At 72.9% G+C, this 114,372-nt stretch carries 107 protein-coding genes, 4 tRNA genes and 1 pseudogene (1 of these 112 only partly in view); 65 read left to right on the forward strand and 47 right to left on the reverse strand.

Annotated features, from left to right (window positions below):
- From dnaA to ACRAKJ_RS00055, 11 genes and pseudogenes are all read left to right on the forward strand, one after another.
- Positions 1-1,605, forward strand: a complete 1,605-nt coding sequence (dnaA, locus tag ACRAKJ_RS00005; RefSeq protein WP_438921078.1) for a chromosomal replication initiator protein DnaA — start codon at positions 1-3, stop codon at positions 1,603-1,605.
- A gap of 1,068 nt (positions 1,606-2,673) precedes the next feature.
- Positions 2,674-3,810 carry a DNA polymerase III subunit beta gene (gene dnaN / locus ACRAKJ_RS00010; protein WP_438921077.1) on the forward strand — a complete coding sequence of 379 codons (1,137 nt, stop codon included), beginning with the start codon at positions 2,674-2,676 and terminating at the stop codon, positions 3,808-3,810.
- Between the two features lie 41 nt (positions 3,811-3,851).
- Entirely contained in the window at positions 3,852-4,766 is a 915-nt protein-coding gene (gene gnd / locus ACRAKJ_RS00015; protein ID WP_438921076.1) for a phosphogluconate dehydrogenase (NAD(+)-dependent, decarboxylating), read from the forward strand.
- Between the two features lie 4 nt (positions 4,767-4,770).
- On the forward strand, positions 4,771-5,889 hold the full coding sequence (recF, locus tag ACRAKJ_RS00020) for a DNA replication/repair protein RecF (RefSeq protein WP_438921075.1): 1,119 nt from the start codon (positions 4,771-4,773) through the stop codon (positions 5,887-5,889).
- 82 nt (positions 5,890-5,971) lie between these two features.
- Positions 5,972-6,511 (forward strand): DUF721 domain-containing protein, encoded by a 540-nt coding sequence (locus tag ACRAKJ_RS00025; protein ID WP_438921074.1) that lies wholly within the window; start codon positions 5,972-5,974, stop codon positions 6,509-6,511.
- 235 nt (positions 6,512-6,746) lie between these two features.
- The gene (gyrB, locus tag ACRAKJ_RS00030; protein WP_438921073.1) at positions 6,747-8,714 is read left to right on the forward strand and encodes a DNA topoisomerase (ATP-hydrolyzing) subunit B; all 1,968 of its coding nucleotides are present in this window, start codon (positions 6,747-6,749) and stop codon (positions 8,712-8,714) included.
- A gap of 46 nt (positions 8,715-8,760) precedes the next feature.
- Positions 8,761-11,397: a DNA gyrase subunit A gene (gyrA, locus tag ACRAKJ_RS00035; protein WP_438921072.1), complete on the forward strand. Its 2,637-nt coding sequence runs from the start codon at positions 8,761-8,763 to the stop codon at positions 11,395-11,397.
- 28 nt (positions 11,398-11,425) lie between these two features.
- A complete protein-coding gene (locus tag ACRAKJ_RS00040; RefSeq protein WP_438921071.1) occupies positions 11,426-12,301 on the forward strand; it encodes a DUF3566 domain-containing protein in 876 nt (291 codons plus the stop codon).
- A 53-nt stretch (positions 12,302-12,354) separates the two neighbouring features.
- A tRNA-Ile gene (locus tag ACRAKJ_RS00045) sits at positions 12,355-12,428 on the forward strand.
- Between the two features lie 35 nt (positions 12,429-12,463).
- Positions 12,464-12,577 (forward strand): annotated as a pseudogene (locus ACRAKJ_RS00050) (DLW-39 family protein); the annotation flags it as partial.
- A gap of 44 nt (positions 12,578-12,621) precedes the next feature.
- Positions 12,622-12,694, forward strand: a tRNA-Ala gene (locus ACRAKJ_RS00055).
- Between the two features lie 166 nt (positions 12,695-12,860).
- Here the strand turns inward: ACRAKJ_RS00055 and ACRAKJ_RS00060 are convergent.
- The gene (locus tag ACRAKJ_RS00060; protein WP_438921070.1) at positions 12,861-13,280 is read right to left on the reverse strand and encodes a DoxX family membrane protein; all 420 of its coding nucleotides are present in this window, start codon (positions 13,278-13,280) and stop codon (positions 12,861-12,863) included.
- A gap of 126 nt (positions 13,281-13,406) precedes the next feature.
- Between ACRAKJ_RS00060 and ACRAKJ_RS00065 the strand changes: the two genes are divergently transcribed.
- On the forward strand, positions 13,407-13,961 hold the full coding sequence (locus tag ACRAKJ_RS00065; protein ID WP_438921069.1) for a DUF2020 domain-containing protein: 555 nt from the start codon (positions 13,407-13,409) through the stop codon (positions 13,959-13,961).
- A gap of 75 nt (positions 13,962-14,036) precedes the next feature.
- Here the strand turns inward: ACRAKJ_RS00065 and ACRAKJ_RS00070 are convergent, their stop codons facing one another.
- On the reverse strand, positions 14,037-14,735 hold the full coding sequence (locus ACRAKJ_RS00070) for a hypothetical protein (protein ID WP_447008842.1): 699 nt from the start codon (positions 14,733-14,735) through the stop codon (positions 14,037-14,039).
- 95 nt (positions 14,736-14,830) lie between these two features.
- On the opposite strand from ACRAKJ_RS00070, the gene ACRAKJ_RS00075 reads away from it, so the two are divergent.
- Together ACRAKJ_RS00075 and ACRAKJ_RS00080 are read left to right on the forward strand one after the other, a co-directional pair.
- Positions 14,831-15,379: a peptidylprolyl isomerase gene (locus ACRAKJ_RS00075; protein ID WP_447008843.1), complete on the forward strand. Its 549-nt coding sequence runs from the start codon at positions 14,831-14,833 to the stop codon at positions 15,377-15,379.
- Complete coding sequence (locus ACRAKJ_RS00080) at positions 15,380-16,270, forward strand: rhomboid family intramembrane serine protease (protein WP_447008844.1); 891 nt, start codon at positions 15,380-15,382, stop codon at positions 16,268-16,270. It abuts the gene before it with no gap.
- A gap of 73 nt (positions 16,271-16,343) precedes the next feature.
- On the opposite strand, the gene ACRAKJ_RS00085 is transcribed toward ACRAKJ_RS00080, so the two are convergent.
- Together ACRAKJ_RS00085 and crgA are read right to left on the reverse strand one after the other, a co-directional pair.
- Positions 16,344-16,757 (reverse strand): PH domain-containing protein, encoded by a 414-nt coding sequence (locus tag ACRAKJ_RS00085; protein WP_447008845.1) that lies wholly within the window; start codon positions 16,755-16,757, stop codon positions 16,344-16,346.
- A gap of 215 nt (positions 16,758-16,972) precedes the next feature.
- Positions 16,973-17,239 carry a cell division protein CrgA gene (gene crgA, locus ACRAKJ_RS00090; RefSeq protein ID WP_306744149.1) on the reverse strand — a complete coding sequence of 89 codons (267 nt, stop codon included), beginning with the start codon at positions 17,237-17,239 and terminating at the stop codon, positions 16,973-16,975.
- Between the two features lie 578 nt (positions 17,240-17,817).
- On the opposite strand from crgA, the gene ACRAKJ_RS00095 reads away from it, so the two are divergent.
- Both ACRAKJ_RS00095 and ACRAKJ_RS00100 read left to right on the forward strand, forming a co-directional pair.
- Positions 17,818-19,164, forward strand: coding sequence for a class E sortase (locus ACRAKJ_RS00095; RefSeq protein WP_438919654.1), 1,347 nt, complete (start codon positions 17,818-17,820; stop codon positions 19,162-19,164).
- Positions 19,164-19,322: a hypothetical protein gene (locus tag ACRAKJ_RS00100; RefSeq protein ID WP_170185175.1), complete on the forward strand. Its 159-nt coding sequence runs from the start codon at positions 19,164-19,166 to the stop codon at positions 19,320-19,322. Before ACRAKJ_RS00095 ends, ACRAKJ_RS00100 begins: the two co-directional genes overlap by 1 nt.
- A 3-nt stretch (positions 19,323-19,325) precedes the next feature.
- On the opposite strand, the gene ACRAKJ_RS00105 is transcribed toward ACRAKJ_RS00100, so the two are convergent.
- Positions 19,326-20,672 carry an FAD-dependent oxidoreductase gene (locus ACRAKJ_RS00105; protein ID WP_438919653.1) on the reverse strand — a complete coding sequence of 449 codons (1,347 nt, stop codon included), beginning with the start codon at positions 20,670-20,672 and terminating at the stop codon, positions 19,326-19,328.
- Between the two features lie 66 nt (positions 20,673-20,738).
- On the opposite strand from ACRAKJ_RS00105, the gene ACRAKJ_RS00110 reads away from it, so the two are divergent.
- The gene (locus tag ACRAKJ_RS00110; RefSeq protein WP_438919652.1) at positions 20,739-21,383 is read left to right on the forward strand and encodes an aminodeoxychorismate/anthranilate synthase component II; all 645 of its coding nucleotides are present in this window, start codon (positions 20,739-20,741) and stop codon (positions 21,381-21,383) included.
- A gap of 113 nt (positions 21,384-21,496) precedes the next feature.
- Here the strand turns inward: ACRAKJ_RS00110 and pknB are convergent, their stop codons facing one another.
- From pknB to ACRAKJ_RS00145, 7 genes are all read right to left on the reverse strand, one after another.
- Positions 21,497-23,518: a Stk1 family PASTA domain-containing Ser/Thr kinase gene (pknB, locus tag ACRAKJ_RS00115; protein WP_438919651.1), complete on the reverse strand. Its 2,022-nt coding sequence runs from the start codon at positions 23,516-23,518 to the stop codon at positions 21,497-21,499.
- Between the two features lie 91 nt (positions 23,519-23,609).
- Positions 23,610-25,157: a protein kinase domain-containing protein gene (locus tag ACRAKJ_RS00120; protein ID WP_438919650.1), complete on the reverse strand. Its 1,548-nt coding sequence runs from the start codon at positions 25,155-25,157 to the stop codon at positions 23,610-23,612.
- Positions 25,157-26,626, reverse strand: coding sequence for a penicillin-binding transpeptidase domain-containing protein (locus ACRAKJ_RS00125; protein WP_438919649.1), 1,470 nt, complete (start codon positions 26,624-26,626; stop codon positions 25,157-25,159). The genes ACRAKJ_RS00120 and ACRAKJ_RS00125 overlap by 1 nt, the downstream gene beginning before the upstream one ends.
- Positions 26,623-28,086: an FtsW/RodA/SpoVE family cell cycle protein gene (locus ACRAKJ_RS00130; protein ID WP_438919648.1), complete on the reverse strand. Its 1,464-nt coding sequence runs from the start codon at positions 28,084-28,086 to the stop codon at positions 26,623-26,625. Before ACRAKJ_RS00130 ends, ACRAKJ_RS00125 begins: the two co-directional genes overlap by 4 nt.
- Before the next feature lie 4 nt (positions 28,087-28,090).
- Positions 28,091-29,521 (reverse strand): protein phosphatase 2C domain-containing protein, encoded by a 1,431-nt coding sequence (locus ACRAKJ_RS00135; RefSeq protein WP_438919647.1) that lies wholly within the window; start codon positions 29,519-29,521, stop codon positions 28,091-28,093.
- A complete protein-coding gene (locus ACRAKJ_RS00140; protein ID WP_438919646.1) occupies positions 29,518-29,982 on the reverse strand; it encodes an FHA domain-containing protein FhaB/FipA in 465 nt (154 codons plus the stop codon). Before ACRAKJ_RS00140 ends, ACRAKJ_RS00135 begins: the two co-directional genes overlap by 4 nt.
- Before the next feature lie 71 nt (positions 29,983-30,053).
- Entirely contained in the window at positions 30,054-31,238 is a 1,185-nt protein-coding gene (locus tag ACRAKJ_RS00145; RefSeq protein ID WP_438919645.1) for an FhaA domain-containing protein, read from the reverse strand.
- 116 nt (positions 31,239-31,354) lie between these two features.
- Here ACRAKJ_RS00145 and ACRAKJ_RS00150 point away from each other — a divergent pair.
- From ACRAKJ_RS00150 to ACRAKJ_RS00160, 3 genes are all read left to right on the forward strand, one after another.
- Positions 31,355-31,440: transfer RNA gene (locus ACRAKJ_RS00150), tRNA-Leu, on the forward strand.
- Between the two features lie 457 nt (positions 31,441-31,897).
- Positions 31,898-32,515 (forward strand): hypothetical protein, encoded by a 618-nt coding sequence (locus ACRAKJ_RS00155; RefSeq protein WP_438919644.1) that lies wholly within the window; start codon positions 31,898-31,900, stop codon positions 32,513-32,515.
- 14 nt (positions 32,516-32,529) lie between these two features.
- Positions 32,530-33,168, forward strand: a complete 639-nt coding sequence (locus ACRAKJ_RS00160) for an NAD(P)H-binding protein (protein ID WP_438919643.1) — start codon at positions 32,530-32,532, stop codon at positions 33,166-33,168.
- On the opposite strand, the gene ACRAKJ_RS00165 is transcribed toward ACRAKJ_RS00160, so the two are convergent.
- Positions 33,123-34,472, reverse strand: coding sequence for a D-arabinono-1,4-lactone oxidase (locus ACRAKJ_RS00165; protein WP_438919658.1), 1,350 nt, complete (start codon positions 34,470-34,472; stop codon positions 33,123-33,125). The genes ACRAKJ_RS00160 and ACRAKJ_RS00165 overlap by 46 nt on opposite strands.
- Positions 34,473-34,544: 72 nt before the next feature.
- Here ACRAKJ_RS00165 and ACRAKJ_RS00170 point away from each other — a divergent pair, with 72 nt between their 5' ends.
- Entirely contained in the window at positions 34,545-35,732 is a 1,188-nt protein-coding gene (locus ACRAKJ_RS00170; protein ID WP_438919642.1) for an amino acid deaminase/aldolase, read from the forward strand.
- Between the two features lie 6 nt (positions 35,733-35,738).
- Here ACRAKJ_RS00170 and ACRAKJ_RS00175 read toward each other — a convergent pair whose 3' ends face one another.
- Positions 35,739-36,353 (reverse strand): TetR family transcriptional regulator, encoded by a 615-nt coding sequence (locus ACRAKJ_RS00175; RefSeq protein WP_438919641.1) that lies wholly within the window; start codon positions 36,351-36,353, stop codon positions 35,739-35,741.
- 102 nt (positions 36,354-36,455) lie between these two features.
- Between ACRAKJ_RS00175 and ACRAKJ_RS00180 the strand changes: the two genes are divergently transcribed.
- The 3 genes from ACRAKJ_RS00180 to ACRAKJ_RS00190 are packed head-to-tail and all read left to right on the forward strand — an operon-like array spanning position 36,456 to position 39,755.
- Positions 36,456-37,715, forward strand: coding sequence for a family 1 glycosylhydrolase (locus tag ACRAKJ_RS00180; RefSeq protein WP_438919640.1), 1,260 nt, complete (start codon positions 36,456-36,458; stop codon positions 37,713-37,715).
- Positions 37,712-38,944 carry an MFS transporter gene (locus tag ACRAKJ_RS00185; RefSeq protein WP_438919639.1) on the forward strand — a complete coding sequence of 411 codons (1,233 nt, stop codon included), beginning with the start codon at positions 37,712-37,714 and terminating at the stop codon, positions 38,942-38,944. Before ACRAKJ_RS00180 ends, ACRAKJ_RS00185 begins: the two co-directional genes overlap by 4 nt.
- Before the next feature lie 19 nt (positions 38,945-38,963).
- On the forward strand, positions 38,964-39,755 hold the full coding sequence (locus tag ACRAKJ_RS00190) for an SDR family NAD(P)-dependent oxidoreductase (protein WP_438919638.1): 792 nt from the start codon (positions 38,964-38,966) through the stop codon (positions 39,753-39,755).
- A gap of 543 nt (positions 39,756-40,298) precedes the next feature.
- On the opposite strand, the gene ACRAKJ_RS00195 is transcribed toward ACRAKJ_RS00190, so the two are convergent.
- Positions 40,299-40,661, reverse strand: coding sequence for a hypothetical protein (locus ACRAKJ_RS00195; RefSeq protein WP_310310641.1), 363 nt, complete (start codon positions 40,659-40,661; stop codon positions 40,299-40,301).
- Between the two features lie 13 nt (positions 40,662-40,674).
- A complete protein-coding gene (locus ACRAKJ_RS00200; protein ID WP_438919637.1) occupies positions 40,675-40,992 on the reverse strand; it encodes a hypothetical protein in 318 nt (105 codons plus the stop codon).
- A gap of 275 nt (positions 40,993-41,267) precedes the next feature.
- Here ACRAKJ_RS00200 and ACRAKJ_RS00205 point away from each other — a divergent pair, with 275 nt between their 5' ends.
- From ACRAKJ_RS00205 to ACRAKJ_RS00215, 3 genes are all read left to right on the forward strand, one after another.
- A complete protein-coding gene (locus ACRAKJ_RS00205) occupies positions 41,268-42,590 on the forward strand; it encodes a helix-turn-helix domain-containing protein (protein WP_438919636.1) in 1,323 nt (440 codons plus the stop codon).
- Between the two features lie 14 nt (positions 42,591-42,604).
- Complete coding sequence (locus ACRAKJ_RS00210) at positions 42,605-43,495, forward strand: phosphotransferase (protein WP_438919657.1); 891 nt, start codon at positions 42,605-42,607, stop codon at positions 43,493-43,495.
- Positions 43,496-43,593: 98 nt separating this feature from the next.
- Positions 43,594-43,887, forward strand: a complete 294-nt coding sequence (locus ACRAKJ_RS00215) for a hypothetical protein (RefSeq protein WP_438919635.1) — start codon at positions 43,594-43,596, stop codon at positions 43,885-43,887.
- 6 nt (positions 43,888-43,893) lie between these two features.
- Here ACRAKJ_RS00215 and ACRAKJ_RS00220 read toward each other — a convergent pair whose 3' ends face one another.
- The 6 genes from ACRAKJ_RS00220 to ACRAKJ_RS00245 all read right to left on the reverse strand — a co-directional run bounded on the left by ACRAKJ_RS00220 (position 43,894) and on the right by ACRAKJ_RS00245 (position 48,176).
- A complete protein-coding gene (locus ACRAKJ_RS00220) occupies positions 43,894-44,694 on the reverse strand; it encodes an NAD(P)H-binding protein (RefSeq protein WP_438919634.1) in 801 nt (266 codons plus the stop codon).
- A 74-nt stretch (positions 44,695-44,768) separates the two neighbouring features.
- Complete coding sequence (locus ACRAKJ_RS00225; RefSeq protein ID WP_438919633.1) at positions 44,769-45,791, reverse strand: copper resistance D family protein; 1,023 nt, start codon at positions 45,789-45,791, stop codon at positions 44,769-44,771.
- Entirely contained in the window at positions 45,788-46,345 is a 558-nt protein-coding gene (locus tag ACRAKJ_RS00230) for a copper resistance protein CopC (protein WP_438919632.1), read from the reverse strand. The genes ACRAKJ_RS00225 and ACRAKJ_RS00230 overlap by 4 nt, the downstream gene beginning before the upstream one ends.
- Entirely contained in the window at positions 46,342-47,094 is a 753-nt protein-coding gene (locus ACRAKJ_RS00235; protein WP_438919631.1) for a DUF1775 domain-containing protein, read from the reverse strand. The genes ACRAKJ_RS00230 and ACRAKJ_RS00235 overlap by 4 nt, the downstream gene beginning before the upstream one ends.
- A gap of 30 nt (positions 47,095-47,124) precedes the next feature.
- Positions 47,125-47,667, reverse strand: coding sequence for a hypothetical protein (locus ACRAKJ_RS00240; RefSeq protein ID WP_438919630.1), 543 nt, complete (start codon positions 47,665-47,667; stop codon positions 47,125-47,127).
- 68 nt (positions 47,668-47,735) lie between these two features.
- On the reverse strand, positions 47,736-48,176 hold the full coding sequence (locus ACRAKJ_RS00245; RefSeq protein WP_438919629.1) for a DUF6474 family protein: 441 nt from the start codon (positions 48,174-48,176) through the stop codon (positions 47,736-47,738).
- Between the two features lie 159 nt (positions 48,177-48,335).
- Between ACRAKJ_RS00245 and ACRAKJ_RS00250 the strand changes: the two genes are divergently transcribed.
- Positions 48,336-49,970: a TM0106 family RecB-like putative nuclease gene (locus ACRAKJ_RS00250; protein WP_438919628.1), complete on the forward strand. Its 1,635-nt coding sequence runs from the start codon at positions 48,336-48,338 to the stop codon at positions 49,968-49,970.
- A gap of 194 nt (positions 49,971-50,164) precedes the next feature.
- Here ACRAKJ_RS00250 and ACRAKJ_RS00255 read toward each other — a convergent pair whose 3' ends face one another.
- Positions 50,165-50,917, reverse strand: a complete 753-nt coding sequence (locus tag ACRAKJ_RS00255) for an SDR family NAD(P)-dependent oxidoreductase (protein WP_438919627.1) — start codon at positions 50,915-50,917, stop codon at positions 50,165-50,167.
- A 283-nt stretch (positions 50,918-51,200) separates the two neighbouring features.
- On the opposite strand from ACRAKJ_RS00255, the gene ACRAKJ_RS00260 reads away from it, so the two are divergent.
- The 6 genes from ACRAKJ_RS00260 to ACRAKJ_RS00285 all read left to right on the forward strand — a co-directional run bounded on the left by ACRAKJ_RS00260 (position 51,201) and on the right by ACRAKJ_RS00285 (position 57,250).
- A complete protein-coding gene (locus ACRAKJ_RS00260; RefSeq protein ID WP_438919626.1) occupies positions 51,201-52,508 on the forward strand; it encodes a nucleotide sugar dehydrogenase in 1,308 nt (435 codons plus the stop codon).
- A gap of 66 nt (positions 52,509-52,574) precedes the next feature.
- Positions 52,575-54,365, forward strand: coding sequence for a gamma-glutamyltransferase (locus ACRAKJ_RS00265; RefSeq protein WP_438919625.1), 1,791 nt, complete (start codon positions 52,575-52,577; stop codon positions 54,363-54,365).
- Between the two features lie 357 nt (positions 54,366-54,722).
- The gene (locus ACRAKJ_RS00270) at positions 54,723-55,541 is read left to right on the forward strand and encodes a Scr1 family TA system antitoxin-like transcriptional regulator (RefSeq protein WP_438919624.1); all 819 of its coding nucleotides are present in this window, start codon (positions 54,723-54,725) and stop codon (positions 55,539-55,541) included.
- Positions 55,542-55,557: 16 nt separating this feature from the next.
- Positions 55,558-55,734: a DUF397 domain-containing protein gene (locus ACRAKJ_RS00275; protein WP_438919623.1), complete on the forward strand. Its 177-nt coding sequence runs from the start codon at positions 55,558-55,560 to the stop codon at positions 55,732-55,734.
- A gap of 63 nt (positions 55,735-55,797) precedes the next feature.
- Positions 55,798-56,694, forward strand: coding sequence for a histidine kinase (locus tag ACRAKJ_RS00280; protein WP_438919622.1), 897 nt, complete (start codon positions 55,798-55,800; stop codon positions 56,692-56,694).
- Positions 56,591-57,250: a response regulator gene (locus ACRAKJ_RS00285; RefSeq protein ID WP_438919621.1), complete on the forward strand. Its 660-nt coding sequence runs from the start codon at positions 56,591-56,593 to the stop codon at positions 57,248-57,250. Before ACRAKJ_RS00280 ends, ACRAKJ_RS00285 begins: the two co-directional genes overlap by 104 nt.
- Positions 57,251-57,380: 130 nt before the next feature.
- Here the strand turns inward: ACRAKJ_RS00285 and ACRAKJ_RS00290 are convergent, their stop codons facing one another.
- Entirely contained in the window at positions 57,381-57,755 is a 375-nt protein-coding gene (locus ACRAKJ_RS00290; RefSeq protein WP_438919620.1) for a hypothetical protein, read from the reverse strand.
- A 367-nt stretch (positions 57,756-58,122) separates the two neighbouring features.
- Between ACRAKJ_RS00290 and ACRAKJ_RS00295 the strand changes: the two genes are divergently transcribed.
- A complete protein-coding gene (locus tag ACRAKJ_RS00295; protein ID WP_438919619.1) occupies positions 58,123-59,433 on the forward strand; it encodes an alginate O-acetyltransferase AlgX-related protein in 1,311 nt (436 codons plus the stop codon).
- Here ACRAKJ_RS00295 and ACRAKJ_RS00300 read toward each other — a convergent pair whose 3' ends face one another.
- The 6 genes from ACRAKJ_RS00300 to ACRAKJ_RS00325 form a co-directional block, all read right to left on the reverse strand.
- Positions 59,434-61,029: an acyltransferase family protein gene (locus tag ACRAKJ_RS00300; protein WP_438919618.1), complete on the reverse strand. Its 1,596-nt coding sequence runs from the start codon at positions 61,027-61,029 to the stop codon at positions 59,434-59,436. It abuts the gene before it with no gap.
- A gap of 135 nt (positions 61,030-61,164) precedes the next feature.
- Positions 61,165-62,268, reverse strand: a complete 1,104-nt coding sequence (locus tag ACRAKJ_RS00305; RefSeq protein WP_438919617.1) for an acyltransferase family protein — start codon at positions 62,266-62,268, stop codon at positions 61,165-61,167.
- Positions 62,265-63,224 carry a hypothetical protein gene (locus ACRAKJ_RS00310; protein ID WP_438919616.1) on the reverse strand — a complete coding sequence of 320 codons (960 nt, stop codon included), beginning with the start codon at positions 63,222-63,224 and terminating at the stop codon, positions 62,265-62,267. The genes ACRAKJ_RS00305 and ACRAKJ_RS00310 overlap by 4 nt, the downstream gene beginning before the upstream one ends.
- Complete coding sequence (locus tag ACRAKJ_RS00315) at positions 63,217-63,855, reverse strand: hypothetical protein (RefSeq protein WP_438919615.1); 639 nt, start codon at positions 63,853-63,855, stop codon at positions 63,217-63,219. Before ACRAKJ_RS00315 ends, ACRAKJ_RS00310 begins: the two co-directional genes overlap by 8 nt.
- 96 nt (positions 63,856-63,951) lie before the next feature.
- Positions 63,952-67,770 carry an FkbM family methyltransferase gene (locus ACRAKJ_RS00320; protein WP_438919614.1) on the reverse strand — a complete coding sequence of 1,273 codons (3,819 nt, stop codon included), beginning with the start codon at positions 67,768-67,770 and terminating at the stop codon, positions 63,952-63,954.
- Complete coding sequence (locus tag ACRAKJ_RS00325; RefSeq protein ID WP_438919613.1) at positions 67,763-68,896, reverse strand: hypothetical protein; 1,134 nt, start codon at positions 68,894-68,896, stop codon at positions 67,763-67,765. Before ACRAKJ_RS00325 ends, ACRAKJ_RS00320 begins: the two co-directional genes overlap by 8 nt.
- Before the next feature lie 282 nt (positions 68,897-69,178).
- Between ACRAKJ_RS00325 and ACRAKJ_RS00330 the strand changes: the two genes are divergently transcribed.
- From ACRAKJ_RS00330 to ACRAKJ_RS00345, 4 genes are all read left to right on the forward strand, one after another.
- Complete coding sequence (locus ACRAKJ_RS00330) at positions 69,179-70,201, forward strand: hypothetical protein (protein ID WP_438919612.1); 1,023 nt, start codon at positions 69,179-69,181, stop codon at positions 70,199-70,201.
- A gap of 95 nt (positions 70,202-70,296) precedes the next feature.
- Positions 70,297-73,269 carry an NACHT N-terminal helical domain 7-containing protein gene (locus ACRAKJ_RS00335; RefSeq protein ID WP_438919611.1) on the forward strand — a complete coding sequence of 991 codons (2,973 nt, stop codon included), beginning with the start codon at positions 70,297-70,299 and terminating at the stop codon, positions 73,267-73,269.
- 27 nt (positions 73,270-73,296) lie between these two features.
- On the forward strand, positions 73,297-74,241 hold the full coding sequence (locus tag ACRAKJ_RS00340) for a glycoside hydrolase family 6 protein (RefSeq protein ID WP_438919610.1): 945 nt from the start codon (positions 73,297-73,299) through the stop codon (positions 74,239-74,241).
- A gap of 150 nt (positions 74,242-74,391) precedes the next feature.
- Complete coding sequence (locus ACRAKJ_RS00345; protein ID WP_438919609.1) at positions 74,392-76,143, forward strand: ATP-binding cassette domain-containing protein; 1,752 nt, start codon at positions 74,392-74,394, stop codon at positions 76,141-76,143.
- 3 nt (positions 76,144-76,146) lie between these two features.
- Here ACRAKJ_RS00345 and ACRAKJ_RS00350 read toward each other — a convergent pair whose 3' ends face one another.
- The 5 genes from ACRAKJ_RS00350 to ACRAKJ_RS00370 all read right to left on the reverse strand — a co-directional run bounded on the left by ACRAKJ_RS00350 (position 76,147) and on the right by ACRAKJ_RS00370 (position 78,766).
- Positions 76,147-77,127, reverse strand: coding sequence for a pentapeptide repeat-containing protein (locus ACRAKJ_RS00350; RefSeq protein ID WP_438919608.1), 981 nt, complete (start codon positions 77,125-77,127; stop codon positions 76,147-76,149).
- Positions 77,128-77,187: 60 nt separating this feature from the next.
- On the reverse strand, positions 77,188-77,610 hold the full coding sequence (locus ACRAKJ_RS00355) for a hypothetical protein (protein ID WP_438919607.1): 423 nt from the start codon (positions 77,608-77,610) through the stop codon (positions 77,188-77,190).
- Between the two features lie 102 nt (positions 77,611-77,712).
- A complete protein-coding gene (locus ACRAKJ_RS00360; RefSeq protein ID WP_438919606.1) occupies positions 77,713-78,138 on the reverse strand; it encodes an OsmC family peroxiredoxin in 426 nt (141 codons plus the stop codon).
- 129 nt (positions 78,139-78,267) lie between these two features.
- A tRNA-Gly gene (locus ACRAKJ_RS00365) sits at positions 78,268-78,340 on the reverse strand.
- A gap of 27 nt (positions 78,341-78,367) precedes the next feature.
- Complete coding sequence (locus ACRAKJ_RS00370) at positions 78,368-78,766, reverse strand: DUF7674 family protein (RefSeq protein WP_438919605.1); 399 nt, start codon at positions 78,764-78,766, stop codon at positions 78,368-78,370.
- Positions 78,767-79,005: 239 nt separating this feature from the next.
- Here ACRAKJ_RS00370 and ACRAKJ_RS00375 point away from each other — a divergent pair, with 239 nt between their 5' ends.
- The 5 genes from ACRAKJ_RS00375 to ACRAKJ_RS00395 all read left to right on the forward strand — a co-directional run bounded on the left by ACRAKJ_RS00375 (position 79,006) and on the right by ACRAKJ_RS00395 (position 83,808).
- Positions 79,006-80,580, forward strand: coding sequence for a sigma-70 family RNA polymerase sigma factor (locus ACRAKJ_RS00375; RefSeq protein ID WP_438919604.1), 1,575 nt, complete (start codon positions 79,006-79,008; stop codon positions 80,578-80,580).
- 85 nt (positions 80,581-80,665) lie between these two features.
- Positions 80,666-81,100 (forward strand): DUF983 domain-containing protein, encoded by a 435-nt coding sequence (locus ACRAKJ_RS00380; protein ID WP_438919603.1) that lies wholly within the window; start codon positions 80,666-80,668, stop codon positions 81,098-81,100.
- A gap of 67 nt (positions 81,101-81,167) precedes the next feature.
- Positions 81,168-82,031 carry a DNA-formamidopyrimidine glycosylase family protein gene (locus ACRAKJ_RS00385; RefSeq protein ID WP_438919602.1) on the forward strand — a complete coding sequence of 288 codons (864 nt, stop codon included), beginning with the start codon at positions 81,168-81,170 and terminating at the stop codon, positions 82,029-82,031.
- A gap of 83 nt (positions 82,032-82,114) precedes the next feature.
- Complete coding sequence (locus tag ACRAKJ_RS00390) at positions 82,115-82,381, forward strand: hypothetical protein (protein ID WP_438919601.1); 267 nt, start codon at positions 82,115-82,117, stop codon at positions 82,379-82,381.
- Positions 82,382-82,548: 167 nt separating this feature from the next.
- A complete protein-coding gene (locus ACRAKJ_RS00395; RefSeq protein ID WP_438919600.1) occupies positions 82,549-83,808 on the forward strand; it encodes a histidine kinase in 1,260 nt (419 codons plus the stop codon).
- Positions 83,809-83,844: 36 nt separating this feature from the next.
- Here ACRAKJ_RS00395 and ACRAKJ_RS00400 read toward each other — a convergent pair whose 3' ends face one another.
- The gene (locus ACRAKJ_RS00400; protein WP_438919599.1) at positions 83,845-84,012 is read right to left on the reverse strand and encodes a hypothetical protein; all 168 of its coding nucleotides are present in this window, start codon (positions 84,010-84,012) and stop codon (positions 83,845-83,847) included.
- Between the two features lie 54 nt (positions 84,013-84,066).
- Between ACRAKJ_RS00400 and ACRAKJ_RS00405 the strand changes: the two genes are divergently transcribed.
- The 8 genes from ACRAKJ_RS00405 (at position 84,067) to ACRAKJ_RS00440 (ending at position 91,945) form a co-directional block, all read left to right on the forward strand.
- On the forward strand, positions 84,067-84,930 hold the full coding sequence (locus ACRAKJ_RS00405) for a S49 family peptidase (RefSeq protein WP_438919598.1): 864 nt from the start codon (positions 84,067-84,069) through the stop codon (positions 84,928-84,930).
- 61 nt (positions 84,931-84,991) lie between these two features.
- Positions 84,992-85,867 (forward strand): LytTR family transcriptional regulator DNA-binding domain-containing protein, encoded by an 876-nt coding sequence (locus tag ACRAKJ_RS00410; RefSeq protein ID WP_438919597.1) that lies wholly within the window; start codon positions 84,992-84,994, stop codon positions 85,865-85,867.
- Positions 85,868-86,163: 296 nt separating this feature from the next.
- Positions 86,164-86,469 carry a hypothetical protein gene (locus ACRAKJ_RS00415; protein ID WP_438919596.1) on the forward strand — a complete coding sequence of 102 codons (306 nt, stop codon included), beginning with the start codon at positions 86,164-86,166 and terminating at the stop codon, positions 86,467-86,469.
- Entirely contained in the window at positions 86,466-88,256 is a 1,791-nt protein-coding gene (locus ACRAKJ_RS00420) for a sodium:solute symporter family transporter (RefSeq protein ID WP_438919595.1), read from the forward strand. Before ACRAKJ_RS00415 ends, ACRAKJ_RS00420 begins: the two co-directional genes overlap by 4 nt.
- A 376-nt stretch (positions 88,257-88,632) precedes the next feature.
- Positions 88,633-88,980 (forward strand): DUF485 domain-containing protein, encoded by a 348-nt coding sequence (locus ACRAKJ_RS00425; RefSeq protein ID WP_438919594.1) that lies wholly within the window; start codon positions 88,633-88,635, stop codon positions 88,978-88,980.
- Positions 88,977-90,584 (forward strand): sodium:solute symporter family transporter, encoded by a 1,608-nt coding sequence (locus ACRAKJ_RS00430; RefSeq protein WP_438919593.1) that lies wholly within the window; start codon positions 88,977-88,979, stop codon positions 90,582-90,584. The genes ACRAKJ_RS00425 and ACRAKJ_RS00430 overlap by 4 nt, the downstream gene beginning before the upstream one ends.
- A 106-nt stretch (positions 90,585-90,690) precedes the next feature.
- Positions 90,691-91,038, forward strand: a complete 348-nt coding sequence (locus ACRAKJ_RS00435; RefSeq protein WP_438919592.1) for a rhodanese-like domain-containing protein — start codon at positions 90,691-90,693, stop codon at positions 91,036-91,038.
- A gap of 1 nt (position 91,039) precedes the next feature.
- Positions 91,040-91,945, forward strand: a complete 906-nt coding sequence (locus ACRAKJ_RS00440) for a DUF4328 domain-containing protein (protein WP_438919591.1) — start codon at positions 91,040-91,042, stop codon at positions 91,943-91,945.
- Positions 91,946-92,095: 150 nt separating this feature from the next.
- Here the strand turns inward: ACRAKJ_RS00440 and ACRAKJ_RS00445 are convergent, their stop codons facing one another.
- Together ACRAKJ_RS00445 and ACRAKJ_RS00450 are read right to left on the reverse strand one after the other, a co-directional pair.
- Positions 92,096-94,552, reverse strand: coding sequence for an RCC1 domain-containing protein (locus ACRAKJ_RS00445; protein WP_438919590.1), 2,457 nt, complete (start codon positions 94,550-94,552; stop codon positions 92,096-92,098).
- A 76-nt stretch (positions 94,553-94,628) separates the two neighbouring features.
- A complete protein-coding gene (locus tag ACRAKJ_RS00450) occupies positions 94,629-94,883 on the reverse strand; it encodes a hypothetical protein (RefSeq protein ID WP_438919589.1) in 255 nt (84 codons plus the stop codon).
- 90 nt (positions 94,884-94,973) lie between these two features.
- Between ACRAKJ_RS00450 and ACRAKJ_RS00455 the strand changes: the two genes are divergently transcribed.
- From ACRAKJ_RS00455 to ACRAKJ_RS00465, 3 genes are read left to right on the forward strand one after another with little or no spacing between them, the layout of a single operon-like run.
- Entirely contained in the window at positions 94,974-95,801 is an 828-nt protein-coding gene (locus ACRAKJ_RS00455; protein WP_438919588.1) for a Scr1 family TA system antitoxin-like transcriptional regulator, read from the forward strand.
- 14 nt (positions 95,802-95,815) lie between these two features.
- Positions 95,816-96,010: a DUF397 domain-containing protein gene (locus ACRAKJ_RS00460; protein ID WP_438919587.1), complete on the forward strand. Its 195-nt coding sequence runs from the start codon at positions 95,816-95,818 to the stop codon at positions 96,008-96,010.
- Between the two features lie 24 nt (positions 96,011-96,034).
- A complete protein-coding gene (locus ACRAKJ_RS00465; RefSeq protein ID WP_438919586.1) occupies positions 96,035-97,060 on the forward strand; it encodes a glycerophosphodiester phosphodiesterase in 1,026 nt (341 codons plus the stop codon).
- Here ACRAKJ_RS00465 and ACRAKJ_RS00470 read toward each other — a convergent pair.
- The 3 genes from ACRAKJ_RS00470 to ACRAKJ_RS00480 all read right to left on the reverse strand — a co-directional run bounded on the left by ACRAKJ_RS00470 (position 97,057) and on the right by ACRAKJ_RS00480 (position 99,618).
- Positions 97,057-97,587 (reverse strand): DUF6879 family protein, encoded by a 531-nt coding sequence (locus tag ACRAKJ_RS00470; RefSeq protein ID WP_438919585.1) that lies wholly within the window; start codon positions 97,585-97,587, stop codon positions 97,057-97,059. The genes ACRAKJ_RS00465 and ACRAKJ_RS00470 overlap by 4 nt on opposite strands.
- Before the next feature lie 66 nt (positions 97,588-97,653).
- Positions 97,654-98,358: a hypothetical protein gene (locus tag ACRAKJ_RS00475; protein ID WP_438919584.1), complete on the reverse strand. Its 705-nt coding sequence runs from the start codon at positions 98,356-98,358 to the stop codon at positions 97,654-97,656.
- Positions 98,359-98,388: 30 nt separating this feature from the next.
- Positions 98,389-99,618 (reverse strand): cytochrome P450, encoded by a 1,230-nt coding sequence (locus tag ACRAKJ_RS00480; protein WP_438919656.1) that lies wholly within the window; start codon positions 99,616-99,618, stop codon positions 98,389-98,391.
- Between the two features lie 91 nt (positions 99,619-99,709).
- On the opposite strand from ACRAKJ_RS00480, the gene ACRAKJ_RS00485 reads away from it, so the two are divergent.
- The 6 genes from ACRAKJ_RS00485 (at position 99,710) to ACRAKJ_RS00510 (ending at position 103,544) form a co-directional block, all read left to right on the forward strand.
- A complete protein-coding gene (locus ACRAKJ_RS00485) occupies positions 99,710-100,417 on the forward strand; it encodes a glycerophosphodiester phosphodiesterase family protein (protein WP_438919583.1) in 708 nt (235 codons plus the stop codon).
- A gap of 17 nt (positions 100,418-100,434) precedes the next feature.
- Positions 100,435-101,394 carry a DUF5926 family protein gene (locus ACRAKJ_RS00490; protein ID WP_438919582.1) on the forward strand — a complete coding sequence of 320 codons (960 nt, stop codon included), beginning with the start codon at positions 100,435-100,437 and terminating at the stop codon, positions 101,392-101,394.
- 70 nt (positions 101,395-101,464) lie between these two features.
- Positions 101,465-101,791, forward strand: a complete 327-nt coding sequence (locus ACRAKJ_RS00495) for a DUF952 domain-containing protein (protein WP_438919581.1) — start codon at positions 101,465-101,467, stop codon at positions 101,789-101,791.
- Between the two features lie 81 nt (positions 101,792-101,872).
- Positions 101,873-102,382: a SigE family RNA polymerase sigma factor gene (locus ACRAKJ_RS00500; RefSeq protein ID WP_438919580.1), complete on the forward strand. Its 510-nt coding sequence runs from the start codon at positions 101,873-101,875 to the stop codon at positions 102,380-102,382.
- On the forward strand, positions 102,379-103,071 hold the full coding sequence (locus ACRAKJ_RS00505) for a hypothetical protein (protein WP_438919579.1): 693 nt from the start codon (positions 102,379-102,381) through the stop codon (positions 103,069-103,071). The genes ACRAKJ_RS00500 and ACRAKJ_RS00505 overlap by 4 nt, the downstream gene beginning before the upstream one ends.
- A gap of 5 nt (positions 103,072-103,076) precedes the next feature.
- Positions 103,077-103,544 (forward strand): hypothetical protein, encoded by a 468-nt coding sequence (locus ACRAKJ_RS00510; protein WP_438919578.1) that lies wholly within the window; start codon positions 103,077-103,079, stop codon positions 103,542-103,544.
- 129 nt (positions 103,545-103,673) lie between these two features.
- On the opposite strand, the gene ACRAKJ_RS00515 is transcribed toward ACRAKJ_RS00510, so the two are convergent.
- Together ACRAKJ_RS00515 and ACRAKJ_RS00520 are read right to left on the reverse strand one after the other, a co-directional pair.
- Positions 103,674-104,237 carry a ferritin-like domain-containing protein gene (locus ACRAKJ_RS00515; RefSeq protein ID WP_438919577.1) on the reverse strand — a complete coding sequence of 188 codons (564 nt, stop codon included), beginning with the start codon at positions 104,235-104,237 and terminating at the stop codon, positions 103,674-103,676.
- 116 nt (positions 104,238-104,353) lie between these two features.
- Entirely contained in the window at positions 104,354-105,601 is a 1,248-nt protein-coding gene (locus ACRAKJ_RS00520) for an arginine deiminase (protein WP_438919576.1), read from the reverse strand.
- A 202-nt stretch (positions 105,602-105,803) separates the two neighbouring features.
- Between ACRAKJ_RS00520 and ACRAKJ_RS00525 the strand changes: the two genes are divergently transcribed.
- Positions 105,804-106,220, forward strand: a complete 417-nt coding sequence (locus tag ACRAKJ_RS00525) for a hypothetical protein (RefSeq protein ID WP_438919575.1) — start codon at positions 105,804-105,806, stop codon at positions 106,218-106,220.
- A 1-nt stretch (position 106,221) separates the two neighbouring features.
- Positions 106,222-108,261: a caspase, EACC1-associated type gene (locus ACRAKJ_RS00530; protein WP_438919574.1), complete on the forward strand. Its 2,040-nt coding sequence runs from the start codon at positions 106,222-106,224 to the stop codon at positions 108,259-108,261.
- Positions 108,262-108,472: 211 nt separating this feature from the next.
- Here ACRAKJ_RS00530 and ACRAKJ_RS00535 read toward each other — a convergent pair whose 3' ends face one another.
- Positions 108,473-109,237: a CPBP family glutamic-type intramembrane protease gene (locus ACRAKJ_RS00535; protein ID WP_438919573.1), complete on the reverse strand. Its 765-nt coding sequence runs from the start codon at positions 109,235-109,237 to the stop codon at positions 108,473-108,475.
- A 10-nt stretch (positions 109,238-109,247) separates the two neighbouring features.
- Entirely contained in the window at positions 109,248-110,006 is a 759-nt protein-coding gene (locus ACRAKJ_RS00540) for a DUF2470 domain-containing protein (protein ID WP_438919572.1), read from the reverse strand.
- Positions 110,007-110,185: 179 nt separating this feature from the next.
- Here ACRAKJ_RS00540 and ACRAKJ_RS00545 point away from each other — a divergent pair, with 179 nt between their 5' ends.
- Complete coding sequence (locus tag ACRAKJ_RS00545) at positions 110,186-110,659, forward strand: hypothetical protein (protein WP_438919571.1); 474 nt, start codon at positions 110,186-110,188, stop codon at positions 110,657-110,659.
- 62 nt (positions 110,660-110,721) lie between these two features.
- Positions 110,722-111,186 (forward strand): hypothetical protein, encoded by a 465-nt coding sequence (locus tag ACRAKJ_RS00550; protein ID WP_438919570.1) that lies wholly within the window; start codon positions 110,722-110,724, stop codon positions 111,184-111,186.
- A 109-nt stretch (positions 111,187-111,295) separates the two neighbouring features.
- Here ACRAKJ_RS00550 and ACRAKJ_RS00555 read toward each other — a convergent pair whose 3' ends face one another.
- Positions 111,296-112,477, reverse strand: coding sequence for a VWA domain-containing protein (locus ACRAKJ_RS00555; RefSeq protein WP_438919569.1), 1,182 nt, complete (start codon positions 112,475-112,477; stop codon positions 111,296-111,298).
- A 126-nt stretch (positions 112,478-112,603) separates the two neighbouring features.
- Positions 112,604-114,372, reverse strand: partial view of a DUF5682 family protein gene (locus tag ACRAKJ_RS00560; protein WP_438919568.1) — the 3' portion only. It continues 532 nt past the right edge of the window; 1,769 of the gene's 2,301 nt are visible here — the last part of the coding sequence; its start codon lies beyond the right edge, outside the window — the gene reads right to left on this strand; the stop codon is at positions 112,604-112,606.

Consider the following 114,372-nt stretch of genomic DNA (forward strand, 5'->3'; position numbering starts at 1 on the left):
GTGTCCGACCACCAGACCGATCTGGGTCGAGTGTGGGAGCAGGTGGTGCAGGAGTTGGCCGCCAGCACCCTGTCACCCCAGCAACGGGCGTGGATGCGGGTGACGCGTCCCATCGGTCTGCTCGACGGAACCGCGCTGCTGGCCGCGCCGAGCGACTTCGCCAAGGAAGCGATCGAGCGCGCGCTGCGCGAGCCCATCACCGCCGCGCTGTCCCGCCGCCTCGGCCGCGCCGTCTCGCTGGCCGTCAAGGTTGATTCACCCGATCCAGTGACAGCGCCGATCCCGGTGCCGACCGCCGTGCCCGGCCTGGGCCACGTGCCGATCCCCGGTGCGCCGATGGTCCCGCTCAACGGGGGACCCGCGGCGCTCGCGCCGCTCACCACCGGCCTGCCCGGTGCGCCCGGCTCCGAGTCGGAGACCGACGGCGACGGCGAGGACGAGGTCGACGAGCAGGCCGAGGCGCTCGCCACCGTCAACGAGATCTGGCCGACGTTCGGCGGCGGGCAGCACGCGCCGGCGCCGACCGGGGTGCCGTACACGCGGCCCGCGAACCCGGCGTCCTCGCAGACCCGGCTGAACGAGAAGTACAACTTCGACACCTTCGTCATCGGCGCGTCCAACCGCTTCGCCCACGCCGCGGCCGTCGCGGTGGCCGAGGCGCCCGCCCGCGCGTACAACCCCCTGTTCATCTGGGGCGAGTCCGGTCTGGGCAAGACGCACCTGCTGCACGCCGTCGGGCACTACGCCCAGCGCCTGTTCCCCGGGATGCGCGTGCGGTACGTGTCGACGGAGGAGTTCACCAACGACTTCATCAACTCCCTGCGCGACGACCGCAAGGTCGCCTTCCAGCGCCGCTACCGGGACATCGACGTGCTCCTCGTCGACGACATCCAGTTCCTGGAGGGCAAGGAAGGCACGCAGGAGGAGTTCTTCCACACGTTCAACACGCTGCACAACTCGAACAAGCAGATCGTCGTGTCCTCCGACCGGCCGCCCAAGCGGCTGGAGACCCTGGAGGACCGCCTGCGCACCCGGTTCGAGTGGGGCCTGATCACGGACATCCAGCCGCCCGAGCTGGAGACGCGCATCGCGATCCTCCGCAAGAAGGCGGCCCAGGACCGGTTGGCGGCGCCCGCCGAGGTGCTGGAGTTCATCGCGGCCCGGATCGAGCGGAACATCCGCGAGCTGGAGGGCGCGCTCATCCGCGTCACCGCGTTCGCCTCGCTCAACCGGCAGCCGGTCGACGTGCAGCTGGCCGAGATAGTGCTGCGCGACCTGATCCCGGACTCGCACGCCCCGGAGATCACCGCGCCCACGATCATGGCGGTCACCGCGGAGTTCTTCTCCGTGTCCATAGACGACCTGTGCGGGCCGGGCAAGACCAAGGTCCTGGCCCAGGCGCGGCAGATCTCCATGTACCTGTGCCGCGAGCTGACGGACCTGTCGCTGCCGAAGATCGGCCAGACGTTCGGCGGCCGGGACCACACCACGGTCATGCACGCGGACAAGAAGATCCGCAAGGAGATGGCCGAGCGCCGCCGCGTCTACGAGCAGGTGCAGGAGCTGACGTCGCGCATCAAGCAGCGCGCCCGCCGCACCCCGTAGCCCCGCAAACGCTTGCCCCACCCGAACCCCCGTCGCACGCCCCACCGCGACGGGGGTTTCCTCATCTCCCGCGAGTCATGCACCCGCACCCCCCGAGTCATGCGCTCACGCCCCCCGAGCCATGCGCTCACGCCCCCGCCCCCCGAGAGTCCAACCTCCAGGCCCCGAGAGTCCAACCTCCAGGCCCCGAGAGTCCAACGCCCGGGACCCGAGAGTCGAACGCCCGGGACCCCTGAGTTGGCCACTCGGGCCCCGGGCGGGCGCGGGGGTCCGCCCTCCCCGCCGCCCCGCGCGCACCCGGGTGCCGCCGCCGCACCCGGGGAGCGACCGACCCGCACCCGGGGGCGGCCGGGTCCGGGCGGCGGGGCGCCGGCGGCACCCGGGTGCGACGCCCGCCGAACGCCCGCGGACGCCCCGCACCCGGGGCGCGGACCCCTGCGGAACCGGTTCCGCGGCACATCACCCCATCAGGGGCGCGGAATACCCCCTGTCCAGGCCCTCAAGGCGATCCGCCCAGGTCGCCCGACCGGCCCGCCGGGCCCGCACCCGGGTGCACCTGCGGCGACGAGTTGTCCACAGCCCTGCGAAAACGCCCCGTGGGGGGAGATCCGCACCACGATCACCCTGTGCAGCACCCGGGTACAACTCGACCCACACCCGGGGATTAACCCGGGGACAACTCGGCCTTCCTGTGGACCGAACGGAGCACCGCCGGAGTTCTCCCCGGGTGCGCCGAGTTGTCCCCGGGTGCCACCCCGTCTCCGTCCACACCCCCACGCAGGCGGCGAGCTGCTGAAACAGGTGTTGTCCACACAATCCACAGCCCTTACTGCTGTTGCTGTTGTCTTCCCTTGAAGAGAAGAACAAAGAAAAAACAGGCGGGGGTCGAGCCCGGGGACGGAGGCTCCGCCCCGGGGGCGGACCCGAGATGACGAAGGACGCCCCGACGCTCTACGGTGGGGAACCTCCGCGCCGAGGGTCGGACCGATCCGGCGAGGGACGCGGCCCCCCAACCCCCACCGCAACACGTGCTGTTGCCGGTCATGCCGACTTGAGGAAGGACGCCTCATGAAGATCCGCGTCGAGCGCGACGGCCTGGCCGACGCCGTCGCCTGGGTCGCCCGCAGCCTGCCGTCCAGGCCGCCCGTCCCGGTGCTCGGCGGCGTCCTGCTGGACGCGGGTGCGGAGGACGGCTCGGGCGAGGCGCTCACCGTCTCCGGCTTCGACTACGAGGTGTCCGCCCAGTGCGGCGTCCCGGCCACGATCGCGGACGGCGGCAAGGCGCTGGTCTCCGGCCGGCTGCTGGCCGACATCACCAAGGCGCTGCCGAACCACCCCGTCGAGATCGCGGTCGACGGTTCGCGCATGACCATCTCCTGCGGCAGCGCCCGGTTCTCCCTGCCGACCATGCCGGTCGAGGACTACCCGCAGCTGCCGTCCATGCCGCAGCTCGCCGGCGAGCTGCCGGGCGACGTCTTCGGCGAGGCCGTCGCCCAGGTCGCGGTCGCGGCGGGCAAGGACGACACGCTCCCGATGCTGACCGGCGTGCGGTTGGAGATCGGGGAGGGCAAGCTGACCCTCGTGGCCACCGACCGCTTCCGCCTCGCGATGCGCGAGTTCGCGTGGGAGCCGAACGACGGGCTCGGCGAGGTCGCCGTCCTGGTGCCCGCCAAGACCCTGAACGACTCGGCGAAGACGCTCGGCGCGTCCGGCGCGAGGATCGAGCTGTCGCTGGCCGCCAACGACGGGCTGCTCGGCCTGTCCGGCACGGGCCGCCGCACGACCACCCGCCTGCTCGACGCCGACTTCCCGAAGTACCGCCAGCTGCTGCCCACCGAGCACTCGGCCGCCGCGGTCATCGAGGTCGACGCGCTGGTGCAGGCGATCAAGCGCGTGTCCCTGGTCGCCGAGCGGGGCACCCAGGTCAGGCTGGAGTTCGTGGAGTCGGGCCTGCGCCTGTCGGCGGGCGGTGACGACGAGGGCAGCGCCGAGGAGGAGCTGCCGGTCGACTACACCGGCGACGAGGTCACCATCGCGTTCAACCCGACCTACCTGCTGGAGGGCCTCCAGGCGGTGCGCACGCCGCGCGCCCACTTGTCCTTCACCACACCCAGTCGGCCCGCGCTCCTGAAGCCGGTGAACGAGGATGGGGACGTGGCGCCGGGCTACCTGTACCTGCTGATGCCCGTGCGCCTGCCCGGCTGATCCACAACGCCATCCACAGACGCTAGGGAAGAGGAACGACCGTGCAGCTCGGACTCGTCGGCCTCGGCAAGATGGGCTTCAACATGCGCGAGCGCATCCGCCGCGCGGGGCACGAGGTGGTCGGCTACGACCGCAACCCGGAGGTGACCGACGCCGAGTCGCTCGCCGACATGGTGGGCAGGCTCGACGCACCCCGCGTGGTGTGGGTGATGGTGCCCGCCGGTGAGATCACCCGGCAGACGATCGCCGAGCTCGGCGACCTGCTCGAACCGGGTGACCTGGTGATCGACGGCGGCAACTCGCGCTTCACCGACGACTCGGAGAACGCCGAGGCGCTGGCCGCCAAGGGCATCGCGTACGTCGACGCCGGCGTGTCCGGCGGCGTGTGGGGCCTGGAGGTCGGCTACGGCCTGATGGTCGGCGGCGAGCCCGAGCACGTCGAGCGCGCCATGCCGATCTTCGACGCGCTGCGCCCGGAGGGGCCGCGCGAGGAGGGCTTCGCGCACGCGGGCCCGGTCGGCGCCGGCCACTTCGCGAAGATGGTGCACAACGGCATCGAGTACGGCCTGATGCAGGCGTACGCGGAGGGCTTCGAGCTGCTGGAGGCGTCCGAGCTGGTGCAGGACGTGCCGGCCACGATCAAGGCGTGGCAGCGCGGCACGGTCGTCCGCTCGTGGCTGCTCGACCTGCTGGTCCGGGCGCTGGAGTCGGACCCGGAGCTGGACGACCTGCGCGGTCACGTCGAGGACTCCGGCGAGGGCCGGTGGACGGTGGAGGAGGCGATCAAGCACGCGGTGCCCGCGCCGGTGATCTCCGCCGCCCTGTTCGCCCGGTTCGCGTCGCGCCAGGACGACTCGCCCGCCATGCGCGCGGTCGCGGCCCTGCGCAACCAGTTCGGCGGCCACGCCGTGGTGACCGCGGGTCCCTCGTCCGGTGCCGGCTCCACGCAGAGCTGACGCGTTGTACGTCCGGCACCTCCAGGTCACCGACTTCAGGTCGTGGGAGCACGCCGACCTGGCGTTCGAGCCGGGCGTGAGCGTGCTGGTCGGGCGCAACGGCCAGGGCAAGACGAACCTGGTCGAGGCGTTGGGCTACGTGGCCACCCTGGGTTCCCACCGGGTGGCCACGGACGCGCCGCTGGTCCGGCACGGCGCGTCCCGCGCCGTGGTCCGGACGGCGGTGGTCAACGAGGGGCGCGAGCTGCTGGTCGAGCTGGAGGTCACGCCGGGGAAGGCGAACCGGGCGCGGGTCAACCGCGGCCCGGTGCCGCGCCCGCGCGACGTGCTGGGCATCCTCCGGACGGTGCTGTTCGCGCCGGAGGACCTGGCGCTCGTGCGCGGCGACCCCGGTGAGCGGCGGCGGTTCCTCGACGAGCTGCTCACCACCCGCGCGCCCCGGTACGCGGGGGTGCGCGCCGACTACGACCGCGTGCTCAGGCAGCGGGGCGCGCTGCTGAAGACGGTGCGGGCGAGCCGCAACGCCGACCTCGGCACGCTCGACGTGTGGGACGGGCACCTGGCCCGGCACGGCGCGGAGCTGCTGGCCGCCCGGCTGGACCTGGTCGCGGACATCGCGCCGCACGTGGCCGCCGCGTACGCGGAGGTCGCGCCGGAGTCCCGGCCGGCGCGGGTGGTGTACCGCTCGAGCCTGGGGGAGGCGTTCCCCGGCGTGCACGACCGCGAGGTGCTGGAGGACGCGCTGCTCGCCGAGCTGAACCGGGTCCGGCCGCAGGAGGTCGACCGGGGCGTGTGCCTGGTCGGCCCGCACCGCGACGACCTGGAGCTGTTCCTCGGCGAGCTGCCGGCGAAGGGCTACGCGAGCCACGGCGAGTCGTGGTCGTTCGCGCTGGCGCTGCGGCTCGGCGGGTACGAGCTGCTGCGCGCGGAGGGCGCCGAGCCGGTGCTGGTGCTCGACGACGTGTTCGCCGAGCTGGACCGGGGCCGCCGCCGGCAGCTGGCGAAGGTGGCGGCGGCGGCCGAGCAGGTGGTGATCACCGCGGCGGTCGCGGAGGACGTGCCCGAGGAGCTGGAGGGCGCGCGGTTCGAGGTCGGCCACGGGGAGGTGAGCCGTGTCCGGTGAACTGGACCGATCGGGTGTGACGCGCTCCACATCTGGGGACAACCCTGTGGATGGTGTGGATAACTCGGCCACGAAACCGGACATGTCCACAGCTGAAGTCGCTCAAGGGGGTGGACTTCGGGGGTCGGACCTCGCGCGGGCCGCCCTGGAGGCCGCCCGCGCGTCGGCCAAGGAGCGCGGTGTGCGCGGCGTCCGCAAGGGCACCGGCACGGGCGCCGCCGCGGGCCGCCGGCGCCGGCGCCGCTGGTCGGGGCCGGGCCCGGACGACCGCGACCCGCAGCCCCTCGGCAGGCTGGCCGCGCGGATCGCCGCCGACCGGGGCTGGGTGGAGCGGCTGGCGGGCGGGCAGGTGTTCGCGCGCTGGCCGAAGCTGGTGGGGGAGGACGTCGCCGAGCACGCGCGGCCGGTTTCGTTCGAGAACGGCGAGCTGACCGTGCAGGCCGACTCGACGGCGTGGGCGACGCAGCTGCGGCTGCTCCAGCGCGAGCTCATCAAGCGCATCGCGGCGGGCGTGGGCAACGGCGTGGTGACGAGCCTGAGGGTGCAGGGCCCGGCGGCGCCGAACTGGCGCTTCGGCCCCAGGCACGTCCCAGGCCGCGGGCCGCGTGACACCTACGGGTGATGCCGCCAGGGCCGCAGCGGCGATCCTGTGGGGCGGTGAGCGCTCACCAGCCGATTTTCAGCCCGGCAACCGCCGTCCGTACCCATCCACCTTCACTTCGGGCCGCCTGTGAGGAAACCAGGGGTGTCCTAAGTGGGTTTCTGTCGGTCCTCGCCGGTAGAATCGAGGGGTAGCGCAACCCAGCGTCGCCCGGCGACGGTCCCAGTCGCGTGAAGTCCGAGGAGACACCAGGCCCGTGGCAGCCAAGAATGAGTACAGCGCGTCCTCGATCACCGTCCTGGAAGGTCTGGAGGCGGTTCGCAAGCGGCCCGGCATGTACATCGGGTCGACCGGCGAGCGCGGTCTCCACCACCTGATCCAGGAGGTCGTGGACAACTCCGTCGACGAGGCCATGGCCGGGTACGCGACCGTGGTCGACGTGACCCTGCTGGCCAACGGCGGCGTCCGGGTCATCGACGACGGCCGCGGCATCCCGGTCGACATGCACCCGGTGGAGAAGAAGCCGACGCTGGAGGTCGTCCTCACCAAGCTGCACGCGGGCGGCAAGTTCGACAGCGACTCCTACGCGGTGTCCGGCGGCCTGCACGGCGTCGGCATCTCGGTGGTGAACGCGCTGTCCACCGCCGTCGACGTCGAGGTCAAGCGCCAGGGTTTCACGTGGAACCAGCGCTACGAGAACACCAAGCCGGCCCACGAGCTGCGCAAGGGTGAGCCGACCGACGACACCGGCACCACGATCACGTTCTGGGCGGACCCGGAGATCTTCGAGACCACCGAGTACAACATCGAGACGATCTCGCGCCGCCTCCAGGAGATGGCCTTCCTGAACAAGGGCCTCACGATCATCCTGCGCGACGAGCGCGTGCAGGACGCCGACGCCGAGGCCGACGCCGAGGGCCACGTGGCCGCGGTGAAGGAGCGCGTCTTCCACTACCCGGGTGGTCTGGAGGACTTCGTCCGCCACATCAACCACACGCGCGAGGCCGTGCACCAGAAGGTCGTCTCGTTCGAGGCGAAGGGCGAGGACCTCGAGGTCGAGGTCGCGATGCAGTGGAACACCGGCTACACGCCGTCGGTCTACACCTTCGCGAACACGATCAACACGCACGAGGGCGGCACGCACGAGGAGGGCTTCCGCGCCGCGCTGACCCGCGTGGTCAACGAGTACGCGCGCGACAAGAAGCTGCTCAAGGAGAAGGACTCGAACCTCACCGGCGACGACATCCGCGAGGGCCTGGCCGCGATCATCTCGGTCAAGCTCAAGGAGCCGCAGTTCGAGGGCCAGACGAAGACCAAGCTGGGCAACAGCGAGGCCAAGTCGTTCGTGCAGAAGTCGACGAACGAGCACCTGGCCGACTGGTTCGAGCGCCACCCGAACGAGGCGCGGACGATCGTCACCAAGTCGGTCTCGTCGGCGCAGGCCCGCATCGCCGCCCGCAAGGCCCGCGAGCTGGTGCGCCGCAAGGGCGCGCTGGACATCGGCGGCCTGCCCGGCAAGCTCAAGGACTGCCGCTCCACCAACCCGGAGGAGTGCGAGATCTACGTCGTGGAGGGCGACTCCGCGGGCGGCTCGGCCAAGGAGGGCCGCGACTCCATGTTCCAGGCGATCCTGCCGATCCGCGGCAAGATCATCAACGTGGAGAAGGCGCGCATCGACCGCGTGCTGAAGAACAACGAGGTCCAGTCGCTGATCACCGCGTTCGGCACCGGCATCCACGAGGACTTCGACCTCTCCAAGCTGCGGTACCACAAGATCGTGCTGATGGCCGACGCCGACGTCGACGGCCAGCACATCCGCACCCTGCTGCTGACCCTGCTGTTCCGGTTCATGCGCCCGCTGATCGAGCACGGCCACGTGTACCTCGCGCAGCCGCCGCTCTACAAGATCAAGTGGCAGCGCGCGGAGCCGGAGTACGCCTACTCCGACCGCGAGCGCGACGGCCTGGTCCAGGCCGGCCTCGCCGCGGGCAGGAAGATCGGCAAGGACGACAACATCCAGCGCTACAAGGGGCTCGGCGAGATGAACGCCTCCGAGCTGTGGGAGACGACGATGGACCCGGCCAACCGGGTGCTGCTCCAGGTGACCATGGACGACGCCGCGACCGCCGACGAGCTGTTCAGCGTGCTGATGGGCGAGGACGTGGAAGCCCGCCGCTCGTTCATCACCCGCAACGCCAAGGGTGTGCGGTTCCTCGACGTCTGACCGTCCCCGCCCCGACCCGCTGGCTTGCCCTTAAGGAAGAAGAACTGTGAGCGAGACGACGCTGCCCCCGGCGACCGGGGGGGACCGCACGGAGCTGCGCGACATCCAGCAGGAGATGCAGAACTCGTACATCGACTACGCGATGAGCGTGATCGTGGGACGAGCGCTGCCCGACGTGCGCGACGGCCTCAAGCCCGTGCACGTGCGCGTCCTGTACTCGATGTTCGACTCCGGCTTCCGCCCGGACCGCAGCTACAACAAGTGCGCCCGCGTCGTGGGCGACGTGATGGGCAACTACCACCCGCACGGCGACTCGGCGATCTACGACGCGCTGGTCCGCCTCGCCCAGCCGTGGGCCCTGCGGTACCCGCTGATCGACGGCCAGGGCAACTTCGGCTCCCAGGGCAACGACCCGGCCGCCGCCATGCGCTACACCGAGTGCCGGCTCACCCCGTTGGCCATGCAGATGCTGGCCGACATCGAGGAAGACACCGTCGACTTCCGCGACAACTACGACGGTCGCATCCAGGAGCCGACGGTCCTCCCGTCGCGCGTGCCCAACCTGCTGATCAACGGCAGCGCCGGCATCGCGGTCGGCATGGCCACCAACATCCCGCCGCACAACCTCCGCGAGGTCGCGGACGGCGTGGTGTGGGCGCTGGACAACCCCGACGCCTCCGACGAGGAGACGTTGGAGGCGATGATCGAGCGGATCAAGGGGCCGGACTTCCCGACCCACGGCCTGATCCTCGGCAACTCCGGCATCCAGGACGCCTACCGCACCGGCCGCGGCTCGGTGAAGATGCGCGCGGTCGTCGAGATCGACGAGGACGCCAAGGGCCGCACGATCCTGGTCGTCACCGAGCTGCCGTACCAGGTCAACCCGGACAACCTGGTGGAGAACATCGCCACCCTGGTCCGCGACCAGAAGCTCACCGGCATCGCGAACATCGCCGACGAGTCGAACCGCCGCATCGGCATGCGCATCGTGATCACGCTCAAGCGCGACGCGGTGGCCAAGGTCGTGCTGAACAACCTCTACAAGCACACCCAGCTCCAGTACTCCTTCGGCGTGAACATGCTGTCGCTGGTCGACGGCATCCCGCGCACGCTGCGCCTGGACCAGATGATCCGGCACTACGTGAAGCACCAGGTCGAGGTCATCGTCCGGCGCACGCGGTTCCGGCTGCGCAAGGCCGAGGAGCGGGCCCACCTGCTGCGCGGCCTGGTCAAGGCGCTCGACCAGCTCGACGCGGTGATCGCCCTGATCCGGCGGTCGCAGACGCCCGACCTGGCGCGCACCGGCCTGATGGAGCTGCTCGACGTCGACGAGCTCCAGGCCAACGCGATCCTGGAGATGCAGCTCCGCCGCCTGGCGGCCCTGGAGCGGCAGAAGATCATCGACCAGCTGGCCGAGATCGAGGTGGAGATCGCCGACCTCCAGGACATCCTGGCGACCCCGCAGCGGCAGCGCGCGATCGTGCGCGAGGAGCTGCTGGCGATCGTCGAGAAGCACGGCGACGACCGGCGCACCAAGATCGTGCCGTTCGACGGCGACGTGTCGATGGAAGACCTCATCGCGGTCGAGGACGTCGTCGTCACGATCACCCGCACGGGTTACGCGAAGCGCACGAAGACCGACCTGTACCGCTCGCAGAAGCGCGGCGGCAAGGGCGTCCAGGGCGCCCAGCTCAAGCAGGACGACATCGTGCAGCACTTCTTCGTGTGCTCCACGCATGACTGGATCCTGTTCTTCACCAACAAGGGCCGCGTGTACCGGGCCAAGGCGTACGAGCTGCCCGAGGCGAACCGCAACGCCCGCGGCCAGCACGTGGCCAACCTCCTGGCGTTCCAGCCGGAGGAGGAGATCGCCCAGGTCATCCAGATCAAGAACTACGAGGTCGCGCCGTACCTGGTGCTCGCGACCAAGAAGGGCCTGGTCAAGAAGTCGAAGCTGTCCGACTTCGACTCCAACCGCTCCGGCGGCCTGATCGGCATCAACCTGCGCGACGACGACGAGCTGGTCGGCGCGGTGCTGTGCTCGGCGGAGGACGACCTCCAGCTGATCTCGGCCGACGGCCAGTCCATCCGGTTCCACGCCAGCGACGAGGCGCTGCGCCCGATGGGCCGCGCCACCTCGGGCGTGCTGGGGATGCGCTTCAACACCGGTGACGAGCTGCTCTCGGTGGGTGTCGTCCAAGAGGGTCTGTTTGTTTTGGTGGCCACCGACGGCGGGTACGCCAAGCGCACTCCGATCGAGGACTACCCGGTGCAGGGGCGAGGGGGCAAGGGTGTGTTGACGATCCAGCACGACCGCAGGCGTGGGAGGCTTGTCGGCGCGCTCATCGTCGACGTCGACGACGAGCTCTACGCGATCACCTCCTCGGGCGGCGTCATCAGGACCAGCGCCAAGGAGGTGCGCAAGGCGGGACGGCAGACGAAGGGCGTTCGGCTGATGAACCTCGGCGAGGGGACAACCCTGATCGCGGTGGCGCGCAACGCCGACGAGCCCGTGGACGTCACCACTGGTGACGGGGTTCCCGTCGCCGACCCCGTGCCGACCGCCGCTTCCGACGGTCGCCCGATCGTCGACGGCGGTTCGATCGTCGACCCGGTCGACGGCGGTTCGGCCGACGACCCCGGTGCCGGGGTCGAGGACGACCAGGCCGGGCCGGCCAACTAGCGCGCGAACGAGAGGTTGAGGACTGCTCGTGACTCCACCCGAGAAGCCAGAGGACAAGACCGCGGTGATCACCCGGCCCGGCGCGGAGCCGAAACCGGCGGAGGACGCCGGGAAGCCGGTGGTCGCCCCCTCGGAGGTGTCCGAGAAGTCCGAGACCCCCGCCGTGCCGGCGGCGGACGGCGCGGGCGGGCCGGAGAGGACCGGGTCCGACAAGGCCGGCGCCGACACGTCGGGGTCGGACAAGGTCGGGGACGACCACCACGCCGCCGCGCCCCCGCCGTGGGCGCGGGGGGCGAGCGACCAGCAGTACGGCGAGGCGCAGCAGGTCGGCCCGGCCGACCTGATCGCCCCGCCCGAGCAGACCACCCAGATGGCGCAGCCCGCGTACCCGGCGAACGACCCGGACACGGTCGCGGTGGCCCGGCCGGTGGTGCCCGGCTCGGCCGCGTCCGGCTCGGCGCGCACGCAGGTGAACCTCGGCGCGCAGAACGGCAGGCCGGCGGCCAGCGGGGCGTCCTCGTCGTCGCGCCGCCCGGGGCGCGGCCCGCGGCGGGCGAGCCTCCAGGTCAAGCGGGTCGACCCGTGGTCGGTGCTGAAGCTCGCCCTGGTGCTCAGCGTGGCGCTGTTCTTCGTGTGGCTGGTGGCGGTCGGCGTGCTCTACGGCGTGCTGAACGGCATGGGCGTGTGGGACAAGATCAACAACACCGCCAACGACCTGCTCCAGGGCAACGAGCCGAGCGGTGACCCGCTGATCAGCGCCGGTCGCGTGTTCGGCGTGGCGGCGATCGTGGGCGCGGTGAACATCGTCCTGTTCACCGCCCTCGCCACCGTCGGTTCGTTCGTCTACAACGTGTCGGCCGACCTCGCGGGTGGTCTGGAAGTGACCCTCTCCGAGAGGGAGTGACCCGATTTGGGGCCGCGGCGGGACGTGTTGTAAGGTTCTCGTCGTTGCCCCAAGGGCCTATAGCTCAGACGGTTAGAGCGCTTCGCTGATAACGAAGAGGTCGGAGGTTCGAGTCCTCCTAGGCCCACCGGAAGTTCAACGGCATCGCAGAGGGGAATCGCCGTGAAGAAGATCATCGCACTCGTTGCAGTCGCCGGTGCGGTCCTGTTCTTCGTCAAGCGCAACCGCTCGGCGAAGGCCGACGCGGACCTGTGGCGCGAGGCCACCGCTCCCACCGCCTGACACCGCGAGGGCGGTCCCCGTCTGCCGCCCCTCGCGAGGGGGACGTAGCTCAATTGGCAGAGCACCGCCTTTGCAAGGCGGGGGTTAGGGGTTCGATTCCCCTCGTCTCCACGCTCCACCGGCTCGTACTCCTGTCACCACGAGTGCGAGCCGTTTGCGTTTCACGGTTCCGCGCACGACGTTTCACGGTTCCGCGCACGACACCGACAGGTGGAAGGCCCGCACCCATTGCCGCTGGGTGCGGGCCTTCGTGCTGCCTCTGCTAGTGCGTGCGCGACTACGCGTTCACCAGCTGGTGCTCCTGCTTGCGACGTGAGGCGATCACCTTGTCCAAGGCCCACGAGCCGGGACCGGTGAACGCCAGCAGCAGGAACACCCACGCGTACACCGCGGCGAGCTCACCCTTGTTCTGGATGGGCAGGAGCCCGGCGGGCTGGTGCACCACGAAGTACGCGTAGGCCATCGCTCCGGAGGAGATCAGCGCGGCGACGCGGGTGCCGAGGCCGATGACGATCAGCGCGCCACCGACGAACTCGATCAGCCCGGCGGGCCCGGAGGGCCAATCGGTGATCGACACAGCACCCTTGGACCCCAGCACGCCGAACAACTTCTGCGCGCCGTGGCACATGAACAACACGCCGACGACGATCCGGAACACGGCGATTGCGTGGTCGCGACCGCGGTCAAGAACGTTCATGCGAACTCAGTCCTTCACAGCAGGGGCGGCCGGCAGGGTAAGGACAACCTAACGGGGATGACCGTACGTGCCTAGGTGGTCACCCTGTCGAAACAATGTCGAAGGTTCTGGTTGACTGGCGGCCCTATGAACCGAGTGCTGCTCACCGCCCTGCCCTCCCTGCTGGTCCTCGGCCTGCTCACCGCGTGCGGCGACCGGGAACCGACCGCGGCCACCACGCCCGCGGCGCCGCCGTCCAGCGCGGCGGCGGCCACGACGACCGGACCCGCGGGCCCTCCGCCCGTGCCGCAGCCCGCCGTCGACGGCGAGTGCCCCTACCTGGCGTCCGCCGTCGTCCAGGAGTCCAACGGCCAGCTCGTGCGCAAGGTCAGGCTCTCCGCCGACCGGCCCGACCCGGCGTGCTTCTTCTACGCGAACGCCACCGAGGTCCAGCTGTCGGTGTGGGTGTTCCACGGCGACCCGGCGACGGCGGAGGCCGTGGTCGACCGGGCGGCGCCGGTGGCCGACTCCAACCCCGCCGCCGAGCCCGCCGGCTGGGAGGGCGGCTCGCTGTCCACCGACACCGGCGCGGTGTACGCCGTGTCGAAGGGCGGGGACGCGGTCGTCGTGACCAGCAACCAGAAGCAGACGATCAAGGCGCGCGAGATCGTCAAGGCCGTCGTGGCCGACCTCGGCCTCTGACCGGCCCGACCCACCCCGGACACGGCTCCGCGCCCGATCCCGGTTCACGGGATCGGGCGCGGACGTCGTCGTCGGTCAGCTCCGGCTGTGGTCCGAGATCTGGCCGTTGCGGGCCGCGTGCTCGCGCACGGGCCCGGTGGTCGTCGTCCCGGCGGTCGCGGTCCCGGTGGTCCCGGTCTCGGTGCTCCCGGTCCCAGTCCCGGTGCCCGCGGTGCTGGTGCCCGCGGTGCTGGTGCCCGTGGTCTCGGTCGTGGGCTCCACGACCTCCTCCAGGTGCACCTCCTGCGGCCGCTTCGTGAGGGCCAGGTAGCCCGCCACCGCGGCGGCGGCGAACACGCCCAGCACCCACGGCCACCGGCGGCTCTTCGGGGCCTTGGCCGCCGCCAGCTCCTTGCGCGCCTGCTCGGCGGCCTTGCGCACGTCCTTGGCGCGCACCTTGGCCTCCTTGCGGGCCCGCTCGGTGGCCTTCACCACGTCCTTGCGGACGCCCTTGGCCCTCTTGGCGAGCTGCTTGCGGCTCCGACGGGTCGACTTCTCGACCTCCTCGGCCTTCTCGACCAGCACGCCCGCCTTGTCGGCGATGACACCGCGGACGTAGTCCCGGGTCACACCGCGCTCGGCGAGCTTGCCCTCGGCGCGCTCCGCGAGCTGCGCGGCGACGTCAGCGCTGGCGTGACCAGCACGAACGGCACCGAGACGAGCGGCGCGCACTGCCTTGCCGACCGACTCCCCGGCACGCTCACCGACCCGGGCCATGGTGTCCACCTCGTTCATGTCGCGCTCCAGAAGCCGTCGGTCAGTCACGCCCCAGGCAATACCCATCCTGCCCCTTCCCCAACCACCGCGCCCGGTGATGGCACGATGGGGTAGTGGCAGACAGCAACGAATCGTTCGTCGGGACCAAGGTGACGGCGACCCTGCACACCTCGCAGGGCGACATCCGCATCAACCTCTTCCCCGACCACGCCCCCAAGACGGTGGCGAACTTCGTCGGCCTGGCCGAGGGCACGAAGTCCTACTCCGAGGCCAACGCCAAGGGCGACAAGTCCGGCCCCTTCTACGACGGTGCGATCTTCCACCGGGTGATCGCGGGCTTCATGCTCCAGGGCGGTGACCCCACGGGCACCGGCCGCGGCGGCCCCGGCTACAAGTTCGCCGACGAGTTCCACCCGGAGCTCCAGTTCAACAAGCCCTACCTGCTGGCCATGGCGAACGCCGGCCCCAACAGCAACGGCTCCCAGTTCTTCATCACGGTCGCGCCCACCACGTGGCTGAACTTCAAGCACACGATCTTCGGCGAGGTCGCGGACCAGGACTCCCGCAACGTCGTCGACGCGATCGGCAAGCTCCCGACCGGCGCCGGTGACCGCCCGGTCACCGACGTGGTCATCGAGAAGGTCTCGGTGGAGCGGGCCTGAGTGGCCGATTCGCCGATCACCCCGCCGCCCGGTGACCCGGTCGGGGCGCGACCAGACCCCGCGGTCTGCCCGCGCCACCCCGACCGGGCCACCGGCCTGCGGTGCACCCGCTGCGAGCGGCCGGCGTGCCCCGAGTGCCTGCGCGAGGCGTCCGTCGGCTACCAGTGCGTCGACTGCGTGAACGAGGGCAGGCGCACCACGCGCACCGCCCGCACGTTCGTCGGCGCGGAGTTCACCGGCCCGAAGACGCTGGTCACACCGGTGCTGATCGCGCTCAACGTGCTGATGTTCGCGATCACCGCCGTCCAGTCCGGCAGCCTGGTCGACAACGCCCGCGCCTCGTCGCTGTTCCAGGCGCTGGTGATGTGGACGCCCGTCGTCGCGCTGGAGGACGAGTGGTGGCGGCTCGTCACGTCCGGGTTCCTGCACTACGGGCCCGCGCACCTGGCGCTCAACATGATCGCCCTGTACGTGCTGGGCCGTGACCTGGAACCGGTGTTCGGCCGGCTCCGGTTCACCGTCGTGTACTTCGTCTCGCTGCTCGGCGGCGGGGTCGCGGTGTACCTGTTCGGCTCGCTCTCCTCGGTCGTCGCGGGCGCCTCGGGCGCGGTGTACGGCCTGATGGGCGCGATGCTGGTGGCCGTGCTGCGGCTCAAGCTCAGCCCCGGGCCCGCGCTCGGCGTGATCGGCCTGAACGTGGTGCTCAGCTTCACGCTGCCGGGCATCTCGCTGCTCGGCCACCTCGGTGGCCTGGTGGTCGGCGCGGCGCTCACCGCCGGGCTGGTCTACGCGCCGGCGGCGAAGCGGGACACCTACCAGGCGGTCGTGGTCGCCGGTGCCGTCGTGCTGCTGGTCGTGCTGGCGGTCGTGCGGACCGGGCAGCTCGTCTGAGGCGCCCCACCGCCCCGGGCGGGGTCGGCCGCGCGCCGACCCCGCCCGGGGCGGTGGGGCCACCCGGCGGGGGTCACGGGCGCAGGGCGTGCAGGACGTCGGCGACGTCGCGCGGGTCCGTGCCGAGGTCCACGGTGGTGAACACGAACAGCTGCTCGTCCTCGCCGCGCTGCCAGTCCAGCTCCAGCGACGGGGTCTCGCGGCCGAGGCGGCGGGTGTGCACCAGGCGCACCTTCACCTCGTGCCACGGAAGGGTGTGGGCGCCGGTGAGGGTGCGGACGGTCAGGCCGTCGTCGTCCACCGTGAGCCGGGGCCGGACGTACGTGCCGTAACCGGCGACCGCCAGCAGCAGGAGCGTGGCCAGGCCGAGGAAGAGGCGGCTCGTCGCGGCCGAGCTGAGGACCGTGACCAGCAGCAACACGGCGGCCAGGCCCCAGGCGAGGCCGACCATGCCCGGCTGCGGGGACCAGGAACGGGGTGGGTTCACGCTTCCGAGTCTTCCGTAGTTGTGGACAACTGGAGCCCCGGACCGGCGCTTGTGCAATCAGGCGCAAAGTTGTCCACAGGAGTTGTCCCCATTGGGGATGACTTACAGCCGTGTTCTTCGGTGACCGATGGGTGAACGCGGTGAACGACAGGTGGACGCGGAACGGCCCGGACGTGGTGCACGTCCGGGCCGTCGGCCACGTGGCGTAGCGCTGGTCAGCGCCACTTCATGGTCATCAGCAGACCGACGATCATCAGCGCGAACCCGATGCCGAAGTTCCAGGACCCGAGGTCCATCATCACCGGCACCTTGTCGCCCGCGATGTAGTTGACCACCAGCCACGCCAGCCCCAGCAGCATGAAGCCGAGCATCACGGCGATGTAGACGGGGTGGGACGGCCCCGCTGCCTTGACCTTCACCGGGGTGCGGCGATCGGCAGGCGCCGTGTAGACGGCCTTCTTGCGGACCTTGGACTTGGGCATGCTGTCCTCGCCTGACGGGTGGATAGGTCTCCAGTGGCGCGGGTTCACGTCCACTGCTGGATGAACACGTTAACGTAACCAAGCAGGTCGCTAAAGCGGCGTGTAGTTCTGGAACGTTCGGCACGGGAGGTCTTCCGGTGAGCTACGACCCGCCTCCGCCGCAAGGCGGCCCGTCGGGCCGGTCGCCACGACCCACGCCCCGCCCGGACCAACCGCCCCGCGAGCCCTTCCCGCCGGGCGCTCCGCACGACCGCCCACCCACGCCACCAGGCGGTTTCGACCGCCCGCCCACGCCCGCGGCCGGTGTCGCGAGGCCCGGCACCCCACCCGCCGGCTTCCCCCACCCGGGCCGCCCCGGAGCCTTCGACCGCCCCCAGACCCCGCCCGCGGGCTTCGACCGACCGGCCCCGCAGGCCCAGGAGCGACCCCGAACCCCGCCGGGAGGATTCACTCGTCCGGGCCAATCGGATCGCCCTGCGGCCCCCCTGGCCCCGCCGGCCCCCGGCTTCGACCGGCCCGGGGGAGCGGGTGCGCCGGGCCGCCGGGCCCTGCCCGACGACGGTGTTCCCGGTGGGCCGGTGCCTGCTGGGCCGGTGCCCGGTCGTCGGGCGCTGCGCGAGGAGGGTGCCTCCGGTGACCTGAGCGCCCGGCTCGGTGTCCCGCCGCCGCCCGGTGCCCCGCCGCCGCCCGGTGCCCTGCCGCCGCCCGGTGCCCTGCCGCCGCCCGGCGCGGTGCCGAGCCCTGGCCCGCGCAGGCCCCGACCCGGCCCTGGGCAGCCCGGCCCTGGTCAGCCCGGGTTCGCGCAGCCCGGGTTCGCGCAGCCCGATCCGGCGCGCCAGGGCCCGGCGCAGCCCGGTCCGGTGCACGACGCCGACGCCACCCAGTACACGAACGCGTTCTCCGGCAGCCTGCCCCCCGCGCCCGCGCCTGGTCCCGTGCCTGGCCCCGGGCCCGCCCCCGGCGCACGCCGCCCCCCGCCGCGCCCCCGGCCGGTGGACCCGCCGACCGAGGTCATCGCGGCCGTCGAGGACGAGTACGACGACGACTACGACGACGAGTACTACGAGGACGACGACCACTACGACGGCTACGACGACGAGGACGCCGAGGCCGCCGACGACCGGCCGGCCCCGCCCCCCGAGAGCGCGGCCCGCAAGTCCGTCCGCGCGGTCGGCGAGCTGCTGATCACGGCGGGCCTGGTGATCCTGCTGTTCGTCGTCTACGAGGTCTACGTCACCGACCTCATCTCGGCCGGCAAGCAGGACGACGCCACCGTCGCGCTCGACGAGCAGTGGGGCGCCGACACGGTCGAGGCCGACCCGCAGCGGGAGGTCAAGTACGAGCTGCTGGACGGCCAGGCGTTCGCGAAGATGTACATCCCGGTCTTCGGCCCCGACTACAAGTTCTCGATCGTCGAGGGCACCACGGACAAGGACCTGGAGATCGGCCCCGGCCACTACAAGGGCACGGCGCTGCCCGGCGACCCCGGCAACTTCTCCGTCGCGGGCCACCGGGTCGGCAAGGGGGCCCCGTTCAACGACCTCGACCTGCTCGGCTCGTGCGACGCGATCGTGGTCGAGACGCAGGCGCAGTGGTTCGTCTACCGGGTGCTGCCGAAGGCCGACGAGGTGGCGGGCTGGGCCGAGCGCCAGTCGATCCCGAGGTGCGAGAAGGTCTCGCCGCTGGGCGCGCCGTACGACAAGACGGTCGGCCAGGAGATCGTGCTGCCCTCGCAGGGCGAGGTGATCAGCCCGGTGCCGTACTTCGCGGGCGAGGTCCCGGTCGCGCAGCAGGCGGCGCTGATGACCCTGACGACGTGCCACCCGCGGTTCTCGGACAAGCAGCGGCTGATCGTGCACGCGGTGCTGGCGATGAGCTACCCGAAGGCGCCCGGGTTCGTACCGGAAGAGATGAAGGAGAGCTGATGTACGGGTGGATCTGGCGGCACCTGCCGGGACCGCTGCCCGTGCGCGTCCTCGAAGCCCTGGTGCTGGTCGCGGGGGTGGTGGCGTTGCTGATGTTCGTGGTGTTCCCGTGGGCGGAGCCGAAGCTCCCGTTCAACAACGTCACCACCCCGCAGTAGGGCTCAGCCCCGGCTGACGGCCGTCATCTCGCCGCGGTCGACGACCTTGACCCGCTCGCGGCCGCGGGAGGTGCCGAGGGCGCGCTCGTGCGCGTCGAGCCTCAGCCAGCCCTCGTTGGTGGTGAACGGCACGCCGCGCTCCTCCAGGAACCGCACCACGGCCTCCGGGGACGGGGTGGGCGCGCCGGGCAGGGTGGGCGCGTCGGCGAGCAGGCTGGTCACGGTCTCCAGCGAGCAGCCCTTGGTGTGGCCGATGAGGCCGACGGGGCCGCGCTTGACCCAGCCGGTGACGTAGACGCCGGGCATCGCCTGCTCGTCCAGGTCGAGCACGCGGCCCGCCTGGTGCGGCACGGTGCCGGACGCGTGGTCGAACGGCAGGTCGGCCAGGTGCGTGGACAGGTAGCCGACGGCCCGGTACACGGCCTGCACGTCCCAGTCGGTGTGCTCGCCGGTGCCGCGCACGCCGCCGTCGCCGTCCAGCTCCATCCGCTCGGTGCGCAGGCCGACGACCGAGCCGTCCTCGCCGAGCACCTCCACCGGGGCCTGGAGGAAGTGCAGGTGCAGCCGCCGGGGGCGGGAGCCGGCGTCGCGGATCGCCCACTCCTGGAGGGTCTTCACGACCATCTCGACCTGCTTGTTGGACCGGATCGCGGCCATCGAGGCGGCGTCGAAGTCGATGCCCTCGGGGTGCACGACGACCTCGACGTTCGGCGAGTGGTCCAGCTCGCGCAGCTCCAGCGGGGTGAACTTGGCCTGCGCGGGACCGCGGCGGCCGAACACGTGGACGTCGGTGACGGGGTTCGCGGCGAGGCCCGCGTGGACGTTGTCGGGGATCTCGGTGGTGAGCAGCTCGTCGGCGGTCTTGGCGAGCACGCGGGCCACGTCGAGCGCGACGTTGCCGACGCCGAGGACGGCGACCTGCCGGGCGCGCAGCGGCCAGGTGCGCGGCACGTCGGGGTGCCCGTCGTACCAGGACACGAAGTCGGCGGCGCCGTACGAGCCGTCCAGGTCGATGCCCGGGATGTCGAGGGGGCGGTCCTTCTCGGCGCCGGTGGAGAAGACCACCGCGTCGTAGAACTGCCTCAGCTCGTCGAGCTTCACGTCGACGCCGTACTCGACGTTGCCGAAGAACCGCACCTCCGGCCGGTCCAGGATGCGCTGGAGGGCGTTGACGATGCCCTTGATGCGGGGGTGGTCCGGCGCGACGCCGTACCGGATCAGCCCGTACGGGGCGGGCACCTTGTCGAAGATGTCGATCTCGACGTCCGCGTCCGACTTGACCAGGCTGTCCGCCGCGTAGAGGCCGGCGGGACCGGCGCCGACCACGGCGACGCGCAGGGAACGGTTCATACCTCAAGATTAGGTGAGCCTAAGCTCACTTCTGGCGAGAGGTGCGTCACGGCTACGCTGGCGGGCATGCGCGTGCTCGTGGTCGACAACTACGACAGCTTCGTCTACAACCTCGTCCAGTACCTCGCCCAGCTCGGGGTCGAGTGCGTGGTCCGCCGCAATGACGAGGTGGACCCGGAGGAGGTCGGCGGGTTCGGCGGCGTCCTCGTCAGCCCCGGGCCCAGCACGCCGGACCGGGCGGGCCGGAGCATGGACGTGATCCGCCGCTGCGCGGACACCGGCGTGCCGGTCCTCGGCGTGTGCCTCGGCCACCAGGCCATCGGCGCGGTCTGGGGCGGCACGGTCGACCTCGCGCCGGAGCTGCTGCACGGCAAGACGAGCGTCGTGCACCACGACGGCGTCGGCGTGCTGGCCGGCGTGCCGAACCCCTTCACCGCCACCCGCTACCACTCGCTGACCGTGCTGCCGGACACGATCCCGGCCGGGTTCGAGGTCACCGCCCGCACGGAGACGGGCGTGGTCATGGCGATGCGGCACCGCGAGCTGCCGGTCGAGGGCGTCCAGTTCCACCCCGAGTCCGTGCTGACCGAGGGCGGCCACCGGATGCTCGCGAACTGGCTGCGCACCTGCGGCTTCGAGGTGCCCGAGGCGACCGTGGCGCGGTTGGAGAACGGGATGCGCCAACTCGCCGCCGCGGCCCACCAGGGCTGAGCCCACCGGCCCGCCACCCCCCGAGCACGCGGAACCCCTGAGCACGCGGAACCCCCTGAGCACGCGGAAGGCCCCCTGCCCCGGACCGGGGAGGGGGCCTTCCGCGCGTCCGCCTACCTCGACGTGGTCGTCGGTCCGCCGCCCACGCCCAGCTCGGCCAGGATCACGTTGATCCGCGCGGTCTTCGCCGCCGGCGTGTTCGGCTTGATCTCCTGGTCCACGATCTTGTCCCGCTGGCTGATGTCGGTGGTCGGCTCGCGGTCGCTGACCACGAGGTCGTTGCCCGTCCACCCGGCCTGGTTGAGCTTCGTCCGCGCCTGGTTCTCGGTCATCCCGCGCAGGTCGGGCATGATGAACTGGTTCTCCTTCGACACGCTCAGCGTGACGAGGATGCCCTTCTCCACGCGTCCCGGCGCCGGGTCCTGGGCGACGACCTCACCCTGGTTCTCGGCGCTGTCGACCTCCTTGACCTGCACCTTGAAGCCGTTGCCCTCCAGGGTGCGGCGCGCGTTCTCCGCGGTCTGCCCGGTCACGTCCGGCAGCTGCGCGGTGTCCGGCGCCTTGCCCAGGACCACGGTGATGGTGCTGCCCTTCGGCGCCCTCGTGCCGGGGGCGGGGGTCTGCTCCACGACCCTGCCGACCTGGCTCGCGTCGGCGACCTCGACGGTCTCGGTGCTCTGCTGGAAGCCCCACTGCTCGGCCTCCAGCTTCTTCTGCGCCTCCGTCGGGCTCAGGCCCGCGACGCTCGGCACCTCGACCTGGTCGGGGTTCGTGCCGACGAGCAGCTTCACCGGGCTCCGCTTGTCGACCTCGCGGTTGGCGGGCGGGTCGGTCTCCACGACCTTGCCGATCTGCTCGGCGGTGCACGCGACCGGGGCGCCCGGCTGGCACGGCACCACCTCGACCTGCGCGGTCAGGCCCACGTCCTGGAGCGCGGCGGTCGCGGCGGCCTGCGTCATGTCCACCACCGAGGGGACCTTGACCTTGTCGCTCGCCCCGGGCGTCTCCTCGCCCTCGCCGCCGCCGACCAGCGTGGCGGTGATCCAGGCGGCGAGCGCGATCACCGCGACGCACAGCGCGGCGACCACCGCGATCATGATCGTCTTCTTGCGCCGGGCGCGCCGCTCCGCCTCCTCCTCGGACAGCGGGTCGTACTCGTCCGGGTCGTCGCGCTGCCCCTGCGGCCGGTGCCGGCCACCGCCCCCGCCGCCGACCACCTCGGTGCGCGACGACGACGACTGGTTCAGCATCGCGGTGCGTTCCTCGGCCGTCATCACGGCGGGCGCCGACGGCCGCTGCCCGGACAGCACGCGCACCAGGTCGGCGCGCATCTCGGCGGCCGACTGGTAGCGGTTCGCGGGGCCCTTGGACATCGCCTTGAGCACGATCGCGTCCAGCGCGGGCGTCACCTTCGGGTTCAGCGACGACGGCGACTTGGGCTCCTCCCGCACGTGCTGGTAGGCCACCGCCACGGGCGAGTCGCCGGTGAACGGCGGCTCGCCGGTCAGCAGCTCGAACAGCACGCAGCCCGACGCGTACACGTCGGAGCGGCCGTCCACGGCCTCGCCGCGCGCCTGCTCCGGCGACAGGTACTGGGCGGTGCCGATGACCGCCGCGGTCTGGGTGACGGCCGCCTGCCCGTCGTGCACGGCGCGGGCGATGCCGAAGTCCATCACCTTCACCGCGCCGGACTTCGTGATCATCACGTTGGCGGGCTTCACGTCCCGGTGCACGATGCCGTGCCGGTGGCTGAAGTCCAGTGCCGCCGACACGTCCGCCATGACCTCCATGGCGCGCTTGCCGGACAGCGGGCCCTGCGTCTTGACGATGTCGCGCAGCGTGCGGCCGTCGACGAACTCCATGACGATGTAGGGCAGCGGGCCGTACTCGGTCTGCGTCTCGCCGGTGTCGTAGACCGCGACGATCGCGGGGTGGTTCAACGCCGCGGAGTTCTGCGCCTCCCGGCGGAACCGCTCCTGGAACTGGGCGTCCCGGGCGAGGTCAGCGCGCAGCACCTTGATGGCGACGTCGCGGCCGAGCCGGACGTCCCGGCCCTTGTGCACCTCCGACATACCGCCGTAGCCGAGCGTCTCACCCAGTTCGTAGCGGTTGGAGAGCAGTCGCGGAGTGCTCATCAGTGCTTCGTCCCGCTCCTCGTCAACGGTCTCACCCTCAAGCCTTGCCTTCGCGTGCCTGCCGCTCCGGTGCGTCCGTACCGTCTCGGCCTCAGGTCGGTACACAGGTCACCGTGACCCGCGAACCGATCGCGACCTCACCGGTCGGCGCCAGGTCCGACACCAGGCACCTCGCCTCGTCACCCGGCGCGCCCCCGTCCACGGAGTGCACCTCGGGCTCCAAGCCGTACCCGGACAGCCTCTTCGCCGCCTCGTCCACCGGCAGGTCGACGTAGTCCGACTTCGTGATCGTCACCTTCGGTTTTCCGGGGAGCCGATCGGTGGAGTCGTCCAGTGGTCGGGCGCTCGTCGTGCTCTGCCCGCTCGCGCCGCCGGGCACCTCGTCGTCGTCACCCAGGGCGCGCAGGGCGACCACGCCGAGCACCAGTAGGACGGCCACCAGCACAGCGACCATAACCCACAGGAGGGCGCGGTTGCGCCCCGGTGGGCCCGGGGCGGGCGGCAACGGACGGAAAGCGCCCGTGTGCGGAGTGTTCATCCCAGGTGGGACCGGTTGCATCCCCGGGCGGGAGCCCGGGTGGCTCACCGGCACCCCCGGGTGGGTGTGCTGCGGCGGGGCCATCTGCGGCGGCGTCATCGGCTGCCCGGCCAGGGGCTGCCCGGTCATCGGCTGCTGCGGCGGCGTCATCGGCTGCCCCAACTGCTGGCCCAGCTGCTGCTGCTGGCCGGTCGGCGACTGGCCCGCCTGCTGCCCCAGCTGCTGGGCGCCGACCACCATCGCGAACCCGGACGGCGCGGGCAGCGGCTGGCCCGCCCGCACCGCGCCCACCGCCAGCGCGAACTCGCCGCCGTTGCGGTACCGCTGCCGCGGGTCCTTCACCAGCGTCGCCTCGATCAGCGCGCGCGGACCCGGCGGCACGTCCGGCGGCAGCGGCGGCGCGATGTCGCGGATGTGCATCATCGCGACCGTCACCGCGTTCTCCGACAGGAACGGCCGGTGCCCGGTCAGGCACTCGTACCCGCACACGGCCAGCGCGTACACGTCCGACGCCGGTTCCGCCGCGTGCCCCAGGGCCTGCTCGGGCGCGATGTAGTGGGCGGTGCCCATCACCATGCCGCTGTGCGTCACCGGTGCCGCGTCAGCCGCCTTCGCGATGCCGAAGTCGGTGATCTTCACCTTGCCCGCGGGCGTCACCAGGATGTTGCCCGGCTTCACGTCCCGGTGCACGAGGCCCCGCTCGTGCGCGGCCTGGAGCGCGTTGCCCGCCTGCTCCAGCACGTCGAGCGTGCGGTCCGCGTTGAGCCTGCCGCGGGCGATGATCGCCGCCAGCGGCTCGCCCTCGACCAGCTCCATCACCAGGTACGCGGTGTCCTCCGGCCCGTCCGGCACCGACGCGGTCTCGCCGTAGTCGTGCACCGCGGCGATGCCCGGGTGGTTCAGCGACGCCGTGGTGCGCGCCTCGATGCGGAACCGGTTGAGGAACTCGGCGTCCCCCGACAGCTCCGCCTTGAGCACCTTCACCGCGACCCGGCGGTCCAGCCGGGTGTCGTCGGCCTCCCAGACCTCGCCCATGCCGCCGACGGCGATCCGCTTGCCCAGGCGGTACCGCTCGGCGAGCAACTGGCCGGAGGTCAGCATCAGCGTCCCCCGAGGTAGGCGCCGATGACCGCGCGCCCGATCGGCGCGGCCACCCGCCCGCCGGTGGCCGCCAGGCCCTGCTGGCCGCCGTTCTCCACGATGACCGCGATCGCGATCTCCGGGTTCTCGGCGGGCGCGAACCCGACGTACCAGGCGTGGGGCTTGGTGGCCCGCACGTTCTCGCCGTGCTCGGCGGTGCCGGTCTTGGACGCGATCTGCACGCCGGACAGCTTGCCGCCGCCCGACGTGTTGTTCTCCGAGGCGACCATCATGTCGCGCAGCGCGGCGGCCTGCTCCGGCTCCATCGCCTCGTCGACCTCGTCCGGGCCGGTCTCGCTGATCGCCTCGAAGTCGGCGGCCAGGACCTTCTGCACGAGGTGCGGCTGCATCCGCGTGCCGCCGTTGGCGATGGTCGCCGCCATCACGGCGTTGGCCAGCGGCGTGACCCGGACGTCCTTCTGGCCGATGCCCGTCTGGTAGACCGACGGCTTGTCCGACATCTCGCCCAGGCCGGACGGCTCCACCGGCAGCGGGATCTCCAGGTCCTGCTCGCCGATGCCGAACTTCGCCGCCTGCGCGCGCAGCTTGTCCGGGCCCAGCTCGTTGGCCAGCACCGCGAACGCCGTGTTGCACGACTTCGCCAGCGCCTCCTGCAACGTGGCCGTGACGCCGTTGCCGCAGATCGTGTCGTTGAAGTTCGGCAGCGGCGTGTTCGTGCCGGGCAGCGTGATCGACGGGCGGCCGTCGACCTCGCTCTCCTTCGTCCTGCCCTCGGCGAGCGCCGCCGCCGCCACGACCAGCTTGAACGTCGAGCCGGGCGGGTAGATCTGGCGCACCGCGCGGTTGAGCATCGGCTCGGACTCGTCGCCGTTGAGCCGCAGCCACGCCTCTTCCTGCACGTCCCCGTCGTGACTGGCCAGCTCGTTCGGGTCGTACGACGGGGTGCTGGCCATCGCCAGGATCTCGCCCGTCTGCGGCTTGATCGCCACCACCGTGCCGGTCAGGCCCTGGCTGGAGAGCTGGTCGAACGCCGCCTGCTGGAGCTTCGCGTCGATGGTCAGCTGGATGTTGCCGCCCTTGGGGTCGCGGCCCGTGATCAGGTCCGACAGGCGGCGCGCGAACAGCCGGTCATCCGACCCGTTGAGCAGGTCGTCCTCGGCGCGCTCCAGGCCGCCGGTGCCGTAGATCAGCGAGAAGTAGCCGGTGACCGGCGCGTACACCGGCCCGTTGGCGTACGTCCGCAGGTACTCCAGGCGGTCGTCGGTCCGCTGCACGGCGGCCAGCGGCGTGCCGTCCGAGGCGATGATCTGACCGCGTTCCCGGGAGTACTGGTCCAGGATCACCCGCGAGTTCAACGGGTTCTTGCGGTAGTCGTCGGCCTTGATGACCTGCACGTACGTGGCGTTGCCCAGCAGCAGGAGGAACATCGCCATCATGGCGAGGCCGACCCGGCGGAGCGGTGTGTTCATTTGGGACGCTCCACCATGACAGTGAACTGGTCGGCGATGGCCGGCTGCTGCGGCCTCGGCTTCGGCGTGGTCTTCGGCGCGCGCGCGGCGTCCGAGATGCGCAGCAGCAGCGCCACCAGGATGTAGTTCGCCAGCAGCGACGAGCCGCCCTTGGACAGGAACGGCGCCGTGATGCCGGTCATCGGGATCAGCTTCGTCACGCCGCCGACGATGATGAAGATCTGGAACGCCACGGCGAACGCGAGGCCGCCGCCGAGCAGCTTGCCGAACGTGTCCCGCACGGACAGCGCTGTCCGCAGGCCGCGCAGCGCCAGCACGGTGTAGATCAGCAGCACCGCGGACAGGCCGACGAAGCCCAGCTCCTCGCCGATCACGGCGGTGATGAAGTCGGTGTTCGCCTCCGGGATCTCGTCCGGCCGCCCGCCGCCCAGGCCAGCGCCGAACAGGCCGCCGGTGCCCAGGCCGAACAGGGACTGGAGGATCTGGTGGCCCTTGCCGTACGGGTCGGCGAACGGGTCCAGCCAGTTGTCCACGCGGACCTGCACGTGGCCGAACAGCTTCCACGCCACGAACGCGCCCACGCAGAACATGACCACGCCCAGCACGACCCACGCGGCGCGCTCGGTCGCCACGTACAGCAGCACCAGCACGATGCCGAAGAACAGCAGCGACGAGCCCAGGTCCTTCTGGAGCACCATGATGCTCACGCCGACCATCCAGGCGGCGATCAGCGGACCCAGGTCGCGCGCCCGCGGCAGGTCCAGGCCCAGCACCCGGCGGCCCGCGATCGTGAACAGGTCCCGCTTCGACACCAGGAACGCGGCGAAGAAGACCATCAGCAGGATCTTCGCGAACTCACCCGGCTGGATGGAGAACGCGCCGAAGCTCAGCCAGATCTTCGCGCCGTTGATCTCGGGCGCGATGGCGCTCGGCAGCACACCGGGCAGCACCAGGGCCACCAGGCCGAGGAAGCCGAACGTGTACCCGTAGCGGGCCAGCGTGCGGTGGTCGGACAGCACCTTGAGCGCGGCGCAGAACAGCACGACCGCGATGGCCGTCCACAGCACCTGCTTGCCCGCCGCCGGGTCCCACAGGTCGCCGTTCGGCATCTTGACGTCCGCCATGGCCAGGTCGATCCGGTGGATCATGACCAGGCCGAGGCCGTTGAGCAGCGCGACGCAGGGCAGGATCACCGGGTCCGCGTACGGCGCCCACCGGCGCACCGCGAGGTGCGCGGCGGTCAGCAGGCCCAGGTAGGCGAGGCCGAGCCACACGATGCGCATGGTCAGCTCCTTCTCCTGGTTCGCTTCGACCAGGATCAGGGCGCCGGTGACGAGCACGGTGGCGAACCCGAGCATGAAGAGTTCGGTGCCCCGTCTCGTGGGCGGCTTCAGACCAGGCGACGTGCTGCTCGCCGCCGCGAGCGGTGTGCCCTCCGCGCCGGGGACGGGCGAACCCATGCGACTACTGACCCCTTCGGCAGTCCGTGCCCGGCTTCTGCACGGGCGTGGTGAGGGGAGTCCCCTCCGGAGTGGTGGACGTGGTGGTCTCGGTCGTGGTCGCCCCCGCCGGGGGCACCTCGGCCGTCGTGGTGGCGCCCGTGCCCGTGGTGGTGGGCGGCGCGGCGGTGGTCGACGTCGTCGTGCCGGTCTGGCCCGACGAGCAGAACGGCAGCGTCTGCTCGGTGCGCAGCCGGCGGATCGCCTCGCGCGCGCCCTCGATGCCGTCCACGTCGGTGATGCCGTTGCGCACCACGTCCCGGGTGGCGACCTTCAGGTCGTCCACGCGGATCGGCTCGCACGCCTGCGCGCCGGGCGGGCACGAGCCCTCGACCCGGGAGTGCAGGGCGAAGCCGAACACGCTGCCCGTGACGCCGCGGAACACCGACACCTCGCCGGTGTCGCCCACGCCCACGTAGTACTGGCGCAGCACGTACCAGCGCGTGCCGAGACCCGCCGCGGCCAGCAGCAGGAACACGAACAGGACCAGCGCGAACGCCTTGATCCGGTTACCGCGCCGCCGCCGGGGGTCCGGCGGCGGTTGCACGGGGTCGACCCGCGGGGGAGCGGGCCTCGGCCCGGTCATCGAGCTCGCCCGGGAGGCGGGCGAGTCGGGTGGCGGCGGGTCCTCGCTGCCGTCGCCGGCCGCGCCGCCCACTATCGGGGCGTCGTCGCCGAAGTCGACGTCGACCACGTCCGCGACGACCACCGTGACGTTGTCCGGGCCACCGCCCTTGAGGGCCAGCTCGATCATCCGGTCCGCGCACGCCTGCGGGTCCGGGATGCGGATGGCCTCCTCCAGCGTCTCCATGGTGACGACGCCGGACAGGCCGTCCGAGCACAGCAGGTAGCGGTCGCCCGGCCGGGCCTCCCGCACCATCAGCCTCGGCTCCACCTCGTGGCCGGTCAGCGCGCGCAGCAGCAGCGAGCGCTGCGGGTGCGTGGCCGCCTCCTCCTCGGTGATCCGGCCCTCGTCGATCAACGACTGCACGAACGTGTCGTCGTGCGTGATCTGCGTGAAGGTGCCGTTGCGCATCATGTAGGCGCGCGAGTCGCCGATGTGCACCATGCCCAGCCGGTTGCCCGCGAACAGCACGGCGGTGAGCGTGGTGCCCATGCCGTCCAGGTCGGGGTCGCTCTGCACGAGCTCGGAGATCGCGCCGTTGCCGGCGATCACCGCGTCGCGGAGCTGGCCGAGCAGGTCGTCGCCGGGCTCGTCGTCGTCGAGCGGGGCCAGGGCGGCGATGACCACCTTGCTGGCGACCTCGCCCGCGGCGTGGCCGCCCATGCCGTCGGCGAGCGCGAGCAGGCGGGGGCCCGCGTACACGGAGTCCTGGTTGTTGGAGCGCACCAGGCCGCGGTCGCTGCGGGCCGCGTATCGAAGGACGAGGGTCATGAGCGCAGCTCGATCACCGTTTTGCCGATTCGGATCGGGGAGCCGAGCGGGACCCGGAGTGGGGCCGTGACCTTCGCCCGGTCGAGGTATGTGCCGTTCGTGGAGCCCAGGTCCTCCACGTACCAGTCGGTGCCGCGCATCGACAGGCGCGCGTGCCGGGTCGACGCGAAGTCGTCGTCCAGCACGAGCGTGGAGTCGTCGGCGCGGCCGATCAGGATCGGCCGCCCGTCCAGGGAGATGCGGGTGCCCGCCAGCGCGCCGTGGGTGACGACGAGCTGCCGGGCAGCCTTGTTGCCGCGGACGTCTTTCTTGACGGCGCTCCTGCCGAACTTCGGCGTCGGGACGCGCAGCCCCGACGCCGCGTACAGGTCGGAGCGGACCACACGAAGGGCAGCCAACACGAACAACCAGAGCAGGATGAGGAAACCCGCTCTGGTCAGCTGCATCACCAGCTCTGGCACCGGTTGTAACCGCTCCTGACTTGAGTGCCGTCACGCCACGCCGACTCGACCACCCACAACACCGACCCGGGTCAGCCCGCGGTGCGGAAGACCAGCGACGAGTGCCCGATGCGGACGACGTCGCCTTCCGCGAGCTGCCAAGTCTGCACTGGTGTGCCGTTCACCGTGGTGCCGTTTGTCGAACCGAGATCAGCGAGCATCGCACTGTGCCCGTCCCAGGTGATCTCCAGGTGCCTCCTGGAGACGCCGGTGTCCGGGAGCCGGAAGTCGGCCTCCTGGCCGCGGCCGACCACGTTGCCGCCCTGCTTGAGGTTGTAGGTGCGGTTGGAGCCGTCGTCCAGGTGCAGGGTGGCGGTCAGCTGGCGCGGGCCCGACTGGACCGCCGGCGGGGCGTAGCCCTGCGACGGGTCGGCGTAGCCGGGCTGCTGGCCGTAGCCCTGGTCGTAGCCCTGCTGGCCGTAGCCGGGCTGCTGGGCGTAGCCCTGGTCGTAGCCCTGCTGCTGCTGGCCGTAACCCTGGTCGTAGCCCTGCTGGCCGTAGCCCTGGTCGTACCCGGGCTGCTGCTGCCCGTAGCCCTGGTCGTACCCGGGCTGCTGGCCGTAGCCCGGGTCGTAGCCGGGCTGGCCGTAGCCGGGCTGCTGCTGGCCGTAACCCTGGTCGTAGCCGGGTTGCTGCCCGTAGCCCTGCTGCTGCTGGTCGTAGCCGGGCTGCTGCTGGGCGTAACCCTGGTCGTAGCCCTGCTGCTGGCCGTAGCCGCCCTGGGCGTAGGGGTCGTAGCCGGGCTGGCCCTGTCCTTGTCCGTAGCCGGGAGGCTGGCTCATGGAAGCGTCTCCAGAAGTGCGAGGTGGTGCTGACCGTCGGCTGGCAACTTTCACGTCGGGGTCGACGGACGAGCTGGTTCGGAACTGTCCCGTGTGCAGCGCGTCGGAGCGCTCCAGGGAGACTACGACGTCACCATAGGTGTCCCATCCGCTCTCCTCGAGGTGCTCCCGGACGGAGTCCCCCAGGAGTTGCGTGATGCGTAGTTCATCCTGGCCGTCCCCGGCAAGCCGATCGTGGTCCTGCGGGCCCAGCAGGACCTTGAAGTGGTTCGGGGCGAGCAACCGGCCACCCGCCAACTCGCGGATGTTGCCCTCCGCCTCCCGCTGGAGCGCCTGCGCGACCTCCTGCGGGACGACGTTGCCGCCGAACACCCTGGCGAAGGTGTTGCCGACGATGCCTTCGAGACGGCGCTCGAAGCGCTGTACGAGGCCCACGGCAACCCTCCGACTCGGTCGACTTCTGCTACCGATCGTATCCGGGGCGACGTGCCGGTACACGGGCCAATTGGTAACCCGGCCGGGGGCCGTGCTAGTGTTCTCCACGTCGCTCCGGGCGAGTGGCGGAATGGCAGACGCGCACGGTTCAGGTCCGTGTGTCCGAAAGGACGTGGGGGTTCAACTCCCCCCTCGCCCACCATACGGGGAAGTCCCACCCACTGCATGTGGGTGGGACTTCCCCGTTTTTTCGCGCGCACCTTCCGGTGATCTTTTCTGCCCACCGTGATCACGTGATCTCAGTCACCCGACCGGGTGCCGCCGTTCGTGGCGGCACCGCGGACGGTCGGTCGTTCTGGTGCGGCGAGCGGTCGCCGATGCGGTCTCCGGTCCGGGTCCGGGGCCCTCCCGGCGGGGTATTCCAGGCGGGGCGGGCACACCCTGAGCACGACTTCGGGGCCACCCCGACGACCGGGGTCACCCAGACGGCAGCACCGCCGGACCGAAGTCGTCCGCCGGGCGTTCGACCGGTTACCGACCGCTCGACGCCGTCGATCGCAGGAGCGGCTCCGAGGCGGTTGGCACCTGGTACGCCTTATCCAGAGCACGAGTCGAAACGCGGCGGACGCACCGCCGTGGTTTGCCGAGGAGGCCCTGGCGTGAGCAGCACACCAGCACGGATCGCGGACACCGACGACACCAGGGCGCTGTCGGCGACCGCGATCCCCGTTCCCGAACTGCCCGGTTCCGCGGAGGAACTGGCCGCCGCGGCGGCGGTCCGCCTCGGCTGGCACGGCGTGGTGCTGCCCGAGATGGTGCTGATGGGCCGGCGGGTGGTCGTGGTCGCGGAGCTCCTGGCCGACGCGCACGCCGAGCGGCTGTGCCTGGGCGCGGCCCCCGAGCCGGACCGCACGACGGTGTCCACGTGGGTGTGGCCGGAGATGGACGGCCGGGTGCCGCCCACCGCGGTGCGGATCGTCGGCGTGCTGGCCGTCGCCCGCCACTGGCGGACCGCGCTGGCCTCCGCGGTGCCGTTCGCCCGCTTCGGCAACGCCGCCGCCGTGCTGCCGTCCTCGGTGGCGTTCACGCACGACTACCTGGCCAACTGCCTGCCCCGGGTCCGCCGCTACGGCGTCTCGGTGCTGCTGGCCGACGACGAGCTGAACCTGACCACGGACGTGGCCGGCCGCAACGAGACCGTGCCGGTCGAGGACACCGCCACCACCCGTTGGGTGAATGAACTGGTCTACGAGCGGGTGCTGGCCACCGCGTCCTGATCTACCGTCGCGGTATGCGTCTGGTGATCGCGGGTGGGCACGGCAAGATCGCGTTGCTGGTGGAGCGGCTGGTGGCCGCGCGGGGCGACGGCGCCACGGCGCTGGTGCGCAACCCGGACCACTTCGCGGACGTCGAGGACGCGGGCGCGGTGCCCGTGCACTGCGACCTGGAGGCGGCGGACGCCGCTTCGGTCGCGGAGCACCTTGCCGGCGCGGACGCGGCGCTGTTCGCCGCGGGAGCCGGCGCGGGCAGCGGGACGGCGCGCAAGGACACCGTCGACCGGGGTGCGTCGGCCCTGTTCGCGCAGGCCGCGCAGCTGGCCGGGGTGCGGCGGTTCGTGCAGGTCAGCAGCACCGGCATCGGCCGGACCACGGGTGACGAGGCGTTCGACGCCTACCTGCGCGCCAAGGGCGCGGCGGAGGAGGACCTGCGCGAGCGGGACCTGGACTGGACGATCCTGCGGCCGGGCCGGCTGACCGACGACGAGCCGACCGGCCTCGTGGAGGTCGTGGAGGCCCCCGCGACGGTGCGGGGTTCCGTACCGCGCGGCGACGTGGCGGCGGTCGTGCTGGCCCTGCTGGACCGGCCGGGCACGGTCCGCCGGACCTACGAGCTGATCTCCGGTGACACCCCGGTCGCCGAGGCGTTCTGAGCCGGTCCCGGCTCGCCCCAGCCGGCTTTCCCGAGCACGCGGTCGAGGTGGTCGTTGGCGAACTTGCCGGCCGGGTCGACCTCGTCGCGGACCCGGAGGAAGTCGTCGAAGCGCGGGTAGCGGTCGCGCAGGTCGGTCGCGGTGAGGCTGTGCAGCTTGCCCCAGTGCGGCCGACCGCCGACCGCGCCCGCGATCCGCTCGAACGCGTCGAAGTACCGCCTGTGCGGCATCCCGAGGTACTGGTGCACGGCGACGTAGGCGGTGTCGCGGCCGTGGGCGGTGGACAGCCAGATGTCGTCGCCCCGCGCGACCCGCACCTCCACGGGCACGATCACGCCGTGGTCGAGCCGGTCGACCGCGGTCCGCAGCTCGCGCAGCACGTCGTGCAGCGCGGCCCGGGGCACGGCGTACTCGGTCTCCACGAACCTGACCCGGCGGGGCGTGGTGAACACGCGGTGGGACGCGTCGCGGTAGACGCGTTCGGAGACCAGCGACCCGCACACCCGGTTGAGCGCCCTGGTGGTGCCCGGCACGGCCCTGGCCAGCCGGCAGACCAGGCCGAACGCGCCGTTCTCCATCACCTCGTACTCGTAGAACCGGCGCGCCGCGGACAGCGGAGCGGCCGGTTCGTCGACCCGGTTGTTGCGCTTGAGGATCACCCGGTCGGAGTGCGGGAACCAGTGGAACTCCACGTGGTCCTCGACGGCGGTGAGGTGGTCGAACTCCTCCAGCACGGCGTCGAGCCGGCCGGGCGCCTCGCGGGCGTGCAGCACGAACGCGGGCACGCACCGCAGGGTGACGGTGCTGATCACGCCGAGCGCGCCGAGGCCGATCCGGGCCGCCTGGAACAGGTCGGGCCGCTCCTCCGCCGAGCAGCGGACGACCGAGCCGTCGGCGAGCACCAGCTCCAGCGCCTCGACCTGGGTGGCCAGGCCGCCCAGCCGCGCGCCGGTGCCGTGGGTGCCGGTGGAGACGGCGCCGGCGACGGTCTGCGCGTCGATGTCGCCGAGGTTGGCCAGGGCCAGGCCGAGCACGTCGAGCAGGGCGTTGAGCTGGCGCAGCGTCGTGCCGGAGCGGACCGTGACGAGGGTGTCGTCGACGTCGACGACACCGGTCCAGGCGTCGAGGTCGATCGCGGTGCCGGGGGCGACGGCGATGGGCGTGAACGAGTGCCCGCTGCCGCGCGGGCGCACGGCGGAGGAGCCGACGACGGCCGCAACCAGCTCGTCGACGCTCGCCGGGTGCTCCACCCGGTGCGGGTTCGCGGACGCGGTGCGCGCCCAGTTCGTCCACGAGGACCCCATGCCCACCTCCGGTGTGACGCGTTCCACGCACCGTAGGTGAAAGGAATTCACCTTTCAAGTACGGTGAGGACCATGCAGCCCCGCACGCGCCTCGACGCCGCGACGAAGGAGTTCGACCCTCCGTTCGCGATCGTCGACCTGGACGCCTTCGACGGCAACGCGGACGACCTCGTCCGCCGCGCCGGGGGGCGCCCGATCCGGGTGGCCAGCAAGTCCGTGCGGGTCCGCGCGCTGCTGGAGCGCGTCCTCGCCCGGCCCGGGTACGCCGGGGTCATGTGCTACTCGCTGGCCGAGGCGCTGTGGCTGTCCTCCGTCGACCTGTCCGAGGACCTGCTGGTCGCGTACCCGACCGTCGACCACGGCGCGCTGCGGGCGCTGGCCGCCGACGAGGTCGCGCGCCGCCGCGTCACGATCGTGGTCGACTCGACCGACCACCTCGACCTGGTGCGCGCGGCGCTGGGGGAGGACCACCCCGAGATCCGGGTGTGCCTGGAGCTGGACGTGTCGTGGCGACCGCTGCCCGGCCTGCACGTCGGGCCGCGCCGCTCCCCGGTGCACACCCCGCGCCAGGCCCGCGCCCTCGCCGAGGCGATCGTCCGCCGGCCGGGGTTCCGGCTGGTCGGCGTGATGGCGTACGAGGGGCAGATCGCGGGCCTGGGCGACCAGCCGCCCGGCAGGCCGCTGCGCGGCGCGGTGCTGCGCTGGATGCAGAAGCGCTCGGCCGCCGAGCTGGTCGAACGCCGCTCCGCCGCCGTGCACGCCGTGCGGCGGGTCGCCGAGCTGGAGTTCGTCAACGGCGGCGGCACCGGCAGCCTGGAGGTCACCGGCGCCGACCCGTCCGTCACCGAGCTGGCCGCGGGGTCCGGCCTCGTCGGGCCCACCCTGTTCGACGGCTACCGCGGCTTCCGGCCCCGGCCCGCCGTGCTGTTCGCGCTGCCCGTCGTGCGCCGGCCCGCGCGCGACGTGGCCACGCTGTTCGCCGGCGGCTACATCGCCTCCGGCACCGCGACCCCCGACCGCCGGCCCTCGCCGTACCTGCCCGCGGGCCTGGAGCTGCTGCCGCTGGAGGGCGCGGGCGAGGTGCAGACGCCCGTCGCCGGGCGGGCCGCCGACTCGTTGCGCCTGGGCGACCGGGTGTGGCTGCGGCACGCCAAGGCCGGGGAGCTCGCCGAGCGGTTCACGCACTACCACGTGGTGCGCGGCGACGTCGTGGAGCGGACCGTGCCGACGTACCGCGGCGAGGGCCGGTCGTTCGGTTAGGGCGGGTCAGTCGGGCAGCCGGGTGGACAGGTAGCCCCGGACCATCGCCTTGGCCTCGTCCAGGATCTTCTGGTCGCCCGCGGCGTCGCGGCGGAACGCGAGGTTGAGCACGCCGTCGGCCGCCTCCACCGCGATGGATATCGGCAGCTGGATGTCGTCGAGCGGGATGTCGAACTTCTCCGCGATCATCTCCGAGATCCGGTCGGAGATGACCGTGTTGTTGTCGCGCCGGTCGTCGAGTAGGCGCAGGTCGACGACGTCGCCGAAGTGCAGCTTCGAGAACGCGGGCACCTCGCGGTGCATCGAGACGTAGACGTCGAAGATCGTGTCGACCGCGTCCCACCAGTGCTCCAGCGCCGTGGACGTGAAGCGGCCGTCCACGGTCTGGATGAACTTCTCCAGGTTGCGCAGGGTCAGCGCCTGCACCACGGCCCGCTTGTCCGGGAAGAACTGGTAGAGCGACCCGACCGCCACGCCCGCCCGTTCGGCGATGAGCGTGGTGGTGACCCCGTCGTAGCCGACCTCCTCGATGAGCTGGGCGCAGGCTTCGAGCATCCGCTCGACGCGCTTGGCGCTGCGCTGCTGCACCGGCTGCCGGCGCAGTGGGGTCGTACTGGTCACGGTGACTCCTGCGGCGATGGACTGCGGGATTCCATAGTGCCCGGTCGCGGCCGTCCCCACTTCACTTCACCGCGCAACACGCCTACGATCCGAATCACTTTCATGTTCTGGGAGGCGCCCGTGACCCTGCCCGACCACTTCCTCTGGGGCGTCTCCACCTCGGCCTTCCAGATCGAGGGCGCCTTCACGGCGGCCGGCCGGCAGCCCTCCTCGTGGGACGACTTTCCCGCGTTCGGGGGACACGACGCCTCCGTCGCCTGCGACCACTACCACCGCTACCGCGAGGACGTCGCCCTCGTGCGGGACCTCGGCGTCGGCGCCTACCGGTTCTCCGTCTCGTGGCCGCGCGTGCTCGCCGGCGACCTCGCGTTCTACGACCGGCTCGTCGACGAGCTGCTCGACGCCGGCATCGCGCCCGTCGCGACGCTGTACCACTGGGACACCCCGCGCGCGGTCGAGGACGCCGGCGGCTGGCTGGAGCGCGACACCGCCCACCGCTTCGCCGACCACGCCGCGCGGGTCGCCGACCACCTCGCCGACCGCGTCGCGCTGTGGGTGCCGGTCAACGAACCCGCCATGGTCACCCTCCTGGGCTACGCCACCGGGCAGCACGCGCCCGGCAAGGCGCTGCTGTTCGACGCCCTGCCCACCGCCCACCACCTCAACCTCGGCCACGGCCTCGCCGTCCAGGCGCTCCGCGCGGCCGGCGCCCGCGCCGTCGGCACCGCCAACAACCACACCCCCGCGCAGCCGGCGTCCCCGGCGGACGCCGACGCCGACGCCGCCTCCGCGTACTCCGACCTGCACAACTGGCTCTACGCCGACCCCGTGCTGGCCGGCCGCTACCCCGACTCCCTGGCCGACCGGCTGCCCGTGCGCGACGGCGACCTGGACGTCATCTCCGCCCCGCTCGACTTCTACGGCGTCAACTACTACAACCCGACCCGGCTGCGCGCCCCGTCCGGGGAGAACCCGCTGCCCTTCGAGCTGGTCGACATCGACGAGCACCCCAGGACCGGGTTCGGCTGGCCCGTCGTCCCCTCGGGGCTGACCGGGATGATCTCCCAGCTGAGGGACCGCTTCGTCGACCTGCCGCCCGTCTACGTGACGGAGAACGGGTGCAGCTACCCCCACGCCACCGAGGACACCGACCGCATCGCCTACCTCGACGCGCACGTCGACGCCGCCCTCGCCGCCGGCGTCCGCGGCTACTTCGTGTGGTCGCTGCTCGACAACTTCGAGTGGGACTCGGGCTACTCGCAGCGCTTCGGCCTCGTCCACGTCGACTACGGGACCCAGCGGCGCACGCCCCGCGCGTCCTACCGCTGGTACCGCGACCGGATCGCCCGGACCACCTCGTGAAGCCCGTCCCCGTCGACGCCCTCGCCGAACCCGTCGTCCCCGTCCGCCGGTCGTGGACCGCGCTGCTGTTCCTGGCCAACCTCGGCCTGTGGCTCGCGATCTACGCGCCCGTCCAGGTGCTGCTGCCCCGCCAGGCCGAACTGCTCGACGCCACCGCCAAGGAAGCCGTGTTCGGCCTGGTCATGGGCGTCGGGGCGCTCGCGGCGCTGATCGCCAACCCGCTCATCGGGCTGGCGTCGGACCGCACCACGTCCCGCTTCGGCAGGCGCCACCCGTGGACCCTCGCGGGCGCGCTCCTCGGCGCGGCCGGCCTCGTCGTCCTCGCGACGGCCGGTTCGGTGGCCGCCGTCGTCGTCGGCTGGTGCCTCGTCCAGGCCGGGCTCAACGGGATGCTCGCGTCCCTCACCTCCGCCGTGCCCGACCGCGTGCCGGTGCGGCAGCGCGCCAAGGTCGGCGGCCTCGTCGGCATCTCCCAGATGCTCGGCACGGTCCTCGGCGCGGTCGTCGTCACCGTCCTCGTCACCGGGCTCACCGCCGGCTACCTGGCGTGCGCGCTCGTCGTCGTCCTCGGCGCGCTCGCCTTCGTCGCGACCACCCCCGACGCCCGCCTGCCGAAGACCGCCCGCCCCGCCCTGCGCGTCCGCGAGCTGTGGGTCTCCCCGCGCCGCCACCCCGACTTCGCGTGGGCCTGGGCCGCCCACTTCACGATCAACCTGGGCAACGCCTTCGGCACCCTCTACCTGCTCTACTTCCTCGGGGACGTCGTCCACCACCCGTCCCCCGAAGACGGCCTCCTGGTCCTGATGCTGCTCTACGGCGCCGCCCTCGCGGCCGGGGCGCTCGTCGTCGGCGCCCACTCCGACCGCACCGGCCGCCGCCGCCCGTACGTCCTGCTGTCCGCCGTCGTCATGGCCTTCGCCGCCCTCCTCCTGGCCGCCTGGCCCACCTGGGCGTCCGCGCTGGTCGCCGCACCCCTCCTCGGCGTCGGCTTCGGCGCGTACTGGGCCGTGGCGCTGGCCCTGCTCACCCAGGTCCTCCCGGCCGCCGCCGACCGCGCCAAGGACCTCGGCGTGCTGAACGTCGCCAACTCCCTGCCCCAGGTCGTCGCCCCGTTCCTGACGACCGGCATCCTCACCTCACTGGGCGGCTACCGGGGCCTGTTCGCCACGTCCGCGGTGGCCACCCTGTGCGCCGCAGCCTGCATCGCCAGGGTCCGCTCGGTCCCGTGAAGCACCATCGGAGTCGTCGTTGAGACTGCAGGACAAGATCGTCGTGGTGACCGGCGCGTCCCAGGGCATCGGTGCCGCCACCGCCCGCGACCTCGCGTCACGGGGCGCGGTGGTGGTGCTGGTCGCCCGTGACGCGGCAGCACTGGACGAGCACGTGACCGCGATCGGGCGAGCCGGCGGGCGGGCCACCGCCGTGCCCGCGGACCTGGCGGACCCGGCGCAGGTGACCGCCCTGGCGGCCCGCGTGCGGGACCGGTTCGGGGCGCCCGACGTCCTCGTCAACAACGCCGGCGCCGGCCGCTGGCTGTTCCTGGACGAGACGCCGGTCGACGAGCTGACCGCCATGATCGCCCTGCCGTTCACCGCGGCGCTGCACGTGACCAGGGCGTTCCTGCCGGGCATGAGGGCCAGGCCGCAGGCGAGGGTCGTCGTGGTCAACTCCCCGGTCTCCCGCCTGCCGATCCCCGGCGCCACCGCCTACGCCGCCTCCCGCTACGCCCTGCGCGGCCTGGTGGCGGCCCTGCGCCTGGACCTGCGGGGGACCGGCGTGGGCGTGACCGAGGTGATCCCGGGCAAGGTCAGCAGCCGGTACTTCGCCAACAACCCGGGTGCGGAGGAGCGGATCCCCGCCATCGCGCGCCTGATCCCCACGGTGAGCCCGGAGCAGGTGGCGGTGAGGATCGCTCGGGCGGTGGAGCACGACCACCGGACAGCCGTCTTCCCGTGGCAGCTGAGGGCCTTCGACGTGCTGGGGCGCCTCGCGCCGGGGTTGACCGGCTACCTGACCTGGAGAACCGGCACCCACCGCTGAAACGTCGCCCGCCCCGCTGGTCCGGGGGGCGGGTCGTGGGCCGTCGACGACCGTCCGCCGATCCTGGCAGGTCATCCACCGCATCGGTGTGCGGTACGGGAACGCTTGCCGGCGCTGTGACGGGCTCGTGACAGGAAAGTGCTGGTCACGAGCCTGTGGGGGAGGGTCTGGCGGGCCTGGTCGTGGCCGGTGGTCCACGGGTGATCGGTGCCGCTGGTCGGTGCCGCGGCCCCCACGTGGAAACGGCCCCGGTGTCCGCGCGGGAGGGGCGGACACCGGGGCCGACGTGGTGCCCGCGGACCGGTGCCGGTCGGGGAGGGAAGGTGTGCACAACACCGGCCCGCGGATGTCTGGGTGTTCAGTTGGTGGACGATCCTTCGTGCCGTCCCTGCCGGGCCGCTGGCACGCGGTCCGGCAGGGACGTGGTCTAGCCGGCCGGCGATCCGTTCGTCGCGGTCGGGGGTTCGCACGTCCCGGACCGCCGGCCAGTAGGCGGGTGTTCGACCTGGTCGCGTCGGGGGAACGACAGGTCGAAACCGCCCGTTAGTGGGCTCGAGCCACGACTCCTCGGCGGGACCTGGTGACAGGAGGGGTCACCGGCGCCGATCGGAGGTGGCGAGCCGGGCGCGGGGCCAAACCGCCCGCGACCAGGTGTTCGTACGCGGCGCGCCACACCGAGCACGGGCTCTTCTGCTGCCGCCACCGTCCGGAGCACTCGGGGCAGTTGCCCTTCTCGTCCGGTTCGTGCGCGGCGAGCAGCGCCCGCCAGCCCTCGGTCAACCGAGGGAGCTCGGAACGTGCCACCGACAGGAGGGACGGGGCGTCGGCCTCGTTGGCCAGCTCGGTGAGCAGGTCCAGCCGTTCCCACACCGCGTTGCGAAGAACTTGTCCGAGGATCTCGTCCACCGAAACGTCACCGTCACCTTTCCGCCTGCTCGGCGGCTTCACGTAGCGCGGCCCTGAGCTGTACAAGTTGGTCGGCCGAGAGGACCGCCGTCTCACCCGGCGGACCGACCAGGACCACGCGGCCCCGGTCGACCAGCACGGTGAGGCAGCGCTCCCGGTCGACCACGTCGCTGCAGCGGATCCGCCACCAGCGACGTTGCCCGGTCGTGCCGCGCCATCCCGGGTCGAGGTCGGTCGACCCCTGGACGGACACCGGAGCCGGAGCGGCGACAGCGGTACCCGCGACGACCGCGCCACCGGGGGTGGTCACCGCCCGTTCGATCAGGTCCACTGCCGTGTCCTCTCCGTGCTCACTCGCTTACCGGAACCCAGATTGCGATGATTCAACCCGGATCGGGATGTCACAGCGTTGGCCGGTATGCGTCCTACGTTAAGCGGTCACCGGAGTTCGGCAGGGCCGATCAGCCTCGCCGATCGGTACTTCTCGCAGTCGGGGGAGTGCCCCTACTCTGCCGTTGACGCCCAAGGGACTGTGAGGGGGCGCAATTGAACACCATCGGTTCGCACAGTTCTCCTGTTGCACCAGAGGTCTGGGACCAGCAGGAGATGCGTGACGCGCTGGCGCGTCGCGAGATCAGCGCGGTGTACCGGCTGCTGCGACGGCACGGCGTGTCGCAGCGCCAGATCGCGGCGTTGACGGGCCAGTCGCAGTCCGAAGTGTCGGAGATCCTCAAGGGGCGTCAGGTCATGGCCTACGACGTCCTCGCGCGGATCGCCGCCGGCTTGGGTGTCCCGAGGGGATACATGGGCCTCGCCTACGACGAGGCCACGGCAGTGCGGGTGGCCGCCACATCGGAGGCACCCCATTCTGAGGAGGACGAGTCGGTGAAGCGAAGGAAGTTCCTCGCGCACGCCGCCGCCATCACCGTCGGCGCGGCCGTGTTCGGTACGGACTCCGGGTCTTGGGCTTCGTCGCCCGCGCAGACTCCGGCTCCCGGCCGCATCGGCATGACCGACGTCCGGCAGGTCGAGGCCGCCACCCGCGCCCTGCGCACCCTGGACTACCAGTACGGCGGCGGCTCGTGCCGCGACGCCGTCGTCGCGCAGCTGTCGTGGGGGCAGCAGATGCTCGGCGCCAACGCCACCGACCTGGTCAAGGAGCGCCTCTACGTCGCCCTGGCCGACCTGCACAACCTCGCCGGCTGGACCTCCTTCGACACCGGCCTGTACGACTCCGCCCGCAACCACTTCGGCCAGGCGCTCGGCCTCGCGAAGCAGGGCCGCAAGGAGGAGCTGGTCGCGAACATCCTGTACCGGATGGGGCGCGTCTACCTGCACCAGGACGCGCCGGACGACGCGTTGAAGGTGTTCCAGCTGGGCCAGCTGGCCGCGCAGAACTCGGGTTCCGAGCTGGCGGTGGGCATCCTGTGCGCCAACGAGGCGTGGGCCTACGCGAAGATGGGGTCCGACACGCAGGCGCTGAAGCTGCTCGGCCGGGCCCGTGACGAGTTCGCCCGCGCGAACGTCGGCGACGCCCCGGCGTGGGCGAAGTTCTTCGACGCGAACGACCTGTCGGCGATGATCGGCACGGTGCACACCGAGCTGGCGCAGACGGTGGACGTGAAGTACACGCGCACCGCCGTGCCCGCGCTGACGAAGGCGATCAACGGGTTCGGCGAGGACATGAGCCGCAGCCGCTCGTTCAACCTGACGTCGCTGTCGATCAACCACCTGCTCGACGGCGACATCGACCACGGCGCCCGCATGGGCCGCCAGGCGATCGAGCTGTCCGAGGGCCTCAAGTCGGTCCGCACGAAGGACCGGATGATCCCGCTCCAGAAGGAGGCGGAGAAGCGCCGCAACAACCCGGACGCGCGTGAGCTGGCCGAACGGGTGGCGAAGTTCACCGGCTCCGACAGCGCGGCTTGATCACCGACGGCCTCCTGGACGGCCGGTTCACGCCCGAGGCGCTGACCGGTGTGCTGGAGCGGCTGTGCGCGCGGCTCGGCCTGGACGGCCGGGGCGCGCGCCTCGTGAAGTTCACCGGCAACGCCGTGTTCGACCTGCCCGCCGACCGCGTGGTGGTCCGCATCGTGGGGTCGATGAACCTGCGCCACCGGGCGGGCAAGGTGGTCCGGGTCGCGCGGTGGCTCGCCGCGCACGACGTGCCCGCGGTGCGGCTCGTGGAGGACTTCCCCCAGCCGCTGGCCGTGGGCGAGCACCTGGCCACGGTGTGGCACGCGGTGCCGTCGGGCGGGCGTCCCGTCGACGGCCACGACCTCGGCCGGGTGCTGCGGCAGGTGCACGCGCTGCCCGCGCCGGACTTCGAGCTGCCGCGCTGGGCGCCGCTGGACGACGTGCGGCGGCGGATCGCGGACGCCGAGGAGCTGGCCGACCCCGACCGCCGGTTCCTGGAGGAGCGGATCGCGGACCTGGCGGAGCGCCTGGCCGGGTTGCGCACGGTGCTGCCGCAGGGCGTGGTGCACGGCGACGCGCACCTCGGCAACCTGATCCCGAGCCCGGCGGGTCCGGTGATCTGCGACTTCGACTCCACCAGCACCGGACCCCGCGAGTGGGACCTGAGCACGCTGCCGGTGGGCGTCGCCCGGTTCGGCCACCCCGTCCGCTGGCACCGCCAGCTGGCCCGCGAGTACGGCTTCGACGTCGTGACCTGGCCCGGGTTCCCGGTGCTGCGCGAGGTCAGGGAGCTGAAGCTGACCACGAGCGTGCTGCCGATCGTGCGCAGCCACCCCGACGTGGGCGCGGAACTGCACCGCCGGCTGAACGCCCTGCGCGCCGGCGACACGACGACGCCGTGGAGCCCCTACCGCTGAACGCGGCCCCGTGGGAGAACGAACCGGTAACGCCCGGGCCGCGTCGCGCGAATGACGCATCGACGGGGATGCGCGTGACGGGGTCGGCGAGGTGCAGCGTGGTCGTGGATCTGCTCGGGGCGAAGCGCAGGCGCACGAGGCGGGCGCTCCAGTCCGCGAAGATGCTCGACGAGGTCGTCGACACCCAGCTGCCGCTGCTGGCGTCGTTCGACGAGCAGCGGCGCCGCCGGTCCGCCGACCACCTCGCCGAGCTGGTGAAGCTCGCCCAGGACTACCGCTACTTCGCCAACGGCTGGATCGACGCGCGCGAGCTGGAGCGCCGGGGCAGGTCCGCCGTGTCCGCCCTGACCCACCTGCGCGAGACCCGCTCGTCCCGCGTGGTCAGCGACTAGGACCGGTCAGCGCTTGGGCCGCCAGGCGCCGTTCGCCCACGCGTCCTCGGCGTACGCGCGGAACGACTTGGGCGGGCGCCCCGCGACCCGCTCCACGGCGTCGGTCACGTCCGACTCGCCCCACGCGTCCCACGCCGCGACCTGCGCCTCGGCCACCTCGGGCGGCACGACGGCCCGGTAGTCGTCGGCCGTGCCGCGGAACGCGACCCGCCGCCCGCTGACCCGCCCGATCTCCTCCAGGGCGGCCGGGAACGACAACGCCTCCGGCCCGGTCACCTCGTAGGTGCGCCCCGCGTGCCCGTCCTCCACGAGCGCCGCCGCGGCCACCGCCGCGATGTCCCCGGCGTCGACGAACGCCACCCGCCGCTCGCCGAAGGGCAGCACCAGCTCGCCCGCCACCACCGACTCGCGGAAGAACCCCTCGTCGAAGTTCTGGTCGAACCAGTCGGGCCGCACCGCGGTCCAGTCGACCCCGGACGAGGCGACCAGCTGTTCGGCGGCCAGCAGCCGCTCGTCGCGCATCTCCTCGATCGCCCGGCTGGACAGCAGCACGAACCGCCGCACGCCCCGGTTGACCGCCTCCAGCACGAAGTCGGGGTCGACGGGCAGCTCGTGCGGCGCCATCAGGTACACCCGTTCGACGCCGGTCAGCGCGTGCGCCCAGGTGACCCGGTCGCCCCAGTCGAACGGCACCTCGCCGCGCCGCGACGCGCGCCTGACGTCGTGACCGGCCGCGTCGAGCAGGTCGGCCACCCGGCTGCCGGTCGTGCCGGTGGCGCCCAGTACGAGGATCGGTTTCCCAGCCATGCCCCCGACCTCACCACAGACCCCCGACAGTCGCGCGTCGCACCTGGTCGCACGGGGTGCGGGGCAGGCGGGCGTCAGGCCACCGGGGCGCGGGACAGCACGACGGCCAGGCCGAACGCCACCCCCATGACGGCCAGCTCCACCGCCGCCCACCCCACCAGCGCCGTGGTCCTGTGCTGCGCGACGTGCGGCAGCAGCCGCCACCGGATGTTCGCCCCCAGCAGCCCCAGCGCCACCGCGCACACCGCCTTGCCGAGCAGCACCAGGCCGTACGAGGTGGTGACCAGCGAACCCGGCAGGCTGATCACCGGGTTCAGGGCCAGCTCCAGCACGCCGTTGAACAGCCCGGTCACCGTGACCAGCGCCAACGCGATCGTGGCCAGCTTCGAGAACTTCGGCAGCGCCTCCGCCAGCAGCCCCCGCCGGTGGGCGACCAGCACCACCAGGGCCGCCAGCCCGCCCGTCCACGCCGCCGCGCCCAGCACGTGCAGCTCCATCGAGATCATGGAGTAGTCGTGGTACTTCCAGTTCGACGCGTGCCCCGTCACCGGCAGCGGCAGGAGGCCGAACATGGAGATCAGGATGCGCAGCTCGGCCGGCACCGACTCGCCGCGCCGCACGGCCAGCACGCCGATCACGACGTAGACCGAGGCGCACACGGCGCTGAACAGCAGTCCCTGGCCCGCGCCGACCCGCTGGACGTAGTCCACGACCATCGGCATGGTCAGCTCGGCGTCCGGCCTGGTCTCGTAGGCCCTGATCACGATCGACAGCAGCGCCGTGAGCGCCCACACCGCCGCCGCCACGACGGCCGCCGGTCGGGCCACGCGCAGCACCGGCTCGGTCATCGCGGGACGGGTGAAGCCGAGCAGCTTCGGCAGCAGCGACAGGCCGACGACGACCGTCGCGGCCAGGTCGAGCAGGGTGCGGACGAGCGGGTGGCCGACGCGGACCACCACCCCCGGCTCGGCCACGCCGACCACCTCGGGGGTGGTGGACAGGCCGAAGCCCAGCAGGACGCCGACGGCGCCGCCCGCGAGCAGGCCGCCGGCGACCCAGTACCGGTTCGCGGGGGTGGTGGTCCGGTCCGCGGTCATCGCCCGGCGTTCCCCTTCGGCGCGCCGCCGCGCAGCGCGAGGAACACGCCGCCGCCCAGCAGCACGACGGCCGCCGCGATCCACACCCAGAGCGGCACGCCCCCGTCACCGTCCGGCGAGGACGCCGAACCCGCGGTGCCGGAGGACGTGACGGGCGCGGGGGTGCCGTCGCCCGCCACCGAGGTGGTGAACTTGAGCGACCCGGTCACCGGGTGGCCGTCCGCCGACAGGACGCGGTAGCCGACCGCGTACTCCGCGGCCGGCCCCAGCGGGCGCACCGCGAAGGTGACGCTGTTGTTCTTGACCGTCGGCTCGCCCTCCGCCTCCCAGCGCGTGCCCTCCGGGCCGGTGACGGTGACCGTGTTGAACTTCTCCCCGGCCTGCACCGGCTGGTCGAAGGTCAGCGTGATCGCCGTCGGCCCGGACCCCAGCCGCGCCCCGTCCTTCGGGTCGCTGCTGACCAGCACGTTGTGCGCGGACGCGGGAACGGCCGTGCCGAGCACGACGAGACCCGCGACCAGGCCGGTCAGCAGCAGCGAGACGACGCGCCTCATGCGGTCGGCTTGCCCGCTCGACGGGACCGCAGCACGGCTCCCGCACCCAACCCGAGGCCGAGCGCGCCGACCGCGAGCCCGGCGCCGCCCAGCCAGCGGGCGGTGTCGTCGGTCGCCGCGGCGGCCGTCGTGCCGTGCGGGTCCGCCGACGCCGTGGCGACCGCGGCCCCGTGGGCGTCGCCGTCCGCCTTGACGAGGTTCAGCACGGGCGCGGGGCGCTCCGGCTCGTCACCGCCCTCGGCGGGCGGCGGGGCGTTCCAGTCCACGACCTCGCCGCTGTCGTAGGTCTGCTTGGTGGGCAGCAGCAGCTGCTCGGTGTTGTCCGGCAGCGGGCCGATGGACAGGTCGAACTCGTTGAACTGGCCGGGCTCGACGCGGGTGCCCGGGTCGGCGGTCCACGTGACGGTGCGGACGGCCTCGGTCACCTCGCGGCCGTGGCTGGTGACCGGGGTGGCCAGCTTCTCCTTGACCGCCTCGGCCTTCCAGCCGGGGACGGGCCTGGTGCTGACCGAGGCCAGCGGGTACTCGGCGGGCAGGGTCAGCTCCAGCTTGACCGTGCCCGCGTCGGGGCGCTCGTTCGGCACCCGCAGCGTGACCTTGGTGTAGCCGCCCTGCTTGGCGGGGGCGGGCGTGGACGCGGTGACGTGCGCGGACGCCAGGCCGGCCGTCCCGAGCACGAGGAAACCGGCGGTGGCCAGCACGGCGCCGCCCCGGGCGAGCGCGCGCACGCCGGATCGCTTGATCGACATGGAGTTGTTGCTCCTGGGTACCAGAGGGTTCTAGGGGACTCGGGTGATCAGGAGCGGGGGAGGACCGCGGCGGCCGTTCACGCGGCGCAGCAGCACGCCGACCAGCCGGTCCGGGGTTGACGACGGCACCGGGACGGCCACCGCGCCGACCGGCGCGGGCGGGGTGGGCGGCAGCGGCACGAGCCTGCGCGCGACCGCGCCCAGCGCGCCCAGCGCCGCGTCCGCCCTGGCCAGCAGCAGGCCGGTGAGCAGCGCGGCGACGACGTGCGCGGCGGTCATGGCGGTCGGGCTGAACCCGAGGCCGGGTCCGTCGGCGGTGTGGTGGCCGAGGCCGAGCAGCAGGTGCTGCCCCACCTGGGCGACGCCGAGCGTGGCCAGCACCGTCCACGGCCGCCGGCCGCGGTCGGCGAACGCGGTGCCCGCGAACGCGACGAGCAGCGTCAACGGCAGGGCCGGCGCGAACTCGGTGACCTCGCCGCCCGCCGCGCCGTGCGCGGTGACGGTGAGTGCCGACGAGGTGACGGCCAGCAACGCCGCCCGCGCGGAGCGGGTGGGAGCGGGCCGTCTGGTCACACGCAGAGCCTAGGAGGTCGGGTCACGCCGGCGGGAGCCCCCGTCCGAAGGGGCGTCGGTCCCGCCGCTCAGTCCCCCCGCACGCCGAGGCGCTTGAGCAGGTCGGCCTCCAGGGCGTCCAGGTCCGCGGCCACGGCGCGGTGGGCGGCGCGCCGGCGCGGGGACGGCATGCGCTCCGCCGCCCGCACGGCCGCCATCAGCTGGCCCAGCCGCCGCTCGGTCGCCTCCACGTACCCGCGCTCGGTGTCGCGCAGCTGGTCGAGGGCCTCGGTGAACCCGGCGACGCGGGCGTGCAGGCGGGCGCCGTGGCCCGAGTACCTGGTCAGCTCGTCCACCGGCACGCCGAGGCGCGACGCCCGGAAGTGGTCGTAGCGGTCGCTGAGGAGCGCGGCGGCCCGGACGGCGATCGGCGCCACCACCGGGATCAGCGCCGGCGCCAGCACCTTGGCCACGCCCACGAGGTTCTTCGCCCGGCTCGGGGTGAACCCCTTGCCCTTCGCACGCGCCACGGCGGCACCTCCTCACCGCAGACCCTAGAGCCGTTCGGGCAAAAGATCGACTCGACCACGCCGGGTCGCCCGGGTCGGTGAGGTTGCCGGGTCGGTGGGGTCGCCCGGGTCGGTGAGGTTGCCGGTACAAGCACACAACGCACGGCTTACGCTTCCGGGGTGACTTCCCAGGTGCAGCTCGACGCCGGTGTGGTCACTCGTTGCCGGCGGCGGGTGCACCTCGAACACGATCCGACCATGCGGGAGGCGCCCAAGCTCCCGCCCGACCCCACGGGCGTGCAGCGCAAGGCCGACGCGACCGACCACCGGCGCGTCGTCGCGACCGCGCTGGGCCGGGTCGTCGGCTCCGACCTGATGGAGATCCCGCAGGACGTGCCGAGCGCCGACCGGGAACGCGTCACCGCCGCCGCCATGCGGGCGGGGGTGCCGTTCATCTGGGGAGCGGCCCTGCCGCGCGACCCGCTGGGCGGGCGGCGCGGCGGCATCGACCTGCTCGTGAAGGAGAGCACCGGGTACGTGCCGGTGCTCGTCGTCCGGCACAAGGTGAGCGACCCCGGGCAGGGCGCGCGGACGTCGCCGCTGTCCTACCCGCTGCCCGGCGGCGCGCGCGTCGACCCGCTGCGCAAGGTCCGCCCGCAGCCCCGCGACCAGCTCCGCCTCGCGCACGCCCAGCGGCAGCTCCAGGCCGCCGGGTTCGCCGCGCGGGGCCGTGCGACGGGCGGTGTGGTCGGCATGGACGCCGACGTCGTCGTCTGGCACGACCTGGAGGCCCCGACCTGGCCGGGCGGGCGCACGGCGCTCGCCGAGTACGACTCGCGGTTCTCCGACCGGCTGGCCGTGGCGGCGGCCGCCGCGACCGGCGCGCAGCCGCTGGCCAGGCCGTCGCGGATCGTGGAGTGCCGCAGCTGCCCGTGGTGGCCGGTGTGCGAGGGCGACCTGAGGGAGGCCCGGGACGTGAGCCTCGTCGTGCGCGGCGAGGACGCCGTGGCGCTGCGCAAGGTCGGCGTGGTCACCGTGGACGACCTGGCCCGGCTCGACCCGGCCGAGCCGGTGACGCCGCTCGTCGGGATGCTGCACGCGGACGCCGTCGTGCTGGCCCGCGCCTGGCTGCGCGACCTGACCGTGGTGCGCCGCGTGCCGTCGATGGACGTGCCGCGCGCCGACGTCGAGGTCGACGTGGACATGGAGAGCTTCGGCGACCTCGGCGCGTACATGTGGGGCTGCCTGCTGTCCGGCGCGGACGTCGGCGAGGAGCCCGGCTACCGGGCGTTCGCCACCTGGGAGCCGCTGCCGTGCGACGACGAGGCCCGTTCGTTCGCCGAGTTCTGGGGCTGGCTCACCGGCGTGCGGCTGCGGGCCCGCGCGCGCGGCCTGACCTTCCGCGCCTACTGCTACAACGAGCTGGCCGAGAACCGGTGGCTGCTGGGGTCCGCCCAGCGGTTCAAGGGCAGGCCGGGCATCCCCACCGTCGCCCAGGTGCGCGAGTTCATCTCGTCCGACGCGTGGGTCGACCTGTTCGGCATCGTGCAGCAGCAGTTCCTGTGCGCCCACGGCAAGGGCCTGAAGACGATCGCCCCGGTCGCGGGGTTCCGGTGGCGCGACCCGGAGGCCGGCGGCGAGAACTCGATGCGCTGGTACCGCGACGCGGTCGGCGTGGACGGCCAGACCCCCGACCCGGACCAGGCCCGCAGGCTGCTGGAGTACAACGAGGACGACGTCCGCGCCACCCACGCCCTGCGCGCCTGGATGACGTCGGACGCGATGGACGACCTCCCCTTCGCCGGCGACCTCTGACCCCGCGAGAGTCCAACCCCCAGGCCCCGAGAGTCGTACCTCCAGGCCCCGAGAGTCCAACTTCCAGGCCCCCTGAGTTCTGCGTTCGGGACTAACGGCGTTAGCCGCGAACGTAGAACTCAGAGGTCCTGAGCGTTGGACTCTCGCGACCTGAGCGTTGGACTCTCGGGGTCTGAGCGTTGGACTCTCGCGGGTTAGCGGGGGGACATGCGGAGGGCGCCGTCCATGCGGATGACCTCGCCGTTCAGGTAGTCGTGCTCGACGATGGAGACGGCCAGGGCGGCGTACTCGTCGGGCAGGGCGAGGCGCTTCGGGAACGGCACGCCCGCCGCCAGGCCGGCGCGGAACTCCTCGGAGACCGTGGCCAGCATGGGCGTGTCCACAATCCCCGGCGCGATCGTCATCACCCGCACGCCGACCGATGACAGGTCGCGCGCCGCGGGCAGGGTCATGCCGACCACCGCCGCCTTGGACGACGCGTACGCGACCTGGCCGATCTGCCCGTCGTACGCCGCGATCGACGCCGTGTTGACCACCACCCCGCGCTGCCCGTGCTCCAGCGGCTCGGTCCGGCCCATGGCCGCCGCCGCGAGCCGCAGCACGTTGAACGTGCCGACCACGTTGACGTCCAGGACCTTGCGGTACAGGTCGAGGGGGTGCGGGCCGGACTTGCCGACGGTCCGCGTGGACGGGCCGATGCCCGCGCAGTTCACCACGACCCGCAGCGGCGCGCCGGAGCCGGCGGCGGCGTCGACGGCGGCCTGGACGTCCTCCTCCGAGGTCACGTCCGCCGCGACGTAGGTGACGCCCTCGACCGCTTCGGCGCCCTCCACCCTGAGGTCGAGCGCGAACACGGACGCGCCGCGCGCGGCCAGCGCCCGTGCGGTCGCCGCACCCAGACCGGACGCGCCGCCGGTGACGATCGCCGCGGTACCCGAGATCTCCATGCATTCCTCCTGTCCGACGGACAGGAGGTTAACGGTCGTTCAGCTCCCGGCGCTCCGAGAGGTGCAGCAGTGCGACCAACGGCACGGCCGCCAGCACCGCCAGCCCGACGAACGTCACCACCACCACGAGGAGTTCCACACCCCCGACCCTGCCCGCGACCAGCGTGAACGCGCGTCCACCGCGAGAGGTGTTCCGGCGTGCACCCGGGGGACCACCGATCTCACTCTCCGCATACAGCTGGAGTTCGACCCGCCGCAAACTTCGGCCGGCACCGTCGGCGGCATGTTCGTCCGGCGGATCGCGGTCGTGGGAACGGGTTACGTGGGCCTGACGACGGGGGCGTGCCTGGCCTCCCTCGGTCATCGGGTCGTGTGCGCGGACGTGGACGCGCTGAAGGTCGCCCGGCTGCGCGCCGGGCAGGTCGACATCCTCGAACCCGACCTCGCCGACCTGGTGGCGCGGGGCCGGGCGGCGGGCCGGCTCGACTTCGTGGTGGGCGCGCGGCACGCCGTGGCCGATGCCGAGGTGGTGTTCCTGTGCCTGCCCACGCCGATGGGCGCGGGCGGCGCGGCGGACCTGTCCGCGGTGGAGGCGGTGGCCGCGGAGGTCCGGGACGTGCTGCCGCGCGGCGCGGTCGTCGTGTGCAAGTCCACGGTGCCGGTCGGCACGTCCGCCCGGATCGCCGCCCTGCTCGGCCGCGACGACGTGGCCGTGGTGTCCAACCCGGAGTTCCTGCGCGAGGGCAGCGCGGTGCGGGACTTCCTGCACCCCGACCGGATCGTGGTCGGCTCCGACTCGCCGCCGGCCGCCGAACGGGTCGCCGCCCTGTTCGCGAGGCTCGGCGCGCCGACCGTGCTGATGGACGCGGCCAGCGCCGAGGTGGTCAAGTACGCGGCCAACTGCTTCCTGGCGATGAAGCTGTCGTACGTGAACGCGGTCGCCGAGCTGTGCGAGCTGGTCGGCGCGGACGTCACCTCGGTCACCGAGGGCATGGGCCACGACCGGCGCATCGGCCAGTCGTTCCTGCGGCCGGGTCCCGGCTGGGGCGGGTCGTGCCTGCCCAAGGACACGCACGCCATGGTGCGCATCGCCGAGTCGGTCGGCGTGGACTTCTCGCTGGTCAAGGCCACCATCGAGACGAACGCCCGGCAGCAGCGACGGGTGGTGGACAGGCTGCGCGCCGCCGTCGGGCCGCTCGCGGGCAGGCGGATCGGCGTGCTGGGCCTCGTGTTCAAGGCGGGCACGAACGACCTGCGCGACTCGCCCGCGCTGGCCGTGGCGGAGCTGCTCGCGTTCGAGGGCGCGGAGCTGGTCGCGCACGACCCGCAGGTGGACCGGCCGCTGGTCGGCATGACCGTGGTGGACGACCCGTACGCGGCGGTGCGCGGTGCGGACGCCGTGGTGCTGCTCACGGAGTGGCCCGAGTTCCGCGCGCTCGACTGGGCGCGGGTCGCGGCGGGGATGGCCGGGTCGACGGTGCTGGACACCCGCAACCACCTGGACCCGGACGCCCTGCGCCGGGCGGGCCTGGTGCTGCTGGCACCGGGCCGCGGACCGGTGCGCGGCGCGAGCACCGTTCGCGTTCAGTAGATCTTCAGGGGGACAACCTCGTTAGCAGGGTTAACAAAATCGGGTGCCGCGACGTACGTTGTCGAAATGTTCACCACCCGCCCTGAACTCGTCGGCACGCACGGCATGGTCGCGTCGACGCACTGGCTCGCGTCCTCCGCGGGCATGGCCGTGCTGGAGGACGGCGGCAACGCCTTCGACGCCGCCGTCGCCGTCGGCTTCGTGCTGCAAGTGGTGGAACCGCACCTCAACGGCCCCGGCGGCGAGGTGCCCGCGGTGTTCGCCGCCGCCGGCGAGACCACGCCCAGGGTGCTGTGCGGCCAGGGCGTCGCCCCCGCCGGCGCGACGATCGCGCACTACCGGGACCTCGGGCTCGACCTCGTGCCCGGCAGCGGCCTGCTCGCGGCCACCGTGCCCGGCGCGTGGGACGGCTGGCTGACCCTGCTGCGCGACTACGGCACCAAGTCCCTGCGCGACGTCCTCGGGTACGCCATCGGCTACGCCCGTGACGGCTTCCCGCTGCTGGAGCGCGTGAGCGCCACCATCTCCACCGTCGCCGACCTGTTCCGCGACCACTGGACGACGTCGGCGGAGCTGTGGCTCCCCGGCGGCGTGCCGCCGGCCGCCGGGGAGCGCTTCCGCAACACCAGGCTCGCCGACACCTGGGAGTGGCTGCTCGCCGCCGCCGAGGCCGCCGGGTCCGACCGCGAGGCGCAGATCGAGGCCGGGCGCCGCGCCTGGTCGCAGGGCTTCGTCGCCGCCCAGGTCGACGACTTCTTCCGCACCGCGCGCCGCGACGACTCCGGCCGGGACCACGCGGGCGTGCTCACCGGCGACGACATGGCCTCGTGGGCGGCGACCTACGAGGACGCCGTGACGGCCGACTTCGGCCCGTGGACCGTCGCGAAGCCCGGCGCGTGGACCCAGGGACCCGTGCTGCTCCAGCAGCTGCGGCTGCTGGAGGGCTTCGCCGACCGGATCGGCTACGTCGACGGCGTGCCCACCGCGGACACCGTGCACCTCGCCGTGGAGAGCGCCAAGCTCGCGTTCGCCGACCGCGAGGCGTGGTACGGCGACACCGGCGACGTGCCGCTCGACGTGCTGCTGTCCCGCGAGTACGCCGACGCGCGGCGCGCGCTCGTCACCGACACCGCCTCGCTCGACCTGCGCCCCGGCTCGCCGCTGGGCGCGGACCCGCGGCTGCCCGCGCACGTGCTGCGCGGCCCGGTGGCCCCGGTGGAGAAGGACAGCCTCGGCGCGATCGGCGAACCCACCGTCGGCCGCACCGGGACCGTGCGCGGCGACACCGTCCACGTCGACGTGGTCGACCGCTGGGGCAACGTCGTGTCCGCCACCCCGTCCGGCGGCTGGCTCCAGTCGTCGCCGACCATCCCGTCGCTGGGCTTCTGCCTGGGCAGCCGGGCGCAGATGTTCTGGCTCGACGAGGGCCTGCCGAACTCGCTGGCCCCCGGCAAGCGCCCCCGGATCACCCTGTCGCCGTCGCTGGCGCTGCGCGACGGCCTGCCCGCGCTCGCGTTCGGCACGCCGGGCGGCGACCAGCAGGACCAGTGGCAGCTCGGGTTCTGGCTCGCGCACACCGCCGGCGGGATGAACCTCCAGGAGGCCATCGACTCGCCGATGTGGCACACCAACGCGTTCCCCAGCTCGTTCTTCCCGCGCTCGTGGACGCCGGGCGAGGTCGTGGTCGAGTCCCGCTTCGGCGGGATCGGGGAACTGCGCGAGCGCGGCCACTCGGTGGTCGACGCGGGGCCGTGGGCGCTGGGGCGCATGTCGGCCGTGGCGCGGGACCCGCGGGGCGGCCTGCTGCGCGGCGCGGCCAACCCGCGCGGTGCCCAGGGGTACGCGGTCGGTCGCTGACGCCGGTTCGCCGACATCGGGTTCGCTGACGCCGGTTCGCTGACGCCGGTTCGCCGACGTCGGGGGTTGGAACGGCCCCGGCCCGAGGGGGAGGGGGCCGGGACCGTTCCGGCTCAGCGGCTGGAGCCCGGCTCCAGCACGACGGCGGTGCCGCCGAGGGCGACCGCGGTGGTCTTCCCGGGGTTCACGGGCGAAAAATTCCGCACCGGGGGTGCCCGCTTCAAGCTCCGCAATCCGGGCGAGTGGATTTGTTCACCCGCCCCGGTGATCACCGGGCCGGTCGACGGCTGGTGGGAATCCCGAATCCGGTCCTGCCGGTCGTAGCGTCGCCTCATCCATGATCACGGGAGGTGGCGGGTGCCGAGGATCGTGACGGACCAACGGCTGCGCAGGCTCGGCGAGGTGCTGAAGGAGCTGCGGAAGCGGGCCGGGATGTCGCAGCACGAGGCGGCGGAGGCGTTGAACTACGACCACCGCAAGCTCAGCCGCATCGAGCTGGGGCAGAAGCCGGACTACCACGCCGTGCGCGCGATGCTGGACGTCTACCGCGTGCCGCTCTCCCAGTGGGAGCCGTACCTGGAGATGCACGCGCGGGCGACGGAACAGGGCTGGTGGACCAAGTACGACCTGGACGACCAGGGCTACATCAGCCTGGAGCACGACGCCGCGAGGGTCTCGGACTACCAGGTCATGTACGTGACGGGGCTGCTCCAGTCCGAGGACTACCTCCGGGCGGGGTTCGCGCGGGCGCGGGTGCAGCGGTCGCGGAAGTGGGTGGAGAACCAGATCGAGGTGCGGCTGACCCGCCGGCAGCGGTTGTCGGCCGATGAGCCGCTCGCCCTGCACGCGATCATGGCCGAAGGCGCCCTCGCCCACGCCTCGGCGGCGCAGTTGGCGCTCATCCGGGAGGAGGCGGAGCGGGACAACGTCACCGTCCAGCTCCTGCCGTGGGGGGCGGGGCCCAACGACGGCCAGATGGGTCCCTTCACCGTGCTGGACTTCCCGGTGGAGTTCGACCGGTCGGTGCTCTACATCGAGCACGCCGCCGGGTCGCTCCACGTGGAGGACCCGTCGAAGGTCAAGGTGGCTAAGCTGACTTTCACCCACCTCTCGAAGCTGGCGTTGTCCCCGGCGGAATCCGCCGAGCGGATCGAGAGACTGGCGGCGGAGCGATGAGGGATCGGGGTGTGCCATGTGGCGCAAGAGCACGCGCAGCAACACCGGCGGCAACGGGAACTGCGTCGAGGTCGCCCTCGACGGTCGCGCGGCCCTGGTCCGCGACTCCAAGAACCCCGCCGGGCCCACCGTCGCGCTCGCTGACTGGCCGGCCTTCCTGACCGCCGCCAAGCAGGGCGCGTACGACCGCTGACGTACGCCGGATCTCGGACCCCGGTCCGATGTCCGGCCGCCCGCCCTCCCGTACGTTCGAGCCGTGGGATGGCTGACCGGGGTCTGGTTCGCGGCGACGTTCGCGCCGCTGATCTGGCGTGCGCGCTACCCGGTGGCCGTCATCTGGGTCACCGGGGCCTCGACCTGGCTCTACTACGCGACCGGCCACGTCGGGCCGGTGATCCTCGCGCCCGCGTTCGCCGTGCTGTCCCTGGGGCGGACCAGGGTGGCCGAGCGGCGGGGGCGCCAGGTGGAGGAGGAGCGGCTGCGGATCGCGCGCGAGGTGCACGACGTGGTCGCGCACAGCCTCGCCGTGATCAACGTGCAGGCCGGGGTGGCCGCGCACGTCGCCGACCGCCGCCCCGAGGAGGCGGTCAAGGCGCTGCGGGCGATCAAGGAGGCCAGCGGGCACGCGCTCGACGACCTCCGGGCCACGCTCGGCGTGCTGCGGACCGGTGCGGGCACCACCCCCGTGCCCGGCCTGGCCCGGCTCCACGAGCTGGTCCGGCCGGTGGCGAACGCCCGCGTGGTCGGCGATCCGGGGGAGCTGCCCGCGAGCGTCGACGCCGCCGCGTACCGGGTGGTGCAGGAGGCGCTGACCAACGCCGTGCGGTACGCGCCCGACGCGACCGAGGTGGTGGTGGGGTTCGAGCGCGCCGACGACGGCCTGGTCCTGACCGTCACCGACGACGGGAGCGGGGGTCGCGCCCCGCAGGGCGCGGGCGAGGGCCTGCGGGGGATGCGCGAACGCGTCGAAGCGCTCGGTGGCGCGCTCGACGCCGGCCCGACCGCCACCGGGTTCCGGGTCCGCGCCGTGCTGCCGTGGGAGGTCCGTGGTGATCAGGGTCGTGCTGGCCGACGACCAGGCGCTCGTGCGCGCGGGTTTCCGGCTGCTGCTGGACACCGAGGACGGTTTCGAGGTCGTCGGCGAGGCGGGTGACGGCGCGGAGGCCGTGCGGCTCGCCCACGAGCACCGGCCGGACGTCGTGGTGATGGACATCCGGATGCCCGGCACCGACGGCCTCGCCGCGACCAGGCGGGTGTGCGCCGAGCTGCCCGGGGTGAGGGTGCTGGTGCTGACCACGTTCACCGCGGACGAGTACGTGTTCGAGGCGATCCGGGCGGGCGCGTCGGGCTTCCTGCTCAAGGACGCCGACCCGGTGGAGCTGCTGCACGCCCTGCGCGTCGTCGCCGCCGGTGACGCCCTGCTCGCGCCGAGCGTCACCCGGAAGCTGATCGGGGAGTACGCGGGGAGACCGGAGTTCCGCCGGCCCGACCCGGCGGCGCTGCGCGAGCTGACCGCGCGGGAACGGGAGGTGCTCGCGCTCGTGGCGGCCGGCCTGTCGAACGACGAGATCGCCGCGCACCTCGTGATCAGCCCCGCCACGTCCCGCACCCACGTCAGCCGGGTGATGACCAAACTGGCCGCGCGGGACCGCGCGCAACTCGTCGTGCTGGCCTATGAATCAGGTTTGGTCTCGCCCCGGCGAGGGTGAATATTCCTGCTTACGGTCGTTTAGTTCACGCCGGAGAATTGCGCAACAAAGGCGTGAAACTACTCACCGTGACGAAACGACGACTACCCGCCGCATTTTGTGTGCGGCGGGTGACGTTAACGCGGGATGTCTAGGCGATGGCGCCGGGGGGCAGCTTCATGCTGAACGGCAGGGTGGTCACGACCGCGAGGTCGGACGCCGTCCGCTTCATCAGGGTGGGCGCGTTGCGCGAACCGGGCTCCGGCAGGTCCAGCAGCCGGTCCACGGCCTCGACCAGCGGTCCCTCGTAGATCCAGACGGCCTGGGCCGCGCGCTGGCTGTCCCGGACGGCCGGCAGCCTGCCCGCGCGGGCCTCGGTCTCGGACCAGAAGAGGATCGAGTCGATGAACCCGCGGCGCTGCTTGAACGCCATGATGCGGTCGAGCTGCCCGTCCTCGTCCCGCAGGTGCAGGAACTGGAACCCGCTCTCGCGCAGCTCGATCACCTTGCTCAGTGCGAGATCCATGATGCACCTACCTCTTGTTCCGAGGTCCCCTAAGCAGGCACGGGCCCGTTCGACCTGAAAATGATCGTACGGCAAGTGGACAATCCGCCATAGGGACTAGACCGGTGGGGCTGAGTCAATACCGATGGGGCGTGCCGTCGATTTCGAAGAGGACCGCAGTACGCGAACGGTGCGCACCACAAATGCGAGTGCGCCAAGCGTGACGAGGCTCACAGTCGGCCACATGCGTTCCTCCGCAGGGGTCGGTTCCGCTGTCACCGTGGGAGACGTTCGCCATGGGGCGTGGGTTGCACCCGGCGGCCCCTATCAATCCCCACCTTGCGGTGACCCCCGGACGGGCGACGTGACCGGCAACTAGGCTCGGGTCGTGCACGCAGACGACACCAGGGCGAAGCCGGTGGTGCGGTCGGCGCTCCCCCCGACGCCGGAGTCGCTGCTCCCGAGGGACCACGCCCTGTACCGCCCGCGCCACAGCGACCGGCAGCACGGCGCGCTCGTCGCCGCCGTCGTGTTCTTCTGCGTCCCCGCGCTGCTGCTGGTCGTCGGCGTCCGCCCGGCCGAGTTCGAGAACCGCAAGCTCGCCGACCTCCCGTCGATCACCGCCGGCTGGGGCTTCTTCACCGGCCTCAACTCCTGGGCGAACGACCACATCCCGTTCCGCGACAAGGCCGTCGCCGTCGACAACGCGGTCAACCGCCTGTTCGGCGACGCGCCGCCGCCGCCGACCAAGCAGCGCCAGGACCAGCCGAGCGGCCCGATCCCGCTGCCGCCGAAGGACCCGTCGCTCGACCAGCCCGAACCCACCGCGTACGTGCGCGCCATCGTGGGCAAGGACGACTGGCTCTACCTCGGGGACGACGTCGAGGACGCGTGCGAGCCGTCCCTCCGGACCGACGAGGTGTTCGCGCGGCTGGCCGCGCTCCGGCAGGCCGTGGAGGCGTCGGGGCGGAAGTTCGTGCTGACCGTCGCCCCGAACAAGAGCACGGTCATGCCCGAGTACCTGCCCGGCCGGTACTTCGGCAAGACGTGCCACGAGCGCGCGTCCGACTACTTCTGGCGCCAGCTCGGGCCCAAGACCGGGGCGATCGACCTGCGCAAGGGCATGAAGGCGGAGGCCGAGCGGATCAAGGCCCCGGTCTACAGCAAGTACGACAGCCACTGGACGCACGACGGCGGCCTGGTGATGGTGCGCGCGGTGGTCGACGCGGTCCAGGCGGGGCGCACGTCGAGCTGGAAGGTCGAGCCGTCGTCCAAGGTCGAGCGGCAGGGCGACCTCGCGCCGCTGCTCGGGCGGACCGAGCGCGAGGAGATGCAGGCGTACGACGTGAAGCCGGACGGCTCGACCACGCGCAGCCGCGCCGTCAACGGCGACCCGAGGCAGCCGCAGCGCTTCACCCAGCCGGCCGGCAAGGGCGTGGTGGGCAAGAAGGTCGGCGTGCTCGGCGACTCGTTCGCCTTCTACACCGCGCAGTACCTGGTGGCGGGCTTCACCGACATCACCATCCAGCACGTGGACGGCGTCGTCGCCGACCCGCGCGCGGTGGGCAGGATGCTCGCCGGCACGGACGTGGTGGTCCTCGAAGCGGCCGAGCGCAACCTGCTGGGCGGCATCAACCCGATCCTGAACCCCGACGCCATCGGCGTGATCGCCGAGGAACTGGCCGCGAACCCCCGCTAGCTAGCGGCCCCGCCGGTGGCGTGCGTCGGCGTTGAGGGCCAGCAGCGACTCCACGCTGATGCCGGTCGCCGTCTCGTCCAGCCGCCTGCGCCGCCGGGGCTCGGGCGCGGGTGCGGGTGCGGGTGCGGGCGGGACCGCCGGGATGGGTTCGGTGGGCCGCTCGACCGGGGGTGGCGGGGGCACCCGCCGCCTCGGCTGCTGCTCCGCGTGCCTCGGCTGCCGCTCTGCCCGGACCGGCGGGGGAGGCAGCGGTCGGCGCGGGGGCGGGATGTCGCCGCGCGGTCGGGGCGGTACGCGTCGGACCGGCGCGAGCACCTCGGTCGGCTCCTCCGCGCGCGGGCGCGCCCGGCCGGCCGGGACCGCGACCGGCACCTCGGCGGGGGCGTCGGCCGGCGAGTCCGCGGGGATCTCGTCGGGCTCGTCCTCGTCGGGTTCGTCCTCGTCCGGCCAGTGCTCGTCCTCCGCCCCGTCCTCCGCCTCGGCCCCGTCCTCCGCCTCGGTGGCGGCCTTCGGCGCGGGCTTGGGCGCGGGCTTGGGCGAGGCCCACCGGGACAGCCGCCGGGCCAGCACGTGGCTCGGCTTCTCCACGTACCGGTAGCTCAGCTCCACCACGCCGAACGTCACCGCCACCGCGATCGGCACCGCGAGCAGCAGCGGCACGCCGGGCCGCAGCAGGTCGAGCACCACGAACGCGACCACGCCGTGCAGCAGGTAGATCGAGTAGCTGCGCTCGGACAGCGCCGTCCACACCTTGCGCTGGGCGAGCCGCGGTTCGGCGAACATGCCCATCAGGAAGCACAGGAACGCGAACGCCAGCGCCAGGTTGTACGACGTGTCCAGCCGGCCGAACTGCAGGTGGTCGGCCAGCACGTACAGCGCCCACGCCAGCCCGACGAACACCCCGCCCTGCCACAGCGGCACCCGCTTGGTCGTCGTCGCCCACACGACCTGGCCGATGACCGGGATGACCACGTACGAGGCGTTCACCGCGAACAGCAGCCACGACGGGCCGAGGTCGCGCGCCGTCAGCACCACGACGAGCACGAACGCCAGCTGCACCGCGATGGCCGCCGCCGGCGCGCGGCGCAGCAGCGGCAGCAGCGCCACCAGCAGGACGTAGAAGAGGATCTCCACGACGAGCGTCCACGCCACGCCGACCAGCACGACCTGCGGCACGATCAGGTAGTTGACCACCAGCGAGTTGGTGATGACGGTCCACAGCGTGACGACGGGCTCCTTGCCGCCCGCCAGCGGCGCCGCGCCGAGCAGGATCACCAGGGCGGTGAGCAGCACGGTGAACGTCATCGGCACGTACACCCGCACCAGGCGGTTGAGGCCGAAGCCGCGCCCGCCCTGGCGCAGCGCCACCGGCGTCACCACGTACCCGCTGACCAGGAAGAAGAACGGCACGGCGATCTGCCCGATGCCCTGGAGCCCCATGTGCACGGGGTCGCTCGTCAGCCCGTCGACGAAGTCCACCACGGGCGTGGGACCGGCTTCGCGCTTGGCGATCCACTGCTCGGCGAGGTGGCTGTAGAAGACGAGCAGCGCGGCGATGCCGCGGCCGATGTCGATGAACGCGATGCGCGTCTTCACCACGGCGGCGGTCGTCTCGTCCCCCGGCGCGGGGTCGTGGCCTTTCAGGGGCTTACCCCTTCCAGTCGCTCCCCGGTTACGCCGAGCATGCTAACGAAGCGTGCCCGCCCGTGTCTCCCGCGCGACGGGAACCGGTCACGCCGTGCGCTCGCGCCGCTCCCACTTCCGGATCGCGCGGTCGGCCGGTCTCTCCACCAACCGGTGCAGCACCTCGGCCGCCAGCGCCGTGGCCAGCAGGCCCAGCACCGCGACGACGGTGTGGTCCCAGTGCGGCATGAGCGCGTCGAACATCGGGTACATCGCGCTGAGGTGGATCAGGTAGATGGCGTAGGTCCGCTTCGACCAGCCGCGCACGAACGCCGACCGGCTCACCGGCCCGCCCGCCGCCACCAGCAGCACGGTCAGCAGCACCGCGAACAGCAGCGTGCGCGGCACCGAGTCGCCCTGGAACGTGTACCCGCCGACCTTGTCCACCCACGTGAACAGCAGGAAGTGGGCCGCGCCGATCCCGACGCCCGCCCACGGGCGGACCCGGCCCGAGTGCACCAGCGAGATCAGCTGGCCGATGCACAGCACCGGCAGGTACGCGCCGAACTGGCCGATCTGGTGGCCCACCACCGTGCCGGTGCCGTTGGTGAGCAGCAGCGTGGCGAAGCACAGCGGCACCGCCGCCAGCGGCGGCAGCCACGCGTGCCGGCGCAGCACGGGGATGGTGAGCGCGACGTAGCAGTAGAAGACCACCTGGATCTGGAGCGTCCAGGTGACCGCGACCAGCGCCACCGGCGGGTCCTGGAAGTAGTTCGCCAGGAACAGCCCGCTGACCAGGTCGCCCAGGTCCAGGTCCCCCTCGCGGGCCGACGACACCCGCTGCCCGAGGTTGATCAGCACCCACACCAGCGGCGTCACGACCCACAGCAGCGGCACCAGGCGCACCACGCGGCGGCGCAGGAACTGCACGGGCCGCTCGCGGTTCGCCACGTGCGTCACCACGACGCCGCTGACCACGAGGAACAGCGCGACGCCGAAGAACGACAGGCGCGGGTTGAGGTGCAGCGGGTCGATCACGGCGCCCTGGAGGAGCGTGGACAGCCAGAAGTCCTCGTCGTTCAGCGCGAACCAGGCGACCAGGTGCGTCAGCACGACCGCGCACGACGCGATCACCCGCAGCAGGTCGAGGCCGTGCAGGTACTGGTCGCGGCGCGGTGGGGTCACCGCGATCTCCACCGTCGGCGCGCTCACGACACCCTCCCCGAAAGCCGGTGCAGCCCTTCGGCGGCGAGCCCGGCGACACCCGCGCCGAGCGGCACGGCGAGCACGAGCGGCAGCGCGCCCAGCAGGTCGACCGCCGCGTAGCCGACCACCGGGACCGAGGCGTACAGCGGCAGGGCGCGGTCGCTCAACCACCGCACCGGCCGCGCGTCCGCCCAGGCGCCGCCGCGCGGCAGCGCGATCAGGAACAGCAGCACCGCGAGCACCGCGCCGAGCGGGTGCCAGTAGCCGGCCGCGTCCGGCGTCGTCCGGTCCGCCACCACCAGCACGGCGAGCGCGGCGAGCCCGAGCCCCGCGCCCTGCGGCACGGTGACCAGGCCGTCGCGCACCAGCCGGGCCAGCTGCCCCACCACGAGCAGCGGCACCAGCGCGGCGACCGGTCCGACCGGCCGGAGGAACCCCGGGCCGCCCGCGTCGACCGCCCAGCCGACCAGCAGCACCACCGCGCACGCCAGCTCCAGCAGCACCGCGACCCGCAGCCACGGCGCCCGCAGCCACGGCGTCCGCGTCAGCGGGCGCAGCGCCGCGGCCAGCAGGCCGAACAGCGCCACCGCCGCGACCGGCGCGGTCACCGGTGTCTCCACGAGCGGGTGCGCGCCCAGCAGGTCCAGCAGCGCGGCGGCCAGGGCGGCGCACGCCACCACCGGCACGGCCCGGCGCAGCAGGCGCGCGACCCGGTGGCCCGGACCGCCCGCCGCGTACCCGGCCGCGAGCAGCAGCAGCGCCGTCGCCAGGAAGCCGAAGTCCTCGCCCACGCCCGTCGGCTGGTTCACCCAGGTCCGCACGAGCAGCAGCAGCCAGGGCGACTGGCCGTCCCGGCTCGCCCACAGGCCGAACAGGTAGCTGTGCGCCAGGAGCACCACCGCCACCGCCGCCACGACCCGCACGCCCGGGGGCGTGCGCACCTCCACGTCCACGTCAGCCATCGGCGGCCAACGCCTTCAACTGCACCGCCAGCACGTCGCCGAAGCGGGACATCAGGTCGCGGGACCGCGCGTTCAGCTCGACCCGCACGACCAGGTCGCCGTGCACGTAGTGGGCGCGGACCGTGGGCCGGACCGCCGGGTCGGTGTCGGGTCCGAAGAGGACCCGGGTGACGCGCGTGACGCCGTGCTCCGGCTCGGCGCGCTCCAGCCCGAAGTCGAACTGGAGCTCGTCCAGCCGGAACGCGGTGGCCAGCGCGGTCTCGCGGTCGGCGACCCGCACCACGGTCACCAGCACGCGGCCCTCCGGCCGGCGCGACGACAGCGTCATCCGCGCCGCGCCCGCACCGGCGCCCCGGTAGGCGTCGACCTCGGCCTGGTTCAGGAACCGCAGCCCCACCAGGTCCTCGAACGCGCGCACGTGCTCGTAGGACTCGGTCGCCGACCCGAAGTCGGCCACCGCCAGCGGGTCGGCGGCCAACCGGCCCGCCTCGCCCGACGGCGGCACGTTGCGCGCGCTCGCCGGCAGCGGCTGACCGCCCCACAGCGCCCACGCGCCCACCATGGCGGCGACGACCAGCACCACCGCCGGCACCCCGCCCCACGCGGACGCGCGCGTACCCGACACCTTCACTGCGCCCCCTCCACGCTCGCGCCCGACCGCCCCCTCACGGCGCGTCGTGCACGAGTGTCGCAGGAGGACACCCCGTCCTGACAGCGAAACGTGAGGTCAGAGTGGGCGAAGCCACAGCGTGACGAAGCCGGTGGGCGCGTCCTCCGCCTGCCGCACGAGGTCGTCGTCGGCGTGGTCGACCTCGGGGTCGCCCCCGAGCGGGACCGGCGCGTAGCCGAGCTTGCGGTAGCCGAGCAGGACCTGGCCCGGGTCGTCGCCCAGCTCGACGACGGCGCTCGGGCAGAACTCGCACACCACGTGCGGGCGGTCCCGTTCGAGCACGCCCGCCAGGCCGGCGAGGGCCCGGTGGTCGCGGCCCTGGAGGTCCACCTTGACCAGCGTGACGCGCCGGCCGGTGATCTCCGGCCGCCCGTCCAGCCGCACGGCCGGCACCACGACGCCGCCCTCGGTGCCGTCGTCCGCGGCGTGCGCCCGGTGGTCGCCGCTGTTGCCGTCCTCCGCCTGCACGAGGCGGACGCTGCCGTCCTCGTCCCACGCGGCGAGCGGCAGCACGTCCACCAGCGCCGCGGTCTCGGGGCCGAGGTTCGCGGCGACGTTGCGGCGCAGGAACTCGGCGTTGACCGGGTTGGCCTCGACCGCCACCGCGCCCGTGACGCCCGCGGCCCGCTGGAACAGGCGCAGCGTGTGGTAGCCGACGTGCGCGCCGATGTCGACGAACGCGCCGTCGCCGACCAGCCGGGCCATCAGCTCGGCCTCCTCGACCTCCCACGACCGGTGGTAGGACAGCCACGGCCGCACCACGTCGTCCGCGGGCAGCAGCAGCGCGCCCGCGTCGCACACCACCACGTCGGCGCCCGCGGGCACCGGGGCGTGCCGCAGCCGTGCCGCGTCCTGCACCGCGTCCAGCGCCTTCGCCAGCTCGGCGACCCGCTGCTCACCCTCGGCGGCGCGCCGCTGCCCGTCGTCGAGCCGCAGGTCGCGGGCGGCGAACCCGTCGTGCGCGGCGCGCTCGTCGTCCGCCAGCCGGGACCACACGCGCTCCAGGCTCTCGTCGAGCTGCCGCTCCACCCGGGTGGTCGAGTCGCGCACCGAGTCCACGTCGGCGCGCATCGACGACAGCCGGTCCTTCAGGCCCTCGTTGACCCAGCGGGTCGACTCGACCCCCGCCTCCACGGCCTCCAGCCGCGACACGACCGCGCTCAGCGTGTCCTCGACGCCGCCGACGAGCGTGCCCATCACCTTGCGCTGGTGCACGTCGTAGTGGTCGATGGCGCGCAGCACGGCGCGGCGCAGCGCGGGGGCGAGCGGCGTGCGGGACGCGGTGCCCGCCTCGGCGCGCCACAGCAGCGCCTGCTTGGCGTCGCGCAGCGGTCGCAGCACGTCGGCGCCCGGCACGGCGGCCCGGTAGCCCGCGCCGCCCTGGTTCTTCCAGCTGTCGTGGGCGGCGCGCAGCTGCTCGCGCATCCACCGCGCCGCGTTCCCGACGGACCGCGTGCGCAGGATGTGCTCGCGGGCCGCGCGACCGCGCCGCTCGGCCTCGGCCGGGTTGTCCGCGACCTCGCGCATGGCGCGGGCGGCGGCGTCCAGGTCGGGTTCGGCCCACAGCGCGTCCGCCGGGTACGGGCCGTTGCCCGCGCCCACCCGGACCAGCCGGTGCGGGACCGGCCAGCCGGTGCGCCCGTCCAGGAACTCCGTCGTGCTGGAGTAGTCGGTGGAGATCACCGGCATGGCGCGCGCCATCGCCTCGGCGACGGTCAGGCCGAAGCCCTCGCTGCGGTGCAGCGACACGTAGGCGCTGCTCGTCGCGTACAGCTCGTCCAGCTCCGCCACGGACAGGTACCGCTCGACCAGCTCGATGCGCGGGTCGTCCACGACGCGCACCCGCAGGCGCTCGGCCGTGTGCGGGTTCTTGTCGCCGTTGATCGCCTTGAGCACCAGGCGCACGTCGTCGCGGCCCTCGAAGGCGCGCTGGAACGCGTCGACCAGGCCCCACGGGTTCTTGCGCTGCCCGATGCTGAAGAAGTCGAACGCGAACAGGAACGTCACCGGGTCGCCCGCGCGGCGCGGCGGCCGGTCCACCGGGCCGGGGTCGCGCACCGGCACCGGGATCGCCTTCACCGGGATCGACGTGTGCTTGGCGATGGCCTCGCGGCAGAACTCGCTGACCGTCCACACCTCGTCGACCAGGTCGAACGCGTGGTGCATCTCGCCGGGGAACTCCTCCAGCTCCCACGCCCACAGGCCGATCCGGTAGCGGTGGTGGCCCACGTGCGGCTGGTGGTCCAGCACGGCCCGCGTCTGGTCGGCGTTCACGCACAGCAGGCTCACCGGGAACCGCGGCTCGCCGACCGTGCCCGGCTCGTCCAGGCCCGTGCGGTTGGACACCAGGCGGTCCTCCACCACGGAGGCCACCGGCACGCCGGACTCGGCGATGGCGTCGTGCACGAGGCGCGCCATCTCGCCGACGCCCAGCTCCGCCGTCAGGTAGCCCACGACGTTGACGCCGAACTCGTCCGTCGGCTCGCTCGGGGCGACCGGCTCGGAGGGCAGCGCCCACGTCGGGAGCTGCGCCTCCTTCACGCCGGAACCGGCGCACCAGGACGCGAACGGCGCGGCGTCGCGGCTGTGCGGCAGCGGGAACGCCTCGCGCAGGTCGGGGCGGGACTCCCACAGCGTGCTGACCAGGCGGTTCAGCGTGGTGCCCAGCGGCGCGTCGTCGGCGGGCTCGGCGAGCCAGCGGCGCAGCGCGGCGCCGCCGTCCGGGCCGAACGCGTGCGGCGGGTTCGGCTTGCCCTTGCGCTCGGCCTCCTCCCACGCGTCGCGGTAGAGGGTGCGCACGGCCTGGCCGATCTTCGTGCCGTCGGCCATCTGCGCGAAGCCGTAGGGGATCGCGCCCAGCGTCTTCGCGTAGCCGTTGGCCTGGAGCAGGGCGCCGTAGGCGTCGCACAGCTCGCGCACCACGGGGTGCTCGGACAGCACCACGCGTGGCCGGGTCGGCGTGTGGTGGGACAGCAACCACGGGCGCTCCGGCCGGTAGCCGCTGTAGTGGAAGAACCGCAGCCGGTGGCCGCCCGCGGTCAGCACCCCGTCGGCGTCCCGCTCGACCGGGCGCTCGTGGACGTTCCAGTAGGCGACGTTGAAGCCGGGGTCGCGCAGCACGTGGTTGTCGAACAGCGCGGGCACCTGGTCCACCCACCGCTGGTCGGTGAACAGCTGCCTCTCCGGGGCCACGACCGCGTCGTGGCGCAGGCGCTCGGCCCAGAAGTCCAGGAACGGCTCCGCGCCGGGGCCGGTGGCCACGAACCCGAGGTTGAAGATGCCCGCGCCCATGATCGCGGCTTCGCTCGGGTCCTTGCCGTCGCGCGGCAGCGGGTTGAGGAAGTGCGGGGTCAGCACGATGCCGTGCGCGCGGGCCAGCTCGGCCAGCTCCGGCATCGGCGCGAACACCTGGATGTCCGGGTCGAGGAAGATCACCACGTCGGCGTCCGCGCGGAGCGCGCGCAGCAGGTACGGCTTCACCGCCGTCGCCATCTCGGTGACGTTGTAGGCGGTGGCCATCCGCAGGTAGTCGTCCTCGGAGATGCCGGTGGCCTCCGGGCCGACGACCCGCACCCGGTCGCCGATCTCGCCCTCGCCGCGCGGGGCGTCCACGACCAGGATCACGAAGCCGTGGTCCGGGTCGGGGTGGTGCTCCAGGTAGGACGCGGCGAGGACGCGCGCGGCGGGCAGGTAGTTGCGGGCGACGATGGTGCACGCGATCACCGCGCGCCCACCGCCCGCACCGCTGCCGCTCGCGCCGCTCGTGCTCGCGCCGCTCGTGCTCGCGCCGCTCGTGCTCGCGCCGCTCGTGCTCGTGCCGTCAGCGGCGTGCGCGGTGCCTGTCGTGCCCGTCGTGCCCGTGGTGCGCTCAGCCATCGGTCGGCAGCACCTCGAGCTGCGCCTCCAGGGCCTGCTCGTAGCCCTTCTGCGCGGCGGCCAGGGTCGGCGCCGCCACGTCCACGCGGACGATCAGGTCCTTGCTGCTGTAGTGGCCGCGCACGCGGGCGTTCTGGCCGCCCGCCGCGTCGATCTCACCGGTCGACACGCCGGCGGGGCCGCCGTTGAACTGCGTCATGCCGTTGTTGACCTGCGTGTTGAACAGGCCCTGCACGGCCGTGGCCGCCGCGGTCGCGTCGGTGGCCTGCACGATCAGCACGATGCCCTTGGACCCGTCGTCCAGGGTGAACTGGGCGAGCTTGGTCTTGGTGCCGCCCGCCGCCGTGTAGAGGGCGGCCTCCGAGTCGAGCAGGTACTTGAGGTTCGGCACCGCGGTGAAGTCGGTGACCGCCTTGTTGGTGCTCACCTTGCCGGGGATCTCGCCGACCGGCAGCGGGTCCGGCGGCGGCGTGGAGGACGTGGTGGTGGGCGTGCTCGACGTCGTCGTGTCGCCGCCGGCCTGGGTCGAGCCGTTGTCGCGGCCCCACAGCCAGTAGGCGCCGAACGCGAGGCCCGCGAGCAGGACGACCGCGAGGACGATGCCGATGACCTTGCCCTTGCCACCGCCACCGCCCTCGTCGAACACCTCGGGCCCCTGGGCGATCCACGAGGGGTTCTGGTCGACGGGGGAGAAGCTGTCCCCGCCCCACGGCGGCGTGCCCACCGGCGGGCCGGACTGCCAGCCCTGCTGCGGCGGCGGCTGCTGCGGCATCCCGGGCGGCGGCGTGATCGGCGCCACGTACTGCGTGCGGTCCGCGTCCTGCCCGCGCTGCTGCCCGCTCACGACCTGCGTCTTGTCGGCGCTGGCCTGGTTGTTGTTGACGACCTGGGTGGCGTCCGGGTTCGGCGTCTGCGGCCGGGGAGGGACCGCGTCCCACCGCACGGGCGGCGCGAACGGACCGCTCTGCGGCTGCTGGGGGGCCGCCGGTGTGCCGCCCGCCCCGACCGTGCCGCTGCTCGTCGCGGCCGCGAGGAGCTCGTCCCGGCGACGGCGGTACTCGTCGGCGCTGATCCGCCCCTCCGCCAGCGTGCGGTCGAGCTCAGCCAGGTCCTCTTGCCAGGACATTCCGTTCCTCCAGGGGTTGCCGCGCGAGCGCCATTGTTGCTCATGCGCTTTCGGCTGTTGTCGGCATCCGGCACTTGTGATGCGGTCGTTGCCGGCGGCCCACCGTCCGAACCCGGACGCGACTCGTGGACCGGCTCGCGGACGTGAAGAAGCCCCAGGCGCATGCGAGCAGAGGCGGCACTGGGGCGTTCGTCACCAACGATAACATTTCGACATGCCGCCCGTCGAGGTCGACGTCCCGGCCGTGTGGAACATGCTCTCCGAGCCGCGGATGGCCCCTATTTGCGGGATGCCGGTGGCGACAAGAGCGCGGCGATCGCCCTCTACGAGTGGAGCGCCCGGACCTCGTCCGCGGCCTTCGAGGTCGTGGGTCACCTGGAGGTGCTTCTCCGCAACGCCCTCGACCGCTGCCTGCGCGAGCACTTCCGGGAAGACGAGTGCGGTATCCCGTGGTTCCTCCTGCCCACCCCGGGTGGAGAGCACGTCGCCGGCGCCGTCGCCGCGGTCCGGGAACGCCTCCTGCCCCAGCGCAAGGAGTCCAGGCACCAGATCGTGGCGGGGTTGAGCTTCGGGTTCTGGTCCGGGCTGCTCGGGCCGAAGTACGAAGAACTGTGGCGCGACTGCCTGCACCGGGCGTTCCCGCACTCGTCGGGCAAGCGCAAGCAGGTGGCGGTCGCCGTCGAGCGGGTCCGGAAGTTCCGCAACCGCCTCGCCCACCACGACTCGACGATCAACGTCGACATCCCCTTCGAGATCCGTCAGATCTTCGAGCTCGCCGCCTTCATCGACGCGGACGCCGCCGCCTGGCTCGAACGGCTCAGCGCCGTGATGACGGTGTACGCGCAGCGACCGGTGACGCTGGAGGACACCGTCGTCGTGCCGGCGAAGCACGCCTGGTCCCTTTACGAGAGCTGCCGGGCCTACGTCTGCCAGGCCGGACGAGCCTTCCGACCGGTCGACCGCATCGCCTTCTACGCCGACCGCGAAGTCAAGCAGGAGGTCCCCGCCGTGCTCCACCGGCGTGACAACGTCGAGTGGAGCCCCGAGGAGGCGGCTCGGCTGCGCGGCTCGGACGACCGCGCGGACCGCAGGATCGCCGAGGTGATCGACGCATCGATCGCGAGCTGGACGGATGGTCGCTACCAGGTCTTCCTGCTGACCTCCCCGGGACATCCCTCCCACCGCCGGTTGGGCGCGGCGCTGCCGCACGGGGGGACCGGCCGTGGATCGGCGTTCGTGCAGCGGCAGCGGTACACGTCGCTCCACGCGTTGGAGACCGCCGGCACCACTGCCGATCTCCGGTGACCTGCCCCCGGCTGTTCCGCCTGCTGCGCTAACGACCACCCGGGTCGCGGACGACTACCCCTGGTAGTCCTGTTCCCGCACCGGGGGAGTCCGCGTTGCGCAAGGAGCCGTCGCTGACGTTCGAGGGTGCGCTGCGCGTCCTCGGCAAGTACGACCCCGAGTGGGTCGGGTTGCTCGACAAGGCGTTGGGCGGGGCCGTGCTCGGGGCGGGTGCGGCCGCGCTGGGGCCCGCCGGGTTGGCGGTCGTCGCGCCGCTGTGGGGGTGGGTCGACCAGAAGAACGAGGCGATGGGGCTGCTCCGGTCCCTGGTCTCGTCCCTGTCGGGGCGATTGGCCGGCGTGTCCGGTCTGGAACGCCGCGAACTCGTGGCCGCCGCCCACACGACCATCGTCGTGGCCGCGTACTTCGAGGTGTTCGAGGAGGCCGTGGGCCGTCCGCTGGTGAAGGAGTTGGCGATCACCCAGCGCGAGCGGCGCGTCCTGGCCGGCGGGGACGCGGTCGGGTGGGTGCTGTCGAACGAGGTCCCGATCCCGTCGCCGACCCGGGGGTTCCACGAGAACCTGGAGTCGTTGCGCGCCTGGTTCGGCATTCTGGACGCCCGCACGGTCGCCTTCCTGAGAGGGCTTGCCGCCTGGCCGGGCGGGGACCTGGACGGGCTCCCGGCGTCGGCCTGCGGTCGGTACGAGTCGATGTACGTGACCCTGGCGGCGGAGGTGCCGGAGTTCGCGATCTGGAGCTCGCTGGGCGAGCACGCCGCCACCCGCGCCCTGCTGACCGCGCCGACCGACGCGTTGCGGCGGGTCGAAGCGCTGCTCGGCCTGGTCGCGCGGCAGGACGTCGGTCCGGACCAACCGACTGCCCTGCGGCGCGCCAACGTCGGTGTGCTGGACCTGCCGGTCGTGCCGACCGACGCCGAGCGCTACGGGACGGACATCACGTTCCCGCCGGTCGGCGAGGTCTTCGTGAACCCGAGGTACCGGATCGCGCCCCACGTGCCGGGGTGCCGCCCCGCCGACGAGAACTGGTGGGACGAGCTGCCGGTGGCGGACGACTTCGACGTGATGATCACGTCCTACCTCCTCTCCCCGGACGCGACCCGCGTGCCGCTGCTCCTGCTCGGCCACCCGGGAGCGGGGAAATCGCTGCTCACCAAGGTCCTGGCGGCCCGGTTGCCGGCCGCCGACCACACCGTCGTCCGCGTGCCGCTGCGGTCGGTCGAGGCCGAGGCGCCGATCCTCGACCAGGTCCAGCAGGCGCTCGACAACGCGACGCACCGCCGGGTCCGGTGGCACGAGCTGACCGACCAGAGCGCGAACGCGCTGCGGGTCGTGATCCTCGACGGCCTGGACGAACTGCTCCAGGCCGCGCAGCACGACCGGAGCGCCTACCTGCGGGAGGTGGCCGAGTTCCAGCGGGTCGAGGCGCTGCAGGACCGGCCGGTGGCGTTCGTCGTGACGTCGCGGACCGTCGTGGCCGACCGCGTGACCATCCCGGACGGCGTGACGGTGGTGAAGCTGGAGGAGTTCGACGAGGCGCAGATCGGGACCTGGCTCGACGTCTGGCGACGGACCAACGCGGCGGCGGTCGGCGACGGCCGCGTGCGGGCACTGACCAGGGAGGAGGCGCTGCGGCAGCCCGACCTGGCCGGCCAACCGCTGCTGCTGCTGATGCTGGCGATCTACGCGGCCGACCCGACCACGCCGGTCCTGGAGGAGGGCACGTCGAAGTCGGTGCTGTACGAGCGGATCTTCGACAACTTCGCCCGTCGCGAGGTCTCGAAGCGCTCCGTGCCGCCGGGTGACGTGGAGGCGGAGGTGGAGGAGCAGGTCCACCGGTTGTCGGTCGCTGCGCTGGCCATGGTCAACCGGGGCGTGCAGCACCTGCGCGAGGCGGACCTCCAAGCGGACCTGGAAGCCCTGGAAGTCGTATCGCGCGGGGCATCGGGGCAGGGAAAGCGGTTGCTGGGCGAGTTCTTCTTCGTGCACACGGCGGAGGCGAACCTGCTGGGGGACGACACCGCCGAGCGGGCCTACGAATTCCTGCACGCCACGTTCGTCGAGTACCTCGTCGCCCGGTTCGTGGTGCGTGCCCTCCGTGTCGCCGCCGACGCGGCCTATGGGGGAAAGTTCGGTGCACGCGAACCTGATGACGACCTCCTCCGCGCCGTTCTGTCCCACCAGGTGTTGGCGGTACGCAAATCCACTCTGGGGTTCGTGGGGGAGATCCTTTCCGGCTTCCGCGATGAGCAGGAGCCCGTGCGACGACTGTTGACCGAGTTGTACGCCTCGTACCGGAGACGGCCTACCTCGCAGAGGTACGAGCTGTACAGCCCGACACCGGTCGACCACATCCGCCGCTTGGCCCTCTACTCGGCCAACCTGGTCGCACTGGGCGCGGAAGTCGACGTCGCAGGCGATCCGGAGGGTTGGCGGTCGACCCTCGCGCTGTGGCGTTCAGGGTTGGACGTGGACGGTCTGACCGCCATGGTCGACTTCGCCAGGTCGAAGGATTTGTCTTGTGATCCGAAGGATTACCTGTCGATGCGGCCGAGGTTCGAGCATGAGATGGCGGCACTGGAGGGGGATTTACAAAAAGCTCGGTTGATGCGGTTCGCGGCATTCGTGGGTGGCATTTTGGTGATCGACAGCCCACTTGGAGCCATGGCAGCCCTGGATGATGTCATTACGATGGCATTTGGATTCGTCAAAAATAACCTCCGTTTTCTTGTAACTCGAGATTTTTTGGGAAAATTCGATAAGGGGGGTGACGATCCTAGGGTATCTTTGGCTCTCGCCTACTATCAGTCGAATTTGTTCGAAGCTTTCGCCGAATTTCACGATCCGGCGCTCTACGCCTCGGTGAGGCCGGAAGCGCGGGCGGTGTTCCGGCTCGTGGCTGCCCGGTTCGCCGATGGCGGAGACCGGAAGGCGTGGTGGGACGAGTTGGCCCGGTCGATCCCGGAGGGGGCGGACGACAGCGGGGAGGTCGCGCCCGAACGCCTCCTGGAGCTGTTCATCGGCCCGCCTCGCAAGCCCGAGTCTCACTCAGTGAACACGGTTGATGACTAAGGGTTGCCGAGGTTGCTTCAATGCCCCATGCGCTTGTTCACCGTGATCCTGTCCACGCTCGCGGCGTTGACGAGCTTCGCCGTGCCCGCCCAAGCCGCCAGTCCCATCAGCTTGACCAGCGGTTTCTACGTCGACCCGAACTCCAACCCGGCCGTCTGGGTGCGGGGGAACGGCGGTGACGGCCGCATGGCCGCCATCCGGGACAACATCGCCACCAAGCCCATGGCCCGGTGGTTCGGCAGCTGGAGCGGCGACATCGGCCAGGCGGTCGGGTCGTTCGTCGGCGCGGCCGACTCCGCCGACAAGCTGCCCGTGCTGGTCGCCTACAACATCCCCGGCCGGGACGCGTGCGGCGGGCACTCGGGCGGCGGGGCGGGGTCTCCCGCCGCTTACCGGAGCTGGATCGCGGCCTTCGCCTCGGCCATCGGGAACCGACCCGCCGTCGTGGTCATCGAGCCCGACTCGCTGGCCGACTTCAACTGCATGACGCCCGAGCGCGTCACCGAGCGCAACGCGATGATCCGGTTCGCCACCGAGCAGTTCCGCGACCGCGCCCCGAACACGTGGGCCTACCTGGACGCGGGCAACGCCAGGTGGGTCCCGGCGAACACCATGGCGCAGCGGCTCGACGCGGCCGGCGTGCGGAACGTCCGCGGGTTCTCCGTCAACGTCTCCAACTACTACACGACCGCCGAGTCCACGACCTACGGCAACGCCGTCAACGGCTCGCTGCCCGGCTACACCAAGACCTTCGTGGTCGACACCTCCCGCAACGGCAAGGGGCACAACGGCGAGTGGTGCAACCCCGGCCAGCGGCAGCTCGGCGCCACCGCGCGGACCGGCGGGGGCGCGGAGATGCTGCTGTGGGTGAAGGTCCCCGGCGACTCGGACGGCAACTGCGGCACGGCCCCGAACACGCCGGCGGGGACGTTCGACCCGGAGATCGCCTACCGGCTGGTGTTCGGGTACTGACCCGCGGCCTACCGAGGGGTATGGCGGAGCGGGGCGAAAAACACCGTCCGGCCAGGCGAAACGGGTCCTAGGATCGCGTCGGCGCTTCCCCGCACGGCGCGGTGTGGGCCGCCGAAGCGCACCCCACGGCCCCCCAGGAGCTGCCCCGCCATGCCCCACGGCCCCCTCGACCACCGCTACCGGGGCGAGCACCCCGTCCGCACCCTGCTCTACCTGTTCCGCGAGGACCGGGGGCGGCTCGCGCTCGGCGCGGGCGCGTTCTTCGTCAAGCACAGCCCCACCTGGCTGACGCCCGTCATCACCGCGCACGTCGTCGACGTCGTGGTCGAGCGCGAGCCGCTGCTCGGCGTCTGGGTCGGCGCCGGCCTGCTGCTGGTGATGCTGGTGCTGAACTACCCGTTCGCCGTCCTCTACACGCGCTGGTGGTACGGCAGCGCCCGCCGGACGGGGCTGCGGGTGCGCTCGGCGCTCAGCCGCCGGATGCAGCAGCTGTCCATCGGCTACCACGCGCGGGTCAGCGCGGGGGTGCTCCAGACCAAGGTCATCCGCGACGTCGAGAGCATCGAGACGGCCACCCAGCAGGTCGGCGACCAGAGCCTGTCCGCGCTGGCCACGCTCACCGGCGCGCTCGTCGTGATCGGGCTGGGCGCGCCCGCGTTCCTGCCGGTCTTCCTGGTCGTGGTGCCCGTCGCGTCCGTGCTGGTCATGTGGCTGCGCGGCCGGCTGCGCGCGCACAACGAGTCGTTCCGCCAGGAGGTGGAGCGGCTGTCGTCGCGGGTCGGCGAGATGACCACGCTCATCCCGATCACCCGCGCGCACGGCCTGGAGCGCACCGCCCTCGACCGGATGGACGGCACGCTGCGCCAGGTGTTCCACGCGGGCATGCGGCTCGACGGCCTCAACGTCCGCTTCGGCGCCCTCGCCTGGATCACGCTGAACGCGCTGGGCGTCGGCTGCCTCGTCGGCTCGGCCCTGGCCGCCTACCACGGCCTGCTGGCCGTCACGCCCGGTGACGTCGTCATGCTCAGCGCCTACTTCGCCTCGCTCACCGGCGCGGTGACCACGTTGATGAGCCTCACCCCGCTGATCAGCAAGGGGCTGGAGTCGGTGCGGTCGCTCGGCGAGGTGCTCCAGGCCCCGGACCTGGAGCACAACGCGGGCAAGGCGCGGGTCGACGTCGTGCGCGGCGGCGTGCGGTTCGAGGACGTCGGCTACGCCTACCCGGGGTCGGGGCGGAACTCGATCAGCGACTTCAGCCTCGACGTGCGGCCGGGGGAGACCGTCGCGCTGGTCGGCGCGTCCGGCGCGGGCAAGTCGACGGCGCTGAACCTGGTCATCGGCTTCCTGCGGCCCACCGAGGGCCGCATCCTGCTCGACGGCGTCGACATGGAGACCCTCGACCTGCGCAGCTACCGCCGGTTCGTGTCCGTGGTGCCGCAGGAGTCGATCCTGTTCGAGGGCACGATCCGGGACAACGTCACCTACGGCCTGGAGGGCGTCACCGAGGACGTCGTGCGGCGGGCCCTGGACGACGCCAACGCGCTGGAGTTCATCGACCGCCTGCCGGCCGGGCTGGACACCGTGGTCGGCGACCGCGGCGCACGGCTGTCGGGCGGCCAGAAGCAGCGCCTGGCCATCGCCCGCGCCCTCGTCCGCGACCCGCGCGTGCTGGTGCTGGACGAGGCGACCTCGGCGCTGGACAACCGGTCCGAGGCGCTCGTGCAGCAGGCGCTGGCCCGGCTGGTGCGCGGGCGCACGGTGTTCGTCGTGGCGCACCGGCTGTCCACGATCCGCAACGCCGACCGGATCGTGGTGGTGGACGACGGGCGGATCGCGGAGGTCGGCTCGCACGACGAGCTGGTGCGGAGGGGCGGGCTGTACGCCCGGACCCAGACGGCCTGAGGGCTACCTCTTCGTGAGCAGCGTCGGGCCCACGATCTTGCGCGCGATCTTGCGCAGCTTCGACTTGGGCGTCTGCGGCGTCGCCGACGACAACGCCCTCGCCGCGGCGGAAGCGGGTGCCTGGGCGGAGGCGGGCGTGGGCGCGGAAGCCGGCGCGGAAGCGGGCGCGGCGGGGGCCGGGGTGACGGGGGCGGCCGGGGCGGGGGCCGGCGGCAGGTCCGAGATCGCCGGGAGGACGGTCGTGGCCTGCGGGTCCACCGGCGGGAGGGGGGCCGGGGCGGGCGCGGGAACCGGCGCGGGAGTGGGCGCGGGTGCGGCGACGGGGGCGGCGGTCGGCACGGAGATCGGCGCGGGCGCGGGGATCGGCGCGGGGGCGGGCGCGGTGACGGGGAGCGTGCCGCTCACCGGCAGTGTCGCGGGCACCGTGGCCCCGCCGAGCTGAGCGCCGCCGAGCTGAGCGCCGCCGAGCTGAGCGCCGCCGAGCTGAGCGCCGCCGAGCTGAGCGCCGCCGAGCTGAGCGCCGCCGAGCTGAGCGCCGCCGAGCTGAGCGCCGTTGGGCTGAGCGCCGTTGAGCTGGGCCCCGCCGAGCTGAGCGCCGTTGGGCTTGGCGCCGTTGACCGGCGCGCCGTCGAACTGGGGGGCGGGCGGCTCGCCGAGCAGGATCGCGAACGGCGGCTTGGCGCGCTGGCCCTGCCGCCCGTCGGGCGGGGTGGGCTCGATCAGCGCCGGGATGAACGGACGCCCGACGCCCGGGTGGGCGGGCTTGGTGGACACCGGTGCGGACATCGGGGCGGACACCGGCGAGGACACCGGGGCGGGAGCGGGTGTGGCGACCGGCGGAGGGGTGCTGACCTGCGCCGCGACCGGCTTCACGTTGGTCGCGGTCATCGGTTCGGACGTGGGCCACGCGGGCTCGGAGAGCACGGCGACGGGCTTGATGCGGACCGTGGGGGTGTCGTTGCTTCGCTGGGGCTGTGTGGGCACCTGGCTTGACGTCACCCCTCGATCTTGCCAAAACACGGTCGGTAGTCCAGGACGGGTGAGTCAGCACCACCAGCCGCACGGCCTGCGCGTCGTGGTCGTGGTGGTCGACGTGGTCGTGGTCGGCCGGCGCGTGGTGGTCGTGGTCTGCCTGGTCGTCGTGGTGGTGGGCGTGGTCGTGGTGATCGCCTGCGACGTGGTCGTCGTGGTGGTCCGCGACACGGTCGTGGTGGTGGTCACAGCGGTGGTCGTGGAGGTCGTCGTCGTGGTGCTGCTCGACGTCGGCACCCCGCCCGTCGGCGACTCGGCGCGGCTGGGCGGCTCGCTGCCCTTCACGACCACGATGTGCCCGACGTCCGACGGCGCGGGCGGCGCGGGGCCGTCCCCGGTCGCGGTCAGCGTGGAGAAGCCGACGAGGGCCGCGACGGCCGCACCGACGAGGGCCCCCAGGGCGAGCCGTACGGGTCCACCCGACGCGGTGAGCATCCACCACCACTACCGGGCATCCCTCAACCGGGTCAAATCGGGCCGAAGTACTGGTACCGGCCCGGAACTTCGGGTATCGGGCCGGTACCAGTGGTCACGCGGTCACGCGAGGGTGGCGGTCAGCGTGATCTCGGTGCCCGCCAGCGCCTGGCTGACCGGGCAGTTCTTCTTGGCGTTCTCGGCGGCCTCGGCGAACGCGTCGGCGTCCAGGCCGGGCACGACCGCGGTGACGGTCAGGTGGATGCCGGTGATGCCGGTGCCGGGCTTGAACGTCACCTCGGCCGAGGTGTCCACGGTCTGCGGCGGGGTGCCCGCCTGCGCGAGGCCGTGCGACAGCGCCATCGAGTAGCAGGACGAGTGCGCGGCCGCGATCAGCTCCTCCGGGCTGGTCTTGCCGTTCGCCGCCTCCGCGCGGGAGGGCCAGCTCACGTCGAACGAACCGACGCCCGAGGACTCCAGGGCGACGTTGCCCTTGCCCTCCAGCAGGTTGCCTTCCCAGTGCGTGGTCGCCTTGCGGGTGGTGGCCATGTCTGCAACTCCGTCTTCGACGAGGAAACCCTTCGCCGCCAAACCTAACGGTCCACCGGGGGCCGCGCCCGCACCAGTGGTCGACAACGTGAAAGGCCCCCGGTGCGGACACCGGGGGCCTTTCACGAGAGCGGATGACGAGACTCGAACTCGCGACCCTCACCTTGGCAAGGTGATGCGCTACCAACTGCGCTACATCCGCCTGACACGAAGAACTATAGACCATGCCTCAAACGGCGTTCGCACCGGGGGGTGGCACCCGGGTCAACAGGCGGTCCACCTCGGACAACCGCTCCTTCGACCACCGCCACTCCCACAGCGGGCGCACCCGGTCGACGACCTCCGCCGGCAGCCACGGCGCGACCTCGTCGCGCAGTTCCCACTCGTCGAACACGTGCTCGTAGAAGCTGACCACCGACGCGTCCGACAGGAACCGCTCCGGCTGCCGGAAGCACCAGTGGGCGAATTCGTAGACCCGGCGGAGCGCCTCGCGGTCGCCGTCCCGGTGCGCCTCCAGGGCCAGTTGCCACAGCTCCGAGAGGAACACGTGGCACGACCAGGACTCGCGCTCGACGACGGCGCTCAGCTCGGGGAGGAGGGCGGAAGCCCTTGTGCGCCAGTCGACCACGCGGCAGGAGCGTACTCGCCGCGCGACCCCCCGGAACGCCACCGACCACCACCTGACGCCCACCCGTGACCGGTCCGTCACCGGGAGCGTTGCGGGGTGCGGGTGCAGCGACTGACCCGAACGGCCCACACCGTCCGGCTGGTCTTCGGTATCGGGTCGCTATCACTTCGGAGCGCGGACCACCCGTTTGTGGCATCTTGACGAGCGGACCACAGGGCGGGCGGGAGGTGCCGGGCGGGATGGCCGGAGATGCCGATTTCGACCGGGAACTGCTCGCCAGGGTCAGGGCGGGCGACGACGCCGCGTTCGGCGAGCTGTTCACCCACCACGCCGACGCCGTTCGCCGGTTCGCCCTGCGGCACGTGCGCGAGCACGCCGAGGCCGACGACCTGACCGCCGAGGCGTTCTTCCGGGTGCTCCAGGCGATCCGCCGGGGCAACGGCCCCACCGACCACGTGCGCACCTACCTGCTGACCGTCGCGCGCCGGGTGGCGTGGGAGTGGAGCGGGCGGCGGCGGGACGTGCCGGTGGAGGACGAGGAGCTGAGCAGGCGCGTCGAGCCGTTCCCCGACGCCACGGCGAACCGCCCCGAGCACACGCTGATCTCGCGCGCCTTCACGAGCCTGCCGGAGCGGTGGCGCACCGTGCTGTGGCAGGTCGAGGTGGAGGGCGCCCGGCCGTCCGCGGTCGCGCCGAGCTACGGCCTGAGCCCCAACGCGATGGCCGCCCTGGCCCGCCGCGCCCGGGAGGGCCTGCGCGCGGCCTACCTCCAGGCGCACCTGGCCGAGGACACCGGCCCGCGCGCGTGCAGCTCGGTGGTGGCCAAGCTCGGCACGTACGTGGCGGGCGGCGTGCAGGGCGCCGAGCACAAGCGCATCCGCAAGCACCTCCGGACGTGCTCCTCGTGCAACGCGCTGCACGCCGAGCTGACCGAGGTCTGCTCGTCGCTGCGGGCGCACGCGGCCCTCATGGCGGTACCGGCGGCGGTGACCGCCCTGGCCACGACCTCGCTGGTCACCGGCCCGCTGGCGGCGACCCCCCTCGTCTCGGCACCCCTCGTCTCGACCCCCCTCGTCTCGGCACCGCTGATCTCCACCCCCTTCGTCTCGGCACCGCTGCTCGCGCCGGCCGCGGCGGGCAAGGCCGCGCTGCTCACCGGCCGGGTCAAGCTGGTGCTCGCGGCGGCGGCGTCGGCCGCGGCGGTCGGCCTGTTCGGGGTGCTGGCGGGCGCGTTCACCGGCGCGCCCGGCCCCGCCCTCGTGCAGCCCGGCCCGGACGGCGCGCCCGGCGGGCACGTGCTGGCGCTGTGCACGACGACCGGACCGACCGCGACCGGCACGGCGACCAGCGAGACCTCGCCCGCCGCCGCGGCGTGGGTCGCGCACACCAGGACCCAGGCCCGCACGGTCACCGCGCCCCCGGCGGCGTCCGCGACGACGACCGCCGACGCGGTGCCCGGTCAACCGGCCGGCGGCACCCCGGCGTCCGACCGGCCCGGGGCCCGCCTGCTGACCGACACCGCCCCGAGCACGTCCGGGGCCGTCCCCGGCCCCGGCGGGTCGGCCACCCCGGCCGGCACGACCACGGGACCCACCAGCGCCGGACCCACCAGCGCGGGCTCCACCGCGGTGGAACCCACCACCGCGAAGCCCCCGACGACCACGTCCCCGGTGCCGCCGTCCGACACGGCGCTGCTGGCCACGACCACCACCGCGTCCGCCGAACCCGGACCCGGGCCGACGAGGGCGGAACCGGTCACCACGCCCACCACGGTGACCCTCTACCCGACACCGACCGCTCTCACACCCGCGTAACTGCGGGTTTTCACCCACGAGGTGCAAGACTTTGCCGGTAGCGTGGGACACGCTGAGTGATCGCTCGACGTCTGAGGAGACGGTGATGACGCGGCTGGTGCGCGGCGCTGACGGCCGGATGTGGACTGTGCGCAGCCAGGTCCAATGGCGCAACCCGGCGGCCGACGCCGACTTCGAGCACGACGTGAGCGGCGGCCACGGCCCCGGCGTGCTGATGCTGACCATCGTGGTCGTGATGGCCGTCGTGCTGGTGGCCTGGACGCCCGCCGACGTAGTCGTGCCCGCCTGGCTGATCGTGGCGCTGGTGCTGCTGTTCCTGTTCTTCCCGGTCCGCTGGGCGCTGCGCCGGCCGTGGGTGGTGGCGGCGGAGTCGAAGAAGACCGACGAGCTGCCGCCGGAGCGGTGGGTCGGCACGGTGCGCGGCATCCTGGTCGTGCGCGACGAGGTCGCCAAGGTGGCCCGCAAGATCGAGATGTACTCGCTGCCCGACCTGGACGGCCCGCTCCAGCCGGTCGACTGAACCCACCGGACCGGCCCGCCGGTGTCACCCGGTCGACTGAACGCCGTCGGCGGGTGACACTGGACGCGTGCCGGAACTCCCCGAGGTCGAGGCCCTCGCCCACCACCTGCGCGAGCACGCGGTCGGCCGCACCGTGCACCGGGTGGACGTCTCGTCGTTGCAGGTGCTCAAGACGGTCGCGCCGCCCTGGACGGAGCTCCAGGGCCGGGAGGTGACGGGCGCCGGCCGGTTCGGCAAGCACCTCGACCTGGACTGCGGCGGCCTGCACCTCGTGGTGCACCTGGCGCGCGCCGGGTGGCTGCGCTGGTCGGAGCACCTGTCCGCGGTCCCGCCCAAGCCCGGCCGGGGCCCGCTGGCGCTGCGCGTGCACCTCGGCCCGCCGGGGGAGGGGCCCGGGTTCGACCTGACCGAGGCGGGCACCAGGAAGGGCCTGGCGGCGTGGGTCGTGGCCGACCCGCGCGAGGTGCCGGGCGTCGCGCGGCTCGGGCCGGACGCGCTGTCGGTGACCCGCACGCAGCTGGAGGACCTGTTCGCCGGCCGCACCGAGCGCCTCAAGACCGCGCTGACCGACCAGACCGTCCTGGCCGGGGTGGGCAACGCCTACTCCGACGAGATCATGCACACCGCGCGCCTGTCGCCCTACGCGACGGCCGGGAAGCTGCCCGCCGAGGCGCTGGACCGGCTGCACGAGGCGCTGGTCGGCGTCCTGACCGACGCCGTGGAGCGGTCGGTGGGGCAGGGCTCGGCCACCCTGAAGGGCGAGAAGCGGTCGGGGCTGAGGGTGCACGCGCGGACCGGCCTGCCGTGCCCCGTGTGCGGTGACGCGGTGCGCGAGGTGTCGTTCGCCGACAAGGCGTTCCAGTACTGCCCGACGTGCCAGACGGGCGGCAGGCCGCTGGCCGACCGCCGGATGTCACGCCTGCTGAAGTAGGTCACACGTCCGGGTGGACCCGTGCTTGTGCACGCCCTGCCCGGCAACTCCCCCTGGTGACAGCTCGACCACTTGGAGGAGTCATGGACATCCGCATCGCCGCCGCCGTCACCGGTGCCGCCCTGAGCCTGGCGACCATCGCCGGCGTGGCCGCCGCGTCCTCGGACACGCCCCCGGCCGCGAGTACCGGGAGCGGCACCTTCGACGCCCAGGAGCGGGTCACGCTGTGCGAGATCCTGGAGGAGGCCGGCCTGTACGACGAACCGGACATGGAGGAGCTGCTCGCGTTCCTCGGGTGCGACGTCGAGGAGACGACCACCAGCACGACGTCCGACGCGCCGGCCAACTGAGGCCGCCGGGGCGCGGTTCGGTGGTCGGATCGCGCCCACTCTCCGTCACCGCCTCGCTGTTCTGTCACTCGATCGGGTAGGCAACCGGTCACGGCCGCCGCCAATTCATCGGATGTGCACGTGTCCGGCCGCCGATCCCCTTGCCTACGCGGCCCCCACGGCACAGCATGGACGCCGTGCGTGACCTCCTGACCGAGCGCGCGGTCCTCGGCGTCATCGCGACCCTGGCCGTCCTCGGCCTCTTCGTGATGCTGTGCCGTGCCCGCAGGGTGAGCACGTCGGTCGAGGACGCCGTGATGGACATGCTGCACCGCATGTCCAAGGCGTCCGCCGACCTGCGCGAGGGCCTGACCGAGGACGCCGCCAACAAGGCCACCCCGCACCTGCGGGAGATGCTGCGCTGCGTCGCCGTCGGCATCACCGACCACGAGGGCACGCTGCTGTCCTGGGACGGCGAGGCGAACGACCACTACGAGTTCCTGCGCACGTTCATCGAGCGCGCCATCGGCGAGGGCCACAAGGAGCACGTCGAGCACAAGAAGCTCGACTGCGAGCTGCCCGGCCCGTGCCTGCTGCACAGCGCGGTGATCGTGCCCCTGGTGGTGGAGAACGAGGTCGCGGGCACGCTGATCGTGGTCAGCGGGGTCGCGAACAAGCGCCAGATCCGGATGGCCGAGGAGACCGCGCGGTTCGTCTCCACCCAGCTTGAGCTGGAGGTGCTCCAGAAGTCCCGGCAGGCGCTGGCGCAGGCCGAGGTGCGGGCGCTGCGGGCGCAGATCTCGCCGCACTTCGTCTACAACGCGCTCAACACGATCTCGTCGCTGATCCGCACCGACCCGGCGCACGCCCGCGAGCTGCTCCAGGAGTTCGCCGAGTTCACCCGCTACTCGTTCCGCACCGACGGCTTCTTCACCACGCTGTCCGACGAGCTGACCAACATCCACCGCTACCTGACCATCGAGCAGGCCCGGTACGGCGCGCGCCTCAACGTGCGGCTCAAGATCGCGCCCGAGGTGCTCCAGGTCGTGCTGCCGTTCCTGGTGCTGCAACCCCTGGTGGAGAACGCGGTCCGGCACGGCCTGGCCAAGAAGCCCGGCGGCGGGCTGCTCACGATCATCGCCGAGGACAACGGCGCGGAGGCGTTGATCTCGGTCGAGGACGACGGCGTCGGCATGGACCCGGACCGGTTGTTCGAGGACCTCAAGGACGCCCACCAGACCGGCGCGCACGTCGGCCTGGGCAACATCAACCACCGGATGCGGGCGGTGTTCGGCGACGACTACGCCCTCGTCGTGGAGACCGCGCCGGACGCCGGCATGAAGATCATCCTGAAGATCCCCAAGTACAGCCGGGGCGTGCGCACGAACCTGCCGCTGGTGCCGCCGAGGCTGGAGGACACCACCGAGCAGCCCGCGATCAGGGCCTGACCACCCGGGCCGGGCCCGGCGACCGGGCCCCGACCGTCAGGCGGCGGCCACCGCCAGCGCGGCGACCACCATCACCGCGCACACCGACCACGTGATCCACATCCAGTAGACGTGCATCGTCGTCGGCCCGTCCGGGTTCTTCTTGCCCCGGTCGTCCCACCACTCGACGTAGCGTTCGAGCCACCGGATCGGGTTGAACGTCACCGCCCGATGTTAGCTCTGCCACTCGACCGCGCCGCTGCACGTAAGGTCGTGGGCATGAGCGTGACGGACAAGATCGCCCGGTTGCCCAGGATCGTCGGTGAGCGGACCGAGCGCGGCCCCGTGGTGGCCGCCGTCCGCCTGCACGGCGTCATCACCCCCACGCCCACCCCGATGGCGCGCAACACCATCAGCGCCCAGACCGTCGAGACCGCGCTGACCCGCGCGTTCGACCACGACCGGCTGGTGGCCGTCGCGCTGCTGGTCAACTCGCCCGGCGGCGCGCCCACGCAGTCCGCGCTGGTCGCCGAGCGCGTCCGCGAGCTGGCGGCGAAGAAGCGGGTGCCCGTCCTGGCGTTCTGCGAGGACGTCGCGGCCTCCGGCGGCTACTGGCTGGCCTGCGCGGGCGACGAGATCTACGCCCACGGCACGTCCCTGGTGGGGTCGATCGGCGTGGTCAGCTCCGGGTTCGGCCTCGACGGCCTGATCGGGAAGTACGGCGTGGAGCGCCGCGTGCACGCGGCGGGCGACAACAAGGTGCGCCTCGACCCGTTCTCCCCGGAGAAGCCCGAGGACGTCGAGTGGCTCAAGGGCCTCCAGGCCGAGCTGCACGAGCAGTTCGCGGCGTGGGTCCGCGAGCGCCGCGGGACCAAGCTCAAGGGCACCGACGACGAGCTGTTCAACGGCGAGGTGTGGACCGGCGCGAAGGCCCTCGAACTCGGCCTGGTCGACGGGATCGGCACGCTGCGCAGCGTCGTCGCCAAGCGCTACCCGGACGCCGAGATCGCCGTCGCCGAGCCCCGCCGCCCCTTCCTCGCCCGCTTCGGGCTGGCCGGCGCCACCACCCGATCGGGGGACTTCCTGCTGGAGGGCCTCGCCGCCCTGGAGGAGCGGTCGCGCTGGTCGCGATTCGGCTTGTGACGCCGGGGCCGGTAACAGGTCCGGCAACCGGCGTAGACAGCGACCCCGCTCGATGGGCAAGATGCGCGGCACAGTGAGTACACCCAAGAACCCCAACACCCCGAAGAACACCGACGGCGCCGGTCTCCTCGTCCTGGCGGTGGACGACGAGGCCCCCGGCCTGAGCGAGATCAAGTACCTGCTGGAGAGCAGCCCGCACATCAGGCGCGTGCTCACGGCCTTCGACGCCGCCGAGGCGCTGCGCATCCTCCGGGGCGACTACGACGCCGAGGTGATGGACCGCCAGAAGGCCGGCCTGCCGCCGGTCGACGCGGTGTTCGCGGACATCAACATGCCGGGGCTGAGCGGCACGGACCTCGCGCGCGTGCTGGGCGCGTTCCGCGCGCCGCCGGCGCTGGTGTTCGTGACGGGCGTCGAGCACTCGGAGGCCGTGGTGGCCTTCGAGGTGGGCGCGCTGGACTTCGTGACGAAGCCGATCAACGAGGACCGGGTCAACAAGGCCATCTCGCGGGTCGTCGAGCGGGTCGCGTCGACCCCGACGGCCCTGCCCGAGCCGACCGCGGCGGCCGAACCGCAGGACGACGAGGTGATCCCGGTCGAGCTGGGCGGCACGATCAAGCTCGTGCCCCGGGCCACCGTCCGGTACGTGGAGGCGCAGGGCGACTACGCCCGCCTGCACACCAACGACGGCGCGAGCCACCTCGTGCGCATCCCCCTGGCCCAGCTGGAGGACCGCTGGGAGAACGCCGGGTTCGTGCGCATCCACCGGTCCTACCTGGTGGCGCTGCCGCTGGTGACCGAGCTGCGCATGACGTCGAACGGGTACGCGGTGGTGATCGGCTCCGGCGACGACGCGAAGGAGCTGCCGGTGAGCCGGCGGCACACGCGCGAGCTGAAGGAGCGGCTCGTCCGACCGCCCAAGAGCAGTTGGGGATGACCGAGCACCCCGGCCCGCCCGGGCAACCGGACCAGCCGCCGCCCGCCGGGCGCGACACCTGGTCGCCGGTGCCGGGCGCGGCGGTCCCCGTCCCACCCGCGTACGGCCGGTCCGCGTCCGGTTCGTCCGCACCCGGCCCGCCGGCTCACGGTTCGACCACGCCCGGTTCGTCCGCGTCCGGTTCGTCGGCTCCCGGCTCGTCAACTCCCGGTTCGCCGGTTCCGGGTTCGCCGGCCCCGGGGCGGAAACCGCGTCGCCGGCGGGTGGTGCTGGCCGACCCGAAGGGGCGCGGTCGCGTGCTGCGCACCATCATCGAGCTGGAGGAGCAGACCAGCGTCGGCGAGAAGCTGATCCGCGACCTCATCCGCCAGCAGCTGCGCACCGGCCTGGCGCTCGGCGGCACGACGCTGCTGTTCCTCGCCGCGCTGCCGGGGGTGTTCTTCGCGCTGCCCCAGCTCTCGGACGTGCACCTGCTGGGCGTGCGGCTGCCGTGGGTGCTGCTGGGCCTGCTGCCGTTCCCGCTGTGCTACGGCGTCGGCTACGCCTACCGCAGGCTCGCCGAGCGGCACGAGCAGGACTTCGTGAACTCGGTGGACCGGTGATCCAGAACCTGTGGAGCCTGGGGCTCGTCGCCCTGGTCGCCGCGCTGACGTTCCTGCTGGGCTACGTGGGCTCGCGGCGGGCGAACACCACGCCGGACTTCCTGGTGGCGCGGCGCGCGATCCCGGCGACCCGCAACGCCGCCGCCATCTCCGGCGAGTACCTGTCGGCCGCGTCGTTCCTCGGCGTCGCCGGGCTGGTGCTCAAGGACGGCGTCGACGCGCTGTGGTACCCGATCGGCTTCACCGCGGGCTACCTGGCGATGATGCTGTTCGTGGCGGCGCCGCTGCGGCGGTCCGGCGCGTACACGCTGCCCGACTTCGCCGAGGCCCGCCTCGGGTCGTCGAACCTGCGCCGGTTCTGCACGTTCTTCGTGATCTGCATCGGCGTGCTGTACCTGGTGCCGCAGCTCCAGTCGGCCGGGCTGACGCTGAACACGATCACCGGCCTGCCCGCGTGGCTCGGCGGCGCGGTGGTCATCGCGATCGTGGTGGTGAACGTGCTGGGCGGCGGGATGCGGGCGATCACGCTCGTGCAGGCGTTCCAGTACTGGGGCAAGCTGTTCGCCATCGCCGCGCCGACGTTCGTGCTGTTCACGCTGTTCGCGGCGGGACCGGGCAACGGCGCGCAGGCGGTCGACTCGGACGGCGTGCTGCGGTTCCACGAGGACGTGTCCGTGACGACCACCGAGCCGGTGCGGGTGCGGGTGGGCGTGCCGCTGGAGCTGTCCGCGACCGGCCTGGTCAACGGGGCGCGGGCGGACGGCGAGGTCTACTGGACGGCCGGCGCGCACACCGTGGGCGCGGACACCGAGCTGCGGTTCACCGCGGGCACGCCGGTGCCGGTCGTGGAGGGCGCGCCGGCGGACAACGCCGACTGGCTGCGCCCGCAGACCGGCGGCGCGGCCGAGCTGTTCGAGACCTACTCGCTGATCTTCGCGACGTTCCTCGGCACCATGGGCCTGCCGCACGTGCTGGTCCGCTTCTACACCAACCCCGACGGCCGGGCCGCCCGCCGGACCGCGCTGCACGTGATCTACCTGCTCGGCCTGTTCTACCTGTTCCCCACGGTGCTGGGGGTGATCTCGCGCCAGTACCTGCCGCAGCTCCTGGTGACCGGCACGACGGACGCCGCGGTGCTGCTGCTGCCGACCACCGTGCAGCCCAACCTGCTCGGCCAGGTGCTGGGCGCGGTCGTGGCGGCGGGCGCGTTCGCCGCGTTCCTGTCCACCTCGTCCGGCCTGGTCGTCTCGGTCGCCGGGGTGGTGTCGACGGACATCCTGCCGGGCAAGGTGCGTGACTTCCGCTGGGCCACGGTGCTGACCGGCGCGGTGGCGATCCTGCTGGCGCTGGCGCTGCCGCGCTCGGACGCCTCGCTGACCGTGGCGATGTCGTTCGCGCTGGCCGCGTCCACGTTCTGCCCGCTGCTGGTGCTGGGCATCTGGTGGCGCGGGTTGACGTGGGTGGGCGCGATGGCGGGCATGGTCGTCGGCGGCGGCCTGGTGCTCGGCTCGCAGGTCGTCACGGTGGTCAGCTCGTACACGGGGGACTGGGCGCCGTCGGTGTTCTCGCAGCCGGCCCTGGTGACGGTGCCGGTGGCGTTCCTGACCATGGTCGTGATCAGCGGGTTGACGTCGCGGCGCAGGCCCGAGGACGTCAACCAGATCCTGCTGCGCTTCCACGCGCCGGACCCGCTGGGCTTCATCCGCGACCGCGACGTGCAGCGGTTCGGCTCGGCGGAGGAGAAGGCGCTCCAGGAGGGCGCGCGCCGGGACGGGCCGTCGTCCTGACGTGATCCGGAGCACCCCGCGGGGGGCTCGTCGCGGCGTGGTCCGGACCTCTCCGCGGGCGGTGGCACCACGGCCGCGCGGGCCTGACCAGCGGCGCACTCCTTCGGCCGCAGGCGTGGTAGCAGGGAGTGCGTGAAGGTCTCGAACGGGTGTAGATAAGACATCCGATCCGGTTAGCGGTGATGTCGATCACCCCAGTGGCGGTTCGTCTCAGCATTCATACCGCTCATCGCATCACTCGACTGTTGAGCGCAAGGCCACGTCCGGGGTCTTTCAGACGTGAGCCAGGTCTCCCTACGGTGCACGGCGTATCAGGAACGCACCAGGAGGCATTACGTGCCGTTCACACCGTCGTCAAACACGCGAGGAGGGGACCGTGAGCACCTCTGAGCAGCACACCCCCGACACCCAGGGCGCTCACAACTGGGTGGAAGTGCAGGAGAGCGCGGACTTCCGGGAACTGCGCCGTCGCCTGCGCAATTTCGTGTTCCCGATGGCCGGCCTGTTCCTGGCCTGGTACCTGCTGTACGTCCTGCTCGCCGACTACGCCCACGGCTTCATGTCGACGAAGGTCTTCGGCAACATCAACGTGGGCCTGATCCTCGGCCTCCTCCAGTTCGTGTCGACGTTCGCCATCACCACGCTGTACGTCCGGCACGCGAACAAGCACCTCGACCCCAAGGCGGAGAAGCTCCGCTCCGAGATCGAAGGGGGTCGGGCGTGAACGGCAACCCCTGGCTCAACATCGGCATCTTCGGCATCTTCGTCGCGGCGACCCTCGTGGTCGTCATCCGCGCGAGCCGGAACACGAAGACCGCCGCCGACTACCTCGCCGCCGGCCGCGCGTTCACCGGCCCGCAGAACGGCGTCGCCATCGCGGGCGACTACCTGTCCGCCGCGTCGTTCCTCGGCATCGCGGGCGCCATCGCGGTGAACGGCTACGACGGCTTCCTGTACTCCATCGGCTTCCTGGTCGCGTGGCTCGTCGCGCTGCTGCTGGTCGCGGAGCTGCTCCGCAACACCGGCAAGTACACGATGGGCGACGTGCTGGCGTTCCGGATGCGGCAGCGCCCGGTCCGCGCCGCCGCGGCGACGTCCACCATGGCCGTGTCGTTCTTCTACCTGCTGGCCCAGATGGCGGGCGCGGGCGGCCTCGTCGCCCTGCTGCTCGGCATCACCGGCAAGCTCGGCCAGGCCCTCGTGATCGCCGTCGTCGGCGCGCTGATGATCGCCTACGTGCTGATCGGCGGCATGAAGGGCACCACCTGGGTGCAGATCATCAAGGCGGTGCTGCTGATCATCGGCGCCGGCGTGATGACGATCTGGGTGCTCGGCAAGTTCGGCCTGAACCTGTCGTCGCTGCTCGGCGCGGCCGTCGACAACGCCCCGAAGGCCGGCGAGAAGCTCCTCGGCCCGGGTCTCCAGTACGGCGCGACCGGCACGTCCAAGCTGGACTTCCTGTCGCTGGCCCTCGCCCTGGTCCTCGGCACGGCCGGCCTGCCGCACATCCTGATGCGCTTCTACACCGTGCCGACCGCCAAGGAAGCCCGCCGCTCGGTCGTCTGGGCGATCTGGCTGATCGGCCTGTTCTACCTGTTCACGCTGGTCCTGGGCTACGGCGCGGCGGCGCTCGTCGGCCCCGACAAGATCAACGCGGCACCCGGCAAGGCGAACTCGGCGGCCCCGCTGCTCGCCGAGGCACTGGGCGGCCCGCTGCTGCTCGGCCTGATCGCCGCGGTCGCGTTCGCCACGATCCTCGCCGTGGTGGCCGGCCTGACGATCACCGCGTCGGCGTCGTTCGCGCACGACATCTACGCCAACATCATCCGCAAGAACGGCCACGACGGCGCGGTCAAGGACAAGGACGACGAGATCGCCGAGGTGAGGGTGGCGCGGCGCACCGCCATCGTCATCGGCATCGTGTCGATCCTCGGCGGCATCGCGGCCAACGGCCAGAACATCGCGTTCCTGGTGGCGCTCGCGTTCGCGGTGGCGGCGTCGGCGAACCTGCCGACCATCCTCTACTCGCTGTTCTGGAAGCGCTTCAACACCGCGGGCGCGCTGTGGAGCATCTACGGCGGCCTCGCCGTGACGATCACGCTGATCGTCCTGTCGCCGGCCGTGTCCGGGAAGCCGACCTCGATGTTCCCGAACGCCGACTTCGACCTGTTCCCGCTGTCCAACCCGGGCATCGTGTCGATCCCGGTGGCGTTCATCCTCGGTTACGTCGGCACCGTGCTGTCGAAGGAGAACGACAAGGAGAAGTACGCGGAGATGGAGGTGCGGGCGCTCACCGGCGTCGGCGCCGAGAAGGCGACCGCGCACTAGCCGCTGTCGCCCACTCACCGCGGTCGCACCGCCCACGCCGGCCGTCATCCTTTCGGGGAGGCGGCCGGCATGGTCCTCATCTCCTGTTCAACAAGGGCGTGGCAGCATGGTGTCCGTGACCGTTCCGAGCGTTGACGTGACCGACGTGCCCGCCGAACTCCCCGCCGGGAAGGTGCTGCTCGACGTCCGCGAGGCCGACGAGTGGGCCGCCGGGCACGCCCCGGGTGCCGTGCACATCCCGATGAGCGAGCTGGCGGGCCGGCTGGACGAGCTGCCCGGCGACAGCGAGCTGTACGTGGTGTGCCGCGTGGGCGGCCGGTCGGCGCGGGTCGTGCAGTACCTGAACGCCAACGGCTGGGAGGCCACCAACGTCGACGGCGGCATGCAGGTCTGGGCCGCCCGGGGCCGCCCGCTGGTGACCGAGGTCGCCGGCGCGGAGCCCGAGGTCATCTGACGTGGCGCTCCGGCCGATGCGCGTGGACTGGGTGGCGACCCCGCCACCCGGCGCGTACCCGCACCGCCGCCTCGGCCGACCGCGCCAGGACTACCAGGGGCCGCCGTCCTACCCGGTGCCGCCGCGCTGGGGCTTCCCGCTGCTGGCGTGGCGCTGGCCCACCTCCGTGGCGACGGACGCCGAGGAGCCCGTCGACTCGGTCGACCGGGTCCAGCGCCTGGCCCGCACCGCCTCGCACGCCCTCGGCCTGGCCGCGCTCACCGGCCTGTGGGCCGCGGGCAGCGAGGTGTGGCGCTACGTCCTGCTCCTGCTCAGCCGCTACGGCGCGCTGTCGGGGTCCACGGTCGGCGTGTCGGACGCGATGGTCGTGTCCTCGTCGTTCGTCATGCTGGTCGCGACCGCGATGGCCGCCGTCTTCACGCTGCTGTGGCTGCGCCGGGCCCGCCGGGCCGCCGCGAGCGCCGCCGGCTACGCCCCGTCCCGCTCGGACGCCCAGGTCCTGGTCGGCCTGCTCGTCCCGGGCGTCAACCTGGTCGTGCCCGGTTCCGTGGCCGCCGAGCTGGAGCACGCCGCCCTGCGCCTGCCCGCCACCGCCCGCCCGCGCCCGTCCCGGCTGCTCCGCTGGTGGTGGGGCACGTGGGCGTTCACCTTCCTGTTCTCCGCGTTCACGATCGCCTGGTCGTTCCGCGACAGCGTGCAGGCCATGGCGGACGGCGTCCTGCTGCACGCCGTCGCCGACCTGCTGGCCACCGCGACGGCCGTCCTCACCGCCGTGGTCGTGCGCCGGACGACGACGTGCCTGCTGCCGGTGGACCCGGCCGCGATGCGCCGGATGCGCGTGGTCGGCGTGAAGGACGCCCCGGCGCCCGAGCTGCGCACCTTCCGCGCCGCCGGCTCACCGCGCTAGGCCGCCGCGCCTGACCGCCGCGCCTGACCACCGCGTGTCCCGCCAGTGGGACGCGGGCAGGTGCGTGGGCAGGGGCGCTGACGGGTGCGCTGACACGAGGACGGCGCCGGCCTGAGCCGACGCCGTCCCGTGGTGGAGCAGGTGGAACCGCTAGCCCGCCACGATCGCGAACTGGCCGATGCCGCCCGCGGCGACCTCCGACACACCGGTGATCGACGTGGTCACCGGGCTGCTGACGCGGCACGCCGAGGTCAGCGGGAACTGGTCGCACGAACCGGCCGTGCCGTTGCCCACGCTGCCGGACTCGCCGTTGTAGCCCCACGCCAGGACCGAGCCGTCGGCCTGGCGCACCAGCGTCGTCCCGTACGAGCTGTCGATCGACGACGGGTTGACCACGTTCGGGACCTTCACCGGGTAGTCGGACCGGCAGGAGTTGCCGTTGCCCAGCTCGGTGCACTCCCACCCGTTGCCGAGCGAGCCCCAGAAGTCGTTGCCCCAGGCCCACAGGGCGCCGTTCGCGGTCACCGCGTAGCCGACCTCCTCGCCGCCGGCGATCTTGACGACGTCGGTCAGGCCCCGCACCTGCGCCGGCGCGTTGCCGGTCTCCAGCGCGGCGCCGGTGCCGGTCTCACCGGCGAAGTTCCGGCCCCACGACCACACGGTGCCGTCGGAGCGCAGCGCGTACGCCGTCTCCAGCGTGCCCGTCGCGATGGCGGTGATCCGCGTGCCGGTCGGCAGCGGCAGCGACACCCTCACCGGGGTGCCGGCCGGGCAGGACTGGCCCGCCGGGCACGTGCCCGCGCCCAGGCCGCCCCACTCGTCGCTGCCCCACGCCCACACCGTGCCGTCGGACTTCAGCGCGTACGCGGTCGCGTGCGTGGCGGCGATGGCCGTCACCCCGGTCAGGCCCTGGACCTGCACCGGGACGGGCGAGTCGTACCCGCCGACCGTGCCGAGCTGCCCGTAGTAGTTCTCGCCCCACGCCCACACGGTGCCGTCGGACTTCAGCGCGTAGCCGGACCCGGTACCGGCGTCCACGGCGGTCACGCCGGTCAGGCCGGCCACCCGCAGCGGCACCGGGGAGCTGCCGTCGTAGCCGCCCGCGCCGAGCTGCCCGTAGTAGTTGTCGCCCCAGGACCACACGGTGCCGTCCGAGCGCCGCGCGTACGCGGTGAACGGACCCGCCTCCACCGCGGTGGCGTTGGACAGCCACGGCCGCTGGGTCGGCGTCGTGCCGTAGGCCAGGTTGCCGCCCCAGCCGTGCAGGCACGCGCCGGTGCACGCCGTCGGCGTGGCGAAGAAGCCCGCCACGTCGGCGATCAGGTGCGTCCAGCCGCTGTTGTTGTAGAGCGACATGCGCACGTCGCCCTGGAGCGCGACGACCGCGGCGTTCGCGGTGTCCTGCCCCGGGAACAGGTTCAGGTTCGACGTGGTCGGCCTGCCGGAGCCGGCCGCGTACGCCGTCACGTGCGTGTCCTGCGTCACGCCGGTGCCGGTCAGGTTGACCACCACGGCGGTGGCGGTCGACGCGATCCTGGGCGCGAGGTCGACGGTCCGCACCGACGCCGGGCCGACCGCGCCGCCCGTCGAGTACCGGGTGTCCAGGGCGCGCGACGGCGCCACCGGGAAGAAGCGCTGCCCGCGGTCGCCGGCGTAGTAGCCGACCAGGTCCGCGATCAGGTGCGTGCTGCCCGCGTTGTTGTAGAGCGTGACCCGGCGGTTCGTGCCGAGGGCGACCGTCACCAGGTTCGGCGCGATCTGCCCGGCGACCAGGTTCAGGTTCGAGACGTTGGGCCGCGAGCCGCCGGTCGGGTAGGCGACCACGTGCGTGTCGGCGGTCGGCAGCACGCCGGTGAGGTTGAACGTCACCGACGTCGCCGTGGTGGGCACCAGGCCCGACAGGTCGACGTCGCGCGCCGTGCCCGCGCCGAGCGCGCCGCCCGCGAGGCGGGTGTCCAGCGCCCGGGTCGGCGACGTCGTGGTGAACCGCGACGAGCCGCCGTCCGAGACGTAGTAGCCGGCGAGGTCCGCGATCAGGTGGACGAAGCCCGCGTTGTTGTAGAGGAAGGCCGACCGGGTCGCCCGGTCCAGCGCCACGGTGACCTGGTTCGCCCGGATCTCGCCCGGCCGGAGGTTGAGGTTCGAGACCTCGGGCACCTCGGAGTCGTTCGGGGCCACCCGGATGTGGGTGTCCTCGGTGGCCTGGAGGCCGGTCAGGTTCAGCACCACCGCCGTCGCCGACGCGGGCAGCCGCGAGGCGAGGTCGACGTACACGCCGTACCCGACCGGACCCGCCGGCGCGCCGGTGCCGTTGCGGCTGTCCAGCACGCGCACGGGGGTCGTCGGGACGAACGTCGAACCCTCGTCGACGGCCTGGTTCGCCGCCACGTCGGCGGCCGACGCGGTGCCGGCCTGCGCGCTGCGGTCCTGCGCGCCGGGGGCCGGTGCTCTCCGGTCCTTCGTCCTGCTCGACTTCGCGGCGTCGATCGACATCCTGTCGACCTGGTCGACCACCGCGCGGTCCGCCGGCTCGGCCTGCGCCGCGGCGGGCTGGAGCCCGGTCACGACGAGAGCGCCGGCGCACAACGGCAAGAGCCATCTTCGCATGTGTTCCCCCCAAAGGAATCCTGATGAGCCGGGACAACATATGCCGGGCACGTGCCGAAAAGCGATACCCCGCCCGTCACACCGCCGCCGCGTCCTCGTCCTCTTCGTCCTCCTCCTCGAACTCCCACACCAGGACCAGCGGTACGCGCCGGCCGTACCGGGCCAGCGCCGACTCCGCCGACCGGTGTTGGCCGAGCATCGTGCGGCCGGTCACCGGGTCGCGCCGGTAGACCACGGCGGTCGCCGTGTCGTCCTCCATGATCTCCATGCCCCACGCGAAGATCCGGGTGCGGTCGGCGGCGTCCACGAGGCTGAAGAGGTTCGCTTCCACGGGACCCACTGTCCGGCGGGAGATCCGCGTCGACCCATGGGGTGAACCGGGAATCCCACATCCGACGATCCCGCCGGACCATGCTGACGCGTGCCCACTCCACCACCGTTCCGCCGCCGTCGGTTGGGGAAGAAGCTCGCCCGGATGCGGGTCTCGGCCAAGCTGACCCTGGACGACGCCGCGAAGGCCCTGTACCGGACCAGGTCGACGCTGCACCGGATCGAGCGGGGGGAGACGATCCTCGACGTCCACCTCGCCAAGTCGATGATGGACCTCTACGACCAGTACGACCCCGACCTGCTGGAACAGGCCGTCCGGGCCCGGGAGCCGGGCTGGTGGACCACCTACGGGATCGAGAACCAGGGGTACGTCGACGTCGAGACGGAGGCGGCGAGGGTCCGCGAACTCTCCCTGCTGGTCGTCCCGGGGCTGCTCCAGACCGGCGAGTACATGCGCGCCCTGTTCGCGGCGCACCGCCTGACCCGCACGAAGCGCTGGTTGGAGAACGACATCCGGGTGCGCCGGATCAGGCAGGAGCGACTGACCGACCGGTGCGACCCCCTGAGGCTGGACGCGATCATCGACGAGGCGGCCCTGCGGAAGTCGGTCGGCGGGACCGAGGTGATGCGCGCGCAACTGCGGCACCTGAGGGAGATGGCGGACCTGCCCAACGTGTCGATCCGCCTGCTGGCCGACGCCGGGGGCGCGCACGCGGGCATGATGGGGAGCTTCGCCCTGCTCAGCTTCGCCGACCCCCTCGAACAGCCGGTGCTGTTCATCGAGCACATGGCGGGGGCGGTGCACATCGAGGAGGAGAACCAGCTGCGCGAGGCTAGTCTGGAGTTCGAGCACCTGGCTTCCCAAGCGCTGGGCCCTGAGGAGTCGGTCGCCCTTGTCGAGCGGGTCCTGGCCGGGTGAGAGAGGCGATGGACATGTCCACAGTGGACTTCACCGGCGCGGTGTGGCGGAAGAGCGGTCGCAGCGGCGGCGCGAGCAACACCAACTGCGTCGAGGTGGCGTCGGCCGGCCGGTTCGTCGGGGTCCGGGACTCGAAGAACCCGACCGCCGCAACGCTGGCGTTCCCCGCCGTTCAGTGGGCGTTCTTCCTGCGGCACTTGGGTTCCTGACCTCGCCGTGCCACCGTGGACCCCATGCGGGCACTCGCGGCGGCACTGGTCCTGTCCCTCACCGTCCCCGTCGTCGTCCCCGGCGCGGCGAGCGCCCACGGCCGGCGGTCGTTCGACCTCCAGGCCCACCGGGGAGGCATCGGGCTGACCGTCGAGAGCACCCTGGCGGCGTTCGCCAAGGCCCTCGAACTGGGCGTCACCACGCTCGAACTGGACGTCCAGATCACCCGGGACGGCCGTGAGGTCGTCACCCACGACCGCAGGACCAACCCCGCCAAGTGCGTCGACACGGCACCCGCCACCCCGGGCGACCCGGCGTTCCCGTACGCGGGCAAGTACGTGAAGGACCTGACGTTCGCGCAGGTCCGCACGCTGGACTGCGGGTCGCGGCGCTGGGCGCAGCACCCGGACCAGGAGCTGTCGCCGGGCGCGCGGATGCCGACGCTCGCCGAGGTCTTCGCCCTGGCCCGCCGCCACCGGGCGCACGGCGTCAGGTTCAACATCGAGACCAAGGTCGAGGCCGCCGCCCCGCACGAGACCGCGCCGCGCGAGCAGTTCGTCGAGGTGACCGCCCGCGAGATCCGGCGCTCGGGCTTCCAGCGCTCCGTGACTGTCCAGTCCTTCGACTGGGGCACGCTGATGCTGTGGCGGAGGGCGGAGCCGCGCATCCCGCTCGTCGCGCTCACCCAGCCCGAGTTCCTGCGCCCCGGCTCGCCGTGGACCGGCGGCCTGGAGCTGGCCGACTTCGGCGGCAGCGTGGTGAAGGCGGTCACGAGCTTCGGCGCGTCCGCCCTCTCGCCGGTGCACGGCAACCCGCAGGGCGGGACCGCGAACGACCCCGGCTACGTCCCGTTCACGACGAAGGCCCTGGTGGACGAGGCGCACGCGCACGGGCTGGCGGTCGTCCCGTGGACCGTGAACGACGTGGCGACCATGCACAAGCTGATCGACGACGGCGTGGACGGCATCATCACCGACTACCCGGACCGCCTGCGCGGCGTCATGGCGGACCGCGGCCTGAAGCTCCCCAGGCCGTACCCGGCCCGCTAACCCGCCTTGGGGTAGAAGCGGAACGGCGTGCTGTGCGCCAGGGCCAGCTCCGCGCACCGCACGTACTCGGCCGGGTCGCCGTCGAGCAGCTCGCGGCGGACGGGGCCGTCGTCCCGGTGGTGCAGGAGCACCACCGTGCGCTCGTCGAACAACCAGAAATCCTCCGGGATCAATTCCCGGGCGACTTCCTGCGAGGGGTTGATGATCCGCACGTCCTCGCCGGCCCGCACGTTCCCCGGGTATTCCCACTCGAACTGGCACCGCTGGTGCTCGGTCAACGGGTCGCTCACCAACCGCACGCGCCGCACGGCCTTCCCGGCGTGCCGGTGGACGCGCAGCCGGTTGTGCCACGCCGCGTTGTACCCGACCGGCATCGGGCGGCCCGCCGTGCACTGCTCCACCACGTCGTCGCCGGTCCAGTACGACGGCAGGACCTCCAGCCGGAACGCCGACGCGGTGAACGCGCGCCACAGCCCGGCCCACTCCTCGTCCGGAACCCACCGGATGTCCTGATCGCCCGATCGCACGACCCCCACGTTAGCGAGGCGTCGGGCGGGGGAGCAGCGCCGATTGTGTAAATTCCGGTACGCGATTTATTCGGCAGAACGTGGAAATCGCACGCGCCTGTTCCGCCGTTCCGCCCAACGGTTCCGGTGGAAAATGTGGTCGCGCCCGTAGACGTCCAACCGGTGGTCGGGGTCGGCGAACACCGTCCGCAGACCGGTCAGGTGGGCGAAGCCGAGGCGGTGGACGTCGGGCTCGGAGGCCAGCGCCTCGCCCGCTTCGGTGAACGTGTCACCCATCCGCAACAACGACCGCGCCGTGCCGGCGACGACGAGCGTGGCCGCGTGGTCGGTCAGCCGGAGCCGGTTCGACCCCCGCCACTCCCACGGCCGCCAGACCTCGTCGAGCCGCGCGGCCGGCGTCCGCACCGTCGCGGGCCGGGCGGAGGTCCGCCGCGGCGACCCGCGCACCTCCGGCCACCGCGACGGCCGCAGCCCCACGTCGTGCCGCACGACCAGCAGGTCGGGCTGCGCCGGCGGGTCGCTCCACCACCACACGTCGGGGTCGTGCCGGTTCTCCCGCAGCGGCACGAACAACGCGCTGCGCGGGCTGGTCGCCGCCAACCGCACCAGCGCGCCCAACCGCAGCAGGTCGGCGCGCGACGACACGAACCGCACCATCCCGAGGTCGTCGGGCGCGTGCGTCCACGTGCGGCTCAACGCCGCCGCCGGCACGAGCACGCGCCGAAGCGCCCCCTGCCGCACCACGGGGTGCACGGTGACCGGAAGTCGCACGTGCTCAGCGTGGCAGCGCCGTCCAGCGTTCTACGAACGCGTCAGCGGCAGCTCGTGCACCCCGCGCATGACGAACTCGGCCCGCTGCCGCGGCGGGGCGGCCAGGGCGGCGTCGGGCAGCTTGCGGGTCAGGGAGGACAGGGCCGCCTGGACCTCGATGCGGGCCAGCGGCGCGCCCAGGCAGTAGTGGATGCCCATGCCGAAGCCCAGGTGGGGGTTCGGGTTGCGGCCGATGTCCAGGACGTCCGGGTCGGTGAAGACGAGGGGGTCGCGGGCCGCGGCACCGAGGAGGGCGGCGATCTTCCCGCCCGGCTCCACGGTGTGGCCGGCGATCGTGACCGCCTCGGTGGCGGTGCGCTCGAAGAGCTGGAGCGGCGAGTCGTAGCGGATCAGCTCCTCCACGGCGGTCGGGAGGAGGTCGGGGGAGGCGAGCAGCCGCCGCCACTCGGACGGGTGCTCCAGCAGGGCCCGGACGCCGTTGCCGATGACGTTGACCGTCGCCTCGTGGCCGGCCATCAGCAGCAGCACGGCGGTGGCGACCAGCTCGTCCTCGGTGAGCTTCGCGCCGTCCGCGTCGGTGACGGCCACCAGGTCCGAGACGAGGTCGTCGCCGGGGTTCGCCCGGCGGTGGGCCACCAGGTCGCGCAGGTAGGCCACGAACTCGGCGGCGGCCAGCTCGGCCGCGTCCCGCTTCTCCTCGGGCAGGCCGTACTCGTACATCTTCACGATGGCGTTCGACCACGGCTGGAGCAGCGGCCGGTCGGCGGTCGGGACGCCCAGCAGCTCGGCGATCACCTCGACCGGCAGGGGCGAGGCGACGTGGGCCAGCAGGTCGGCCGAGCCGGCGTCCCGGACCTCGGCGACGAGCCCGTCGACGCGGCGGTCGGCCAGGTCGGCGATCCACGGCCGCAGGCGCTCGACGTGACCGCGGCCGAACGCGGCGGCCACGAGCCTGCGCAGCCGGGTGTGCGTGGGCGGCTCGTTCTCCAGCAGCGAGTTGCGGTGCAGCAGGTTGAACGCCCCGAACCGCTCCAGCGGGGTCGCGTCCGACCAGACCCGGCCGAGCGACCGGTGCCGCAGCACCGCGGACGAGGCCGCGTGCGACACGGCCACGGCGATGCCCATGCCCTCGTGCCGGTGGACCTCGCCCCGTGCGCGCAAGGCGGCGAACACCGGGTACGGGTCCGCGATGAAGGCGGGGTCGTGCTGGTCGAACGTCACGGTCACGGACGGTAGGTCTTGAGCTGGGCTCGCGTCCATCCGAGTGTGGTTGTCCACTCAAACATTCAGCCGGCTGTGACGTGGTGTGCCCGGGTTGACCGGCCCGGTCGTCCACCACGAGCATTTCCCCGTGCCCCCCGACATCGTCGCCCACCGCGGCGCGTCCACCCGCCGCCCGGAGCACACGCTCGCCGCCTACGACCTCGCCCTCCGCCAGGGCGCGGACGGGCTGGAGTGCGACGTGCGGCTCACCCGGGACGGCCACCTCGTCTGCATCCACGACCGGGTGATCAACCGGACGAGCGACGGCGAGGGGAAGGTGAGCGCGATGACCCTCGCCGAGCTCCAGCGGCACGACTTCGGCGGGTGGCACGGCGGCGAGCCCGCCCCGGTGCTCACCCTGGAGGACCTGCTCGGCCTGGCCCAGGACCACGGCACCCGGCTGTTCGTCGAGACCAAGCACCCCGTCCGGTACGGGGCGCAGGTGGAGAGGACGTTGGCCGCCGTGCTCGGCCGGCACGCGGTCGAGGCGGTGATGATGTCGTTCTCCGTCTTCGCCGTGCACCGGTTCAAGCGGTTGCGGCCCGACGTGCCGACCGTGCTGCTCTACGACCGGCTGTGGCCGCGCACCCTGCCCACCTTCGTCGACTACGCCGGACCCGGCGTTCACCTGCTCAGGCGTCACCCGGACCGGGGGCAAGGTGTCTACACGTGGACCGTGGACGACCCGGCCGACATAGCGTTGTGCCGGGACCGCGGCGTCCGCTTCCTCGCGACCAACAACCCGGAGGAAACGCGCGAGCACCTTGCGGCTAACTTGACGCCCGACCAGCCCTGAGACCCCAGGAGGCGGCGGTGGCGAAGCGGACAGCCGCGAAGACGTCGGTGAAGGACCAGCCGGCGGGCGGTGTGAGCCCGCGCCAGCCGTGCCCGTGCGGCTCCGGCAAGCGCTACAAGGCGTGCCACGGAGCGGCCGGCGGCGCGGCGGACGTGATCGTCTCCCGCCCGTTCGAGGGCCTGGCCGCCGAGACCGAGCTGATCGCGCTGCGCGAGTTCGTGCCCTCGGCCACGGCCGTGCTGCCGCTCAAGGACGGCTCCGGCCGCTCGATCACGCTGGCCACCGTGCTGCCGATGGCCGCGGCGGGCCTGGTCCGCGCGGACGGCACCGCGTTCGTCGGCCTCCAGGTGCAGACCCGCTCCGGCGACCTGAGCCGCGACCTGGCCCGCGCCGTGCGGTGGGCGCTGACCGCCGAGACCGGCGACGCGCTGCCCGTGGTCGGCCCGGACAACGGCGAGGACCCCGGCCGGTTGCAGGACCTGCTCGACCCGGCGGCCACGCTCAGCCCCGAGCTGCACGCCGACTTCGCGTGGTGGCTGCCGCCGGAGAACGAGCCCACCGGCGAAGTCGCCCTGTCCCTGGAGCGCGCGAACGCCGCGATCCTGCCCACCGAGCGCCTCGACGCCCCCGGCGTCGAGGCCGCCTACTGGGTCGACGCGGGCGACAAGGCGCACCTGCGCTGGGTGCGGCCCGAGCCGGAGGAGACGCTGCTCGCGGCGCTCGCCCGGCTGTCCGTGCGCGGCGAGCTGGACCTCGGCGAGGGCTCCCGCTACGCGGGCTCGTTCCGCGCGCACGGCCTGCTCGTGCCGGTGTGGGACCTCGACCGCGAGCTGCACTCCAGCGAGTGGGCGCCCGGCGCCGAGGCCCTGGGCAAGCGCCTCCGGGACGCCCTGGCCGGCCTCGACGACGAACCGCTCACCGAGGCGGAGCGCCGGGCGCGGGACGGCCTGCGCGGTCGCCAGATCACCCTGCGCTGAGCTGTCCACAGGTGTCCCCACCCCTGTCCACAGGGCCTGTGGACAACTTCGCGGCAGGTGAGGAGTCCCCGTGATCCTCCGCATCAGCACCAGGGACGAGTGGGCGCGCGCCCGTGACGAGGGCGCCGTCCCGCTCGACCCGGACGGGTTCGTGCACTGCTCCGACTGGGGGACCGTGCACCTGCCCGCCAACCGGCTGTACCCGGCGCGGCACGACCTCGTGCTGCTCGTGGTCGACCCCGAGGGCCTGCCGGTGCTCTGGGAACCGGGGGAGACCGGCGAGGACGGCCCGTGGTTCCCGCACGTCTACAGGCCGATCCCGGCCGACAACGTGGTCGCCGTGCACGAGTTCGCGCCCGACACCGACGGCCGTTTCCGACCCTTGCCCGTTTCGTGACCTTCGCGGACAACCAGTAGCCCCCCTCGGGCGTGTCCTTACAGACGGTGGCCACCAGGTCATCGCCTGAGGGGGTTCGGGGTGACCGCTGTCTTGCCGGAGCACAGCGCCACGGACGGGGGAACCGAGGACTTCGCCGAGTTCGCGCGGGTGTCGCTGCCGGGGCTGCTGCGCTACGCGCACGCGCTGACCGGCAACCCGCACGACGCGGCCGACCTGGTGCAGACGGCCCTGGAGAAGGTCGGTGCCCGCTGGGAGCCGGTGCGCCGGCGCGGCGACCCGCTGGCCTACGTGCGGCGGTCCGTGGCCAACGCCAACGCCAGCCGGTGGCGGCGACGGCGGCGCGAGGACCTGGTCGCCGAACCGCCCGACGCGCCCGTGCACGGCGTCGACCGGCTGGAGCACGAACCGCTCTGGCAGGCGCTGCGCGCCCTGCCGCCGGGACAGCGCGCCGTCGTCGTGCTGCGCTTCTACGAGGGTCTGTCCGAGGCCGAGATCGCCCGCACCCTCGGGGTGTCCGCGGGCACGGTGAAGAGTCAGAACAGCAAGGCCATGGCGACCTTGCGCGCACGCTTGGGGGTGACGGCGTGACGATCGAGGACGAGCTGCGCCGGTTGATGGCCGACGACCGGCTGGACGTGCCGGTGAAGCCGGACGCCGTCGCCGAGGTCGTGCGGGGCGCGCGCCGCCGCCGGCGGCACCGGCGGGCCGCGGCGACGAGCCTGGCGTGCGCGGCGGTGGTGGCGGGCGCGCTGTGGGGCCTGGAGGTGGTGACCACCCCGCTGAGGGGCTCGGGCGCGGTGGCGTCGGCGACGGTCGTGAGCACCCTGCCCCCGCCCACCGGCTCGGACGTCGGGTACGGGCCGGTGCGGTTCGACATGACCTCCGCCGAGGTCGAGGCGACGGGCGCGGTGAAGCTGGTCGCGATGGCCCGCTACTGCGCCGAGTACCGGTGGGCCGACGAGCCGGACACCGGGCGCCGCTCGGTCACCGTGTCGCGCTGGAAGGGCGTGGTGCAGATAGTCCTGCCCCCGGCGGCGCGGACACCGGAGGGCGTGGGCGTCGGGTCGGCCGAGGCCGACGTGCCGGCCGCCTACCCCGGTGCCGTGCCCGCCGCGCCGCCCACCGGGGTGGCGTCCGGGTTCGTCGGCTCGGCGGTGTACTCCGTGGGCCGCACGGGCGAGCCGGGCTGGGAGTACGTCTTCGGGATCGCAGACGGGCGCGTGGCGTGGGTGCTGATGCGCAAGCTCACCGACGACTGCCTGGGACGCCTCCAGTGAGGCGGGTGCCGGCCGTCGCGCTGGTCGCCGCGCTGGGGGTCGCGCTGGTGGCGTGCCAACCGCAGGAGGGGGCGCGGGGGGTCGTCACGAGCGCGGTCGACACGTACCCGGTGGTGGGGGCCGCCGGGTACCGGGAGTTCCGGTTGGGGATGACCGAGCAGGAGGTGCGGGCGACCGGCGCGGCCGAGCCCGAGCCGGACGGCACGAAGTGCGCGTTCTACCGGATGACCGCCGCGGACGGCGGGATGTGGGTCGAGGAGGGGAAGGGCGTCGTGGCCATCAGGGTGGAGTCCGGGGCGAGGACGAACGAGCAGATCAGGGTGGACGTGCACCCGGACGACCCGGTGCTGGCGCGGGCCTACCCCGCGGGCGAGCACGTGCCGGGTCGGTTCCGGGTCGCGCTCGGCGACGGCGTCTCGCTGCTGTTCGACGGCGGGGTGACGGTGCTGAGACCCGACCAGACCTGCTTCTGACGCGGCGGAGCCCGCCCCCGACCCGGTGTCCGGCACCCGGTGGGGGCGGGCTCCGCCGCGCTCCGGCCCCGTGCGGCCCCCCGCGGTGCGCGGCTCCTCGCGGTGCGCGGCTCCTGGGGGGCGCGGTCCCTAGAGGGCGCCGCCGGCGGCGCGCGGCGCGCCCTGCTCGGCGGTCTCGCCCACGCCCTCGCGGCTGAGGAACGCCTCCACGTGGAACAGGTTGCCGTCGGCGCGGTCGACCACGGTGAGCAGCGTGCTCATCGACGCGACCTCCTCCACCTGCTCCTTGAGGAACCACTGGAGGAACTGCTCGCCGATGTAGTCGCCCTCGTCGCGGGCGGTCTTGGCGAGCGCCACGACCTGCTCGGTGACGGTCTTCTCCTGCTCCAGCGCGAGCGCGACGGGCTCGCGGGCCGCGGCGAAGTCGTTGCGGACGTCGTCGACGCCGGGAATGCTCGCCGGCAGCCCGTTGTCCATCAGGTACTGCACGATCATCATGGCGTGGTTGCGCTCCTCCAGCGACTGCCGGTAGAAGTGCGACGCGAGCCGCGGGAGGTCGTTGCCGTCGTACCACACCGCGATGGCCAGGTACTGCTGCGACGCGGTCAGCTCGTTGCGGACCTGCGCCCGGAGCAGGTCGTGGAACGTGGACGCGGTGGTCGTCGGGGAGATCTTCTTCAGGTTGAGGGCCATGACCCGAGAATAACCCGTATCATTTTTCCGCGCATTGAAGGTAAGGCTCGTCAAAATGAGGAAAGGGTTGCCGAAGAAAGCTTAGGCAACCCTTTCCGGGGACTTCCCGGTAATCGTCAGACGAGCGGCGCGCGGTCGATGGGGCACGACATGCAGCGCGGCCCGCCGCGACCGGAGCCCAGCTCGGAACCGCTGATCCGGAGCACCTCCACGCCCGCGTCCTCCAGGCGCGCGTTGGTCTCCACGTTCCGCTCGTAGGCCACGACCAGGCCGGGGCCCACGGCGAGGGTGTTGTTGCCGTCGTCCCACTGCTCGCGCTCGGCCGTCACCGGGTCCAGGCCGGTGTCGATGACCCGCAGCCGCTCGATGCCCATGGCCTCGGCCGCCGCCTCCAGGAACGGCCGCCGGTCCTCCACCACGACGCCGCCGGCGCCGTCGGAGCGCACCGGGTAGGCGTCGAGGGTGTCCCGCACCGCCGGGTACATCACCACGGCGTCGCCGTCGACCATCGTGCACACCGTGTCCAGGTGCATGGTCGCCCGCTCCTGCGTGATCGGCACCGCCAGCACGGTGTGCGCGAGGCCGTCGGCCAGCGCGGACCGGGCGAACGACTCGGCGCCCGCGGGCGTGGTGCGCTCGCCGACGCCGATGGCCAGCACGCCCGGCGCGAGCAGCAGCACGTCACCGCCCTCGACCGGCGCGGAGTGCGCCCCGTAGGCGCGGCCGGTCTTGCGGAACCTCGGGTGGTAGGCGTAGATCAGGTCGGTGAGCGCGGTCTCCCGGTCGCGGGCGGGCAGCGCCAGCGACGTGATCGCCACCCGGTCGCCCACCCACACCGACGAGTCGCGGGTGAACAGCAGGTTCGGCAGCGGGGCGACCGCGAAGTCGATCGGGTGGTGCATCTTGCGCACCAGCGACGCGCCCTCGGCGGCCGGCAGCTCCTCGAACGTCATGCCGGTCATCAGCGCGGTGGCCAGCTGGTCCGGGGCGATGGACGCCAGGTGCGAGCGCAGCGCGTCCGCCAGGTCGATGCCCAGCCGCCGCTCGTTGACCGCGCTGTGGATGCCCGCGATCCGCGCCCGGTCGTCGTGCAGGGCGTCGACCAGCAGGTCCGACAGCAGCAGCACCTCGACGCCGCGCCCGCGCAGCACCTCGGCGAACGCGTCGTGCTCCTCCTGCGCGCGGTCGACCCAGGGGACGCCGTCGAACAGCAGCTGGTCGTTGTTGCGCGGGGTGAGCCGCTTCAGCTCGGCGCCGGGGCGGTGCAGCAGCACCGTCCGCAGGGGGCCGACCTCGCTGTCGACGCGGGGCGCGGGGAACGGCTCGCCTTCGGCGGCCTCGGTCCGGGCGATGTGCGCAGTCACGCGTTCGAGGGTAACCCGAGACCGGTGCGATCAGCAGCTCGGAGCGGGCTCCGATGGCCGAGTCGATCGCATGACGACGTGAATATGGCGTTTTGTTGCGTGGGCCGGTCTTTAGACCATTCAGGTGTTGCGTACTGGTCCGCGTCGCCGGGTCGGTGCCGCCGTTGCGGGATGATCGAGGTCTACCGGGGGAGGCGAAGTGGTGGACATCCGCTTGTCGGTCGACGCGCCGGGCCAGGCCGCGTCGGCGACGGACCTGCTGCTCCAGGAGCTGCTGAGGGGCGCCCGCGCGGACGTGCGGCCCGCGCCCGCCGACGTGCCCGAGGGCGCCAAGAGCGGCGCGGGCGCGACCATCGCGGAACTCGTGCTCAACGGCGCGGTGCCCGCCGCCGTGGCCGCGGCGGCGGCGTCGGTGATCACCTCGTTCGTGCAGCGCGGCAGCGCCCGCAAGGTCGTGCTCAGGTCGGGGGAGGACGAGATCACCGTCGAGGGCGTCGACGCGCGCTCGCAGAAGGCGGCGCTGGAGGCGTGGTTGCGCGAGCACGAGGGGGCGCGCGAAGCCGAGGGGCCGGGTGGCGAGGGACCGGGTGGCGAGGGGCCTCGCGAGGGCGGGGGGTGAGGTGGGGCGCTACGCCCTGCTGGTCGCCACCGGCGAGTACGAGGACGTCCGGCTGAGCCGGCTGCGCGCCCCGTCGCAGGACGTGGAGCGGCTCGCCGCCGTGCTGGCCGACCCCGGCGTCGGCGGCTTCACCTCGGTCGAGGTGCTGCGCGACCGGGCCGACCACGAGGTGCGGCGCGCCGTGGAGGAGCTGCTCGCGCCCCGCACCCCCGACGACCTCGTGCTGCTGTACTTCTCGTGCCACGGGCTCACCACGCCCGCGCGCCGGCTGTACTTCGCCACCGCCAACACCGTGCAGGACCGCCCCGCCGGCACCGCCGTCCCGCGCACGTTCGTCAACGAGCAGCTGGAGGACTGCCGCGCGTCCGGGCGGGTCCTCGTCCTCGACTGCTGCTTCAGCGGCGCGTTCGTCGAGGGCTTCAAGGCGGGCGAGGCCGACGTGCTCGGCGACCCGGGCTCCGGCTACGTGGTGATGACCGCGTCCAACGCCTACGAGTACGCCTTCGAGCAGGACTCGCTGTCCCTCGACGCGCCGCGGGCCTCGCTGTTCACCGACGTGCTCATCGACGGCCTGGCGAGCGGCGGCGCGGACCTCGACGGCGACGGGTGGATCGGCGTCGACGAGCTGTTCCGGTACGCGCACGACGGGGTGCGGGCGCGCCGCGCCGACCAGACCCCGCAGTACTTCGCGCACGGCGCGTCCGGGGCGCTGCGCATCGCCCGCGCGGGCGGGGCGCCGGTGCGGTCGGAGCGCCGCGCGGCGGCCTACACGTCCGGCCAGCTGCTGGTCGCGCGCGGTTTCCGGGCCGCGGCCGGGCCGGTGTGCCGGACGCTGGGGCCGATGGGGCGGCGCGCCGTGGTGTTCGTCGACCGGCGGCCGGTGGAGCTGGGCGACGCCTCCGCCATCGCCGCCGCGTTCACCCCGGACGACCCGGCCGACTCGCTGGGCGCGTCCTACGTGCGCGAGCTGGTGGACGACGTGCGGCGGGAGGCGGGCGACGGGGCCGCGTCCGCGGTGGCCGTGGCCCGCGGCGCGCTCGACGGCCTGGTCGGGGCGATGCGCGACGGCCACGACCCGGTGCGGCTGCTGCGCGGCGTGGAGGCCGCCGCCGCGCGGGCCCTCGACCTCGTCGCCGAGGCCGCCCGCCCGCTGGAGGAGGCCGACGTGACCGCGCTGGCCACCGCGTCGGCCGGCGACCCGGCCATCGGCGAGCTGGTCGGGCGGGCGGTGCGCGCCGTGGGCCGGCGCGGACCCGTCGTGGTGGAGGCGGGCACGGGGGCCGAACCGGACTTCGAGGTGACCCGGGGCCTGCGCCTGGACCGGGGGCACGCGTCCGGCGCGCCCGTGCGGCACCCGGTGCTGACCTCGCCCGCCGTGGTGCTGGTGGCGGGCCGCCCCTCGGTCGAGCTGGTGCGCGGGCTGGTCGACGTCCCGGACCGCCCGCAGCTCCTCGTGCTGTGCGAGCTGGTCACGCGCGCCGTGCTGGCCGAGGTCGCCCGCCTCGCCGAGGAACGGCCCCTCGCGCTCGTCGCGGTGGCCGCGGACCTGCTCGAACGGGCGCGGGCCGTCGTCGGCGGCACGGTCCTGGACGCCCGCCTGCCCGCCTCCGCGTCCCCGCTGGCGTTCGGCCGCGCGGACCGGGTCCTCGTGACCGCGCACGACACCACGATCCTCGGCGGCGCGGGCGTCGGCAGCTACTCGGCGGCGGTCGTCCACGCCCCGGCGACGACCGCGCCGCTCGTGGAGCGCGCCGTGCGGGCGGTGCGCACGGCGGCGTTCCACGGCGTCGTGCGCGGCGGCGGCGCGGGCCTGCGGGCCCTCGGCGACGCGCTGCTCGCCGAGGCCACCGGCACCGCCGAGGAGGTCGCGGGGTGGCGGGCGTTCGCGCGCGCCCTGGGCGAACCGGCCGAGCGGATCGCCGAGAACGCCGCCCTCACCGTCGCCGACCTCGACCCGACCCTGCTCGACTCGGCGGGCACGGCGCACGCCGTGGTGGCCGCGGCGGCGCGCACGGCCACCCGCTTCCTGCTGGTGGGGTGATCCTTCGGCGGTGGATGAACATCGTTCACACCAAAGCGTGAAACGGTCGGCGACGGCCTAACGCGCGGGGCCGTCGCGCCGAGAACCAGGTGTCAGGACCGGCCGCCGGACGGCGGCCGACCGCACGTGGTGGGCGGCGGCCCGCGCCTGTCGCCGCCCACCCGACCCGGTCCACCGGGTCGGGGAGCCGGGGAGCCGGGGAGCCGGGGGGCTACGGCAGCCAGGACACGTGCCCGCGCAACGCCGTGTACCCGACGAACGCGACCACGTCGAGCAGGGTGTGCGCGAACACCAGCACCCACAGCCGGTTCGTCCGCTGCCACACCCAGCCGAAGACCAGGCCCATCACCACGTTGCCGACGAACCCGCCGAACCCCTGGTACAGGTGGTACGACCCGCGCAGCACCGCGCTCGCGACCAGCGCCGTGCCGCCCCGCCACCCGAGCTGCCGCAGCCGCGTGATCAGGTACCCGACGACGAGCACCTCCTCGGCCCACGCGTTGCCCGCCGCCGACAGCACCAGCACCGCGCTGCGCCACCACGCCTCGTCCAGCACCGCCGGCTGCACCGCCAGGTTCAGCCCCAGGTTCCACGCGACCAGGTAGAACACCAGCCCCGGGATGCCGATGACGGCGGCCAGCCCGAGGCTGCCCAGCGCGTCCGGCCCGAGGCGCGCGCGGTCCAGGCCCAGCGCCCGGAGCCGGATGCCGCCCCGCCACAGCAGGTACAGGCCCAGCCCGCCCCACGCGGCCAGCTGCACGACGCCCAGCAGCTGCGCGAGCAGGTCCAGCAGGTCGAACCGCGCCTGCGGGACGTTGATCGCGACCTTCTGCTCGTTCAGCGGCACCGGGTTGAGCAGGCTGTCCAGCAACCGCACCAGGCTGCGCGCCCCGGACAGGCCGAGCGTCACCGCGAACACGAGGAGCAGTTCGACCCGGTAGCCGGTGCGCTCCCGGGCGTCGAGGGGTTCGATCACCCGCGCAACGTTAACCGCGCCGCGCCAGGAACGGGCACCCCATCAGCCTGCGCAGCTCCACCGACAGCTCCTGCGCCGTGCCGACCGGGCGGGAGAACGCGATCCGCACGTCGTGGTCCTCCTCCGCCATCTCCACCCGCAGCCGCAGCCCGAACCGGTCCAGGCCCAGCGGTCGCACGTGCCCGCCGCGCAGGTGCTCCGGCAGGTGCCCGGCGAGCAGGCCCACGACGTCGCGGTGCGACAGCTCCAGGTGCCGCAGCCAGTGGTCCTCGTGCGCGGCGAACGGGTCCGGCTCGGCCTGCGCGAACAGCTCCGGCCGCAGCGACGTCGTGCCCTCCGCGTCCGCCAGCACCAGCGACGCCGGGGCGAGCACCAGCGCGCTCGCGCCGTGGCCCACGTCCAGCAGCCTCGGGTCGGGGCGCTCCTCGGCGACCTCCAGGCACGCCGCGCGCGCCTCCTCGGGGTCGAGGGTGCGCAGCCACCCGGTGATCCACAGCAGGCCGCGCACCGGCTCGCGCAGCGGCACGGGCGCGTGGTCGGCGACCTCCAGCACCGAGGTCAGCTCGGTGCCGCGCGCCGCCCCGACCAGCGGGTGCTCGTCCGGCAGCACGATCGTGGCGCTCCCCGACGCGTGCACGTGGTGCAGCGCCGGCGTGACCCGGTTCTCCGTGCCGTCCGACGGCAACAGGGCCGCGCGCCCACCCCGGGCGGCGATGGTGCGCGCTCGCTCCGCCGGGTGCGGGGCGGGCGGTCGACGTGTCTCGTTCACCGCTCACCTCCCAACTTAGGGGAGCCTAACTTGATGGAGCCCGTCGGCGGAAGTCCCACGTCGGCGCACCGCAGGGTAAGGGCTCCCGCCACCGTGCGCCGGTTGGCCGATCCCGTCCGGGTGACGGTCGCCGTAACCTGATCAGCGCCGGGCGGACGCGGGCCGGGGAGGTGGGCCTGGTGGTCGTGCCGAGCGCGCCGTCCACCGAGGGCGCGGCCCTCGACGACCGGTGGACCCGCTACTGCCTGGAGATCGCCGGCCGGCGGGCGTTCTGGTGGGTCGTCCTCGGCGCGGCGGCGTTCGTCCTCCAGCTCGTCCTGATCTTCGCGCTCGACGTGACCTCCGCCCTGCCGCTGCTGCTCCTCGCGTTCTCCGCCCTGGTCACCGGCATCGGACTGGCCCGGCGACCGTCGCTGCCCCGCGAACTGGGCCACCACGCCTGGGTCCACGTGCGCGTCCACTGGCGCGCCGGGCGGCTCGTCGTCCACGGCGAGCACCCCGTCGTCCTCGACGTCAGCGCCGGCCCCCTCGTCCGGGGCCGCATCAGCAGGCACCGCCGCGCCTGGGTCGTCGCCGCCGACGGCGCGGGCAACGCCGTCGTCACGTTCCGCGGCGTGCCCAGGCTGTTCCCCGCCCGCGTCGTGCGCGCCTGAGGTTTGCTGATCGTCTTCCCGGCCGACCCCGTGGGTGACCTTCTGGTTTGCTGGGAGCAGTGGTGGGCGAAACGTGGGTGCGCAAGTGCCTGACCGGTGCTGACCGGCGGGCGGTGGGGTTCATCGGGCTCGCCCTGGTGGCCGTCGTCGTGCTGTGGCTCGTGTCCGAGTGGCTCGGCTCGCGCTGGGTCTTCGTGCTCACGCCGCTGTGCCTCGAACTCGCCGTGCCCGGCCTGCGGCACTTCCTCACCCGCCGCAGCCTGCGGCGACTGCTGGAGACCTACCCGCGGCACGCCGTGCCGGTGCACTTCGTGCCCGGCCGCACCCGCGTGGGGCGGCAGACCTACCTGGAGACCGCCGGCTCCGACCGCACGTTCCTGCGCCTGTGGGAGATCCCGGAGCGGGTGCGCGAGAACATCCGCCGCGGCGGCGAGGTGTGGATGGCCGGACCCGACCCGCGCGGCCGGGCCGCCGTGCTGACGCGCGGCGCGCCGTTCCTCACCCTGGGCCGCGTGGTCATCCGCTGAGGGTTCCCCCGACGGGTTCCCCCGACCGCGTGAATTTCGGCCGGGTGGATTCCGGCTGCGCGGATTTCGGCCGCGCGGATTCCGACCGGGTGGATTCCGGCTGTGCGGGCTACCGCCCCACGGCCATCCCGCCCCGCTCGGCCCAGGCCGCGACGTCCTCCCGCCTGATCGCCGTGGCCAACAGGTCCGGGAAGCGGTCCGGCGTGCAGGCGAACGCGGGCGCCCCCAGCTCCGACAGCTGCGCCGCCAGCTCGTGGTCGTACGCCGGCGTGCCGCTGTCCGACAGCGCCAGCAGCACCACCACCGTCACCCCGCCGCGCACCAGCTCCCGCACCCGCCGCCGCAGCTCCTCCGCCACCCCGCCCTCGAACAGGTCGCTGATCAGCACCATCACCGTGTCCGTCGGGCGGCGCACCAGCGACTGGCCGTAGGCGACCGCCCGGTTGATGTCCGTGCCGCCGCCCAGCTGCGTCGAGAACAGCAGGTCCACCGGGTCGTCGAGCTGCTCGGTCAGGTCCACCACCTCGGTGTCGAACACCACCAACCGGGTGTCGACCGACTTCAGCGAGGCCAGCGACGCGCCCAGCACCGCCGAGTACACGACCGACTCGGCCATCGACCCCGACTGGTCCACCAGCAGCACCACGTCCCGCAGCGACGACTGCCTGCTGCGCCGGCTGTTGCCCACCAGGTCCTGCACCACCACCGTCCGCTGCTCCGGCTGGTAGTGCCGCAGGTTGCGCCGGACCGTGCGGTTCCAGTCCACGTCGGACAACCGCGGCCGGCTCGTGCGGCGGGAGCGGTCGACCGCCCCGTGCACGGCGGCCAGCAACCGCTCCGCCAACCGGCGCTCGATGTCCTCGACCACCTTCCGCACCACCGCGCGGGCCGTGTCGCGGGTGCGGGCCGGGATCGCGCCGGACAACGACACCAGCGTGCCGACCAGCGACACGTCCGGTTCGACCCCGGCGAGCAGCTCGGGCTCCAGCAGCAGCTGCCGCAACCCCAGCCGCTCCACCGCGTCCCGCTGCATCACCTGCACCACGGAGCTGGGGAAGTACGTGCGGACGTCCCCCAACCACCGGTGCAGCACCGGCGACGACCCGCCCAACCCCGCGCTCCGCTTGCCACCGGCCTCGGGCGCGTCACCGGGAGCCCCGCCCCCGTACAACCCGGTCAACGCCGAGTCCCGCCGCCGGTCGTCCTCGCCCAACGCCCCGAGATCCCCGGCCGCACCCCCCAGCAACAACCGCCACCGCCGCAACCGCTCGGTATCGTCTTCGCTGGTCACGGTGCTGCCCCTTCACTCATCCGGGTGATCAATGTACGTAACCGCCATCTCGCCCATCGGTTAGAAACGAAGAGGAACCCCCGACCACCACCCCCGCCACCCGCTCCACCCACCCACCCGGCCCAATCACCCCGCCGCCCCTGCCGCCCCAGCTGCTCCCGCCGACCCCGAGCCCGCTGCCCCTGCGGACCGCGAGAGGAGACCCCGGACGTGCTCCACCAGCCGCCCGGCCACCGCCCCGTCCCAGCCCCCGCCGGAACGCCCGCCGAGGCCCGCACGCCCGCTGCCCCCGCTCGCGCCCGACGCGCGGACCCGGTCGCCGAGCATCCGCCGCTCCGCCGGGCTGAACTCCGCCACCGCCCGCCGCAGCAGCGGCACCGCGGCCTCGAAATCGGCCCCGGTCAGGCCGGACAGCCACCCGTCGACCACGGCGAACAGCCGCGGGTCCGCCGTGAGCAGCGCCGCCGACCCGCGCAGGAAACCGGCCACGAACGCCGTCGCCCCCGCGCCGGCCGACGCGGCCGAACCGCCTCCCGTCGCGCCGGACACCGTGCCCGACACCGCCCGGTGCAGGCGGACGGCCACGTCGTCCGACGTCATGACCCCCGCCTCCCACAGCAGCCGGGTCGCCCGACCGCTCGGCAGGCCGTGCGCGTCCGGCATCGCGGCCAGCGCCCCCAGCGCCCGCCGCCACGTGTCCCGGTGCTCGTCGTCGGCCGCCAGCCGCACCGCTTCGTCCGCACCGTCCACGGCCCGCAGCGCGCGCTCGGCCGTGTCGTCGTCCACCCCGCGGCACGCCACCGGCAACCCCACCGCGCCCCGCGCCAGCAACCCGTGCAGCGCGACCCGCAGCAGGTCCGGGTCCGTGCCGCGGACCGAGCCGTAGCGCACCGTCGCGGCCAGGTCCGGCAGCGCGGCGAGCAGCTCCACCGCGTCCGTCGCCGCCGCCGCGCAGCGGTCCAGGGCCCGGCGCGCCGCGGCGACCGCCTCGGGCACCTCGCACCCCACCGACCGGCTCAGGGCCTCGGCCGCCCCCACCACGCGGGTCGCCGCGTCCGCGTCCGCCACCAGCACCCGCCGGGCGGCGGCCTCCACCGTCGTGCCGTGCCGCGCGGCGGCGGCCAGGGCGACCTCGAACTCCGGCCGCCAGTGCAGCCGCCACGCCTCGGCGAACGTGCCCAGCCCCCGCGTCGCGTCCGGCACCCCCCACGGCACGCCCAGCACGTCCAGGCGCCGCAGCAGCTTCGAGCGCTCGCGGTCGGTGTCCTTGCGCAGGTCCAGCCGGAGCTGCCGGGCCTCCGCCGCCGGCGGCAGGCGCAGGCGCCGCTGCAACCGCGCCAGGTCGGCCGCCAGGGGCGACCTGGGCACGTCCGCCCCGACCTCGCCGAGCCGCTCCCCGACCACCAGCCGCTCGCGCACCAGCCGCAACGGCGTCTCGTCGCCGCCGCACAGCACGGCCAGCGCCGCCTCCATCACCTCCGACAACCCGGGCGACGGCCGCCCGCGCAACGCGCCCAGCGCGTCCGCCAGCCGCACGGCCTCCACCGCGCCCGCCGTCGACGCCGGCAGGTCCTCGGCCCGCAGCACCCCGCACACCCGCGCGAACCACCGCGCCACGGCGTCGCCGCGCTCCGCGCACTCCCACAGGTGCGCGTACCAGCCGGGCGACGCCACCCCGGCCCCGTACCCGGAGTCGGCCGCCAACCGCCCGTGGCTCCACGGCACCCACGTCCCCGACACCTTCCGCCGCGGCAGCCCCCGCAGCGCCGCCGCGTCGACCGACGCCGGACCGAGCACCCGCAGCGCGGGCACGTGCCACGCGCCCGCCACCACCGCGACGGGCCCCGGGAACTCCTTGAGCGCCTGCCGCAGGTTCTGCCGCATCGCGGCCTCGC

This window comes from Saccharothrix sp. DSM 118769 (assembly GCF_052936295.1).

Coding starts and splice junctions, on each gene's coding strand:
- ACRAKJ_RS00265 (WP_438919625.1), top strand. CDS start 52,575: ATGTTCACCACCCGCCCTGAACTCGTCGGCACGCACGGCATGGTCGCG.
- ACRAKJ_RS00310 (WP_438919616.1), bottom strand. CDS start 63,224: ATGGCTGACGTGGACGTGGAGGTGCGCACGCCCCCGGGCGTGCGGGTC.
- ACRAKJ_RS00135 (WP_438919647.1), bottom strand. CDS start 29,521: ATGACCCTCGTCCTTCGATACGCGGCCCGCAGCGACCGCGGCCTGGTG.
- ACRAKJ_RS00220 (WP_438919634.1), bottom strand. CDS start 44,694: ATGGCTGGGAAACCGATCCTCGTACTGGGCGCCACCGGCACGACCGGC.
- ACRAKJ_RS00480 (WP_438919656.1), bottom strand. CDS start 99,618: ATGGACGCGAGCCCAGCTCAAGACCTACCGTCCGTGACCGTGACGTTC.
- ACRAKJ_RS00170 (WP_438919642.1), top strand. CDS start 34,545: ATGCAGCCCCGCACGCGCCTCGACGCCGCGACGAAGGAGTTCGACCCT.
- ACRAKJ_RS00435 (WP_438919592.1), top strand. CDS start 90,691: ATGGTGTCCGTGACCGTTCCGAGCGTTGACGTGACCGACGTGCCCGCC.
- ACRAKJ_RS00065 (WP_438921069.1), top strand. CDS start 13,407: ATGAACCGAGTGCTGCTCACCGCCCTGCCCTCCCTGCTGGTCCTCGGC.
- ACRAKJ_RS00025 (WP_438921074.1), top strand. CDS start 5,972: ATGTCCACAGCTGAAGTCGCTCAAGGGGGTGGACTTCGGGGGTCGGAC.
- ACRAKJ_RS00290 (WP_438919620.1), bottom strand. CDS start 57,755: ATGGATCTCGCACTGAGCAAGGTGATCGAGCTGCGCGAGAGCGGGTTC.
- ACRAKJ_RS00225 (WP_438919633.1), bottom strand. CDS start 45,791: ATGACCGCGGACCGGACCACCACCCCCGCGAACCGGTACTGGGTCGCC.
- ACRAKJ_RS00345 (WP_438919609.1), top strand. CDS start 74,392: ATGCCCCACGGCCCCCTCGACCACCGCTACCGGGGCGAGCACCCCGTC.
- ACRAKJ_RS00130 (WP_438919648.1), bottom strand. CDS start 28,086: ATGGGTTCGCCCGTCCCCGGCGCGGAGGGCACACCGCTCGCGGCGGCG.
- ACRAKJ_RS00060 (WP_438921070.1), bottom strand. CDS start 13,280: ATGAACGTTCTTGACCGCGGTCGCGACCACGCAATCGCCGTGTTCCGG.
- ACRAKJ_RS00125 (WP_438919649.1), bottom strand. CDS start 26,626: ATGAACACACCGCTCCGCCGGGTCGGCCTCGCCATGATGGCGATGTTC.
- ACRAKJ_RS00410 (WP_438919597.1), top strand. CDS start 84,992: ATGCGCGGCACAGTGAGTACACCCAAGAACCCCAACACCCCGAAGAAC.
- crgA (WP_306744149.1), bottom strand. CDS start 17,239: ATGCCCAAGTCCAAGGTCCGCAAGAAGGCCGTCTACACGGCGCCTGCC.
- ACRAKJ_RS00445 (WP_438919590.1), bottom strand. CDS start 94,552: ATGCGAAGATGGCTCTTGCCGTTGTGCGCCGGCGCTCTCGTCGTGACC.
- ACRAKJ_RS00205 (WP_438919636.1), top strand. CDS start 41,268: ATGCGTGACGCGCTGGCGCGTCGCGAGATCAGCGCGGTGTACCGGCTG.
- ACRAKJ_RS00110 (WP_438919652.1), top strand. CDS start 20,739: ATGCGCGTGCTCGTGGTCGACAACTACGACAGCTTCGTCTACAACCTC.
- ACRAKJ_RS00460 (WP_438919587.1), top strand. CDS start 95,816: ATGTCCACAGTGGACTTCACCGGCGCGGTGTGGCGGAAGAGCGGTCGC.
- ACRAKJ_RS00375 (WP_438919604.1), top strand. CDS start 79,006: ATGGCCGGAGATGCCGATTTCGACCGGGAACTGCTCGCCAGGGTCAGG.
- ACRAKJ_RS00230 (WP_438919632.1), bottom strand. CDS start 46,345: ATGAGGCGCGTCGTCTCGCTGCTGCTGACCGGCCTGGTCGCGGGTCTC.
- ACRAKJ_RS00380 (WP_438919603.1), top strand. CDS start 80,666: ATGACGCGGCTGGTGCGCGGCGCTGACGGCCGGATGTGGACTGTGCGC.
- ACRAKJ_RS00100 (WP_170185175.1), top strand. CDS start 19,164: ATGTACGGGTGGATCTGGCGGCACCTGCCGGGACCGCTGCCCGTGCGC.
- ACRAKJ_RS00320 (WP_438919614.1), bottom strand. CDS start 67,770: ATGGCTGAGCGCACCACGGGCACGACGGGCACGACAGGCACCGCGCAC.
- ACRAKJ_RS00180 (WP_438919640.1), top strand. CDS start 36,456: ATGTTCTGGGAGGCGCCCGTGACCCTGCCCGACCACTTCCTCTGGGGC.
- pknB (WP_438919651.1), bottom strand. CDS start 23,518: ATGAGCACTCCGCGACTGCTCTCCAACCGCTACGAACTGGGTGAGACG.
- dnaN (WP_438921077.1), top strand. CDS start 2,674: ATGAAGATCCGCGTCGAGCGCGACGGCCTGGCCGACGCCGTCGCCTGG.
- ACRAKJ_RS00260 (WP_438919626.1), top strand. CDS start 51,201: ATGTTCGTCCGGCGGATCGCGGTCGTGGGAACGGGTTACGTGGGCCTG.
- ACRAKJ_RS00105 (WP_438919653.1), bottom strand. CDS start 20,672: ATGAACCGTTCCCTGCGCGTCGCCGTGGTCGGCGCCGGTCCCGCCGGC.
- ACRAKJ_RS00465 (WP_438919586.1), top strand. CDS start 96,035: ATGCGGGCACTCGCGGCGGCACTGGTCCTGTCCCTCACCGTCCCCGTC.
- ACRAKJ_RS00360 (WP_438919606.1), bottom strand. CDS start 78,138: ATGGCCACCACCCGCAAGGCGACCACGCACTGGGAAGGCAACCTGCTG.
- ACRAKJ_RS00275 (WP_438919623.1), top strand. CDS start 55,558: ATGTGGCGCAAGAGCACGCGCAGCAACACCGGCGGCAACGGGAACTGC.
- ACRAKJ_RS00515 (WP_438919577.1), bottom strand. CDS start 104,237: ATGGCCCTCAACCTGAAGAAGATCTCCCCGACGACCACCGCGTCCACG.
- ACRAKJ_RS00390 (WP_438919601.1), top strand. CDS start 82,115: ATGGACATCCGCATCGCCGCCGCCGTCACCGGTGCCGCCCTGAGCCTG.
- ACRAKJ_RS00395 (WP_438919600.1), top strand. CDS start 82,549: ATGGACGCCGTGCGTGACCTCCTGACCGAGCGCGCGGTCCTCGGCGTC.
- ACRAKJ_RS00325 (WP_438919613.1), bottom strand. CDS start 68,896: ATGTCCTGGCAAGAGGACCTGGCTGAGCTCGACCGCACGCTGGCGGAG.
- ACRAKJ_RS00255 (WP_438919627.1), bottom strand. CDS start 50,917: ATGGAGATCTCGGGTACCGCGGCGATCGTCACCGGCGGCGCGTCCGGT.
- ACRAKJ_RS00405 (WP_438919598.1), top strand. CDS start 84,067: ATGAGCGTGACGGACAAGATCGCCCGGTTGCCCAGGATCGTCGGTGAG.
- ACRAKJ_RS00355 (WP_438919607.1), bottom strand. CDS start 77,610: ATGCTCACCGCGTCGGGTGGACCCGTACGGCTCGCCCTGGGGGCCCTC.
- ACRAKJ_RS00165 (WP_438919658.1), bottom strand. CDS start 34,472: ATGGGGTCCTCGTGGACGAACTGGGCGCGCACCGCGTCCGCGAACCCG.
- ACRAKJ_RS00160 (WP_438919643.1), top strand. CDS start 32,530: ATGCGTCTGGTGATCGCGGGTGGGCACGGCAAGATCGCGTTGCTGGTG.
- ACRAKJ_RS00070 (WP_447008842.1), bottom strand. CDS start 14,735: ATGAACGAGGTGGACACCATGGCCCGGGTCGGTGAGCGTGCCGGGGAG.
- ACRAKJ_RS00120 (WP_438919650.1), bottom strand. CDS start 25,157: ATGCTGACCTCCGGCCAGTTGCTCGCCGAGCGGTACCGCCTGGGCAAG.
- ACRAKJ_RS00340 (WP_438919610.1), top strand. CDS start 73,297: ATGCGCTTGTTCACCGTGATCCTGTCCACGCTCGCGGCGTTGACGAGC.
- ACRAKJ_RS00235 (WP_438919631.1), bottom strand. CDS start 47,094: ATGTCGATCAAGCGATCCGGCGTGCGCGCGCTCGCCCGGGGCGGCGCC.